Raw genomic sequence first — 115,343 nt, forward strand, 5'->3', positions numbered from 1 at the left:
GACTATAAGTGTGTGCCATTAACTCATTACTTTTTTTAGAAGCAGCATATAGGCTTATTGGATGGTCTACATTATCGGAAGTTTCAAAAGGAATCTTTGTATTGGCCCCATATACACTTGAACTACTTGCATAGACTAGATGCTTGACATTGTAATTTCTACAACATTCTAAAATGTTCAAGAATCCGACTATATTGCTATCGACATAAGTTTCGGGGTTTTCCAAGCTATATCTTACTCCAGCCTGCGCAGCGAGATTGCAAACGGCTTCAAAATTCTCGCTTTCAAAAAGTTTTGGGAGTGCTTTTCTTTCTTCCAGTGACAGTCTAATAAACTTAAATGAAGGAATGGAAAAACTGGTAATTATATTGCCTTCTTGTTTAGCAAATTCTTGATTAATGCCCAATTCCTTTAACCTTGCGTACTTAAGGTTTACATCATAGTAATCATTGATATTGTCTAAACCAATTACTTCATGTCCAAGTTGCAAGAGTTTTTTTGCCAGATGAAACCCTATAAATCCTGCGGCTCCCGTAACCAATATCTTCATTTTGTATATGTCTATTGCTTGTTTTTGATTGTGCAAAGGTGGCAAATCAAAATCAGATGGAGATAACATTTAGACAAACGAACAAATAAAGCGTCAAATCAAGTTTTTAAGTAAAAATTATGAAAGAATAGGTAGTTCATCGATTTTTTTGTTAAAGTTATTCGATGAAACGATCCATTTAATGGTTTAAGTGCGTAGATGAGCGGTACAATTTGTTAATAATGCGTTTGATAACTTTTTAATGTGAACAGAAAAAGGTGTGTAGTTCAAGGTAAATTTGCACATTATTATGTATTTCATCGAATAATTCGCCCTTTTCGTCTAAAAAAGAAGTTTCATCGTTAATTTTACGTAACCCCATATCGAAATTACTATGAAAAAATTACTGTTTCTTTCCAAAATGATGAGCCTTATTTTGCTTATTTCTTTGCTCTTGAATTCTTGTTCTCAGGATACTGATTTGTTTAATGAGGTTGTTCAAGAGAATATAGAGGAGCAAATTGATCACGAAGAGAATACGCAAGAACCTGAAGATAATAACCAAGAGGAAGAGGAAGATGCCGTTGTGGATGATGAGATTTCTTCAGAGCTTAAAGCCTTCCCCTCAGCGTACGGTGCGGGAGCCTTTACCACAGGAGGAAGAGGTGGCAAGATTATTCATGTTACCAATTTAAATGATAGTGGCCCAGGGAGTTTTAGGGAGGCACTACTTACACCGGAAAAAAGAATTATTGTTTTTGATGTATCCGGAATTATAGAATTGGAATCCCTTTTATATGTCACTGAAGGACGTGGCAATTTTACGATAGCGGGCCAGACGGCACCAGAAGGGGGAATTACTATAGCAGGTAATAGAATCTTTTTTTATGATGGGGTAGATAATTTTATCATTCGATATGTTAGATTCCGTGGCGGTGTTGGTGGCTTAAATGATAGTTTAACTTGTCAAGGTACTAGTAATGTAATTTTTGACCATTGCTCCTTTGGTTTTGGCTATGATGAGGCAATGAGTATTACCTCAGGTAGTGTGCACATTTCTAATATTACCATTCAAAGGTGCCTGTTTGGTGAAAGTAAAACGGGAACAATTGTTGGGGCATTACCTCAGGATGGAGGAACAGCTGACAATATTTCTGTAATAAACAACCTTTGGTACAATATTACCCATCGTTTTCCAAACGTTGTTGGAGATGGTCGTTTCGAAGTAGTTAACAATGTGGTCTGGGGTTGGGTACATAGGACTTTAAGTACTTCGGGATCTTTTGAGCTAAATCATTTGAATAATTGGCATTATTTCTCCACCCAAAATGGTTTTAGGGATATGTATAATATGGGACCAAAATATTCCGTGAACGAGGGAAAAATTAGTGAGATTAACTCTGAAGGGAATGTATATGAACCTGGCATATATACCGATGTCTCAGCTGATAATTTTGAAGATACGTGGAGCATCCATTTAACAGATGATGCCGCCCTGAAGAGGGATGATCCTTTACCGGCTAAATTTAAGGGTCAATCTCGTTTTGATTTATTGGGGGGAGCACCGGTTCCTTTGTTAAGTGCATCGGAAACCTATGACAATGTATCAGGTAATGTCGGAGCCAATGTGAGACTTGATGCAGGGGGAAATGTAGTTGATAATAAAGATATTTTGGATGCTAATTACCTGAACAATGTCCAAACGCTTACTTATGTGAACAGAAGAACTTATCTTGATTATTTCATCCCAAGTATTAATAGCCAAAATGGATATGAAGATACCGACAATGATGGTATGCCCGATGTATGGGAACAAGCCAATGGCTTTAATCCTTCCATAGATGACAGCGCTCAAGATGCCGACGGCGATGGTTATACCAATATTGAAGAGTTTTTGAATCTAGTTGATATGCAATAAACCTAGATTACTAAAGAAATTTTAAAGGCAATGTTTAACATTGCCTTTTTTATTACTCATTCCCGTCTTATAAATCATGGAGGTTACTTAGCGATAATGTCACCATATTGATTGTACCATTTGGCCAAAACATATACTTTCCAAATATTGGCAGAATGGTCGTTTTTGGAATCTAAATGTTCTTGAAATATAAATTTGAAATGTTCAACATTTAAGTTGGGAACACTATTTAAAAAATCATCATTAAGAGTTTCCACAAAATCATTTCTAAGATCTTCCCTAATCCATTTGGCAAGCGGGATTGAAAATCCTTTTTTGGGCTGGTTAAATATATCCTCAGGAATATATTCATTTAAAATATCTCTAAGTATTCTTTTTTGTCTATTTCGATGATACCGAAATGAAACAGGAAGTGTCCGGGCAAATTCAATGATTCTATAATCCAAAAAAGGACTTCGTACTTCAACAGAGGATGCCATACTTGCGCGATCTACCTTAACATTACTATCGTTTTCAAGCCATAATTTGATATTCAAATCTGCCGCTCTTTGTAAAAACTCTTTACCCCATGTTTTATAGCCTTGATAATATTTCATCCAAGTTTGCTGTTTTTTGGAAAGGAGAAATCCTTTTCGAGAAAAGATATTTTCAATAAAATCATTTCTTGTCCGTGTTTGAAGTGCATTCTTTATCCTATGGTTGTTTTGTCCTATTAACTTTAGGAAAAAAGGTTTGGATAAAAGTTTTCGGATAACGAAAGGAGTATCTATAATACTTCGGTGTCTCATTAAAGAATCAAAATAAGTGTACCCCAAAAAACTTTCGTCACCTCCATCACCTGCCAGAGCTACCGTTACATGTTTTTTAGCTGCGGCATTTAACAACAAAGATGGTAAAGCCGAGCTATCTGCGAAGGGTTCCCCATATATTTCGGTTATCTTAGGTATCAATTCTACGATGTCGGAAACCTTACAGGATATTGTCTGGTGATTGGATTTTATTATCCTAGCATATTCTTCAGCCTTTTTACTTTCATCATATTCAGGAACATCAAAACCTACCGAAAAGGTATTAATGGGTACTTCTGACACCTTCATCGCTATACTCGATATAAGCGCAGAATCGATTCCTCCAGAAAGAAAAGTACCTATTGGAACATCCGATTGTAATCTAATTTTTACCGCATCATATAGAAGATTCGTAAGCTGTTTTTTTGCTTCAGAATAACTTATCTTACTTGTTTTAACCTTTTGTAAGTTCCAATATTCCTTTATTTCACGGGTTCCTTTTTTAAGGTCGATTACCATAAAATTACCAGGGGGAAGTTTAAATACGTTCTCTACAATAGTGTATGGACTGGGAATAAACATACAGTCCAAATAGATGGATATGGCTTCCTGGTTAAGTTTTTTTTCAGAAAGCAAAGGCTGTATCTGACTACAAATTTCGAACTTGTCATTCTCCCAAGAATAATAAAAGGGCTTAACACCAAGCCTATCTCGGGCTGAAAAAATGATATTGTTTATTGAATCGTAGATACTAAAGGCAAACATGCCATTGATTTTTTCCAGTAAACCATGTCCCCATTCTTTGTAACCAACTAATAGAACTTCTGTATCACTTTCAGTATGGAAGGTATATCCTTTTTCAATAAGTTCATCCTTAACATCCAGGTAATTATAAATCTCTCCATTATAAATCAAATGCAAACCGTAATAACGCATAGGTTGATGAGAGCGGGGATCTAAATCCAAAATGGATAGGCGTAAATGGCCTAAATGGAGATTATCCACAACCTCAATACCCATATGATCTGGGCCCCTATATTCAATTGATTTTAGTTTGGCCCGAACTTCTTCTTCCTTAAATGGAATGTTGGTCATATAGATTCCGCACATAATGTAATTAGGTTGGTTAAAGTTGATATTTTAGGTGACTCAGAACGTAAATAATATGTGTTAGAAAAATTTACTTTTTAAGAGCATGTATTGTTTTTCGAATTAGCTGTTTTATATTAAAAAATGATTCAAGCAAAAATGCAATACTTGAAGCAAGTATAGATTTTTTGTCAAATAATATATGATATTCAAATTTATACTTACTAGATGCCCATCTATGTTTATAACCATAAGAACCCTTACCAAGATCATAATACTCGAAGCCATTTTTAATGGCCCATTCAATGCTTTTTAAGGACCGGATATTGCCCAATCCGTATTTGCTGTAATCTAAGTCCAAAACAGGTATTGAACTAAAAACCATATTGTCCGAATTATAGCTAAAACAGCTGGAAATGGTTGTTTCATCTTTTTTGATAAGACTGAATGAAGCTTGATTCTTCTCGAATAACGTAAAAAAAAGAGATCGATACCATTCTTTAATTTCTATAGGTGAGTGGCTGTTTTTTTCGTTTTTTTTGTTAAACTGTTTTTTCATGAGATTGTATAACTCATTAAATAATTGTTCAAACTGCTTTTTCTCCAATTTTCCAGAATAAAATTCGTAAGAGATATTATGATCTTTCTCCAACTTTCTCAATCTACTTAAAATACGATGTCTTTGTTTGGAATTGAACTGATTGCTCAAATAGTCTTCGATGGTACCATAAGACCGAATATCTACAAAGTATCCTTCGTACTGTACATTTTTTTTTAACCCTAGATTTTTTGATTTTGATTCCGCATTGACTTCGATGAATTCAGGTACATCATATATTAAAAAAACCTTTCCTTTATAATCCTTGAATCGACCTGATTTATCCAGTTCATATGAAATTCCACAGGATTTATATTTCCCTACATTTATATACAAAGGGAGATACTTGTTTTTGACAAAAGCAATTTTCTTTATAAAACTGAATTTATGGCATTTCTTCCCTTTATGAAAGTTGCCCATCCATTCTTGATTATATATTTCTGAAGTAAATGGGTTGTTCTTTATTATCATTTTTTTAGAATTCCAAGTACGGTCCTTAAATATTTATCTCTATAAATTCTAAAATATTGTTTACATCTAAAATATATTTTTAAATACATAGCAATTGAAAAAGACGGAAAGGATTTTTTTTTATAGATAATATGGTATTCATACGGATAGGAATGGGTGGACCATTTGTCCTTATAGCCAAAAGACCCCTTGCCCATATCAAAAAACACATACTGATTGTCAATGGCCCATTCGAGTCCCTTTAATACCACATAGTTTCCTATTCCATATTTGCTATACTCTAAATCAAAGGAAGGGAATGCTGAAAAGAAAACGTTTTTTGAAAGATAGTTCATTGAGATTGCAATTGGTTGGTTTGAGTCTTTTACCACCACAATGAGTGCCCTTTTACTATTGACTAAATCAAAAAAAAGCTTTCTTAGCCATTCCATCTTTTTTTGGGATCCATGGTTGTTTTTAGCTCCCATAGATTTAAATCTACTATCCAAAAAAACAAATAGTATATCAAAAATTTCATTGAATACTTTTTGCTCAATTTTCCCGTGGTAATAAGAAATATTTATGTCATAATTTTGCTCTAATCTTCGCGCTTCCTGTTTTAAAGATTTTCTTCTTTTCTTATTAAATTTATTGTCGATAAAAGAACTAACCGAACCATATTTTGTAATATCAACTCCATAACCAGTATACTGTTTAATTCGATAAATTTTGTAATCAGAGTTGTTATTGGGAATATCAAAGTATTGCGGAACATCATATATTAGGAATACTTTGTTTGCATCCCTGGAATCACTTGGTTGGGTTATCTCATATGAAATTCCACTAGAGTTTGTTTTTCCAATGTTTGTATATAGTGGTAAGTATTTTTCTTTAAGAAAAGAAACATGGGATATTGCGTTCGAACAGTAATGCTCCTTTTGTTCACCAAATGAATTTTTCCAATGGGTTTGATATAATTTTGAAATAAATGGATTGTTTTCAATAGTAATTTTCACAAATTCACTTTTTTGTTCCAAATATGGAAACCATAGTTAGGCAAAGTATTTTTATGTCTGTAAGAAAACTCTTTTCTCTTATATATTTCTTGTTTAGGCTCAATTTGATAGGCAATATTTCTTCAATATATTTTTTATCCGGATTTACAGCATCTTTGAGCATTTCATTTTCATTTCTAAACTCTATTGAGGCGTAATCTGTTATCCCTGGCCGAACATTAAGTACTTCAATATCTTGTTTTGAATAGTAATCGACATATTTTCTCACCTCTGGTCTGGGACCAACAAGGCTCATATGCCCAAAAAGCACATTAAATAATTGTGGGATTTCGTCCAGTTTAAGTTTACGAAGGTAATATCCTATGGAAGTTACTCTTGGGTCTCTATCTCCGATTGTAATAAGTCCTTTTTTATCGGAGTCGAGGTACATCGTCCTGAACTTATAGATACTGAAATCCATGTTTCGTAATCCCACTCTATTTTGTTTGTAGATTACTGGCCCAGCAGACCCGATTTTAACCAAGATCGCAAGAACTATAAAAACAGGGGAAAGAACTAATATTCCCACAAAGGAAACGAAAATGTCCATTGTTCTCTTCACAACTAGATACTTGGTTGTAACTCAATTACTTTTTGTACAGCTTCTGAGACGCTATTACAAACATATTCTAACTCTTTTTCATTCAATTGGGGATATATTGGCAGTGATATTTCATTTTTATATTGTTCAAAAGCGTTTGGGAAAGAGGAGATGTCATAACCCAAATTTTTGAACAAGCTTAAAAGAGGAAGAGGTTGAAAATGAACGTTTACCGCAACACCTGTTTTGGAAATTTCCTCTATGATAAGATCTCTTTGGGATTCTGAAATTCCATTTACTCTTAGGGCATACAAATGACAAGAAGAAATGGTGCCCCCTGATTTGAATGGAGGTAGAATGCTCCAATCTTTGTTTTTGAAGTAATTGGAATAGAATTCGAAAATTTCTTTTCGCTTGGGTAAAATATGATTTCCATAAACTCTTAATTGTCCTAACCCAATAGCAGCCAATACATCTGGCATATTGATTTTCAATCCAGGGTATATAATGTCGTACCGCCAAGCCCCAGCCTTACTTTTCGTAAAAGCATCTTTTGTTTGCCCATTTAAAGAGTAACACCGTAATTGTGAATAAAGCTCGTCATTGTTGAATGGCTGGGGAAGATTCAAACAAATGGCACCTCCTTCAGCAGTTGTGATATTTTTTACGGCGTGTAGGGAAAAAATGGTTACATCAGTTAATTTCCCCGAAGATTTTCCCTTGTATTCAGCACCTAGAGAATGGGCCGCATCTGAAATCACTAATATTCTGCCTAAACGACTTTGAATCTCATTTTCAGCGTTAAAAATTTTTGATTTTTCTTGCACCAAATTGTTGATAGCGTCATAATCACAAGGCCAACCTGCAATGTCTACAGGAATTATGGCTTTGGTATTTTTGGTAATTGCCTTTTCAATATTGGTTGCGGAAATATTAAAATCATCATTTACATCTACCATTACCGGGGTTCCACCAGCATGAATAACACTTAGGGCGGTTGCAGAATAAGTATAACTAGGAATAATTACCTCATCTCCTTGTTTAAGCCCAAACCATTTTAGCATTAATATAGCAGCGGAGGTCCATGAATTTACACAGAGTACCCTTTGGACTTTTGTGAATTCTTCAATTTGATATTCTAACTCCTTAACCTTTGGGCCCGTTGTAATCCATCCAGAATCCAAAGAATCCATAACCTCTTTTTTTATTTGTTCGTCGATATAAGGTGGTGAAAATGGTATTTTCATGAGAATTCAGGTTTAATAGGGTTTACTGTATTATTAAATTCGAGGATATTTTTATACAAAGAGATATATGCTTCGGTAATGTTCTTAAGTGAAAATTGATTCACATGCATTTTCGCATTTTCTGCATACCTGCGATAGGAATTGCGGTCCAATTCCATTTTTATCATTGCTTTACTTAATGCATTTGAATCGTTTACCGGTATTAAAATTCCTTCTTTGTTATCTCTTATGATTTCACGTGTGCCTGGAACGTTAGATGTTATTGAAGGAATTTTTAAAGCAGAGGCCTCCAACAAAACTCGAGAAAATCCTTCTCTAAATGTTGGTAAAACGAAAACATCCGAATGTTGCAAAAGTTCCGGAATATTCTTTTGAGGACCCAACCATTCTACATAATGTGAATATTCATCCAATATATCAGAGTTAAGCCTTTTAGAGTTTTCTTCTAGGGGGCCTACTAGAAGAAATTTAAATTCATGACCTAAGTCTTTGCAGATTTTAGCAGCCTCCAAATAATTTATGATCCCCTTCTCATAAACTAATCGACCAATACAAATGAAAGTGAACACCTCGGTCTCTTTCTTGATGTATTTAGAAAATAAATCCAAATCAATACCACTTCCATATATCAATGAACTAGTATCAGAAGCCACCAACTTTTTCTTTAGAAAATAACCTCTATCATCCTCATTTTGAAAAGTAGTATGTGACACCCTTCTTTTAACAGATTTGTGAAGTATTGAATAAAGGAAACGAAGGATTCTGAATTTAAAATCATTTGACATGAAAATAGTTCCCAATCCTGTTATGGTTCTTACCATTTTAGTTCTTGGACTAGCATAAGAAAGAGGTGCTAAAAAGGCCGGTTTTGTATCGAATGTTTGAATAATATCAAACTCTTCAAGTTTGAATATTTTTCTATACTCCAAAATGGTCTGGAAATCTGAAAAAGGGTTTAAACTTCTATTGAGTTTGTATTTTATAAATTTGACTTTGGGTGGACAATCAAACTTGATAGTACCCATAATTGTAACATCAAATCCATTGTTAGCAAGCAATTTTGCCAAGCCTAAACGCTTGTTTGCATCTTCACTTCCAAGTAGACATATTTTAATTTTTCTTACCATTAAGATATGGGTGCTAGGCATTGGCTGGAACAAATATCATTAATATTCGAAACAAAATATTGATGTGCGGTAACGTTTTGGTTAAAATGACCTTTTTCCATGTTATGTGGTATTGTTTACATCATTTATAATGTCTAATTTTCAGTTAAGCGATAATAGAGTTGCTTTTGCCGATTTAAACAGTTCCTAGGTTTATTCTTTTTTACATTTGTGCTGCAACATACCCAAATATGACAAACCACTATTTAAAGTCACTTGTGTTTAAAAACCTGACCAACCATGGGTCAAAATGGACTGTCTTATTCATAGATCTTTTCCAAGTTGGTGTTTCCTTTATGCTTGCATATTTTATTAGATTCAATCTGAGTTTTGATTTTGATGTTCAGATGCTGTGGAGTCAATTGCCCGTTATTGTTTTATTCTTTCTAGTGGCCTTTATTATATCAGGCAGTTATAAAGGCGTTGTACGGCATACAGGTATAAAGGATGTATATGCAATATTCAATTCGGTTTGTTTAGCTAGTATAGGAGTAATAGTATTTGTGTTGGCCAATAGGTATATGGGATTACTCGATAATTTTACAATTCCACTATCCATTATTATAATAAACAGTCTATTGGCTTTTGTTGCTTTGACGGCGTCAAGATTTGTATTTAAAGTGTGTTTTGAACAGCTAATGATGAACAACCAAACACCAGTAAAAAATATAATGATTTATGGTGCTGGTGAATCTGGAATAATCACATACAACACACTTGTTAACCATTCCAAGATTAAGGTTAAAGTGGTTGGTTTTGTAGATAATAGTTTGCAAAAAGTTGGGAAGCACATCAATGGTGTTAAGGTATTTGATAAAGCTAAACTTACGCCTGATTTTGTTCATTTCAACAATATTTCCGAAATAATATTTTCAATTCAAAATATTAACCCTAAAAAGTTTCGAAGCCTGGTTAATGAGGTGGTTGAGTTACCGGTCAAGGTTAAAATAGTTCCCCCTGTTGAAGATTGGATTAATGGAGAACTTAAAATTTCTCAGATAAAAAATGTTCAAATAGAAGACCTGCTGGACAGACCTCCAATTGAAATAAAAAATAGCAAGGTTTCAAGGGACTTTGAAGGTCAAGTTATTATGGTAACTGGAGGAGCTGGTTCTATTGGCAGTGAGCTTGTTAGGCAAATTTGTAGATATAGATACCAAACACTTATTGTAATTGACCAGGCGGAATCTGCACTTTATGATTTACAGCAAGAACTAAGACAATCTGGTTTTCACAATTTTATTCCAATTGTAGGAGATATCAGGGACAAAAATAAAATGAGAGTTTTATTTGAGGAACACAAACCCAATCGGATTTTTCATGCTGCAGCATACAAGCATGTACCTTTAATGGAGTGTAATCCCTACGAGGCGGTTAAAATTAATGTGGCAGGCACTAAGACCCTGGTAGATTTAGCAGTGGATTATAAGGTTGAGAAATTTATTTTTGTTTCAACAGACAAAGCTGTGAATCCTACTAATGTGATGGGAGCAACAAAACGAATTGCAGAGATTTATATAAGTTGTAGGCAACAAGAAGGTCGGACCAATTTTATTACCACAAGGTTTGGGAATGTTCTGGGATCCAATGGCTCGGTAATACCTCTATTTAGAAAGCAAATAGAAAAGGGAGGTCCCTTAACAGTTACTCACAAAGATATAACCCGTTATTTCATGACGATACCTGAAGCTTCTCAGCTTGTTCTGGAGGCAGGAGCTATGGGTAAAGGAGGTGAAATCTTTATTTTTGATATGGGCGAGTCCGTTAAAATAATGGATTTGGCAAAAAATATGATTCGATTATCCGGATTGAAATTCCCTGAAGATATAAACATTAAGATAACAGGTTTAAGGCCAGGTGAAAAGTTATTTGAAGAGTTATTGGCTAATGGCGAGAATACATTGCCCACATACCATGAAAAAATAATGATAAGCAAAGTAAGGGAAACAGATTATGTAAATATCAGAGCTATGATTGACGAGTTATGTGTTTCAAATCTATTCTTCAAGGAAAATATAGTTCAATTAATGAAAAGTATCGTCCCAGAATATATTTCGAGAAATTCCGATTTTTGTAAATTCGACAAAAAGGAAGAATTACTTAGCAAAAAAGAAAACAAGGTGATAATCACCAAATAATATACCAAATAACACTGACCTTATATGATTGCGAGAATTAAAATTGTAGGTATACTTACGTTGATTTGTTTTTTCACATCTTGTGCACCAAGGCAAGATGTTGTTTATTTTCAGGATGCAAGTCAATTTGAGACTCTGGTGGAAGAAGGAGCGTTTAATACCAAGTTTAAGGTGGATGATTTGGTAAGCATTCATATATCAACATTAGATCCGGAGGCAAGTGCACCTTTTAATCTATTTCGTGGAGCTGAAGAAGGTGGCATTAGAGCGCAGCAAGTTAATTATCTTGTGGATAAAAATGGTGAAATTGATTTTCCTGTAATTGGAAAGGTAAAGATTGTCGGTCTTTCACCGAGCGAAACTAGAGCACTTTTACGTGATAAGTTGACGGATTATCTTAAAAATCCTATCATTAATATTAGAATTAGAAATTTTACCGTAACTATTTTAGGAGCTGTGAACAGGCCTGGCACCTATCCTGTTAATGGTGAACAGATTACAATAATGGAAGCGTTGGGATTGGCCGGTGATATAAATATTAAGGGAAGAAGAGATAATGTAATGGTAATAAGAGATTTTGATGGCACCAAGGTTTACAATAGAATCAATTTGAATGAGAAAAATGCCCTTAAATCCCCAGTATATTATCTAACTCAAAACGATGTTGTATATGTGGAGCCGAACAAATCTGGAAAAACAGAATCAAGTCTTGATCAAAGAGCTTCAATTGCTATCTCAATAGTTTCAATAATTGTTACATCCACGGTGATTCTACTGACCAGAAATTAAATTAGAGAAGTTAAATAATTTACCCTATTCACCCCAAGTATGAGCGAATCTAAATTAGATTTAAAAAGCCTTATAACGGATTATGTAAAGCATTGGAGATGGTTTTTGTTCAGTGTTGTTATCACTATTGGCTTAGCATATTTACATCTTAGATATACTGTTCCTCAATACGATGCCACAGCCAAAATACAAATCATTGAAGATAAGGGGGCATCGTCAGAACTGAGTGTTTTGCAAGATTTGGATATTTTTTCTGGAGGGAAGGCAAAAGTAGAGGATGAAGTTGAAATTCTTAAAGCCCGAAGCAATTTTATTGAAATTGTACGAAAGTTAAAACTCAATGTTAGGTATTTTGTTGAAGGAAATGTCATGGACAGTGAGTTATATGGGCAAGAGAGCTTCCCGTTCATCATTAACTTTATGGCCGAAGACTCTATTGTTAACAAATCTCAGCACGAATTCTATATTGACTTAAATTCTGCCACTTCATTTTTGTATACAAGCCAGGAGGACCAAATACCGAAAAGCTATACTTTTGGATCTAATATTAAAACCAAAATTGGGAACATAATTTTGGTTCCCAATGTTGATCAACTCGATGATTTTTTAAATCAACGTTTAAAAATTGTAATAAACCCCATACCTAAAGTAGCCCTTAATTATCGATCTAGAACCAGAATTAGTTCTGCTGATAAGTTGATGTCCAACATAATCAATATTTCGTTGACGGATGGTGTACAAAGAAGGGCCATCGAGGTAATTAACCATTTGGTTGAAATTAATAACTCAAATGCCGTAGCCGATAAAAAGGCCATCGCGGACAAAACTTTCAGATTCATCAATGATAGAATAAATGAGATATACTCTAGTTTGTCCTCGGTTGATGAAACAGCTGAAACATTTAAAGCGAGCAGAGGAATTGCTGATTTAGGTTCCCAATCCAGCGTTAATTTTCAACAAAGTGCTGCGAGCGAGCATGAGCTACAAAATGCAAATATCCAACTGAGCATTGCCAATTCTATGAAAGAATTGATAAATGGCCAAGATGATTATGATGTTATTCCAGAGGTTGGTCTTGCGGATCAGGGTATTTCTGGGGCTGCGCAGCGCTATAATGGTCTCGTGGCGCAAAGGAATAGACTTTTGGAAAGTTCAAATGTGAAAAATCCAGTTATAGTTAAATTAGATCAGCAATTAGAAAGCCTTAAAAGAGGTATGCAATCTAGTTTGAACAATGTATCAAACAACCTAAATCTTCAAGTCAATAGCTTAAATAAACAGCTCTCGCAAATAAATTCCAGAATATATGCTGCTCCAGGTAATGAAAGAGCATTGAGAGACATTTCGCGTAGACAACAAACAACGGAATCTTTATATTTATATTTACTGCAAAAGAGAGAGGAGTCACAAATAACATTTGCCTCTGCCGCTCCTAAATCCAAGGTGGTAGATTATGCATATGGCTCCAATTTACCGGTTTCACCAAAACCTAAAATTATATATATAGCTGCTTTATTGCTAGGGGTTATAACTCCGTTTTCCATAATTTACCTTAATCAACTAATTGATAGTAAAATTCATAATAAGATTGATTTAGAAAAAATCGTTGGGGATATACCTGTGTTAGCTGAAATTCCCAAGATTGGTAGAAAAGAAGAAAAACTGGTAAAGGGTGAAGATAGATCTGTACTTGCTGAATCTCTTCGTATATTAAGAACTAATGTTGATTATATTTTTCAGTCAAAGAAAAAGAACAATGGGGGCAAAGTCATTTTTGTCACCTCTAGCGTTCCAGGAGAAGGAAAGACCTTTTTGTCTTCAAATCTTTCATTGATTTTTGCGAATACCGGAAAAAAGGTTCTCCTGATAGGAGCTGATATTAGAAATCCCAAGATTTACACTTTTTTCCCCAATGACAAGAACGCTGGGGCAACCAGCATTTCCAAAAGATCTGCTAAAGTTGGGCTGACAGAATATTTGAGCAACTCGAATTTTCAATTCATGGATATTGCTAATAAGTTAAATGTAGATTCGGGTACCATAGATGTGGTGTATTCGGGAAAGATTCCACCTAACCCGGCGGAACTGCTTATGAACAATAGAGTTCAAGAATTATTTAGTACAGTCTCGGAGTTGTATGATTATGTTATAGTGGATACTGCGCCTTTGATGGTGGTTACGGATACATTGCTTATTAGTAAACATGCAGATCAGATTTTGTATGTTACCAAAGCAGGAGTTACCGAGAAAAAAGTTCTCGATTTTCCAGCTAAACTCTACGAGGAAGGTAAGTTAAAAGGTTTATCATTTGTTGTTAACAATGTAAAAGCCTCAAATTTGGGCTACGGTGGCAAATATGGATATGGTTATGGCAAAACCGTTAAAAAATGGTGGAACTTTTCTTAATCAATAAAATGTGTGAATTGTTTTTTCAATTATTGGTAAAATCCTTTGTAGCATAGAATTGGATATTTTTACATCCTTTATCAAAGAAAGCTGTCGGATGTTATGAACATCAGAGGCAATAAAATCTACCAATCCATTTCCCAATAGATTTTGAGCACATTTTTGGACCTCTTTTCCGTAAACTTCTGAAGCAAACGACAGCAGATTTACCTGAAACAAAACACCTTGCGCTTTGAGTGATGAATAGACTTGCTTCCTTTGGTGAAAATATGCATACCGTTCTGGGTGGGCCAATATTGGAAAATAATTATGGCTAAATACTTTGGTAATAGCGGCATCAAAATTAATCGATGGTTGTAAATACGACATTTCAACCAGCAAATACCGGCTCTGAATCGGTACTACGTTTTTATCCTCCAAAATAGTTTCAAAATTCTCATCGATCATATGCTCCGCTGCAAAATCAACATGAACGTTATCCAAGTTGCGTCTTTTTAGCTCTACCTGTAGTTTGAGATAAGAACTTTTTATTGTTTCTGGAGTGTTTTGGTAATAATTGTGCATGATGTGTGGGGTACAAATAAAATTTGTGATCCCAAGATTTCTAAATCCATTTATCAACCCAATTGATTCCTCTACGGTTTTGGCACCATCATCAATACCTGGAAGAATATGGTTATGGATATCCACCAACCCATGAAGGTAATCTGCCAAAAAATTTTTTCTTAGGAAAAAACTGAACATGATTAAAATTTGGATGATAAAGATAAGGTATTCGAGTAAGTAACCTTATAGCCAAATTTGATAAGCCATGCCCAAATCCCAATCGATTATTTACCGATACAGAAGTTGGAAAAAATGTTGCCTAGCAAGTCATCAGTAGTGACGCTTCCCGTAATTTCTCCAAGGTGATGCAACGACTGCCGAATATCAATGGCTATTAAATCGCTTGATAAACCTATATCCAATCCTTCTTTCACCTTCTGAATTTCTTCTAAAGCATTCAAAAGTGAACCATAATGCCTACTATTTGTTACAATAGTTTCACCACTGCTTAGTTTTCCAGAATCTACCAATGAAAGCAACTTTTGTTCTAGTCGGGATATTCCAGTTTTCATTTTTGCAGAAAGGAATATAGTATTTGGCAGTATTTTTTTAATGGAATCTATTTCAGAATCAATCAGTATATCCATTTTGTTGCAAATAGGCAAAAGTTCTTTCTTTGGATATTGACTTTTTATATTTTCATATTTAGAAGTGTCAGTGTTTAACCCATCAAAAAGATAGATGATCAATCGTGCTTTTTTGACTTTGTCAAAAGTACGTTCAATACCAATTTTTTCAACTTGGTCAGAAGTCTCTCGGATTCCAGCGGTATCTATAAACCTAAAATTAATTCCTTTGATGCTTATTTGATCTTCAACCGTATCGCGAGTTGTTCCTGCTATGGCACTAACAATGGCCCGTTCTTCATTCAAAAGGACATTTAAAAGTGTGGATTTACCCACATTTGGTTCCCCAATTATGGCTACGGGAATTCCATTTTTAATGACATTACCCAACGCAAATGAATCAATCAACCTTTTAAGAACCTCACTGATTCGGTTTAAAAGTTGATTAAACTGCTCCCGATTAGCAAACTCCACGTCTTCTCCAGAAAAATCAAGTTCCAATTCAATTAGTGATGCAAAATCCAAGAGTTCAGCCCTGAGAAGTTGAATCTCATTGCTAAAACCACCTCGCATTTGTTGCATGGCAATTTCATGGGAAGCTTTACTATCGCTTGCGATTAGGTCGGCAACTGCTTCTGCTTGACTTAAATCCATCTTTCCATTTAAAAATGCGCGCAGGGTAAATTCTCCGGCAGTCGCCATTGTACACCCTTTACTTAAAAAAAGCTGGATAATCTGCTGTTGTACATACGGAGAACCATGGCAAGCGATTTCCACCACATTTTCGCCTGTATATGAATTGGGGGTTCTAAAAATAGAAATTAGCACCTTATCCAAATCTCTGCCATTCTCAACTATATGACCCAAGTGTACCGTATGGCTTTTTTGGGTTGCCAATTTCTTGTTACGGATAGATCTAAATTGAGCATCAACAATTTTTATTGACTCAGATCCAGAGATTCGAATAACGGCAATTGCACCTATTCCAGAGGGAGTTGCCAATGCAATGATTGAATGATCCATGATGTGCAAAATTACAAATTACCTTTCTCCCACCCATATTATACAGCACTTAATAACATTCCATTCTAATTTGGGACATGTCTGCATAAAAAAAGGAGGGTTTTACCCTCCTTTTAATTATATGAATTATATGTTTACCATCTACTCCACCATTTCCATTTGCGTTTTTTATAGTAGTGACCACATTTTTTGTACTTTCCGTGATGTTTGTACCATCTACCTTTACATCTACGATAACATTTTCTTTTGCATTCCTCTTTACATTCATACTTATAAGGTACAATCAAACTTTGCTGATCGTTTTCTGGAACCAAAATGACACCAATGTTTTCACCAGATTCAGGCTCATATCCTTCTCCTTCAGATAAAGCTAAATCTACTAACTCCATAGCTCTGTCCTGATCCCAATCGCCCAATCCATTACAGCTGTTACAAGACTCTCCTTCTACCAAAATCCAAATGGCCGCTTGAAAATCTCCAAACGTATAGGAGCTACTGCTACCATCTAAAATGGATTCCAACAAATCAGAATTAAGCAACCAATTCATGGAATCAAAATTCTCGGTAACCTCAAAGGGATATCCAGATAAATCTGAATAACTAGAAAGAATGGAAACTATTTCAAAACAAGAGTTATCAAAACCTAAATCCTCATCAATACACCATCCTGGGTACGTTCCTGCCAATGAGGTATCGCTAATTTCAATATCCCAATATGCACCTGTTGCAGAGGTAGAACCCTGTCCTGTTATACAAGCGTTTGCAGTACTAGGAAGGTTTTCAAGGACGTCCAACCGGCAATTGCTTGTGCATTTTCTCTTTTTCTTATACCTATAAGAATGATTAACTGCTTCTAATGAAGAATCTTCAATTTCAGAGACATCTTCTTTTTCGCAGCTGGCAAAAGATATTGTAAGTGCCAGGGCTAAATAGTAAATTTTTTTCATAATCGGTTGATTTTGCGTATTTAATGGTTTTAACAAAATTCTAGCTATTTCGGCGGATTTCCAGTAGAATTGGGTGAACAGGCCATATCTCTGGATGAGATGCGTCAAAGGGTTTTATTTCGACTATTAAAATCTTATTTTTCTTACAAAAAATTAGTTTTTAGATATAATTAGAATTATTTTTTATTTATTAATAAATTGATTATCAGCAAGTTAAATTTTAAAGTACCGGTGAGGTGTCAAAATCATAGATGGAGTGTTAATAAATTAGGTTTTAGTACTGATTTGTAACGTTTTACAAAAAGGGTATACGTATATATTGAATCATTAAATCAATCAAAAATGGAAGTCATTAATCAAAATCAAAACGTTTTGCGAAAGGATAATACACTGTTGTCTATTGCACACCTTACCCAGTTATTACACTATGTAACCGGGTTTGGCGGTTTCATTGTTCCCCTGACCATCTGGTTAACATCTAGAAAAAATGTTGAGAGTATGGATGAGCACGGTAAAGCGATAGTCAATTTTCAATTAAGCTTACTATTGTATCTGATAATAAGTGTTCCCGCAATTTTACTGTTTGGATTGGGAATTCTAGGACTTATCGGAGTAGGAATTTTGGGTTTTGTTTTACCTATCGTAAATGCTGTTAAGGCTTCAAATGGAGAATCACCATCATTGTTTTTAACTATTCGGTTTATATAGGACAAAATAAAAGCCAAGGCTTGCTATGCCTTGGCTTCAGATATGATTAATAATTTATTTTGAATATAACCTTTATACTAATCTTCTTCTTCGCAAACAACTGCATGCGCAATAACATATATTTCATCGCCTAAATCTTCCTGAATACTATATTGACCTGGCGCAACAGTGGTCTTCCCTTTTTTGTTAGTAGGGAACATGGTGTTTCCGGCATAAGTGTGTGTTTCATTAACTACCACACCATCCAAAAAGTTATATGCCACTTCAACTTCACCGCCAATATAGGACACATCAACGGTACCTACAAAAGTGCCTTTTGAGATATCGCACTTTCCTGCACCAGCATATATTTCATAGGATTCATTATGGCCATCAGAAATGGGCCCTATTGTCCAGCCCCATCGTTTAAATCCATTGTCAATAAAACAATTATCCCCGTTTGTTTCTCTTGCAAAAGCTGTTTCGCAAGAAGCTAAGGCTGGCTTACATTCCAATTTATAAGGAATCAATAAACTTTGTTGATTATTTTCAGGATTCAATACTATGCCAGTGAAGTCTCCGGATGCCGGAACAAAACCATCTCCTTCGTTCAAAGCTCTGTCAACAATCTCTTGGGCCCTGTCAGCATCCCAATCACCAAGACCAGTGCAATTTATGCAAGGCTCACCTTCTACCATAATCCATATTGCTGCTTGGAAATCACCATAGGTGTAGGGAGTTCCATCTCCGGATGTTGTACCTATTATTTCTTGATTCAAGAGCCAGTTCATGGAATCAAAATTATCTGCCACTTCAAATGGTAGACCACTTAAATCTTCGTAGCTAGAAATTACATCAGCTTGAAAACAAGAAGTATCAAAACCTAAATCCTCATCAATACACCATCCTGGATAAACACCAGCCCAAGTTCCATCAAGAATTTCAATGTCCCAATAGGCTCCAGTTGACGAAGTAGCCCCCTGCCCTAAGATACAAGCATCAGTAATTTCTGGAATGGGAGCCAAAGATTCTTCTAAGCAACCATCTTCAGTTGTGATTCCTGCGCTAATCTTGGTATCCTCCAAGCTACTTCCTGATGGTTCAGTTTCACAAGAATAGAAACCAACTGTTGTTACAGCCAAAATGGCGAAAAGTAATTTTTTCATGTTTTTCGATAATTTAGTTAACGTTTAATGGGGAGTTGATCAAATCTAATGAGAATGTCTCTGAGCCTTAAAAAACCACGGTAAACTGTTGATAAAGTCGGTGAAAAACAGGTAAATCCAGCTAGATTTCGAATTCTAACAATACGTTTATTAAAAATGTAGGAAGTGGCTTACTTACAATAAGTTATGCATTCAGCATAACCGGCATAACCAGCATGGTGACCAGTTCGCCTTCATCCAGTCCATCTACTGGAGTTAAGATTCCTGCACGATTGGGCAAACTCATTTCCAGAGATACATCATCAGATGTTAAATTGTTAAGCATTTCAACCAAAAATCTGGAATTAAACCCAATTTGCATATCATCACCTTGGTACGAACATGACAACCTTTCTTCAGCCTTGTTGCTGTAATCAACATCTTCGGCAGAAATATTGAGTTCAGCCCCTGCTATTTTCAGGCGGATTTGATGCGTGGTTTTATTGGAGAATATAGAAACCCTACGGACCGAACTCAAAAATTGGTTTCTTGAGATGGACAATTTATTCGGATTCTCTTTTGGAATAACCGCTTCGTAGTTGGGGTATTTACCATCGATAAGCCTGCAAATTAATTCAGAATTTTCAAAAATAAACTTGGCGTTGCTGTCATTGTACTCGATGGTGACCTCTTGTTCTGATCCCGATAAAATACCTTTGAGGAGATTCAACGGTTTTTTGGGCATGATAAATTCCGCAACTTGAGATGCAGAAACATCGTTTCGTTGGTATTTTACCAATTTATGCGCATCCGTCGCCACAAAAGTGAGATTCTCAGGAGAAAACTGAAAAAAGACACCACTCATTACAGGTCTTAAATCATCATTGCCCGCGGCAAAAATGGTCTTGTTAATGGCCATTGCCAAAACATCTCCCAAAAGGGTAGTGGAGCTCGGATTTGAAACTTCAACAGCTTTTGGAAATTCGGCCCCATCAGCATAGGCCAATGCATATTTACCGTGATTAGAACTTATTTCAACAGTATTGTTATCCTCCACAATAAAAGTCAACGGCTGTTCTGGAAAGGTTTTTAAGGTATCTAACAACAACCTCGCCGGGACGGCAATGGTACCTTCGGCATCGGAATCAACTTCCAAAACAGAACTCATTGTGGTCTCCAGATCAGAAGCTGACACTGTCAACGTATTCTGTTTTAGATCAAATAAGAAATTATCAAGAATTGGCAAGGTGTTGCTATTATTGATAACACCTCCTAAAACCTGCAGTTGTTTTAATAAATATGTACTTGATACGATAAACTTCATTAAAGAAATTCTTTTAGCATTGGTGCCCTTAAGGTTAAGATTGGGCAGTTAAATCGATAAAAACAAATATATTTTAAAACCCTTTAGCAAAGAAACAAACTTATTAACATCTATAGCGCATATTTTCGTTTCCGATAATAGCCAAAAATAATACCTGCAACCAAAGTCAAAAACACGGGAAGCCCGATATTTATTAGCTGCCATTTACTTTTTTGCACAGCAATTTTTTCTGCATCCAACAGTGGAATGGAAACCCTTTTGTTTCTAATGTTTATAAGTCCAGTGTCATCTAGAAGGTAATTGATGCAATTCACCAAAAATTCTTTGTTTCCATAGGAACTGTTGGTCCATTTATCATACCCCAGCTCTAACGGTCTCCCGTTACTCAATTGATTTTTGACAATATCCCCGTCCGAGATTATTATCATCTTATTTTCTGGACCTTCTTCCAGAGTATTTTTAAGTTTTAATGGTTTTATACGGTTTTGATACATGGAGCTAAAATCCCCCTCGATTAAAACGGCTAAAGGTTGATTGCCATTGGTGTAAGATTCCTTATCCGGCGGATTGTTTAAAATATCCAGCCCAATCTGCTTGGGAGTTCCTTCCGTTTTTGATAGCGGAGAACTCTGTAGTAATATGGTCTTGCTATAGTCGTTTTCTAGAATGTCCATTGGACTTGTGAACTGATAGCGCACAGCTTCAATATTTGTGTTTATGGGATGGTTATTTCTGGAAAACACCATAGGGTTGTAATACCAAGGAACCGGATTGTATTGCGAATCATTTCCCTCGCCAGAAGCCAAAACAATCTGAGTGAAGTATAAATCGTTTACCAGAAGAGGGTTTATTCGAAGCCCATAGTTGAAAAAGAAATCCTTTAAATTCAAATCCCTTGGTATTGCGAGGGCGTTTCCACCACCGTTGAATATACTGTCTACCTCCATGGTTACTTGATCCACTAGCCAGATGGACCTTCCACCGTTGACGACGTATTGATCCAGGACATATTTTTCCTCATCTGTAAAAGCTTCAGTGGGTTTGGCAATAAGGGCAAGGTCAAATTCTTTAAGCTGGTCCAATACTTTTTGGGGATTTCCAGGAACAGAATCCAGGGTAATGGCTCCTATATTATAGTAATCTCGGATGGAAGTAAGATAATCGGCCATAAAAATATCGTCCAGCTCCCCATTTCCCTTGATTACCGCAACGCGTTTTTTCTCCTTAATGCTCAGCTTGGTGAATGCATCTGCAAAACCATATTCCAACTGCTGAACGGAATTGTTGATACGGTCTTCCATGGAAGAACCCAATTTATTTTTGAGCAAAGACACTTTGACTGTTTGATTATTGTAATTGACCATTGCCCATGGAAAAACCAGTTCCTGCGAAACTTTTCCATTTTCCTCTATGGTTACGTTCGCTGGTTTTAGGCCAATGCTTTGCAAGTTGGCAATAGTCTGCTGGGTTTGGGTCTCATCCTCCAACGGATTTACTAAATTGTACTGTATGTTCTTATTTTTAGTGGTGAAGGATTCAAGCAACTGAATGGTTTCAACTTTTAACTTTGCAAATTCGGGTGGAATATTTCCATCCAAAAGAATGTCCACAATTACTGGGGAGTCAAATTTTTTGGCAGCCTCAACGGATGGTTGTGACAATGTAAATCGTTTATCCTCTGTTAAATCAAATCTGCTGTAGAAAAAGTTACCAGCAATATTCAAAGTAATTACTATAACTAGGACTTTTACAATCGAAATCAAAAACTTTCCCATTAGCGAGGTAATTGTTTTAGGCGTTGAAAAGTCAGATATAAAAAGAACAAGGAAACAGAAGTGAAAAATATTAGGTCTCTGGTATCCACAATTCCCCTGGCAATGCTATTAAAATGTGCTTTTGCTCCCATACTTTGCACAAACTGTTGAACTTCTCCATTGGAAAACAAGGATGAAACGGCTTCAAAACCGTTGAACATCAAAAAACATATAAGAATGCCGATGATAAAAGAAATTATTTGGTTATCGGAAATGGTAGATGCAAAAATCCCCATCGAGGTATAAGCTGCGATCAAGAAGAAAAGCCCAAAATAGGAACCCAGAACAACTCCAGAATCAAAATTTCCTTCCACGATCCCCAAGCTAGAAATTGCAAATACATAGATAATGGTAGGCAGCACAGCTATAGCACAAAGTACAAAAGCACCCCAAAACTTGCCCAAAACCAATTTCCAAATGGATATTGGCTTTATCAGCAGCAATTCCAACGTACCCACCTTGCGCTCTTCAGAAAAGCTTTTCATGGTAATGGCCGGTACCAGAAAGATAAATATCCATGGTGCTAATAAAAACAGATTGCCCAAATCGGCAAAACCATAATCAAAAATGTTGTAATCACCCTTAAATACCCATAAAAACAGCCCATTGAGCAGTAAAAACAACCCAACGATCAAATAACCGATGGGCGATGTAAAAAAAGACCGTACCTCTCGTTTAAAAATTGCGAACATTAAATAGGGGTTGAAGATTGTAATTTTGCAACACTCCAAGCTTCCGGTTTTTCCGCGAACAATAGTTTGGTTTTGCCCCAAACTCCTTTAAAAAAATCCGATGTCCTGTAATTTTCCAAATCCGATTCGTTATCCCAAAAACTATATGTGAAAAAGACGCATGGATTTTTAAGGTCTTGGTACAATTCTACCATGCTGCACCCTTCAAAATCCGTAATCTTTGATTTTGTTGTTTCAAAGATTTGTTCAAAACTAGGAATATTTTCGGGTTTAAAAGTGAGTTTAACGATACGTATCAGCATTTATAAAAAATTTATGGTCACGGTGTCCCTGTAATTCAATCCGAGTAGGGTGGAAGCTCCGCCAACGGTGTTCAGGTCACTTTTGTAAATGGCAAGTTCAATATACCCGGCGGAATTAAATAGTGCCAAAGCATCCCCTGGTCCTTTACGTTGTGCCTTGTCCAAATCAAAATTGATGATTCCGTTATAACTATTATGAATAGCTTTTATCTTATTGGTTCGTGCTATTACCTCAAAATCACGGCCATTACGGTAGGCCTCAAAAAGACTTTTTTGAATATTGGTGATTACATTACCATAATTATCAACGTAGACCACATTACCCGTAATGGTTTTCCCATTATTGGATATACGAGGCTCAAACTCTCTCAGTTCCTTTAAATTATCGAAAGATTTCCCAATGACCTCCAATGTACCACCCCTTGCAATGTGGCAGGCTACCTGCACAAATACGTTCATAACTGGGAATGAACTTGGGCTGAAGTCGGGAATGCTTATTTCCACAACCTTTTCTGGATGTATTTCGGAGGTAATCAGCGAAATAACCCCACTATTCGCGCTAATGAAATAATGTCCATCTACCTGAACGGCAATATGCTGGTTTTCAGGAGATTGTTCAGAGTCAACCCCTACAATATGAACAGTACCTGTTGGAAAAGAACGGTAAGCATTTTTAAGGATATATGCACATTCTTGAATGTTGAACGGGTTTATCTCATGCGAAATATCAACAATGGTAACATCGGGCAAGTTATTCAGAATGGTCCCTTTTATTGCACCAACAAAGTGGTCTTTATGGCCAAAATCAGTAGTTAAGGTTATTATTGCCATGCAATACTGTTGATATGTTTTTCCCTGTTCAAATCGATTTTTGGTTAAGTTTGTGGGGTAAAATTAAGTAAAAAGAAAGAATAAAATTTCTTCAAAAATAACCTTTAAATACCCCAGTTTTATTGAACGAACTAATTATTGAACTCACGGAGATAAGCCCACAGGATTTCTTTGGGCAGAGGAATGAGAATATTGAGCTATTAAAAAAGTACTTTCCCAAGCTTAAAATTGTTGCTAGGGGCAGCAAAATTAAAGTATACGGAGATGAAGCATTGTTGGAGGAGTTCGATAGGCGTTTTGACATGCTTACCGCCCATTTTGCCAAATACAACAAGTTGGATGAAAACTCAATAGAGCGCGTGCTTACAAGCAATGGTCAGGAAGACTACAGCTCATCCAAAAGTAGTGGTGAGGTTTTGGTGCATGGCGTTAGTGGTAGATTGATAAAGGCCCAGACCGCAAACCAGAGAAGGTTGGTGGACGCATGTAAAAAAGACGACATGGTTTTCGCCATCGGTCCTGCGGGAACAGGAAAAACTTATACCGGTGTAGCGTTGGCTGTAAAAGCTTTGAAGGAAAAACAAGTTAGACGTATTATTCTGACCCGCCCCGCGGTGGAAGCAGGAGAAAATTTGGGATTTCTCCCTGGCGATTTAAAAGAAAAGTTAGATCCTTATATGCAACCCCTTTACGATGCACTTCGTGATATGATTGCGCCTGAAAAGTTGGAGAAATACATTGAGGACGGCACTATTCAGATTGCACCAATGGCATTTATGCGTGGTAGAACGCTTGATAATGCCTTTGTTATTTTAGACGAAGCCCAAAATACCACCCATGCCCAAATGAAAATGTTCTTGACCCGTATGGGCAAGAATGCCAAATTTCTATTAACGGGAGACCCAGGGCAAATTGATTTACCCCGAAGGGTAATCTCAGGTTTAAAAGAAGCCCTTTTAATTTTGAAGAATGTCCAAGGCATCAGCATTATTTATTTGGATGACAAGGATGTGATTCGACATAAACTGGTCAAAAAAGTCATTGACGCCTACAAGAATATTGAGCACACAAACTAGCTTAGCATGCCAAACACATTAATGGATACCAATTTCCATTTCTCCGGACAAAAATCGATTTACAAAGGAAAAGTAAGGGAAGTTTATACGTTGGAAGATGACATTTTGGTTATGATAGCCACCGACCGCCTGTCCGCTTTTGATGTGGTCATGCCCAAAGGAATCCCATACAAAGGACAGATTCTGAATCAAATTGCCACCAAAATGATGAAGGCTACGGAAGATATTGTCCCCAATTGGTTAATGGCCACTCCCGATACCAATGTTGCCGTGGGTAAGGCCTGTGAACCTTTTAAAGTTGAAATGGTCATCAGGGGTTATATGTCTGGTCACGCTGCACGAGAATACAAAGCCGGAAAACGGGTTTTATGCGGAGAGCCCATGCCCGAAGGAATGAAGGAAAATGACAAGTTTCCAGAACCCATAATTACGCCTGCAACCAAAGCGGAACAAGGAGATCATGATGAAGATATTTCCAAGGCAGATATTTTAGAAAGGGGCATCATATCTGAAGCCGATTATATTATTTTGGAAAAATATACCAAGGCACTGTTTCAAAGAGGTACGGAATTGGCAGCTAAAAGAGGTTTGATTCTTGTTGACACTAAATACGAATTTGGAAAGACCAAGGATGGAGAAATTGTATTGATAGATGAAATCCATACTCCAGATTCCTCACGCTATTTTTATGCTGACGGTTATGAAGAACGACAAGCAAATGGAGAGCCGCAAAAACAATTATCCAAGGAATTTGTTCGGCAATGGCTCATTTCAAACGGATTTCAAGGATTGGAAGGCCAAAAACTACCAGAAATGAGTGATGAGTACATCGAATCGGTTTCAAACCGGTATATCGAATTGTACGAAAGCATTATGGGTGAACCTTTTGAAAAGGCCGATGTTTCCAACATCCATGAGCGCATTGGTGCAAACGTATCAAACTATCTGAACGCAGCTCGCTAAATATCAATTTTAGAAAGCTTTTTGTGAGTGCTCTCGTTTTTCGAAGGCAAGTTGTTCCATATTTCATATATTTCAAGAATAAACCAACCTTAAAATGGACGCAGCACTACGCAAAAAATATTGGCGGGAGAATTTAAAATATCTCGCTATCCTTCTCGTAATATGGTTTTTGGTCTCTTATGGATTTGGAATCCTTCTTGTGGACGAACTAAATACCATTCGCTTAGGAGGGTTTAAACTAGGCTTCTGGTTTGCCCAACAAGGCTCCATTTACGTTTTTGTGATATTGATCTTCATCTATGTCCGTCTGATGAACAAGTTGGATAAAAAATACAAGGTTAACGAATAAGATATGGGAATTCAAACTTGGACGTTTATCATCGTCGGAATCACTTTTGCAATATATATAGGAATTGCCATTTGGTCTAGGGCCAGTTCTACCAAAGAGTTTTATGTGGCTGGGGGAGGAGTTTCCCCATTGGCCAACGGATTGGCTACGGCTGCAGACTGGATGTCAGCAGCCTCCTTTTTAGGTATGGCAGGAATCATCGCTTTTTCAGGTTATGATGGCTCGGTATATCTAATGGGGTGGACAGGCGGTTATGTGCTTTTGGCCTTATTACTGGCTCCCTATTTACGCAAGTTTGGAAAATTTACAGTTCCCGATTTCATCGGTGACCGTTACTATAGTAATGTGGCACGTACCGTTGCCGTGATTGCCGCACTTTTTGTGTCATTTACCTATGTCGCAGGGCAGATGCGGGGCGTGGGGGTGGTTTTTTCACGCTTTTTGGATGTTGAGGTAAATACCGGCGTCTATATTGGAATGACCGTGGTGTTGTTCTACGCCTTTTTAGGAGGAATGAAGGGAATCACCTATACCCAAGTCGCACAATATTGTGTGTTGATTTTCGCCTTTATGGTCCCGGCTATTTTTATTTCGATAATGGCCACCGGAAACCCAATCCCTCAATTAGGCTTTGGTTCAGCAGGTGAAGATGGAGTTTTTCTTTTGGACAAGTTGGATGGTTTGATGACCGAACTTGGATTTACCGCATATACCGATGGTACAAAATCAACAACCGATGTCTTTTTCATTACAGCTGCATTGATGTTGGGTACAGCAGGCCTGCCCCATGTAATTATCCGGTTCTTTACCGTACCCAAGGTAAAAGATGCCCGTAAATCGGCTGGCTATGCCTTGTTGTTCATTGCAATTTTGTATACAACTGCTCCAGCCATTGCCGTCTTTGCTCGCACCAACCTAATGGAAACAGTTGAAGATACTCCCTATCAAGAAATTCCGTCATGGTTTACCAAATGGGAGGATACAGGACTCATTGCCTGGACGGACAAAAATGGTGATGGAAAAATCCAATACCTACCTGGTTCGGCCATTGATGGTAAAAAACCGGTGTTTGTACAAGGAAAAGGAGATTATGGACAGCGAAGAATTTCCAACGCAAGTACTACTGCCAATGAACTATACGTAGATCGGGATATAACAGTTCTGGCAAATCCGGAAATAGCTGGTTTACCCAATTGGATCATCGCTTTGGTCGCCGCAGGCGGTCTGGCAGCAGCTTTATCAACTGCAGCTGGCCTACTTTTGGTGATTTCCACATCTATTTCGCACGATTTGATCAAAAAACAATTTGCTCCAGACATTTCGGATAAAAAAGAACTTCTGATTGCTCGCCTTGCGGCTGTTCTCGCCGTAATGGTTGCTGGATACTTTGGAATCCATCCGCCAGGTTTTGTAGCTTCAGTGGTTGCGTTGGCCTTTGGATTGGCAGCTTCGTCCTTTTTCCCAGCTATTGTAATGGGAATATTCAGCAAGCGAATGAATAGGGAAGGAGCCATAACTGGAATGATTGCTGGTTTGGCCATAACGACCTATTATATTGCTAGATTCAAACTGGGGTGGATTGGAGATCCTGAAACCAGCACCGCTGATGATTGGTGGTTTGGCATTTCTCCAGAAGGTTTTGGAACTGTGGGAATGTTGGTCAACTTCGCGATAGCACTTGTTGTTTCTAGATTTTATTCAGCTCCTCCGGAATCTGTACAAGAAATTGTGGAAAATATTCGTATACCGAGTGGAGCAGGAGATGCCGTAGATCATTGATTCTTGTTTTTTTTGGCGAATGTTAGCTCACAACCGGATATCAAAATCCAAACGGATACGTTGTCCATTTTCCAATACGGTTTCTAACGGGACTAACTGTTCTACCCAATAATATTTCATTTTCAAGGACATGTTCCTGCCTATCATATGCCCCAAAACAAATTCCAATCCCTTGAGATTGGTCAGTCTCCCATCTGGGGAATCAAAAGACGAATAATCCCATCTGACCCAATCATTTTGAGTAAGAAAGTCAACCGCTGCATACCTTTCAAGGTGGGTATATGTGACTTTAACCATCCAATCCTTCCTTTCTTTTAGGTTTCCATAGCCAACAGCCAATGACCAACCTTTTTTTTGATCTTTGAAATCAACAGGGATTGAGTCATTAGTGGTATAGTTTTCAAGATTTTGGTAATAATCCATTTCAACATTGACAGGACTCGATTTAAAAGGTTTGAACGAAGTTCCCAAATGCAATATAGAATAGTCAAAAAGAAAAGTAGCCGCACCATCGGGAATGTTCTGTATATTTTTGAACAGGTAGATACCCGGATAGAATTGCCATCTTTTATCCCACATACTAGAAGTAATCTGAAAACCTTGGAAATAGCTGTCATAATCAAATGAGGACCCGCGGGTGTTGATTATAAAATGCCCTCCACTTATAGAAACTTGATCAATAGGACTGGCAGCAATTGAAAATGTCTTCTTTAGAAAAATTCCTTCAGGATATACGTTATCGCTCCAAAAAAGCTCGTTCTTTTTTTCATAGGGAAATGTGTTTTTGCCAAACCATGCGGTGTAACCATTCTTTTGAGCTTTAAAATAGGCCTTTTCGAGGGCAATGGGCAGTGTTCCAAATTCGTTGAAAGCATCTCCAAGGGTTAATTGGGGGTCTTGTTGCTTTTTTGGGTCACCGGTTCTAATTCTTGCCCCTACACTGGCCCAGTCGTTGTGTTGGTAGGTTACCCCAGCTCTTAACCTGTAACGTAGGCGGGAACGATCATCCCTAAATGTTCCATCTGATTTTCTGGAGTTCCAATCCTGTTCGATTCGAAATCTAAAATCACCATCAACCTTTAATTTTTTGACTTTTGATTTTTCTTGTCCCATTCCCAAAAAGGATAAAAGAAGTATGGGGTAGATAAGGTTATTTGTTATAGCTTTCAAATTCTAATAGTTTGTTTTCGTAAAATAATCTACGCAAGCTTATTAGGAAGTTGTGAAAATGAGCTTCAATCCAACACTACAAAAGTAGAATATGCCTGGGATTCCCCAAACAATATCATTCTGTTTTATTGAAAGCACCTAAGACATATTACGATTAAAATTTGTTGCCATATGATGTATAAAAAATCCCACCGAAACAGTCCGATGGGATTTTAAAGTCTCTTGCTGAAAGCTGTTGAATCAATTTCTTCCGGCCATTACTCCGCCATCAATGTCCCAAACCGCACCGGTGACCCAAGAGCTTTTATCCGTAAGTAAAAAATGGATAGTATGTGCTATATCTTGAGCCCTGCCAACGCGTCCGATAGGATGGAAATCATTAAAACCTTGCAAGGTATCTTCAATTTTATCCTTTTCAATAAATGCACCATAAATTGGCGTGACCACTACCGCCGGAGATACCGCATTTACCCGAACACTATGCTCGGCCAGTTCCATTGCCAAATGTTGTGTAAGGGAATGCAATCCTGCCTTTGCCATTGAATAAGCAGAGGATGGCGTGGCTTTAATGGCTTGTTTGGCCCACATAGAACCAATGTTTACAATTGCCCCACCTCCATTAGCCTTCAATATTTTAGCCGCTCCCTGGGTTATAAAGAAAAATGCACGGTTAAAATTGTGGTAAATATCATAATCAGCCTTGGAATGCTCCAAAAAAGATTTTGGACTAAAATACCCTGCTGCGTTGACCAAATATGCCAAATTTGACAGCTTAACGGGTAGGGTCGATATAAATTCATGCACAGCGTCACCATCATTCAAATCCAATTGAATGGTTTCTACTTTACCGAATTCTGAAAGTTCTTCGGCTGCGCTTTTAAGATTGGATTCGTTTCTCCCTAAAATGGACACTGCTATGCCATCTTTTAGTAAAAGTTCTGCGGTGGCCTTTCCAATTCCGGTGGACCCACCTACTATTAATGCTTGTTTACTCATAATCTATATGGATTTCTTTCCATGCAAATTTCACATGAGTTCACCTTAAAAAATGGTAATCTACAGACCGATACTGGTAAATTAAAGAATGCTTTGTTGAAATTCCTTTGGGGTATGGCCTATTCCCTTTTTAAAATATTTGGTAAAATATGTAGGGTCATCAAAGCCCAATGCGTAGGCAATCTCTTTTATGGATATTTTTTGATTGGAGAGCATGCGTTTGGCCTCAAGAAGTTTACTTTCTCGAATTACTTCGGCAGGGGTGGCAAGGAATATCCTTTTGCTTATGGTTGTCAAGGTCTTTGAGTTGGTGCCCAGAGCACTTGCATAATAATCGATGCTGTAAAACTGGTCAATTCGCTCCCTAACCAACTTTTTAAAACTAGCGGCCAGGCCAAAATCTGCATTGGAATCAAAATCAATATTGTGTTGCTTTTTTCTGAGTCTTTCAATAAGCAACAAGATAATCTGAAAATAGTGGTACACCTGTTCCCTATAAAAAGATTCTTTTGAAGTAAGTTCAGATTGAATGGAAGTAACTATCCCATCTAATTTGGTTGCTTCCGTTGCGGATAATTTCAAACAATAGCTTCCAATTTCGTTAAAAATTGATATCGAAAACCTATCCATCAAACTAGCATCCCTTGCGTTGATGAATTCGTCGTTGAAGTGAAACAAATACCCAATATTTGAAGCATCAGGGCAGAAGTAGTGGACCTGGTTTTTGTTGATGAAAAAAATGGAGTTCGCTTCATGATTGATCACTTCATAGTCTACATAATGCCTTCCTTTCTCCTTAAACCAAACGAGTTGATAAAAACTATGTCTATGGGGAACAGAAGCTTTACTCTTGTTCGATTTGTAGTATAGTTGAGCATTATTTACCTCAAAATGAAGCTTGGAGGGGTCGTTTTTATGAAGATGGTATCTTTCTATTTTTGTCATTCGTCGATTGTGGAGAGTAAGTCGAAGTTACTGATTTCCCTTACGTCGATTAATACTCAATTGATAAAACTACTGTTTCTTTTTTGCTATTTTTAGGGTTCACAAAATTTTGAGGACAACGTATGAGCAACTACCACATTAAACATTTGGAGGAGTACTTTCAGGTTTATAGAAAATCAGTAAGAAATCCGGAGGCATTTTGGGAAGAAATCGCAGAAGAACATTTTGTCTGGCGTAAGCGATGGGACAAAGTTTTGGATTGGGATTTTTCCAAGCCTGAAGTTAAATGGTTTGAGGGTGCCAAGCTCAATATTACCGAAAATTGTATAGATAGGCACCTGCATATACGTCGCGATAAAACGGCTATTCTTTTTGAACCAAACAATCCGGAAGAAGAGGCTGAGCATATTACCTATAAACAGCTTCACCAGCGTGTGTGCAAATTCGCCAATGTTTTAAAAGATAAGGGTATTAAGAAAGGGGATAGGGTTGTAATTTATTTGCCAATGATTCCCGAATTGGCCATTTCAGTTTTAGCCTGTGCCAGAATTGGTGCCGTGCACTCCGTGGTATTTGCTGGTTTTTCATCCACCGCCTTGGCCACCCGGGTTAACGATTGCGAAGCAAAAATGGTGTTGACCTCCGATGGATCATACAGAGGTGGCAAAACCATTGACCTTAAAGGAATTGTAGATGATGCTTTGAAACAATGCCCGGGAGTTGAAACGGTATTGGTTGCCAAAAGAACCAATGCCGACATACCAATGGAAAAAGGACGTGACCAATGGTTGCAGCCGCTGTTGGATAAGGCCTATTCCGATTGTACACCTGAAATTATGGATGCCGAAGACCCTTTGTTCATATTATATACCTCAGGCTCTACAGGTCGTCCAAAAGGAATGATGCACACCACGGCGGGCTATATGGTGTACACGGCGTTTACCTTCAAAAATGTATTCCAATATCGTGAAGATGATGTATACTGGTGTACTGCAGATATTGGTTGGATTACAGGTCATTCATATATTGTTTATGGACCTTTGGCCAATGGTGCCACAACCGTAATGTTTGAGGGAGTACCTTCCTATCCTGATTTTGGAAGGTTTTGGGAGATTGTTGAAAAGCACAAAGTAACCCAATTTTATACAGCTCCAACCGCAATTAGAGCCTTGGCCAAAGAGAATTTGGATTTTGTCACAAATAATGATCTTTCTAGCTTAAAAGTATTGGGAACTGTGGGTGAACCTATAAACGAGGAAGCATGGCATTGGTATAATGATCATGTAGGTGATAAAAAGTGTCCGATTGTAGATACCTGGTGGCAGACCGAAACCGGAGGAATATTAATTTCTCCAGTACCGTTTTCAACGCCTACAAAACCTACCTACGCAACCTTGCCCATGCCAGGTGTACAACCCGCCCTAATGGATGAAAATGGAAAAGAAATCCATGGTAACCAGGTAGATGGTCGACTTTGTATTAAATTTCCATGGCCATCTATGGCGAGAACGATTTGGGGAGACCATAAACGGTATAAAGACACCTATTTTTCTGCTTTTGAAGGGAAATACTTTACAGGCGATGGAGCATTACGAGATGAGGTTGGCTACTATCGCATCACAGGTAGGGTAGACGATGTGATCATCGTTTCTGGTCATAATTTGGGTACCGCACCTATTGAAGATGCTATAAATGAGCATCCTGCGGTTGCCGAATCAGCCATTGTTGGTTTTCCGCACGATATTAAGGGAAATGCGCTCTATGGATATGTAATTCTAAAGGAAACGGGCGAATCTCGAGATAGGGACAACCTGAAGAAGGAAATCAATCAAATGATCACCGAGCATATTGGACCGATTGCCAAGTTGAACAAAATTCAATTTGTTCCCGGTTTGCCCAAAACCCGAAGTGGAAAGATTATGCGACGTATTCTTCGAAAAATTGCTTCCAAGGACACGAGCAATCTTGGTGATATATCCACCTTGTTGAATCCGGAGGTTGTTGAAAAAATAATAGCTGAAGCTTTATGAAAAAAGCCCCTTTTAAAAGGGGGCTTTTTTTGTAGGGAGAGGGGGACTTGAACCCCCGACCTCAGGGCTATGAAGCGAAAGAGATTCACTGTAAATACTTGATAATCAATATTCAATGATTTTGATGTGGTTGCATATCCCTGCATATCCTTACTTAAATACCGTACTTTTTAAAATGCAAAATCATTAGCTAAATCTTCTCATTGGTGAGCTGAAAAGCTAAACCAAGTTTAAAATTTCTATTTTTTCGGTACTGTGAGTACATCTAAATAGGTCTTTTTAAACCAATCGTCAATTGTATACTTCTTTTTAGGCATCCAGAGGGATATCATGATTTTTAAGGGTATTATACCATGGTCTTAATTTCGCATTTATCAAAGTATGCCTTAAAAATCTTGGAAATATTTCTTGCATCGTCAATTCCCCTATGATGGGTTCCTTCGAGATTCAATCCTTCCCTATTAAGAGCTCGACGCATGCCAATTGGTTTCCTTAATTTGTTGATTTCTGTGTATTGATGTTTCAAACTTATATGGTTGGTCAACCAACTTTAGTCAAGCCCGTGAAGGTCACAGTCCTTGGCAAATTGGGTTTTATCGTAATACCCCCAACTACATAGAACATATGGTTTGTTTTGGTTTATCCATTCTTTGAACCTTTGGACTACAATATCATAGGGGTCGGCCGAGTCAACATCAGCTTGTTCAATAGTTGAAAGTTCGTGACAGAATTCTGATAATTCAGGGTTCAGTTTCGGTTTTACAAATTCAGAAAATTCGTTTACAAAGTTTCCGTCCTTGTCAATTTTCAAAGCGCCTATCTCAATTATTTCACTTTGCTTATTTGCGTTCCTATCCTTCCAACAGGTTGCTTCCAAGTCCAATATTATATAGTTCATCTATTTATTCTAATAGTGCACAAATGTCTCGGCCATGATATGTTATAGAAAATGCTCCAATACATCCCTTAATTGGCCCTAAATTAATTAATAACCTTTTAGAAAATTGGATAAACGGATTATGGGTTTGTTATCTTCTTTTGATTTGAACAACCTTAGGTAAAATATTGGTGCGCAGTTTATGCTAAATCTGATGGGTTTCTAAAAAAGTTCCTTTTACGGAACCATGTGAGACCTAAAATTTACTGTGGGTGAATTGACTCTAATGGACCTTGTATGGTGTTGCCTCACGGGTCTGCCATCATCACGCCTCATGCGCCATAGACTGGGTTGGCGGCTGTGCCTTTTGCTTATAGCCCGTTATAAATATATGGAAAATGTACTTTGTGTTAGGGGTGGTGTACAAGGCCCATCGACGGTCTGGACTATGATTTCGGTGTGGCACAAAACCACAATGAATTATAGCCATTGTTGTGCTATCGTTATTTATTCAATTGTATTGATTCAACATCTAATAATTCAATTAGAGAGGTTATATCTTCTTTTAGCAGAACAGCTTGTCTTGTATAAAAATTGATATTATTAAACTGAATGCTCAAATCTGCCAAAATTAAACTATCATTAACTTTAATATTATTAGAATCGTATTTTCCGTATTTAAGTGTGTATGCGTGTTTCCTTGTATATTCACTATATCCTCTATCAATCTCTTTCCCAATATCTTCTAAGCTTTTCATATGTACATCATATACGTTCTGAATCAAATTGAATAGTTTACGGTTAGATATTAGGCTTGATTTACCTTCTGATATTAGTGATTTATAAGTTCCTAATTTTGGTCTAAAATCTCTTTGATTACGAAAAAAGTACGAAATATGATGTACTTTATCTGACTCAGGTAATACTCCTATTATTTTGCTGAAACTATAGTTCAATGAACTGTCGAAGGCTATAAACCTAGCAATTCGAAGCTTACGAGCACTAATTACTTTGTTAAGTAATAATGTATCTTGAATTAGATCATTTCTAATTTCATTCAAATATGTTTTTTCAACGTTCCGTAGTTTTTCAGATTCATTCCAGTTGTTAATCTGTAACGCAATTAAAATCCCAATGACTACCAGTATTATTTCTCCAAATGCATAAATCAGATACTTACTGAATTTATTTTCAGAGAGTAGTTTTTGTCTAATTTTTCTAAAGAATTTTATCATTGGTTAGTGGTTTTATTATAGCTTCGACTCGAAATGAATTATTAATGATAGAATTTTAAATATAGTTGATGGCTGTGCCTTTTGCCAGTTTTCTGTCATAAATATAAGGGAAAGGTAACTTGGTCTTGAGGCTAGGTGTACAAAGCCCATTGACGGCGATGAGCAAAAGGGAGCGTAATTTTTACGCGATTTTGCGTGCCCAAAGGGACATTGCCGTCAACGTCTCGGCTATGAGTAGTTGCATAGGTTAGTACTTAACTTTGTAAGTACACACCAAAGTGAAAATCCACGAGGATTTTCAGAAGTAGGCGAGAACAAGCAATTACTTGTAGCCATTGTTAGCAGTTTTTATTTTTCACAATAACTTCCTTCACAAGTTAGTGGTGTATATATTGCTGAATGGACAAGCCAATCATTATCTTTTTTTCTATACATAATCCAATATTTCCCAACTATTGTTGACTTTTTTGAATCATTTTTTTCGGTCCAACTTTCGGTCCATTTTCCTGTTTCATATGCTACAGACCACTGTTTATTAACCTCTATTTCCTGAATTTCATTATACCAACTAATATCTGGTCGACGGTTATATAATCGCCTCACTATACCTTTGATTTCTTCTTTATTTAACCATTTACCGCCGGCAGAAATCATAATTGATTCAGGTGCGTAAAGAGTAAAAAGATTTATAGTATCACGTTTATTAAATGCAGTATTCCACAACTCATTTTTAGATTTAATTAAATCTATATCAACATCATCAAGATTTTGACCATAAATGCTCGTAGTTAAAATTGAAATGATTATTAACAAAAAACTTAAGTTTGTTTTTTTCATTTATTTATTTTTTAATTACTTCTAATGGGCTTTGTTTATGGTGTGTGGGGCGTGCCTCACCGGGAGCCATCATTGCGCCTCATTCGTTATAAGTGTAGTCGATGGCTGTACCATTTGCCCTTAAAGCTATTCAAATTTAGGAAAACTATGGTTTGTTATGAGGTGTAATGTACAAGGCCCATTGTTAGCAGCTGTTTATTTTTCAATTTAATGAGTCCTTTCCCTTCGATAAGGTTTTAATAACATCCAAAAGTCCTCCTTCAAATCCAGAAACTTGTTTGATGAAAGGCAAATGAGCCCCAATTGACCTGCCTTTATATATTTTATTATCCTTAACCCAAAAGATAAACGTTTCGTTAAAATCAGTTTTATTAGCTTTGGTTGTTGAACTAGCCATTTTTGGTAAATCCGATTCCATTCCAATCAAGAAAATAACTTTTTCTTTATCAGCCACGGCCTCTACAATTTCAAGTTTTAAATTTGGCAAAAGAGATTCGATTCTTTTAACGGCAGATTTTAATTCATTCCGATTATTAAATTTTCTTCCTTCCGTTGATGTATGTTCATAATTTTCAACAAACAACTCATCAATTAAGTCAATATTATTTTGATTGTATACTTCATTGAAATAACGAGATGTTAATTCAAGGTTTGATTTTCTTATTTTTTCATCTGTTGATTCTTGTTGACAAGAAGTCAAAAGTATTAGTAAGAGTATTAGAATTGTTTTCATTATTTGATGAATGGTTTTAATTGCCGCTAATGGGCTTTGTTTATGGCGTGGTGGGGCGAGCCCCACGGGGCAGTCATCATCTCGCCTCATAGGCCATAAATATAGTTGATGACTGTGCCTTTTGCCAGTTTTCTGTCATAAATATAAAGGAAAGGTAACTTGATCTTGAGGCTAGGTGTACAAAGCCCATTGACGGCGATGAGCAAAAGGGGGGCGTAATTTTTACGCGATTTTGCGTGCCCAAAGGGACATTGCCGGCAACGGTTAGTATGAGCTCGTTTTAATGCCGCTTATACATTATTACATGCTTTATCTATCTATTCGTGTGGCTATTTCTGTCATATGATGATGCCAGTCGTCATCTTCATATTCAGAGGTTCTTATATATGTTTTGCGTGTAAATGAATTAAGGTCTTCTCCCTTTGTTCCAATAATTAACTCATCTTTCACATATTCTGTTACGCTATTTTCAATTTGAAAATGTGCCGTGGTGTTCAATATTATGTTATCTGTATTATGTTGTAAAGTTCCTTGCATAAGTACTTTAATTGGCCAGGTCGAGCTCATCCATATGCTTTCGTACATATTATAAATCGGGTTATAGTTAAAGAAAACTTCATCCAACCCTCTAATTTTTTCTGGCCGATTAATTTCATATCTGCATTTTATAAACTTGCCATCTAAAGATTCTTCGCATATTAGGGTTCCATCCAAAATCCGTTCGTTATCATTATTTGGGTTATAAATCCGTTCTACATTCCATTTACCAATTAAAAATGATAAATCTTTAGTTGATCTTGTTTCATTTGGTTGTTGAGCAATTAAGGAGGTTGTACAGTGTAATACTGTTAAAATAAGATGTGCTTTGTAGAATGAAATTATTTTTTTCATAACTCTAATATTATTATTAATTCATTGCATGTAATGGGCTTTGTTTATGGCGTGGTGGGGCGAGCCCCACGGGGCAGGCATCATTGTGCCTCATTCGTTATAAGTGTAGTCGATGGCTGTACCTTTTGCCCTTAAAGCTATTCAAATTTAGGAAAACTATGGTTTGTTATGAGGTGTAATGTACAAGGCCCATTGATGGCGATAAGCAAAAGGGGAGCGCACTGGGTGCGTGATTTTGCGAACCCGAAGGGACATTCCAATTGCATTTAAATCATTAGATTCTGAAAAAGTATTTTCTCAAATTCACTGCTCGCAAACTTAGCTTTGATGGTTCATGACAGATTGCATTTTCATGCAATTCCGTACTTTTTTTCCGAACTTTTTTATATTTGAAAATACTGCAACTCTTTACAATCGATACGAAACAATGGTAGAGATTAAATTTTGGGAATATTTGAATTCCCAGGCTATTGCAAAGAGGTCAAAATATCAAGTTTTTATTAAAAGAAGCCATGTAATCATAAAGCTGTTCCAAACGATAAAACAGCTTAGAGCCTCTGTTAATACTACTTAGAAACCAGAATGCCACTGATAAGATCTGTCACAAAATGGATATTAAGTCGGGGTATTGGGATTGAGATCCTAAAGGTTTAAATTTGGATATATTCCTTTATAAAATATTAAAAGTTTCAGAGGGTTACTAACTGGGAAAAAAGATAATAAATGTCCGTAAAAAAGTAATAAATCTTAGTGCGGCGGACAAAAGGTCTTGCGCTCTTAAAACAAATAAACCCTTGAAAATCAAGGGTTTATGGTAGCGAGAGGGGGACTTGAACCCCCGACCTCAGGGTTATGAATCCTGCGCTCTAACCACCTGAGCTACCTCGCCGTGGTTTGTTTTTGCGGGTGCAAATATAAAGTTTAATTTTTGCCGAATCAAAATTCATATTAATTTATTATTTGATATTTATTTTTATATCTTCCCGAATAATAAAAATGTCGAAAGGAAAAACCAATCATAAGAATGAGTGATAAGATTAAATTTGAAATAGAGTTTGTTATCCAAGCTTCCCCACAGTTGCTTTATCAATATATATCCACACCTTCGGGCCTGTCAGAATGGTATGCCGATAATGTAAATTCACGAAGTGAAACTTTTATTTTTATTTGGGACGGTGCCGAAGAAAACGCCACAATGTTGAAACGAAAGAGTGATGAATTTGTCAAGTTTGCATGGGAAGAAAATGATGATGATAGTTATTTTGAAATGCGGATTATTGTAGATGAAATCACTAAAGATGTATCGCTGTTCATAACAGATTTTGCAGATGAGGATGAAGTGGACGAAGCAAAAATGTTATGGGAAAATCAAGTGGCGGATTTGAAGCAAGTATTGGGTTCAAAATAGAAGTATTCTCAACTAAAACGTATATTTGGTCCCGATAAAAATCGGGACTTTTTTATGATTAATTTTAATGGGGATATCTGTTTCAATAATGAGGCAATCCTACCACATGATAATAGGGGATTAAAATACGGAGATGCCCTTTTTGAGACCATGAGGTGCGTGCATGGCACAATCTTTTTTTGGGAGGATCATTACTTCAGATTAATGGCTTCAATGCGCATTTTGCGTATGGAAATTCCGATGAACTTCACATTGGAATTTTTGGAAGATGAGATCATCAAAACGGTAAAGGAAAACGATTTGATTGATGGACCTGCGAGGGTGAGAGTGACTGTTTTCAGGAATGAAGGTGGTCTGTACAACCCCAAAACCAATGAAACATCCTATTTGATTGAGGTCGATGCCCTTGAATCACCCTTTTATCTTAACCAAGATGTAGATTATGAAGTGGAATTGTTCAAGGATTACTTTGTAAACAAGGATATGTTGTCGAATTTAAAGACAACCAATAAAATACTGAATGTTGTGGCCAGTGTTTATGCCAAAGAAAATGGATATAACAACTGCCTATTGGTTAACAATGACAAAAATGTTGTGGAAGCCATCAACGGAAATTTGTTTTTGGTGAAGGATGGAAAAGTGAAAACTCCACCATTGGATGATGGTTGTTTGAATGGTATCATTAGAAAAAAACTAATTGAAATTCTATCCGCATTAGAGAATACAACTATAAAAGAAACGTCCATTTCACCTTTTGAGCTACAGAAAGCCGATGAACTTTTTATTACTAATAGCATTGTTGGAATTGTACCTGTAACAAAATATCGTAAGAAAACATACGATTCCAGTTTTAGCAAAAGTCTGATTGGAAAATTAAATGCAAAAGCCAGAGTGGGTTAAACTCTAATTGAGGGATGGGTTTTCAGGAGCATTGGACCACAACAAGTAATCGCCACCCAACTCTACCATCTTTTCTTTCCAAAAGGCATTGGAAGATTTTTCAAGAATATTGCTCTCGTATTCATTTTGAACCACTACCCAAGACTTTGATGAAAGCTCTTGGTCCAGCTGTGTGGAATCCCAACCTGAATATCCCAAGAAAAATCGGATATCTTGTTCTGAAATGGTTTTGTTATTGATTAGTTCAATGGTTTTTTCAAAATTACCACCCCAAAAAATACCATCAGAAATTTCAATGCTGTCATGAATTAGGTGTGGGACTTTATGAATAAAGTACAAATTGTCCTGTTCAACAGGGCCTCCATTGAAAACCTTAAATGGTATGGTAATCTCGGAGATAAGGTCATTGATGGTATATTCCAAGGGTTTGTTCAAAATAAACCCTACAGAACCCTCATGGTTGTGTTCAGCGATCAAAACCACTGACCTATTAAAAGAAACATCGCCAGAAAGCGTTGGCTCTGCAACCAGTAATTTTCCTTTTGTCGGCTTGTTACTTACCATAAACAATGATTCTTATTACTAAATGTAATATAATATATGATATTTACAAAACCACTGACCGAGCACAAATAAAAAAGCACTTCCGAAAGGAAGTGCTTCTATATATCATAAAAACTAATGATTAGTTTACCGCACCACTCAATTCAGCACCTGCTTTGAACTTTACTACGTTCTTAGCTGCTATCTGTATGGTTTGACCAGTTTGAGGGTTTCTACCTTCTCTTGCATTTCTTCTAGATACTGACCAAGAACCAAATCCTACCAAAGAAACTCTGTTTCCTTTTTTAAGAGATCCTTCTACATTTCCCAAGAAAGATTCCAATGCTTTTTTTGCCGCTGCTTTTGTGATGCCTGCATCAGCTGCCATAGCATCGATTAATTCTGTTTTGTTCATAATGGAATTAAATTAATTGTTGTTAAAATAATTTTAATGCTGAACAAATTTATACGGATTTGCGTGCAACGCAAGTAAAACCAAGGGAAATCCGGCTTTTTGTTGATAACTTGAAACGTTTGTTGATAAAGTCGAAAAAAAATGGTGTCATTTGTTAGCCTAGTATTGGTAGGGGTTTAGCGAAGATGGGCAGATTTATCGAGTTTTAACCCGTTCAAAATCTGCTTGATATCCATTTTCCGTTTCCCAGGAAATTGAACCTCCAAAAGATGAAGATAACCTCCGTTGACAGCCACTTTCATTTCTTTTTTGTTCCAAAACAGCTTTCCAACGGAATAGTAATGTCGGGCATTTTCCATTGCTGCCTTATAAATTTTAATGCTTTCTTCCTTCCCATCATTTACTAAATAGGTCCATGCAGCCGGATATGGACTTAATCCTCTTATATGATTATGGATTTGCTCCAAAGAAGTATTCCAATCTATTTTACAGGTTTCTTTATGGATTTTATGGGCAGATTTTAAGTCTTCGGATGCTGTCTGGATTGTGCTTTCAATTTTTCCCGTCGCTATTTGATGGCAAGTTTTTACCACTAATTGAGCACCGATCTCCATTAATCTATCATGTAATGCTCCGGCATTATCTTCTGGCAAGATTTTTTCCTTTTGCTGAAGAATGATGTTTCCGGTGTCGATTTTATCATCTATAAAGAATGTGGTAACTCCAGTTTCTGTCTCCCCATTTATTATGGCCCAATTTATTGGTGCGGCTCCACGATATTGTGGAAGCAACGAAGCATGAAGGTTAAAGGTGCCATATTCTGGCATTTGCCAAACTGCCTTTGGAAGCATACGGAATGCTACCACCACGTTTAAATTTGCATTTAAATTGCGCAATTCGGTTAAAAATTCCTCATCCTTTAAGTTTGTTGGCTGTAAAATTTTTAACTGTTGCTCCTCTGCGTACTTTTTTACTGCTGATTTCTGAATTTTTCTTCCCCTGCCTGCAGGCCTGTCCGGCGCGGTAATGACCCCAACAACATTGAATCCGTCGTGCAAAATGCCTTTTAGACTTCCAACTGCGAAATCAGGAGTGCCCATAAATACAATTCGCAATGGTTTGTTATGTGTTGGTATACTCATTTTTATGATTCAATTGTATCAATTCGTCCTCCATTAATTCCTGCAAAACTTCGAGAACCAGAGCTTCATCCAGCTGCGTGAGTTTAACAAGTTGTCGTGAAGTATGTGGCCTATCTTTTATTAGATTTAAAACTACATTCCTTAATTCATCGGTCAAATGACCTGAGGTTCTGCAAATATCGCATACCCCACATTTATCCTTGGTGTTTTCGCCAAAATAATTTAATAAATAGGAGCTACGGCATCTGTTTGTGTTTTCTACATACGCCAACATAGCCAATAAATTGCCTTTTTTAATTTCATTTAGGTCTTTGATACGTTTGGCAAAACGGTTAATTGTTCGGTCGTCCTCCCTTGGAACCAAAAATGTAAGCTCAATATCACTTGAGACATTTTTATAATCGGCTATGCCATCATCGTGCAGCTGTTGCAATATGGTTTTAATATGTTTTTCGGAAGCCGATGTTTTCTTTGAGAGCAACAGCAGATTGATTTTGGTATCGAATTCCGTAATTCCTCCGTAGGTGCGCAAAATAGTCTGGATGATGGGAGCAGATTTGGGGTGCTTTTCCAGATAACTGAAAATTTCATTTTTAGATGAGACAAATCGTAATGTTGTCTTTTCATTATAATTTTCTGAAAGGGCTACGACTGAATTTTGATCTAGAACTCGCAACCCGTGGTAGGCCATATTGGGATTAAGTTCGTATCGTTTACTAAATGTATTGAATTCGAACTCCTGTGTTTCTTGAACCAATTCCCCATAAGGAATTTGAAAGTAATTGTTAAGTTGTAGATATAGCTTTTTCACAAAAGCAACATTGGGAAGATGAGCTAGAAATTGTTGTTTGGCCCGATCTTTATCTTCAGGTGAGGTGAGCAAAATAGCACTTGCTGGCTTATCATCCCGACCAGCCCTTCCTGCTTCTTGGAAATAACTTTCAACACTTTCAGGAATTTGATAATGTACCACCAAACGTACATTTGCCTTGTCCACTCCCATGCCAAAAGCATTGGTGGCCACCATTGTGCTTACCTTTTCTGTTAACCAAGAATTCAATCGTTCTTCTTTGTCCGTTTTCGAAATGCCACCATGAAAAAAAGAAGCGTTAAATCCATTTTTGTTCAAATAATCCGCCAAGGTAACGGTCATTCTACGTGACCTAACATAGACAATAGCACTTCCCGAAACACTTTCGATAACACTTTTTAAGTGGTATAGCTTGTCTTCTGTGTGTTTTACCTTGAAGGTAATATTACGTCGTAAAAAAGAATCTTTGTAAACCTGCGGGTCATTTAGTTCAAGGTTCTCAAGAATGTCTTGCATCACCTTTGGCGTAGCTGTGGCAGTAAGGGCTATTGTTGGCGCATTTGGAGCCAATTCCCTTAATATGGAACAGTCCAAATAAGCCGGTCTAAAGTCATTGCCCCACTGCGAAATACAATGTGCTTCATCAATGGCGATGAGATTTACATTCATCTCGCGTATTCTTTCCTGTACCATGGTCTGTTGCAATCGCTCTGGAGATAGATACAGGAATTTATAATTGCCATAAATACAGTTGTCCAACAAATTGGTGAGTTCTTCAAAAGAAATACCTCCAACCAACGAAACAGCTTTGACCCCACGTGATTTTAGCTGACCCACCTGATCTTGTATCAAGGCCACCAATGGAGAAACAACTATGCAGATACCTTCGTTGACCAAGGCCGGTACTTGATAGCACAAAGACTTACCACCACCTGTTGGCATTAGGGCCAATATATCTTTGCCTTCAAGAACACTGGTGATAATCTGTTCTTGAGAACCTCTGAAATCAGGATAGCCCCAATACTCCGTTAAAATACTTTTAATCGATTGTTGCACTACATCTGGTTAAGTGTTTCTAAAACAAAGGACACCCTTTCATGAACAGGTTTTTTTGGAATGATTATGGGGTCATATCCGAACTGGGTGTAGGTATGCATCAAAGCATTATGAATTTTCTGAGCTTCGTCGAAAGTCTCTAAGCGTTCGTTATCAGAAATATAAATCTCTTCCCATGGTGGGGCAATGAATATTGCATCGTATTTATGGGCTTCACATACCGATGTGAACTCCAGATCATATGCTTGATCAAAGAAATCCATATACGCCAGAACATCAGGAATTCCACGATCAAAAATGTTAATCGGAGCTTTTGAACTTATTGATTTCTTAAAGTGGGCTGCCCGCCCATATAAGAGGTCCTTGTTAAACTGTAATGCATCATCTACAAAAACCAAAGGGTTGGAAACCATGGTTTCAGGATTACCTTCTTTTTTCGCTTGGGAAGTCATATCCCGTATAATCTCATGAAAACAGAGGAGTCCTTTGTCCTCCAATCCGTTTACTATTGAGGTTTTTCCAGTTCCGGGAGCTCCAGTGATAACAACTTTGAAATTATTCAAACACAAATATTTTACGCCACAAAGTAATGAAATAGGGGGAAGGAAAAAAAATTGTGAACTAACCCATATATTTGTACAAAATAGCGAAATGGAGAAGGAGAAATCTGATGAATTTTATGCAAGACTCAAGGAGCAGTTGCTGGAAAACACAACTTGGCCATCTAATTACTTATACAAGTTTATCGTTCCTACGGATGAAAAACGGATAGGTCAAATAAATAATATTTTTGACAATACCGGAGCTGTTATTGAATCTAAAAAGTCAAAAAAGGGAACCTATACCAGCATTTCAATCACCGTACACCTAAAAAACCCCGATGAGGTGATAGCCAAGTACAAGGAAGTATCTACAGTTGAGGGAGTAATTTCCTTATAGAGCGGTCGATTGGCATAATTTTCTTAATTTGCAGGCGTTATCGGATAGACTTCCCGGTAATTTAATTTCATTAAACACTTTAGTTTGAATTTAGTAGAAAACATAGAATACAATACGGAGCGTCCTAAACTCCACATTCCCGAATATGGACGTCATTTTCAAAAAATGGTCGATCATGCGGTATCGATAGCTGATAGGGAAGAACGGAACAAGGTGGCTAAGTCCATTATTAGTGTGATGGGAAATCTACAACCCCATTTACGTGATGTACCCGATTTCCAGCATAAATTATGGGATCAATTATTTATTATGTCTGATTTTAAATTGGACGTAGATTCACCATTTCCCATTACATCTAAAGAGGTGTTGCAACAACGTCCAGAACCATTGGAGTATCCGCAAAACCATCCGAAGTACAGGTTTTATGGGAACAACATCAAAAGAATGATAGATGTGGCCATAAAATGGGAACAGGGTGATATGCGCTCAGGTTTGGAATATGCCATTGCGAACCATATGAAAAAATGTTACCTGAATTGGAACAAGGATACTGTTGAGGATACTGCAATTTTTGCCCACTTAAAAGAGTTGAGTGATGGACAGATTGATTTGGCGCCAAAAGGGGAGAATTTGACTGATAGCGGACAATTTCTTAAAAATCGTTTGGCCAAATCCAATAGAAATGGTAGTAATAACAAAAAAGGGCAACGAAACTACAAGGGTAAAAAAAGATATTAATTTCCGAAGGAATTCATGGGAACATTTCGAATAGAGGGAGGCCACCAGCTACACGGTGAAATTACTCCTCAAGGAGCAAAGAACGAGGCACTTCAGATTCTTTGTGCCGTTTTGCTGTCACCAGAGAAAATTACAATTAATAACATACCGGATATCATCGATGTCAACAAGCTAATTGCCCTGCTCGAAGATTTAGGTGTGAAAATCCAGAAAAAAGGAAAGGGGTCTTATACATTTAAGGCGGACGATATTAATCTGGAGTATTTACAATCCGACCAATTCAAACAAGATGGACGTGGGCTTCGAGGGTCCATTATGTTGGTGGGTCCGTTGTTGGCCAGATTTGGCAAAGGATACATTCCTAAACCAGGAGGCGATAAAATTGGAAGAAGACGCTTAGACACCCACTTTGAAGGATTTATTAAGTTGGGAGCAAAGTTCCGATATAATAAGGAAGAATATTTTTATGGGGTAGAGGCTAAAAAACTCCAAGGCACCTATATGTTGTTGGACGAAGCTTCCGTTACCGGAACGGCCAACATTGTTATGGCTGCGGTATTGGCCGAAGGCACTACCACCATATACAATGCAGCTTGCGAACCTTATTTGCAACAATTATGCAAGATGTTGAACAGAATGGGCGCAAAGATTTCGGGTATTGGCTCTAATTTATTGACCATTGAAGGAGTGGAATCTTTGGGAGGAACAGAGCATACTATGTTGCCCGACATGATTGAAATTGGCAGCTGGATTGGTTTGGCCGCCATGACCAAAAGTGAGCTTACCATTAAAAATGTTAGCTGGGATGATTTGGGCCAAATTCCCAATGCCTTTCAAAAATTAGGTATAAAACTGGAACGAAAGGACGAAGATATCTATATTCCCAGGCATGAAAATGGGTATGAGATTCAAAACTATATCGATGGTTCCATATTAACCATTGCCGATGCACCATGGCCAGGATTGACTCCTGATTTATTAAGTATTCTGTTGGTAGTTTCCATCCAAGCAAAAGGAGAGGTAGTCATTCACCAGAAAATGTTTGAAAGTAGACTCTTTTTTGTAGATAAGTTGATTGATATGGGAGCCAAGATCATACTATGCGACCCACACCGTGCTACGGTTATAGGACATGATTTTAAATCAGCACTTAAAGCGACCACCATGGTTTCTCCGGATATTCGCGCAGGAGTATCCTTACTTATTGCCGCTTTGTCCGCCAAAGGAACATCCACCATCAATAATATTGAGCAGATTGACAGAGGTTACGAGAATATTGATGAACGGTTGAGGGCCATTGGCGCAAATATTGTTCGTGTTTAGTACTTTTTAAAATCAGTTTTATCCAATGAAACCCTGTAGGCTTTCGGTGAAATTCCTGTATATTTCTTAAGTGTGGTGGCTAATATTGGAAAGAGCCAAACTCTAATTCATTGACCATTGTGAAAATGGTTTTAAGAAAACAGGGTTTAAATCACTCAGGCGAAAGAATTGTGAGAAACAAATTATATGGAGCTCAAATTTATTTATCCACGTTGGGGCAGCGCTGATATTCCATGGCCACAATTTCTGCAAAAAGTTAAGGAGAACGGTTATGACGGTGTCGAAATTGATTTGCCCTTAAGCACAAAGAAACAAGAGATACTTGCTATCCTAAAGGATTTTGAACTGGACTTTGTTGGACAGCATTGGGAAACCACTGAAGTCAATTTTGAAAAACATAAAGAACAATACAAAAAGCATCTCTATAACTTGGTTGAAGGTAAACCACTTCTAATAAATTCCCACACAGGTAAGGATTTTTTCACTTTTGAACAAAATGCCGAATTGCTCGAGATGGCATTTACCATTGAAAAGGAAGCCGATATTGTTATTACCCATGAAACCCATCGTTCTCGATTTTCCTTTGCAGCCCATGTTTGTCATACCTTTTTAAAAGAATTTTCTTGGTTGAAATTGACATCGGACCTTTCGCATTGGTGCTGTGTGGCTGAAACGTTGCTCGAAAACCAACAGGATGCCGTTAATCTGGCCATTAAGCATACACATCATGTCCATGCAAGAGTGGGGTCGAGCCAGAGTGCACAAGTTATTGACCCAAGAAGTGATGGCTACGCTACTGAGTTGGGGCAATTCAAAAAATGGTGGAAACAAATGCTCTCCAATGCGGAACAGGAAGGACGCGATTATATCACTATTACTCCAGAATATGGCCCCGAGCCCTATGCGTTAAAGCACCCCAAAACAGAACAGCTATTGGCAGACCAATGGGGAGTAAACCAATTCATCAAAAAAAAGATTATTGAAGGTTGGACATGACCCTTCCAACATCTTTCCAGGTAATCAGCTTAGCATTGCTCTTTTTAAGTCGGGATTTTAGCTGATCACTTGTGAATGCATCCAAATCGATTTGCCGCCATTCTGAACCAAAGTTTGGGTGATTTATGGTGATTCCTTTCATTTCCTCATCATCAAATGCCGGATGGATTAAAATGATATTGAGGCCCTCAACCAATTCATCAAAGATATTGCTGTAATACGAGTGAAGTTCACCACTTTCAAAATACTCAAATTTACCAATGTGTACTTTGTTTACAAGCAAGTCATTTTGTGTTATATTCTTATCTGCATCTAACCCGGCCATTTCCATTAGTTGCCGATTTAAGAGTATGGGCAGGTCATATTTTTCACCAAGCTCCTTGTATATTTGCAAAAACTCAGGTTTAGACCCTACACTATACATATGGGAGTCCAAATGAGTTGGTGCCAAACCAAGGCTTAATACTTTTTCTATTTGGGCCATAAGTTCTTTTCTTACTTCGTCTGGATCGGCATTGTTTCTGACCTCATCTCTATTTTTAAAAAAATAACCGTTTTGATCCATTAAGCTTGGAACTTTAGATTTTGGCAAAACTGGTCCGAATTTATAGTTTTCCCACTCGCAGGTTAAGGTCAAGTGAATACCAATGTCATATGTAGGGTTGTTTATTGCAAACTGAGCCGCTTCATAAAACCAGGGACAAGGCACCATAATACTGTAAGAATTGACTATTCCTTTGTTAAGCGATTGAAATGTGGCCCGATTTTCCGAATGTGATAAACCAGCATCATCCGCATGAATAATAAGAAGTTTTGTGTTGTTGGGGTAGCCTAAAGCTTTGGACAAATTCATCAGCAATCACTATTTTTCAATACGATGGCCATCCGGATATAGGGCAAAACGCCCTTTATCCTTGTCATGCACATTATCAGGGTAAGGCCAGGGCCAACCCCCAAATTGGGTTAATTGGTATTCTTCCATGGCCTTTTGAATTTCCTCTTGGGTATTCATTACAAAAGGGCCATATTTGGCCACAGGTTCATCTATAGGTTTACCTTGTAAAAGCAATAGGTGGGCTTTTTGGTTTCCTGTTTTAATGGTGGTGTCTTGAGATGGATCCAAGGCGATTCCGTAGTTTGGATTTATGTTTCGTTCTCCAATTCCGATTTCATCACCTTCATAAAAGTAAAGCGTTCGGGTAACCAATGTATTGGATTTGGGCAAGGTGTATTGGCTATTGGCCTCGATATGGATGTTCCAAATTGCAACTTCATTTTCGGTTTTTGCCGCCCATGAATTTGGCGCGGGATCATTGGCTTGATGACCTCTGTAATTCCCAGCTATCACCTTGATTTGAGCATTTTCCTCATCAATTACAGGAATATCTTCATGCCACAACATTTTAAAATGAGGTTCCACAAACTTGTCCGCTTTGGGTAGATTCAACCAAATTTGAAACAACTCCAACGGATTATCCTTGTCCGTATTGAGCAGTGGGAACATTTCAGAATGCTGCACTCCGCGACCTGCCGTCATCCATTGCACATCACCTTCTCCAAACCTGCCAGCGGCTCCCAAGGAATCGGAATGATCACAATACCCTTTATTGACAATGGTAATGGTTTCAAATCCACGGTGCGGATGGTATGGAAAACCAGGTATGGTCTGTCCATGATACATTCGCCAACCATCTTTTATGGTGAAATCATTCCCAATATTCCTTCCCTTTAACAATGAAGGATCAGGTCCTAATTCGTCATTTCCTTTTGGATAGTGATCTAGGTGATAAACACAGAACAAAAAGGGGTCTTGGGTCTGCCAGGGGAAACCCAGTTGGAACGTTTGAAGTACGGGATCATTCATAATTAATGTTTTGCAGTGTTCACTTCAATCCAGTAACCTTCTGGATCTTGAATGTAGATTTGTTTCACGCCATCAGCACGGTCGGTAACGGCACTTTTATTACCGGGCCAATCGTAGAAATCGATGTTTTTAGAAACCAATCTTTCTATAAAACGTTCCAAATCTTTGACCGCCAAGCATAAATGCATACTCTTGTTTTTTTCGAAAGCTGCAAAATCTTTTTTTATCAAATGCAGCTGTGAGTTCCCGTACATATTGAACCATCGGAAACCAGGCTTATTCTCAGGATGTGGAATTTCCTCAAATCCAAAAACTTCTTTGTAGAAATCCCCGGTTTTCATCAAATTGGTCACCACTAACGATTGATGATCAAAGACAAAATTGGAACGTGATTCATTTTCTGCTTTGAATTGGGTTTTTAGGTACACCTGCTTCCATTGTCCATTTTCATAACTGCCTACAGTAAAATTATAAGTTTGATCGTCAACATATTCCCAATAATCGGTTACTACGGATTCTCCATAGGCGTAGGTATAGATGATATCCTTTCCGTCAGCCTTGACCGTACCTTTGGTGACTCCGCCGAAAACATCGAACTCCCAAAATTCAATAGTATTGGATTCCTTATGAAATTTTCGAATGCCATGGTTTCTTGCACCATAAGTAGTTTGCTCCTGATTGGTGAACCCTTTGGCATTGGAAATAACCAATGTCCCGCCCAAATCATATTCAAATACTATCTCTTGCTTGAATTTTGTGCCATTGCCCCATGCTCCTTCGGCGTACCAACTTTTACCGATTAAATTCTCAAAAACAGACAAGGATTCTTGTCCTTGACCTTGAATAAATATACCCAAGGTCAAAAGCAACATTAACTTTTTTATCATTATAAAACTGTTATTTAAAGATTTGGTTTTGTCCGTTTGTTTACTTGAAATTACAACAGTCTAGTTATTACCAAGCGGTGGAGGACCGTCTATCATAGCTTCATATTTTTCACTTCCCTTTCTGGATTCAAACTCTTCCTTAACCTTGGTAACTAACTTTGGGTTTTCAAAAAGGTCAGCCATGGTCATGGCCATTGCCTTGGAGGCATATACCATTCCCTTGTGTCCAATGCTCATTCCCCCGCAAGCTACTACGGCCCATGAATGCCATGGTGTATCCTTTGGAGCCACGGTAACACTTAAGTTGATGTTTGGTACGTTCCAACTGACATCGCCCACGTCGGTCGAACCTCCTCCAGGGTTCTTTTCTGTTTCCCGTAAAGATTCAATTTTACTATCCATACCTACTTCCGGTTTTCCGGTAGCTTTTTGGATGGCTTTGCCGAAAGCGGTTTCCTCTTCCGTATAGCTAATTGGGCCTAAAAGCTCCAAATTTTTCTGCATGATTTCGCCTCCGGACCGGTTTACCAATACTTCATAAATTCCTGATACCAACGAAATTTTATAGTCCACATTGGCCATGATTGCGGCCCCTTCCGCCATTTTTTTAACGCGCTCATAGGTAGGAAGCATTATTTTTCTTTTTGGGTCGCGTACCCGAACCCATATTTTGGAATAATCCGGAACCACATTGACCACTTTGCCACCATCTTGTATGTGGTAATGGATGCGTGAAGTTGGTCTAATGTGTTCTCTATAATAGTTGATTCCTGTAGTATATATTTCCAGCGCATCTGAAGCACTACGTCCATTCCATGGGTCAGCCGAGGCATGAGCTGCCTGTCCATAGAACTCGACAATAAAATCAATCAGGGAAAGGCCACTTTGCACATCTGCTTCGATATTGGCGCCGGGATGCCAGCTCACATTTACATCTACATCATCCCACAGTCCAGCTTCTACCATCCAGACTTTGGCAAAATATTTTTCTTCAGCCGGTGTACCCAGAAACTTTACTGTTCCTTTAAGCTTTCCAGCTTCAATTTGTTCTTTAATGGCTATCGCAGCTCCTAAACTTGCTGCTCCGAACATATTATGTCCACATCCATGTCCCGGGGCTCCATCAATCCTAGGATTTTTTGTAGGTTCGGTTTTCTGGGAAAGACCTGGAAGGGCATCAAATTCTCCCAAAACACTGATTACAGGCTTTCCCGTACCATAGGTTGCGGTAAATGCCGTGGGAATGTCGGCTACTCCACGGGTTACCTTTAACCCATTTTTTTCTGCATAATCGGCCAACACTTCAGCAGATTTAGACTCGTTGAAAGCTGTTTCTGCCAATGCCCAAATGGAATCGCTAATTTGAATCAGATTTTCTTTGTGGGCCTCAACGGAGGCAATAATCGCTTTTTTGTTTGAACTTAGTTTTTGCGCTGTCAGATTGAGTGAAACCAGACATAACAGTACTAGGATGGTAAATCGCTTCATTTTATATAATTTGAATTAGTCCGTATTGAGGAGGTAAGTATTTTTTTTGGCTCGAACTGCATTACTTCTAGAAACTGCCTTAAAAACAAAACCGGGTATTAAAAATACTGAAAAAGCATCAACCCACCGCTTCTTTGTAAACTTTTAGGCAGCGCTCACGGGCTATTTTATGGTCCACGATAGGCGCCGAATAGGTAAGCTCTTGAAGTTCAGGGACCCATTTATGAATATATGCTTTTTGCGCATCGAATTTATCCATTTGGGTCGTGGGATTGAAAATGCGAAAATAGGGTGCTGCATCAACACCGCACCCTGCAGCCCATTGCCAGTTACCCACGTTGCTGGCCAAGTCAAAATCCAATAGTTTTTCTGCAAAATAGGCTTCACCCCATCGCCAATCTATAAGAAGGTGTTTGCAAAGAAAGCTTGAAACAATCATTCGCACTCGATTGTGCATATACCCGGTGGCATTAAGTTCCCGAATTCCTGCATCTACAAAAGGATAGCCTGTTTTTCCTGCTTTCCAAAGTTCAAATTCTTTTTGATTGTTTCGCCAAACAATACGGTCGTATTTTGGTTTAAAGGATTTGTTGATGGTATGTGGGAAATGCCACAGAATCTGCATAAAAAACTCCCTCCAGATTAACTCGTTCCAAAAAACCTCATTCTTTTCCGCAATAGCTTTCTTTACAATTTTTCTTATAGAAACTGTACCAAACCGAAGATGTGGACCTAATAATGATGTACCTGATTCTTTTGCCGGAAAGTTTCGAGTCTCCTCATAGTTTTCGATTAAATTGGATTGTACGCTATAATCAGAAACGAGAATAGAGGAAGGTCTGAATCCAATATCGGTTAGACTCAGATATGGAATGTCATTAGATTTATATAGATTTTCGAAGTTGGAATATGTATCGAAATCCCTCAAATCATTTTGTGGATTGAATTTAGCCTTCCACTTTTTTTTATAAGGAGTGTACACCAAATATGGATTACCGTCATCCTTGACGACTTCATTTTTTTCAAAAATCACTTGATCCTTAAAAGAATGAAATACGATGTTAGCTTCAACTAGAAGTTGTTTAATTTCCGCATCACGCTTAATGGAATAAGGTTCATAATCGTGATTGGTAAAAACTGAACTTATTCTATATCGGCGTAGCAATTGCGTAAAAACTGAAATAGGATCGCCCAAATACATTGCAATACCGCTTTGAAAATGAGACTGCAATTCACGGTTCATTTTTTGAAGTTGCCCATGAAAGAAAGACACCTTGGCGTCGTTGGTCGGAAGTTTGTCAAGAATTTCAGTATCAAAAATAAAAATTGGAAGCACCTGAGAACCACTTTGCAAGGCATGATAAAACCCAACATTGTCATCCAACCGAAGATCTCGCCTAAACCAAAAAACTGAAATTTGTTGTTTCAAAACACTGATGCATTGGTATAAAAATAATCATTCTGTTTAATACTTTGTTTAATATATTAAACAAAATTTAATTTCATTTAATTAACCTATTAATTTGGTGTTTCTGAACTTCATTTTGAATTGTTCTTTTAAGTGTTTGTTAACAAGTCAACCCTACCTTTATATTTAGCTTTGTTTCACTAACAAATCTAAAATTCTTACAAATGAAAAAACTAGCATTATTTGCGTTTGCTGCTATACTTGCGGTATCTGTTGAAGCACAGTTGGAAACGCCTCAACCTAGCCCTTCTTCTAAACTGAAACAAACAGTTGGACTTACCGAGGTGGAGGTTGAATATTCCAGACCTTCCATGAGAGGAAGAGCAATTTTCGGCGATTTGGTTCCTTATGATAAATTGTGGAGAACCGGCGCCAACAAAAACTCTACAATTACATTTAGTGACGATGTGACTATTGACGGACAGGCAGTTAAAGCTGGTTCTTATGCGGTATTCACAAAACCAGGACAATCTTCTTGGGAGGTGATTTTCTACGCTGATACCAACAACTGGGGAACACCCGGAGAATGGGACGATAGTAAAGTGGCAGCTAAAACCACAGTTGAGGTATATCCATTACCTGTAGATATTGAGACTTTTACCATAACTATTGATGATCTTCACAACAATGGTGCTTCCCTTGGAATGATGTGGGAAAAGGCATATGTAGGTGTAAAATTTGAAGTTCCCACATTGACCAAAGCTCAAAAGAGCATCGAAACTGTTATGGCTGGACCTAGCGCCGGTGATTACTATGCCTCTGCCTCTTATTACTATGAAGAAGGTAAAGATTTGGACAAAGCCAAGGAGTGGATTGGCAAAGCTGTTGAAATGAGACCTGATGCTTATTGGGTAATGAGAAGACAATCTTTGATTTTGGCTAAACTTGGTGACAAAAAAGGAGCTATTGAAGCCGCAAAACAATCAATGGAGGTTGCCGAAAAGGCCGGTAATGCTGATTATGTTAAATTAAACAAGGATTCCTTAAAAGAATGGGGAGCACTCTAAGCTTAGCTTACCATAAAAATTATATGAGCCCACTTTATGTGGGCTTTTTTTATGCTTTTAATGGAGGTTTCCTTAGAAAACTATCAAAGCTTTCTATGAGCATGGCAAGGAAAATCACCAATAGACATCCGAAGGCATTCAACCATAAATAGGACATCCAATCCATATACCATCCGATTATCACGATTACTTGAGTTACAAGAGCGGCTATAAACACAGCGTTACCCTTTACAAACTTAAAGAAGAAGGCCAACAAGAAAATCCCTAGGACATTACCATAGAAAATGGAACCGATTATGTTCACCAATTGAATTAGGTTATCAAAGAGATTGGCCACGCAGGCAATAATTATTGCAATAATGCCCCAAAGCAAAGTGAAACCTTTTGTAGCCAGTACATAATGTTTCTCATCTTTTTCCTTTTTCTGGTTTCTCTTGTATAAATCCAGTGCTGTGATGGTTCCCAGCGCATTTAACTCTGAAGCCGTGGAAGACATGGCCGCCGAAAGAATAACAGCTAAAAGCAGACCAATAAGTCCTGTTGGTAAATTGGTCAGGATAAAATGGATAAAGACATAGTCTTTGTCATTGGTCTCTACTGAATTATCGGCCTGGGATATTAAAGTTTTAGCTGTATCCCTGTTTGCTTTTTCTTTCTCATTGATTTTGATGATATCCTGTTTGGCCTGTTGAATAGCATTGTATTCTTTTAAAGCAAGAGCAGAAGAGAACGAGTTTTGCGCCATTTTCTTTTCTTGTTCCAGTTCCAAATGACCTTGTTCCAGCAATTTGTAGTCCTCAACATATTTAGATTCCATCACAGCTTGAGTGGCGGCTGGATTGAAGTTGAGAGGGGAGGGGTTGTATTGATAGAAAACGAATACCATTGTACCCACCAGCAGAATAAAAAATTGCATCGGAATCTTGAAAATCCCGTTAAAAATCAGCCCCAGTTGACTCTCCCGAACCGATTTCCCGGATAAATAACGCTGCACCTGACTTTGGTCTGTACCAAAATATGCCAAGGCTAAAAAGAACCCACCTGTGATTCCGCTCCAAAATGTATATCGGTTATTGGTGTCAAAGCTGAAATCCAAAATTTGTAGTTTATTATTGGCGCCAGCTATTTTGAGTGCTTCTCCAAAGGAAACCCCAGTTGGAAGCGAACCCAGAATAAAAAAGAAGGCAAAGAACATACCCACCATAATGATGAACATTTGTTGCTTTTGGGTCACACTTACCGCTTTGGTTCCGCCAGAAACCGTGTAAATAATGACCAAAACACCTATGATGATATTCAAGGTGCGTAAATCCCACCCCAAAACTGCAGAAAGAATAATAGAAGGAGCAAAAATGGTGATTCCGGCTGCCAAGCCACGCTGAATCAAGAACAAAATAGCGGTCAAGCTACGGGTTTTTAAATCGAAACGTCCTTCCAACATTTCATATGCGGTAAAAACCTTGAGTTTTCTATAAATGGGAATAAAAACCAAGCAAATTACAATCATGGCCAATGGCAATCCAAAATAGAATTGTACAAAGCCCATTCCATCATGAAAAGCTTGTCCGGGAGTAGATAAAAAGGTAATGGCACTGGCTTGGGTTGCCATAACGGATAGACCAATAGTCCACCATTTGGCATCATTACCACCCATTACATAATCGGTAACATTTTTACTTCCACGGGTTTTCCATACACCGAAACCTACAATAAAGAGCAGCGCACTGCCCAAAACTATCCAATCTAACGTGCCCATTAAGCTATTAGTTATTTTGTGTCATAATGAAGTAGAAAATCAAGATATAGAGAAGGTTAAGAAAGAGTACAATGGAGTATTCCTTCTTCCAGATCATCTTATTTTCCATATTATCCTTTGACATTACTTTCTGATTTTACCTCGCTCTTTCCTATAGAAAGCATGTTTGCAAAAAGTTTATAAGCTCCTGATACTCCTGCAGGCAATTCCCTGAAAAAGCTTAAACCGGTATATATGTAGTGACCGTCACCATATGGTGCGACCAACAAACTGCCTTCAGTTTCGGATTCTCCTTCATCGCCCATGGATAAAATTGGTGTAAATTCCGGACTCCACTCTTTAGGAAAATAAAGCCCTCTTTCTTGTACCCACCCATCAAAATCGGATTCATTTATAGTGTTAGGAAAATTCACAAGTGAATGGTCATTGGCAACAATGCTCACTTTGGCGGTTTCATCGGTTACACGGTCTCTTGAAAGTGTTAAGGAATGGGGAGCGATGTTCTCAAATTGCTTGCTCCATCGTCCCGCTGTGTTATATTGAACAATCATATTTCCCCCATTTGAGACGTAATCAAACAAAACGGGTTGCTTAAACTTTAAATCTTCTACAACATTGTACGCCCGAATACCTACAACAATGGCATCATATTTATCCAAAGAGCCAGTTTGAATATCTTTGGGGTCAATAGCATGCACCTGATATCCGATTTGTTCAAGGCTTTCTGGAACCTTGTCTCCAGCTCCCATTATATAACCGATATGTTCTCCCGATTTTTGAATGTTCATTCGAACAACCTTAGCCTCTGAAGGAAGCAAAATAGATTGTTTTGGAATATGGTCATAGGCAATTTCAATAAGCTCTTTGTTGTGAGTTTTGCTATCAATGTGAACTATAGGAGAAATTTTGCCTTCGCTGTCCTCAACAGGAGGTGTAACCTTAAAGATTACGGATTGTTCTTGTCCCTTTTGTTCGATTGTAAAAGGAATCCTTTTTGGCGAAATACTCCATCCAGCAGGATGCTTCAATGTGACTTCACCCGAAACATTGTTCTTGCCTGCCTTAACATTTACCAAAACATCCTTTGCTTTTGAATCGGAAAAAATCAATACTTTTTCAACAATGGAAGATGTTGCTTCAGGAAGTACAACAAAAGGTTCGTACAACTCACCTTTATCCGGTTTTGAATAGCGGTGGATTACCGGTTTTTTGAATGCAATATCAACACCATTAAAATTCAAAATGAATTCTGCGAAAAAAGCACTTGGTGTTTCCGGTTTGCCAATCATATTTTGATTATCCACGGTATACATGCCCAGACTTCCTGCATTGCTTAGCCAATACGGGCCAGAGTTAGATGTTGACTGCGGCACAGTAAATTCCAATTCGATATTCTCTTTACTATTGTTACCCAAAACTTTGTTTGGACTGAGTTTCGAATCAGTGTCCGCCAGTTTTATCTCTTTTAGAGTGATGGATTGAGCACTTCTGTTCAAGGCTTCAATGTTTATTTTGACATCCCCATTTAGGGTAGTGGAGGCAGATGCTGCGTTGGCCTCCAGATAAAGACCTGCACAATCCAAAATAATGGATCGCAATTCCTCGGATTTAAAATTTTTCCAATGTGCATCCTCAACATTTTGAAGCAATTGATAAGCCTTTACCAACTCGGGAATATGTGTGGATGGATTGGTAAAATCAAAATTATTCTCAACCTCATACAAAATATCACCAATGGCTTTTCCTCCTTTGATGCGTGACCACGAAGTATCAATGCCATCAAATAAATTACTTCCTGAAGGGAGATCTCCCTTCAATAATTCTACATATTCATCTTGCGAACCTCTTGTAGTTACCCGCCCAAAGCCCTGGCAAAGGTGCTGACTACTGGCCATTGATGCTATTTCATTGTTGGAAAGTCCCAATTCGGGATAATAAACACCAACATCCATTTTGATCATTTTGGATTTATCGGCTTTCTCAAAATTTTCGCGGCTTCCATAAAACCACCAAGAGGTATTGAAAAACACTCTTTTGGGCTGCCAAGTATCTGTAAGTTGTAGTTGTTGTGGGTAGGCATTGGGATTGTTGGCCAAATCAAAAGCTTCTACGCTTAACATTGCTGATGAGGTATGATGGCCATGGGTAGAACCGGGAGTTCTATGATCAAATCGGTTGACAATCACATCGGGTTTTAGATTTCTGATGGCCCAAACCACATCGCCAAGCACTTTTTCCTTGTCCCAAATCCGCAATGTTTCATTCGGGTGCTTAGAATAGCCGAAGTCGTTCGCACGGGTAAACCACTGTTCGCCCCCGTCAACCCTTCGCGCAGCCAAGAGTTCTTGGGTTCGAAGTACCCCCAAAAGTTCCCTTAGTTCGGAACCAATCAAATTTTGTCCACCATCTCCTCGGGTTATGGATAAATAGGCTGTTCTTGCTTTGTCGTGATTGGACAAGTAGGAAATAAGCCTTGTGTTTTCGTCATCGGGATGGGCAGCAATGTACAGTGCAGTGCCCAAAAAGTTCAATTTTTGAAGGTTATGATGAATTTCTGTGGAAGAGGGCTTGTTTGGCCTTTGGGCTAAGGAATTTGAAACGACGGCAGTTAAAGTCAGTACACTGACCCAAAAGTTTCGCATACAATTGTTTTTAGTGGTTGCACCAAATATAGAAAGATTCAAACCAGACCGGATGCTATTTAGAACATCTTTAACAGGGTACATTTAAGACATCGCAAGGCTAATTTAGCCCCAAACTGTCTCGCAAGACAACATCATCATTTCCATTTTGCCCCCAATATGCAGTCTTTATGGATTTTAACTTTGTAGCGCGGGTGGTCAACAGCTTCGCTTTTGGGCCAAAACCACTTTTAAATTCCTCGGTCCAACTTTCAATGGTAAATGGAAATTCCGAAGTGAAATTTATGGTCAAGCTTCTTTCAAGATCAGGATAGGTGATTGTATAACTGCTCATGCCACTTTTTGTCGACAAATTTGCCGTAGCACTATATGCCTTAAGTTCTGCATGACGAAGTCTTGCGTATTCAAGTGAAGGAATCATTTTGAGGTTTCCGGTTGGCAAATCCGTTGGGTTGATTCTGATTTTGTTCCAGATTTCATTTTCCAAGAGGTCTTTTTCAAGAGAAACATTTTGGTCCGCTTCGCTTTCAAAATAGGAATGGGAGGTAAATTCAAAATCCTCCCTGTTGTTAATCTGGGAATACACATGTCCACACCATTCTTGGACAGATAAACTAGTTTTTAAGGCATGTTGATTATCATAAACGGGATAAAAAGTGCTCCCCATCACTGAATATGGATAAATACCGGTGAGGTATTTTTTTGTGGAATTCAATTTTAAGACGTTCACATTTTCTGGATTGCTTCGGTCTGCCTTCACCTGCTTTTCTGGTAAAAAGGGCTCTGTGACATAAATCAAAACCGAGTGGCCATCTCGAATCTGACCATACCTTGCCTGTTCCAATTTGTACGATGTGATTTCGGCTTTGCCGCTATACCAATATTTTTTGAAATCCTCAGAAAGTTGTTTTTTCGGTTTAACGGCCTTGGTGATGATGGGTTCATCATTTAGGGCCATTTTTTTGCTGGATGCCTTACTTTCCTCAATACACGAAGTTATTGAGGAAACAATCAACAATAAACCAACTGCGATAAGTTCAATTCGGAAAACCTTTTTCATGCCTTAAGAGTTTTAGTAAAGTTACACATACGGCACTAGGAAACCATATGCATTAACGTTTTGTAAACTAAATGGGTAGGTAGTCCGACCACATTGGTATAAGAGCCTTTTATTTCGGAAATGCCGATCATTCCAATCCATTCTTGAATGCCATAGGCTCCAGCTTTGTCATAAGGTTGGCATCTGTTTATATAATGATTGATTTCTTCATCACTAAAATCCATAAACTTCACAAATGTGATTGCGCTTACCGTTTTTTGGGAAGTCGAAGTTGTGAAACACACCGATGTTATCACTTCGTGCCAGTCTCCCGACAATTTGCGTAGCATCTGGTACGCCTCGTTGGCATTGGAAGCCTTGGCCAGGGATTCATTTTTAAACCAAACCACGGTATCGGAGGTGAGCACAATCTCGTTCTCCTGAAGTTCTTGTTTGAATGGGGTGGCTTTTAGTTTAGCCAAATACATGGAAATTTGCTCGCCTTTTAAGTCTTCCGGATAGACTTCATCAACAGATTTGGGCCTAACTTCAAAATCAAGTCCTAAATCTTCCAGAAATTGTTTTCTTCGGGGCGAACCGGAACCAAGAATAAGCTTATATCCTTTTAGCTTTTCTTTTAACGGATTGCTTTCAGTCATTTTTAGCACTGAAATTATCATTCCAATCACCACGAACCTTCAATACCTGCTCAATGATATCACGAACACATCCGTCACCACCATTTTTATGGGAAACGTAGTCAGAAATAGTTTTAACCTCGGCCACTGCGTTTTGAGGGGATGCAGCAAGTGCCACTTTTTTCATCGCAGGGATGTCAGGAAGGTCATCACCCATGTACAATACATTTTTGGTTTCAATATTGTGAATATCCAAATACTCATCCAAAGGTTCTTCTTTGTGATGGGCGCCCAAATAAATATCGGTAACGCCAAGACCTTTTAAGCGTTCCTTGACCCCCGCATTGGTGCCACCAGAAATTACGCAGATATTATAGCCTTTTTGAAGGGCAGTTTTAACCGCATAACCATCTTTGACATTCATTTTACGAAGCATTTCACCATCAGTTGTAATCAGTACCGAGCCATCGGTAAATACCCCGTCCACATCAAAGACAAAGGTGGTTATTTCACTTAATAGCTCTTTATAATTTTTCTTCATAGACTTTTTTTATGGCTTCACTGAACAATGTGTAAAGTTCGACATGTTTTTGGTTTTTCAATAAACTCAAATGACTTTTTATACTTTGGTCATCTCCTCTTCGAGCGGGTCCTGTTTGTGCTTCAATAGGGGATATCTCTAGAATTTTTTTTGCAGTTTCCTGAATCAAAGGTTGCAAAAGCGAAAACGAAAGCCCCTCTTTTTGACAAATATCCTCTCCAATATGATAAAGATGATTTGTGAAATTGTTTACAAACACCGCTGCGAGGTGTAGTTTTTTGCGTTGTTCTGAATCAATCTGATAAACTCTTCCAGAGACTTCCTGCGCTAGGGCTTGCAAAAGTTGTAACGATGAATCTTGCTTTACTTCTAGACAGACAGGTATGTCCTTAAAATCCAATGGTTTACCTTCTGTAAATGTTTGAAGAGGGTAGAACACGCCTCTATTCGGTATTGGAATGCAATCCATCTCCTTGGCTCCAGATGTATGGACAACAATTCCCTTTTTTGACGAAAGATGCTCTGCAACCTGCACAATGGCATCGTCCTTTACAGCTATAATATAGACATCAGCATCTTTAATTTCTGAAGGAATCGAGCAGGTTGCAACTTGCGGCTGAAATCGTTTTAGTTTTTCGGCATTTCTACCATAAACTTGTTCAATCTTAACATTTGGTGCGGAGATAAAAGCATCAAATAGATGTTGGGCCAAATTGCCTGTTCCAAGAAGGATTACGGAATACATGAATCAAAAATAGCCAACAGGAAACAAATGGATAAAAGAAAAGCCACCTAATTTAGGTGGCTGATTCAGTTTTAAACAGGAATTGCTCAGGCACAAGCTACAGTAACATCATGCCTATGGGCATTTCCGGTAGTAGACTCCACCGTAATCTGACTGTTGCTTTGCAACGAGTTAAAATGACTTGTGGTAAGTTTAACCTTGTGATCATGCCCAGAACCTCCTTGAATGGAATATTCTTTTTCCACCCCGGCAGCGACATCTTCTTTTGATACAAGAAGCGTGTGACCATGGTTACTGGTAATTGTAATCGCATTGGCACCATTTTCGGAACAATCACGCGCACTGGGATCAATGTTGGGATCTCCATTGGCACTGTCATCATTTGAGCAACCTAAAATCGAATACGCAGGCACGGCCACGAGCATGGCCCCTGCAGCTTTTTTGATAAAACTTTTTCTGTTCATTTTCATAGGATTTGTTTTTTTAATTAATTAAGATACTGATAACTAGTTGGATAGAAAGAAGTTGCTCTGTTAAATTATCTTTAGGTAGCTTCGGGACTATACAGTTTGGCCAAAGCAAATGCGCCTACGGCCATTACCAAATCTCTAACCGCTACATCAATGTATTTGCCACTAAAAACCAGGACTAAAGCGATTGCAATCAACCAAGACATTACAACCAATGCGCCAACTTTTGGTTTAACGAAGACAAGAATTCCAGCAATGATTTCGATGACCCCTACAATCATCATAAAAGTTCCTGCTTCCAAAGGGAGCATATCTGAAAACCCAGCCGAAACATATTGTCCCCAGTCGGTCAACAGGTTAGTGAACTTGTCCAGTCCGGCAATAATTGGGACTAAACCGTAGGTATACTTTAACACGGATTTTACCAATGTAATATTTGACTCCATAATTTTAAGTTTTAATTTTAGATAAGGGAGTACCAAAAAGGTTACAAAATTTTGTAACTATTTGATTAAAACTGCATCTAAAGGCAAAGCAGGAGCAATGGAACCAATTCAAATAAGCAATTTTAAGCATCATAAACTACCTGAATCCGAGATTATTAAACGTATTCTATCCGGAGAGAGGGAATTGTATGAAATACTTTTGAGAAGGAACAACCAGAAACTCTTCAGGGTAATCCGTAGTTATATAAAAGATGAATCGGAGGTTGAGGATATAATGCAGAATACGTATTTAAAGGCATTCGAGAAATTGTATCAGTTTAAGCATTCCTCCGCTTATGGAACCTGGTTGATTCGAATTGGAATCAATGAAGTGCTTGCGCGATTAAAAGAAAAAGATAGGGTTGTTCATCTCTACCAACGACCTTTTGAAGCTAAACAAAATACTATTTTGGAAATACCCGATAAAAGTCAATTAAATCCCGAAAAGCGTATCATAAGAAACGAGGCAAAACAACTTTTGGAAAATGCCATAGATTCTTTGGATACAAAATATAGGACAGTTTATATCCTCAAAGAAATTGAAGAAATGTCAATCAATGATATTTCGGACTGTCTAAAAATTTCCAAATCCAATGTAAAAGTTCGTTTGCATAGAGCCAAAAACACATTAAAAGAAAAGCTTTATGAGCTAACAAACAACAAAGAAGATGTGTTTGGATTTGGTTTTAGCCGATGCGATAACATAACTGATAAGGTAATGGCAGCTATACTTCAATAGATATACATCCATCAGCCTGTAAAAACTTCTCGAATTTTGTAACCTTTTATCTTGTTTCCTATCAAAAGATAGAAGCAGAGCATAACACATGCAACCAGTTTTTGTTTGCTCATGGTTCAATTGAATGGCATCAAAGCCATTTATTGTTGAAACCTCAAAAAATCTATCTGTTATGAAAACGAAAAAAATACTTGCCCCATTGCTGCTTTTGGCAGTTTTAGTGTTGTTTGTAAGATGCTTCAAAGGAGATAATGGCCCTGACATTAGGGAGTTGATCATTCCACCACCGATTGAGTTGGATTTGAACCCCACTTTGGTTGCTAAAGGCCAGGATATTTTTAGGTTCGACACCTTTGGAGATGAATCCTTTTGGAGTGGCGTACTCAAACTTGACAAGGCAGTTTTAGGAGAGAACAATGGAGGGTTTGGACCAGGAGTAAGTCCTAATACGGCTTTGGCTGTGGGACTCAAGGTTGATGTAGATGCCCTACCACAAAATATATTGGATGCAATCGCATCTGGAGATGTAGACCTAGATGATCCAGCCACGACCGCTGCTCTGTTGAGTCTTAATGCGGTAGTTGGGGTGAAGGGCAATTTCAATGATGCTGGCGACTTAATATCTATGGGAATTTCCTGTGCACTTTGCCATTCTACTGTAGACGATTCTTTTACTTCAGGAATTGGAAAAAGACTGGACGGATGGCCAAATCGAGACCTTAATGTAGGAGCCATCATAGGAATTACGGATAATGCTCCGTTGGCCGATTTGCTTGAGGTTGACGTGGCTACATTGAATTCGGTATTGAATGCATGGGGCCCTGGTCGTTTTCCAGCAGCTCTGCTAATAGATGGCAAGGCCACCAAACCAGATGGATCAATCGCGGCCAACCTTATTCCACCGGCACATGGACTTCAGGGTCTTGAAAAGGCAACCTATACGGGATGGGGAGATATCACCTATTGGAATAGGTTTGTTGCAGTTTTAGAGATGGGAGGGCAAGGTAATTTTGCAGATCCAAGATTAAATGATCCAGTCCAATTTCCGATAGCTGTTAAAAGAGGAGCTTTTGATGTCATGGTCGATGAGGATTTAGTGGGCCCAAAACTGGAGGCGCTTCGCGAGTACCAGCTTTCACTTTTGGCACCAGAACCTGAAGCAGGTAGTTTTGATGTAAAAGCAGCCATCCGTGGAAAAAAAATATTTGAACACAAAGCAAAATGTGTGGGCTGCCATCCGGCTCCGGTTTTTAGTGATGATGAACTTCACTTGCCAGAAGAAATTGGCATTGATGGCTTCGAAGCTGATAGATCGCCCACCGGTAAATATAGAACCCCGCCACTTCGTGGCCTCTTTGCAAAAGCCAAAGGCGGATTTTTCCACGATGGCAGGTTTGCCAATTTGGATGAAGTAATAGATCACTATAACAATCATTTTAATCTTCGTTTGAACACTAGACAAAAAAGTGATTTAAAAGCATATCTAAGTGCACTATGAAGGGAAGAAAATTGCAGCTATGAAATAGAAAGTAATGATGTCTTCCAATTGTCCCTTTTAGGAGTGTTTGGGCCTCAGGGCGGAACTCTTAAAGGGACAATTTTTATTTTGAACTCATACTACTGCCACTCTAACTGCTGGCATCCTAAAAATATGCGGACATTCTGTTCTTTCCTTTTATGACCCATATAAATCGGGAGGGGGATTATATGGATTTTAACCATTTAGTAGCTACCTTTGTGGCCTTTTAACTAGACTTCCTGTTATGCTGGAAAAACTTTCCAAAACCCTGTTCTCAACACGATTAATGGCCGTCCTTTTTTTAGTTTTCGCAACAGCGATGGCATTTGGAACCTTTGTGGAAAGTTGGTACAGCACCGAAACCGCCAGAATCTATATTTATAATACCACCTGGTTTGAGGTGATCATGGTCTTTTTTATGATCAACTTTATCGGAAACATTTTTCGGTACCGACTTTTAAACTGGAATAAATGGCCCGTGCTTACCCTTCACTTATCTTGGATATTGATAATTGTTGGCGCATTTGTCACCCGTTATATCAGCTATGAAGGAATGATGCCCATACGAGAAGGAAACGTGGAAAAGCGTTTTTATTCCGATAAAACATACCTCACTGCTTTTGTCGACGGGGAAATCAATGATGAAACCAAGCGTAAGGTCTTGGAAGACGATTTGATTGTTACCGCCGAGGGGAAGCGTTCCAGCCTTCCCTGGAAATCTGATTTTAATGGACAAGCTTTTACCATTTCCTATGTCGATTTTATTGACGGTGCCGAAGAGGGATTGATTCCGGATGAAAATGGGCAGGAATACTTAAAAATTGTCGAAGCTGGAGATGGACAGCGTCACGAGCATTATTTGGAAAACGGAAAAGTGGCCAGCATTCATAATGTGTTGTTCGCACTGAACAAGGAAACCCCGGGAGCTATTAACATTTTTGCCGATGCAGACAGCTATCAAATAAAATCACCTTTTCAAGGAGCTTTTATGCGTATGGCGGACCAATTTCAAGGTGAGGTTGTAAACGATAGTCTTCAAACGCTACAATTAAGATCACTTTACACCATGGCCGGAATGCAGTTTGTTATTCCTGAACGTGTAGTTAAGGGAAGTTATGGCATTGTAAAGGTTCCTGAAAATGAAGTTACAGAAGCTACCCAAGATGCATTGGTTGTTTCAATTTCAGTCAACGGGGAAACCATTGAACAAAAATTATTGGGAGGTAAGGGAACATCCAATTATTCAGACAAAATCAAAGTTGGCGGACTGGATTTTTCATTAAGCTATGGTTCCAAAGTGTACGAACTACCATTTGGGATTCGATTAAATGATTTCATTGCGGAAAAATATCCCGGAACAGAAACAGGCTATGCCTCCTTCATGAGCAGGATTACCGTGGATGATGAACGTCCTTTTGATTATGACATTTATATGAACCATGTTCTCGATCATCAAGGATATCGATTTTTTCAATCCAGCTTTCATCCAGATGAAAAGGGAACTGTTTTATCCGTAAACCACGACTTTTGGGGCACATGGATAACCTATATTGGCTATTTCTTGCTTTATATTGGTTTAATGGGAATCATGTTTTTTGGAAAGACACGTTTCCGGGATTTACAACAGGCGCTTGAAAAGGTAAAGATTAAAAAAGCGACATTGTCTTTGGCAATTTTCATGGTTACAGGTTTTGCCTTGGCCCAAGAAGAAGCAACAGATGGACATGAGCATGCCAACTTGCCAACAACGGCCCAGGTCGATTCCATAATTATGTCCAGTATTGTATCCGAGGAACATGCGGAAAAATTTGGAGCACTGGTGATTCAGGATGAAGGCGGTCGGATGAAACCCATTCATACCTTCGCATCTGAGGTTTTGCGCAAATTAAGTGGAAAAAGCACCTATAACGGCCTAACCGCCAATCAGGTGTTTTTGTCTATGATGATGAATCCTGGAGTGTGGTACAATACGGAGTTCATAACATTGGCCAAAAGAGAGAACGACAGTATTCGGAATATCATAGGTGTTCCTAAAGGAACCAAATATGTAAAGGCTACCGATTTTTTCGATTCCAAAGGCAATTTTAAGATGAGGTCTTATGTCGAAAAAGCCACATCCACAACCAATCCATCAAACTTTGAAAAAGATTTTAAAAAGGTTTTTGAAAGATTAAGCCTATTGGACATTGCCCTTAGCGGACAGATCATAAAAATATTTCCATTGTTGAACGATGAAAACAACAAATGGATTTCGGCAATAGAATATCGCTCCGGACAATATCAGGTTTCCGATTCATTGTATTCCAATTTCATAAAGAATGCAATGCCCTATTATCTCGGGACATTAAAAACTTCCATAGCATCAGACGATTATTCGCAACCCGATAAATTGTTGGAAGCTTTTAAACAAAATCAAAAAAATCACGGAGCAGAGGTCTTACCGGATGAAAAAAAGATTAAGGCAGAAATATTATATAACAAGCTCGATATTTTTAATCGTTTGTATATGTATTACGCTTTGGTTGGAGTAGTGTTGTTTTTTATTCTGATACTTCAAATTTTTAAGAAAAGAAAGGTATTGGATGCAGCGGTTTACCTCTTAAAAGGAACCATAGTACTGTTCTTTATTTGGCACACTGCCGGTTTGGTCATGCGATGGTATATTTCTGGACATGCTCCGTGGAGTGATGCTTATGAAAGTATTCTCTATGTTGCTTGGGCTACGGTAGGCATTAGTTTGGCTTTTGTGAAGAAAAGTGAGTTTGCGGTGGCCTGTGGTGCTTTTGGAGCATCACTGTTATTGGCTGTGGCCCACCAAAGTTGGGTTGATCCAGCTATTGCAAACCTTGTTCCTGTATTGGACAGTTATTGGTTGATGATTCATGTTGCAGTGATTGTAGGTAGTTACGGCCCCTTAACAGTGGGGATGATTCTCGGGGTTGTTTCTTTATTACTTATCATTTTGACCACCAAAAAGAACAAAGCACGAATGGAGCTGAATCTACGAGAGTTAACCATTATAAATGAATTGGCTTTAACTGCAGGATTGGTTATGCTTACCATAGGTAACTTTTTAGGTGGGCAATGGGCCAATGAAAGTTGGGGAAGATATTGGGGCTGGGACCCCAAAGAGACCTGGGCATTGATTTCAATCATGGTATATGCTTTTGTGTTGCATATGCGTCTAGTTCCTGGATTACGAAGTAAATGGACGTTCAGTTTTGCTAGTATCATTGCCTTTGGTAGTATTATGATGACTTATTTCGGAGTCAATTTTTATTTGGTTGGCCTTCATAGCTATGCTAGTGGAGATCAAGTTATCACACCGTCTTTTGTATGGTATGCCCTATTGGGAGTGTTTATTTTAGGCGGAATAAGTCTTTGGAGATACCGGGTCAATTATGTTAAATAATTACGGAAAATAACCCCGTCTTCAAAAAAAATCCCATATTTGCGCCATTATGAAGTTATAGAATTATGTACGCAATAGATGTCACCATTGGCTTTAAGCCAAAAAAGTAACCGAAAGCACTTCTTTCGGACTTGTGACATTTACACTCTTTTCTCACACATAGTTCTTTTATAATGACAAACTCAAATACATATTCTTTTAAAAAATTAATTAATTATTTCTGGATAGCTGTTACCGGAAAGGAAACCGAATTCACCTCTGGAAGCATTCGTAAGGCTATATTCATGCTTTCCATTCCAATGATTTTGGAAATGCTGATGGAATCCATTTTTGCGCTGGTTGACATTGCCTATGTTTCCAAAGTAAGCGTGAATGCCGTTGCCACTATTGGTTTAACAGAATCCGTGATCACCCTGATTTATGCCTTGGCCATTGGCTTGAGCATGGCCGCCACTGCTGTTGTTGCCCGTAGAATTGGCGAAAAAGATGTTCAAGGCGCAAGAATTGCAGCTGTACAGGCCATTGGCCTGGGAATTTTGATTTCCATTGTTCTTGGTATAGTAGGGATTTTGTTTGCGAAAGACATATTGGCCTTGATGGGAGGGGAACCTGACCTCATAGAAGAAGGATACGGATATACCAAGCTGCTCATTGGTGGAAACATTACCATCATGTTACTGTTTTTGATCAATGCCATATTCCGGGGAGCTGGAGATGCATCTATTGCCATGTGGACTTTGGTGCTTTCCAATGGTCTCAACATTATTCTTGATCCCATTTTCATTTTTGGCTGGGGCCCAATTCCAGAATACGGAGTGATGGGTGCCGCCATTGCAACCAATATTGGTAGAGGTACTGCTGTGTTGTTTCAACTTGGAATCTTGTTTTTCGGTTGGAGCAAGATCAAACTTGTTGCCAAAGACCTTGCCTTGAATATTAAGGTCATGGTCAATCTGATTAAAGTTTCATTGGGTGGAATTGCCCAGTTTTTGATTGGAACTTCCAGCTGGGTTTTCCTGATGCGAATTATGTCGGAATTTGGTAGTGAAGTATTGGCAGGATATACCATTGCGATTAGGGTTATCATGTTCACCTTAATGCCATCTTGGGGAATGAGCAATGCCGCGGCCACTTTGGTTGGCCAAAATCTTGGAGCGCAAAAGCCGGATAGAGCAGAGATTTCTGTTTGGAAAACAGGAAAGTACAATGCCTATTTTATGGGATTGGTTTCCTTGGCTTATTTATTTTTTGCTAAGTCAATAGTTTCATGGTTCAACAATACCCCTAGTGTTGTGGAAAATGGAGCACTATGCCTTCAGATAATTGCAGCGGGTTATATATTCTATGCCTATGGAATGGTTGTTACGCAAGCCTTCAATGGGGCAGGGGATACCAGGACCCCAACAAAGATTAATTTCATCTCATTTTGGCTGTTCCAATTGCCGGTAGCCTATGTTTCGGCCCTGGTGCTGGATTGGGGAGCTATAGGTGTTTTTATCGCTATAACCTCGGCTGAAGTGCTGTTGGCGGTAATGGCCATAATATGGTTTAAAAAAGGAAACTGGAAGCGTGTTCAAGTATAGGTGGTTTCGTATCTTTAGCTTTAAAATTTGCCATAATGAGCAACACCGAAAAAGGAATAAATACCATATGTACCCACTTCGGTGGGGTGGAGGATACAAAGTTCAAAGGAGCAGTGTCCCCGTTGTATATGACTACATCATATGCATTTGAAGATGTAGATGTAAAGCGTTATCCAAGATATTTCAACACCCCTAATCAGGAGGCGTTGTGCAAAAAAATTGCAGCCTTGGAACATTCCGAGGCTGCTCTCATTTTTGGTAGCGGGATGGCTGCTATCAGCACAGCTTTAATGACTTTCCTTCAGGCAGGGGATCATATTGTATTGCAACAAACACTCTACGGAGGCACCTATAATTTTGCTGTATCCCAATTTGAGAAATTCGGAATATCCTATTCCTTTACAACCGGTTGGAAGGTTGAAGATTTTGAAAGGGAAATCCAGAATAACACCAAGGTGATTTATATTGAGACTCCTTCAAATCCATTGTTGACCGTTACCGATTTAAAGGGGATTGCAGATTTGGCCAAAAAGCATGGCATACTGTCTATGATAGACAATACATTTGCAAGTCCGGTAAACCAGAATCCCGCGGATTTTGGCATAGATGTAATTTGTCATAGTGCGACCAAATACATGGGTGGGCATTCCGATATTTGTGCCGGTACAGTATCTTCATCCCAAGAAAATGTGGATAAGATATTTTCCACAGCTATCTGTTTCGGTGGAAGTTTGAGCGATTATACTGTTTGGTTGTTGGAAAGGAGTATCAAGACCATGGGATTGCGGGTAAAAGCGCAAAATGAAAATGCGATGGAAATGGCAAATTATTTAGCTGCCAACAACGATGTGGAAAAGGTGTTCTACCCAGGACTTAAATCCCATCCGGACCATGAACTTGCAAAGTCACAAATGAATGGTTTTGGGGGAATGTTGTCTTTTGAGCTAAACCCAGAAATTGATGTTTCAGAGTTTTTCAAGCAGTTGAAACTCATAAAACCATCAATGAGTTTGGCGGGTATTGAAAGCACTGTACTTTCACCTACAAAAACATCACATGCCTTAATGAGTCCAGAAGATAGGGAGAAACAAGGAATCAAAGATTCGTTGATACGGTTTTCACTTGGCATTGAGGAGATAAAAGATCTTATTGAAGATATAGAACAAGCTATTGTTAAAGTTAAATCAATGACCGTACCAGCATAACTATGAAATTAGACATTTTAATTTTTGGAGCGCATCCTGATGATGCCGAATTGGGTGCCGGAGGCACTATAGCAAAGGAAGTTTCCAGAGGTAAGAAAGTAGGGATTGTTGATTTAACCCGTGGTGAGTTGGGAACAAGAGGGACTGCTGAGATTCGTGATAAAGAAGCTGCCAAAGCCGCTGAGATTCTCGGGGTTGCAGTACGGGAGAACATGGAATTTGCAGATGGTTTTTTTGTCAACGATAAGGAACACCAACTTGAAATTATCAAAATCATTAGAAAATATAGACCCGAAATCGTTTTATGCAATGCCATTGACGATCGGCATATTGACCACCCCAAGGGAAGCAAATTGGTAAGTAATGCCTGCTTTTTAAGTGGATTGGTTAAAATTGACACAAAAATGGATGGTGATGACGCTTGGCAAGAAGCCTGGCGCCCGAAAGTGGTTTACCATTTTATACAATGGAAAAATTTAGAACCTGATTTTGTGGTTGATGTTTCAGGATTTATAGATAAAAAAACGGAAGCCATTCTCGCCTATGGCTCTCAATTCTATGACCCAAAAAGTAACGAGCCAGAAACTCCAATAAGTAGTAAAAACTTTATTGATAGCGTAATCTACAGAGCTCGTGATTTAGGAAGAATCACTGGTGTTGAACATGCTGAAGGATTTACCGCAGAGCGCTTTGTAGCAGTGGATAATCTTGAAAACTTGATCTAGCTTGCTTTTTGGTATTTCTTTTCAGCTTTCGGTACCGTAAAAAAGAATGTTGTTCCTTTACGAAGCACACTTTCTACCCATATTTCACCTTTGTTTTTAATGATCATTTCCTTGCAAAGTGAAAGACCTAAACCGGTACCCCGTTCATTGTTGGTACCATAGGTTGTAATATTGGTGGTATCTTCAAAGATTTTTTTCTGTATCTCTTTGTTCATTCCAATACCGGTATCTCGAACCATTACTTGCCACATGTTTCTTTTTTCTTCGGCCTCAATGGTGACCAAGCCATTATCTGGTGTGAATTTGATGGCATTGCTCAATAAATTTCTGACAATGATATCAATATGATGTTGATCTGCCCATATTTGCGGATTCTCGGGCATCTGGTTCATTATTTTAATGGACTTACTTGCAGCCACTTCCGATAGTAATTGCACATTGGCACTTACGATTTTATCCAAAGAAATACGCTTTGGTTTTGTGGCGACACCATTCAATTGGGTTTGTCCCCATGACAATAAGTTGTTGAGCGCAAAAGAAATGTTCTCAACATCTGATTTCAATTTTGGAATAAAGGACAAGAATTCATCCTTTCCAATTTCTCCATCCGTGAATAGTTTTAAAATACCCTGCAAAGCTCCAATCGGTCCCCTAAGATCGTGACCAATGATTGAGAAAAGCTTCGTTTTTGTCCGGTTGATTTCATTTAATTCCTCCTCTCTTTCACTTACCACTACCGATTTTTCCTTGAGTTCTCGATTCAATCTTTTAAGTGTTTTCTCATTTCTTCGAACCACAAAAATTATAATACTCAGAATCAATAGAATGATAACCGCAAAATAGATGTAGTTCCGCTGTTTGGCCAAGGCCATTTCGTTGGCAGAAATAAGAGCCTTTTTCTCTTGTTGGTATTCCATCTTGGTCTCAAGCAAGGCAAGACTCTGTTTGTTTTTATCCTTAAAAAGGGAATCCGATAGTTTTTTAAAAGATTCCAAATAAGCTAGGGCTGAGATATTGTCCTCTCTTTTTTTATGAAGTTTATACAGCGTTTCAGAACAATCTATCTGACCTTGTATGGAGTTTATTTTTTTGGACAACCGCAGGCCCTCGTTGGCATATTCCATGGAAAGACTATCTCTTCCCAATCCAAAATAAACCTTGGCCATACCATTCATTAACTGGATTTTTTCTCGGTCATCTTGGAGTTGCTCTTGATGCAACATATTACTTTGATCATACCAATAAAGTGCCCATTGATATTTCTTTTGCTCCAAATAAATACTGCCCTTTACTTCATACGCATAGGCAAGCCAGTCATAGATTTTATGCTTTTCAAAAGTTGTTATACTCTTGTTGATGTTGAACATGGCGTATTCAAAGTTCTGGGCATCCTTGTATAGAGACGCCATGTTACTTTGTGTTTCGGCATGGATAACCTCATTACCCAGTTCCTTGTTAACGGCCTGTACCGTATCATAAAAAACAAGGGCGTTTTTAAAATCTTTTTGATCTGAATAAAGGGTGGCTATATTTTCATTCAAAATGGACAACATATTTTTGTTGTCTGATTGCTTGGCAAGATCAATACCTTTAAGATAAAGATTCAAAGCCTCGGCATAATTTCCTTCGTAACTATAAACATGGGCCAATCCATTAATAATGTTCAGTTCTGCCTGCTGGTTACCAATTTCCCTTGCCAATTGCAGAGCTTGTTTAAAATAGGCCATTGATTTTTTACCATTTCCTTGGTCGGAATAGTAGTTGCCCAAAGATTCCAAGGCATTGATTTTGCCATAATCGAAGTTAACCGCCTCACTGAGTTCAAGAGCTCTAGTGGAAATTCCATATGCACTGTCATTATTGATGTAGCGGTATGAAAAGGCAAGGTTGACCAACAATTTAATATGCGTGGTATCTTTTGGATTGAAACGATCTGTAGATTCAAGGTGTTTCAACCTGAAATTTAAGCTGTCTTTTTTACTTTGTTGAGCGTGTATGGGAAGGCCACAAAATAGCATGAAACAAAGCAAAAATATTTTCGCGCGCAAATGGTAAAACTCCAAGGTAAATTCAGTCAGAAACATAGGGCCAATATATCTGTATAGTAAAAATAAAATCTGATTGTCTGAATGGAAATTAATTGTTGTGAACACCCTAAAATTGTGTGTTTTAGTTGTTAAATAGGACATTTTGTTTTGATAAGCCCTTAAAATATTGACTTAAAGCAGTACCTGATGGCACGCTTTTAACATTTAAATTCAACCTTATAATAGTTATATCAAACTTGCTTTTAGATGAAGAACTATGTTGTTATACCTCTTTTGTTTTTTTATTTGAGGTAAAACATAATTTCTTTTGATTGAATTAAGAAAAAAGGTATTTTTGCCTCCGCTTAAATGGTGGTTGTAGCTCAGTTGGTTAGAGCATCGGTTTGTGGTACCGAGGGTCGCGGGTTCGAATCCCGTCTTCCACCCAAATAAAAAAGCCCTTCGATTGAAGGGCTTTTTTGTTGTATGACATATAATTTATTTGGCTGCCTTGTCCACAACAACCTTATTCTCTCTATTGGCCACTTCCCATGCTGTATAAAAAACGAGGCGGGTCCTGTTTTCCAGTAAGTCATAGTTTATTTTATCTGGCGTATCCCCAGGGCGATGATAATCGGCATGCGTTCCATTAAAATAGAAGATTATTGGAATGTTGTTTTTGGCAAAATTGTAATGATCACTTCGATAGTAAAACCTGTTTGGGTCATTTTCATCATTGTATTTATAATCCAGCTCAATGTTGGTGTATTTGTTGTTAATTTCTTCTGATAGATTGTGCAAATCGGTGCTTAACTTATCGGAACCAATGAGATAGACATAATTACGGTCACCGTTTCTTTTAGGATCAATTCTACCTATCATATCAATATTTAAATTGGCCACGGTTTGAGATAATGGCAAGATAGGGTCAAAATCTGTGTAATAGCGAGAGCCTAAAAGTCCTTTTTCTTCACCGGTGACATGTAAAAACACAATTGAACGTTTAGGTCCTTTTCCTTCATTTGCCGCTGTCTTAAACGCTTCGGCTATTTCAAGAAGAGCTACGCTACCGGAACCATCATCGTCCGCACCATTGTTTATTTCCCCATTGGCCGAAACACCGATATGGTCTAAATGGGAAGATATCACTACATATTCTTCTGGTTTTTCAGTACCCTTTATAAACGCAACAACATTTTCTGAATTAATCTGGTCGTTGGCACTTTCAACATTTAAAGCGACCTTTGAAGTAATTGTTTTTGGCGCACTGTCCTTCACAATATCTTCTTTTAAAGCTGTTGCCGATGTCTCGTTCATCAAAATTAAAAAGCCACTGTTATCCTCTTGTTTTAATGACATTTTACCACTTCGGTTATTCTTCATAAACTCAAAATAACCCTTAAAGCGCGAAAAGTTTTGATCATCGTAATAGAGCACTCCGACAGCTCCTTTATCTTTTGCCAGCTCATTTTTTTTGCCAACAGCTTCGGACATATTGCTCCAAACCGATTTTTCGTCCGTTCCGGAAACAATATATGTGCCGTCTGCATTAACTGGTTCACCTGCTTTGATCAGCACCAACTTCCCGGCAACATTTAATCCTTTATAGTCAGAATAATTCTCTGCTTCAACACCGTACCCCGCATAAACGATTTGATCATAATCTCCCTGGGCCGCAGAAAATGTCAATACATCTTTTCCCAGCTCAAACGTTTTTCCATCAATAGAAATATTCCCTTCGGGAACCTTGGCAACCTCCAAAGGTACTTTCTGAAAATAGTCCCCATCCGGTTTAGCGGCAGGAACATTTAAGGCTTCGTACTGCGATTTTAAGTAGGCGATGGCCTTTTTCTGTCCAGGTTTTCCGGTTTCTCTTCCTTCAAACTCATCGGAAGCATAAATGTATAAATGCTCTTTAAGTTCATCCTGGGTTATTGTCTCGGCGTAGGCGACAGGATCGGCAGGAGGATTTGATGATTCGGATTGTTTATCTACGGTTTTTTGAGCAGAGTTGCAAGAGAAAACCAAACCTGCGACCAACAGCAGCAATTTTTTCATTTGTACTTGTTTAGCGAATAATTTGCCAAAAATAATGAAAGAAAACTTATCGAATGTTTTAAACGAAACGATTTAACTCAATGATTGTATGAACCTTGACGGATTAACGCCTTTAATTTCCTTGAACTTTCTATTGAAGTTTGAAATGGAACTGAAACCCGATAAATTGGCAACCTCCAATACTGAAAGATCTTTGTTGTGATACAGTAACTGGCTGGCATGTTCTACCCGCACCTCTATCAAGAACTTAAAAAAGGTCTTATTGGTGCGTTGTTTAAAAAAACGGCAGAAGGCATTGGGAGTCATGTGCACTAGTTGGGAAACTGTTTCGAGTGTAATTTTTTGACCAAAATTTTGCATCACAAAATCGAAAACAGACCGAAGCCTTTCACCATGGTCATCAGAGATTTCTTTGGGTTGCGCAAAGTTGGAAAGTCTAATTTTTTGAAGCTCACTTAATTTTTTCAGAAGCTGTAAAAATATCATAAACCTTGAAAAGTGATTTGCAGACACCATTGTTTTCATAGTTTCCGGTACTGAATCTTCTACATTTCTCAATTTGAATCCGGACTCAGCATAATTGAAAAAACATTTCAATCCATCCATTTCCCTCTGTTCAAAAAAGGTATCACCAAACGAAATTTTTGTAAAGAAAATAGAGATCATAAAGGACTCTCTTTCGCTCACAGTGCTTTTGAATAAGTGAGGAAGTCCACTACCAATTACAAAAAAATCTCCATCCGTATAGGAATGCACACTTCCACCGACAATAAGTTTCCCTTTTCCGGCAACTACCAAACTTAATTGGATTTCTTCATGTTGATGGAGTTTGTCAAAAAATGCACGCCCCTTGTCGCATTGCACAATTATATTCTCACCTGGCTTTTTTGGTATTCTAAAAGCGTATACCTTCATATAATCCAAAATTACCTAAAAAGATACATCATAATGTATAAATAGGATAATATAATATCATTTCTGGATAATTTTGAGTGAAACTGAACAAAAATGATGCGCTACTTTTGAAAAAATATTTAAACTATGATGTCATTTGAATGGAAGGGCGTAATGCCTGCCGTTACCACAAAGTTCACCGATGAGGATTCATTGGATCTGGAAATGTTCGCAACGAACATCAATGCTCAACTTGATGCCGGGGTGAGTGGTATTATTTTAGGAGGGACCTTGGGAGAGGCCAGTACTTTGGATGAAGATGAAAAGCGCATACTGATCGAGCACACTGTGGACTTGGTGCAAGGAAAAGTTCCTGTGGTGATGAATATTGCTGAACAATCTACCAAAGGAGCAATCCAGGCAGCAGAAAATGCGCAAAAGTATGGGGCGAGTGGCCTTATGATGCTTCCGCCAATGCGATACAAGTCAACCGATTATGAAACAATGGCTTATTTTGAAGCCGTAGCAAAGAGCACCTCTTTACCAATTATGGTATATAACAACCCTGTTGATTATAAAATTGAGGTTACCCTGGATATGTTCGAGCAACTGTTGAAACATGACAATATTAAGGCGGTGAAAGAATCTACAAGAGACATCACCAATATTACTAGAATAAGAAATACATTTGGAGACCGACTAAAGATTTTAGGTGGGGTAGATACCCTTGCCATGGAAACTCTTTTAATGGGTGCTGACGGATGGGTAGCAGGTTTGGTTTGTGCATTTCCAAGAGAAACCGTTGCTATTTATAAATTAGTTAAAGCAGGAAGGATAGCCGAAGCAACTGAAATTTACCGTTGGTTTATGCCTTTGTTGGAATTGGATATTAATCCGCAATTGGTTCAAAATATAAAATTGGCAGAAGTCGCTACCAAAATCGGAACGGAAAATGTAAGAGCCCCTCGATTGCCCCTACAAGGTAAAGAACGTGAAAGAGTATTATCAATAATTGATGAAGGCATAAAAACAAGACCAGAAATCCCAGTTTTATAAATGAGTGTACATACATTTAAGTGCATTGATGCCCATACCTGTGGAAATCCGGTACGACTTGTTGTGGAAGGCGGTCCCCTGTTGAAAGGGGATACCATGGAAGAAAAAAGACAACACTTTTTGAAGGAATATGATTGGATTCGCACAGGGTTAATGTTCGAACCTCGAGGTCATGACATGATGAGTGGAAGTATATTGTACCCACCTCATGACCCTGAAAATGATGTAGCGGTTCTATTTATTGAAACCAGTGGCTGTTTGCCCATGTGTGGACATGGTACAATAGGTACAATTACAATAGCTTTAGAAGAAGGGTTGATTAGACCAAAAATACCTGGAAGGATAAAAATGGAAGCTCCGGCAGGTCTGGTAGAAATCGAATACCATCAACCGGATAAAAAAGTTGAGTGGGTTAAACTGACCAATGTGAAAAGCTATCTTGCAGCTGATGGGTTGACAGTTGATTCATCTGTTTTGGGTGAATTGGTGTTTGATGTTGGTTTTGGTGGAAACTTTTATGCCATAGTCGACCCTCAATTAAATTTTTCAGGAATACAAGATTTCACCGCAAGTGAATTGATTGGATATTCAAGAGAAATTAGAAAAAAAATCAACGAAAAATATCCAAAACATTTTATACATCCGGAAAACCCGAATATCAACCAGGTTTCGCACATACTTTGGACCGGAGCCCCAATACATAAAGGCTCTTCGGGCAGAAATGCAGTGTTCTATGGTGATAAGGCCATAGACCGTTCACCTTGCGGAACGGGCACCTCGGCCCGCATGGCACAACTACACGCCAAAGGCGAATTAAAATTAAGTGAAGAATACGTGCATGAAAGCTATATAGGTTCTAAATTTGTTGGAAAAGTGGAACAAGAGGCTCTATTGAATGGCAAAAGAGCGATTGTTCCCAGTGTGCAAGGATGGGCAAAAATCTATGGTAGAAATACGATAACCATTGATACCGAAGACGACCCTTATGCACATGGATTCCAAGTAATATAGCATGAGCACGAGTAAAAATGTAGTTGTGGTTGGTGGAGGCATAATTGGACTGTCAACCGCTTATTTTCTTCACAAAGAGGGACATCAGGTCACAGTTTTGGATAAATCGGCAATGAACGGAGGTGCATCCTACGTGAATGCTGGCTACATTACACCCAGTCATATTGTTTCCCTTGCATCTCCAGGAATGATTTCCAAGGGAATCAAATACATGTTCGATTCATCAAGCCCTTTTTACATGAAACCCAGGTTCAATATGGATTTCATAAAATGGTCATGGTACTTTAAAAAATCATCTACCAAATCCAAAGTGGAAAATGCCATGCCCGTAATCAGGGATATCAATCTATTGAGCCGGGAACTTTATGAAGGGATGAAATCTTCAGGCGAACTGGGAGACTTCCATTTGGAAAAGAAAGGATTGTTGATGGTATACCAGACGGAGAAAGAAAGGGATCATGAACAATTCGTTGCCAAAAAGGCTGCCGAACTGGATTTGGAAGTTGCACATCTGGGTCAAGAAGGGCTCAAAAAAGTAGAACCAAATATTGAATTCAATGCAATGGGTGCTTTTCATTATGAATGCGACCGACATACAACTCCCACCCAGTTTATGGAAGCTATGATTAAATACCTTACCGAGGTAGGCGTGTCCATCCATAAAAATGAGGAGGTTATGGACATTGAATCTAACGGGAATAAAATTTCCGATGTAAAAACCAATAAAGGAAAGTATCAGGCGGATGAAGTGGTTTTTGCCGCTGGGTCTTGGACTTCCCATCTCTCCAAAAAATTAAAGGTTGACCTGCCACTGCAAGCCGGAAAGGGATATCGGATTAATGTTCAATCTCCGACCAAAATATCCATGCCAGCCATATTGATGGAAGCGAAAATGGCAGTTACCCCAATGCAAGGATTTACCCGTTTTGCTGGTACCATGGAGTTTTCAGGAATAAACGATACCATTCGTAAAGAAAGGGTTGCGGCCATAGCTGCTGGTGCAGAGCGGTTTTATAAAGGATTGAAGATTTCGGAAGAAGATAAAAGCAATGCACAATGTGGCTTGAGACCCGTTACCCCTGATGGGTTGCCCTATATTGGAAGAGCAAAGCAATATAACAATCTGGTTATTGCCACTGGGCATGCCATGATGGGATGGAGTTTGGGGCCTGCAACCGGAAAGTTGGTAACGGAATTGATATCAGACCAAAAACTTTCCATGGATATTGGACCATTTATACCGGAACGTAAATTTTAGATTGGCACATTTTATGTAGTTTGAAGGTGGAATGTTTTCGTAATTGTTTCATTTAAGAGTAAATTTATCCTATGCTAAAAAACTACACTTGTTTTTTCTTTTTGTTATTGACCTTCAATGTGTTTCCCCAAGAAATACAAAAATTCAGGGTTAATGATTTTGACCTACGAGGAAAGGTGAAATCTTGTTTGGTCATCACTGATTATGGCAGAGAGCTTTTTGAATTTAGCGAGGATGGCCTGTTGATAAGAACCGTGACCCAATACAATGAAACAGATCAAGACATTACTTATTACAAGTATACAGGGGAGGAGTTGATGGAAAAACGTATGGAGAGTTACAAAAACAACGTTTTGGATGCCGCTACTTCCATGGTCAATTTTTATACGATTGATACTGTTCCACTAAAAAAAATATTCGAAAAAATTATTTCTTATGACAAGGAGTTCTTGGAACTTCAAGAGTATGAGTTTGATAAAACAAACAGATTGACAAAAATCACAACCTCAAATGCGGAAGGTGTGGATGAGACCATTTTGGAATATGCTTCGTACAAAGATGAAAGTACTGTAAATCACTTTGTGAATGAAGTTATGGAAAAATCTGTTCGAACATCCGAAAGAAAAACTTCAGAAGGAATCCAAAAGGCCATGTTGACCAAGGAATATATTGATGGTGAACCAAACATCGCCTTTGAAGAAATCTTTGATGAAGCCGGTAAATTAATTTCCAAGGAAACGTTTAGCTACGACATTATTAAAAAGGAATTTGTTTCGAATAAAAAGAAATTGTGCCAATATGATGTGGAAGGAAAGCTTGAAAAAGTAGTGACCAAAACCTCAAATGCCGAAGCTGTAAAAGAATACATTTTTCAATTTGACAACAACGAAGAAAAAAATTGGATAAAGCAAATTATCACTCCAGATAATAGCTATGTTACCCGCAAAATCACCTATTATCCTAATGAACAGGTGCAGGAAGAGCCCAACAAATAGATTATTTCATTTGTAACAGATCCCATAGATTCCCATAAAGGTCTTCAAAAACCACAACGGTTCCATATTCCTCTTCACGGGGTTGTTCTCTAAATACAACTCCTTTAGCTTTCATGGAGTTGTAATCGTTCCAAAAGTCATCGGTTTGTAAAAAAAGAAATACCCGACCCCCAGTTTGGTTTCCAATGGCTTGTTTCTCTCTCTCATTTTTGGCCTTGCCCAATAAAATGTTGCAACCAGACTCATTCGGAGTAACCAACACCCACCTTTTCCCTCCGCCTTGGTCAATGTCCGCAGTAAGTTTGAAACCCAGTTTTTCCGTATAAAATCCAATGGCTTCATCATAATCTCGCACCACCAAGGTTATATGCATTATCTGTCTGTCATTTGTTTTCATGGGTTCAAAGGATATTTTGTATGATTTCTGGTTTCATTTCATGACCGCCCTCAAAAGTTATGACCTCAAGGTTGTTTCCAAATAAAATATTCATTTTGTTTTTCTCATTAACCAATGTGTCTCCACGCAAAAACTCATCAGATTTTCCATAAATCACCTTGATTTTCATGGTTTCCCAATCAACAAAATCCAGATGTTCCTTTTTGAGCTCGTTGGGAATACCACCCGCAAAGAGAATTAATTGACTGCATTTGATCTTTCGTTTGACCATCCAGCGAAGACCAATGGAAACCCCTTGAGAGAATCCAAAGACAATTAAATTACCATTAGAAGGTATTTGTTCCGCTTCCAAAACAGCATCAACGTAGTTAAGTACATTCTCAGTTTCCACTGTTGTGTTTTCCTTGGTGAGCCAACTTGCACCTACGTATTTATATTCACTTTTAAGGTAGTATTTGGAAGGAGCCTGTGGAGCTATGATGTAATTCTCAGTTGGGTCCAAACTTTCAAAGTATTTTACAAAAAATCGACTCAGATAGCCAATTCCATGAAAAACCACCCAAATGTTCACGGTACTTTCGGTTAAACTGTTTAAAGTTACGTAGGTGTTTTTAGCAGAATATGAGACGGTCTTTTCCATAGAATTTGTTTTGTCCGTAGGATGAAATCAATTATTGTAATTGCTTTGTGTAATTTTACGAAAAATAGAAAGATGAGTCAGGATAAAGAGAAAATTCTATCCATATGCAATGCAATTTCCAAAGACACTTTAATGGAGACTTTGGATATTACATATACCGATGCCGGAGATAATTTTCTAGTAGCCCGCATGCCGGTGACGTCCAAAGTGCACCAACCTGATGGTGTTTTGCATGGCGGAGCCACGGTGGCCTTGGCAGAAAGTGTCGGTAGCGCTGCCGCCCATGTTTTTTTGGATACAAAAAACTTCTACGTCCGTGGCATTGAAATAGCTGCTAACCATGTTAAGGGGATCAAGGAAGGATTCGTTTATGCTAAAGCTACCATTTTACACAACGGACGAACTACTCAGCTTTGGGAAATAAAAATCACGAATGGCGAAGGTAACCTGATCTCCAACTGTAAACTCACTACCATTGCCCTCCCCAAATAATAAAACATTTACCGAACTTTTAAATAAGGCCAGTTTCGGCATTGAGCAGGGACAGGCTTTTGTACTCTATCGAAAACCGATGGAACATCAAATAATTGGAATTTTTCAATCAGATGCCCGATTGAATTCGACAATTGATTTCACTGAAAGCGGATTCGTTTTTGCTCCTTTTGATTTCGATGAAGATGCCATTCTGATTCGACCCGATGAGGTTTTAATTTCCAGTTTTGAGGCCGAATTTGGTAATCAAACCTCTAAAATTAAGGTTTCGGAAGATGGAAAGGAAGCACATCTCGAATTGGTCAAATCAGGAATCGAAGAAATCAAAAAAGGGAATCTTCAAAAAGTTGTGTTATCCAGAACAATTACAATTGCCCGCGCCAAAAGTCATGATGCTATTTTCAGAGATCTCCTGAAAAGTTACCCGAATGCGTTTTGCTATTTGTTTTATCATCCGAAGGTAGGCATGTGGTGTGGAGCTACTCCAGAGACATTGGTGCAAATAAAGGCAAGGAAACTTAGGACCATGTCTTTGGCGGCCACCTTGCCGATTGATGATGGGAATCAGCCAAATTGGGGGAGCAAAGAAATTGAAGAGCAACAAATGGTCTCAGATTATATTCAGAAACGACTTGGCCCTAAAATGGATGCTTTGAAAGTTGCCAATGCTGAATCGTTTAAGGCGGGCAAACTGTGGCACCTAAAATCTGAAATAACGGGTACAATTTCAGCTGCAATCAACTTAAAGGATGTTGTGAAAGCCTTACATCCGACACCAGCCGTGTGTGGAATCCCGGTGGAATCGGCCCAGACATTCATTACCCAACAGGAAAATTACAAGCGAACCTTTTATACTGGATTTTTGGGAGAACTGAACTTATGGACGCAAAACGAGCTATCGCTTTACGTAAATCTTAGATGTATGGAGTTAAATGCAAATAAGGCTTCAATTTTTGCCGGTGGAGGGATAACCCTGGCATCCGAACCCGAACGGGAATGGATTGAGACCCAGAACAAAAGCCGAACCATGTTGAATATTCTCTAATTTCGTTAGTATGATTTTGGGGGAATATAGTTTTGGAACGTATTTTTGCATGGCATGATGTACTCCAATATTCCCTCCGCACAAACATTGGTTCTTTATTTCAAATCCAGAGGGATTCAAAATATTGTGATTTCTCCAGGCTCTAGAAATGCCCCGTTGACTTTAAGCTTCACTAAGAATCCTTTTTTTAATTGTTTTAGTATTGTCGATGAGCGAAGTGCTGGCTTTGTTGCGTTGGGCATGGCCCAACAATTACGTCAACCGGTGGCGGTGGTTTGTACATCTGGAAGTGCACTCTTAAATTATTATCCCGCAGTGGCGGAGGCATTTTATAGTGATATTCCTTTAATTGTGGTTTCTGCAGATAGGCCAAACTACAAAATTGATGTAGGAGATGGACAAACCATTCGACAAGAAAATGTTTTTGAAAAACATATTGCTTACTGTGCAAACCTGAAACAAGACATTTCACATGCAACAGAAGCAATTTCTGAATTCGCCCCTGAGTATTTGGCCAAATCACAAGATGAAATTCAGCAATATAATGAAGATCAGTTAGATGAAGCATTACATAGGGCCATTCAAGATAATGCACCAGTGCACATCAACATACCTTTCGAAGAACCACTGTATGGTCTAACCGAAGATTGCCAAATACAAGTGTCCAGACCTTCGACAGATGGGCAAACGGAAATTGAAGTAGGCGATTTGGAAGAAATCAAAACACTTTGGAACAACAGTGAGCGGAAAATGGTTTTGGTTGGTGTAAACTACCCCCACACGATTGATTCCAAAATTCTGGAACAATTGGCGGCCGACAAAAGTGTAATGGTCTTTACAGAGACGACGTCCAATGCGCATCATCCAAACTTTTTTCCTAGCATAGATAGTATTGTGGCCCCCATAGAAAAATCGGAGCACAGGGAAAAACTATTTGGTGAACTCCAACCTGAAGTGTTGATTACCTTCGGCGGGTTGGTTGTATCAAAAAAGGTAAAGGCCTTTTTGCGACAATACAAACCCAAGGCCCATTGGCATGTAGATGTAAAAAAAGCCTATGACACTTTCTTTTGCCTGTCCGAACATATTAAGTCGGAACCCAATACTTTTTTTAAAAATATTCTTGGGGATGCCACTGTAAATAGCACCTATCAACAACGTTGGAGTGATGTAAAGAATGGATACGAGCGCAAACGCCAGCAATATCTGGAGCAGATACCATTTTCTGATTTTAAAGTATTCGACCGTGTACAAAAAAGCATACCCGAAGGGTATCAAGTGCAGTTGGCCAACAGTTCAACCGTTCGGTATACACAGTTGTTTCCAATGCTCCCATCCTTGGAGGTGTTTTGCAATAGAGGCACCAGCGGTATTGACGGAAGTACCTCTACCGCAGTGGGAGCATCCATCCATCATCCAAAGCCTACACTTTTACTTACCGGGGACCTTAGTTTTTTCTATGACAGCAATGGACTTTGGAACGAATACATTAGGCCGGATTTCCGAATAATTCTTATTAATAATGCTGGTGGAGGAATTTTTAGAATATTACCTGGAAAAGAGGACTCAAAAGAATTTTCAACCTTTTTTGAGACAAACCATCAGCTTAATGCGAAGCATTTGGCAAAGATGTACGGTTTTCAATATGCGAAAGCCGAAAATGATGCTGAGCTTAAAAAACAGATGGAAGAGTTTTATCATGTTTCCAAACAACCAAAAATTTTGGAAGTTCTTACCCCAAGATTGAAAAACGACCAAATTTTGCTCGAGTACTTCGATTTTATATCTTAGGAGCTAGGTTGATTAAAAATAAAACAACAAAGACTAACATGAACAAAAGAGACGTACTGATTCAAAAGTATGCGGCCGACATTCAAGACAAGTTTGATGAAAAACCAAACATGGATTTACTGACCAAGGTTACCGTTGGCTTAGGACCATCAATTTATAATTTGGACTCTTCAAGAGTTTCCGGTTCCAGTGAAAAGGAATTGGAAACGGTAAAAGCTAATTTTTTGATTGGAAAATTGGGACTTTCCGATAATCCTGAATTGTTGGATACCATTAATGTCATCATTGACAAATATGGTAGGTCGGATAAAAACAAATATAGGGCGGTCATTTATTATATGTTGGCAAAACATTATGGCAAGGAATCTGTTTATAACTAAAACATATTGATTGTATTTGAAGCTGCCTAATGGCAGCTTTTTTTATACCCACAATTTCCTTCTACCTTTGCGGATATGATAAAATTGGGAAACTATAATACCCTAAAGGTGTTACGCAGTACAAGCGTTGGATTATTTCTTGGAGACGAAGAAGGAACGGAGGTTCTCCTGCCCAACAAATATGTGCCTCAGGATTTTCAAATTGATGCAGATTTGAAAGTTTTTTGTTATCTGGATAATAACGAAAGGCCCATTGCAACAACACTTGAACCGTACGTACTGCGAAATAATTTTGCATTTCTTAAAGTGGTTGAGATCAGTTTATTCGGAGCCTTTGTTGATTGGGGATTAGAAAAGCATTTATTGGTGCCTTTCAGGGAGCAGAATGGAAGAATGGAGGAAGGCAAAAGCTATGTTGTGCATTGTTATTTGGATGAAGAGAGTTTTAGGTTGACCGGTTCCGGAAGAATAGATAGATACTTAAACAACAATCAGCTCAACTACGAAATACACCAAGAAGTGGATGTATTGGTTTGCAGAAGAACACCCTTGGGATGGGAGGTAATAATAGAAAATAAGAACAAAGGGTTAATTTTTGAAACCGATGTTTTCAAACCCATTGCCGTTGGAGACAGACTAAGAGGTTATATCAAAAATGTGAGAGAGGATAATAAAATTGACATTACGTTACAGCCAATCGGCGCAAAAATGTTAGAACCTACCGCCCAAATGATTTTTGAAAAACTTAAAGAGAACAATGGTTTTTTACCATTTCATGATAAATCTTCACCCGAAGTCATTAAGGAAGCGCTGCATTTGAGCAAGAAATCGTTCAAAAAGGCAATTGGGATTCTGTATAAAGAGCGCAAAATAACCATCGAAGCGGATGGAATCCACTTAGTGTGATACGTGAAGGCTATATATAGGTCACATTTCTGATGATTATTTGCCGGCGTTTAGTTTTTTTCTTTCGTTAAAAATTTTACATTTGTAGAGAGTAGATTAACTCCTTGACAACTATGTCGTTAGCATGTTGTAAGAAAATAAAACAAGCCTAATATGCCCTTTATAGAAGAAAGTGATCTGTTGGACCTGCATAAGGATGTTGACAAGGCCCAGATAATAAACGAGAGACTTTTAGATCAGATAAAATATAAGAACAAGGACCTACGAAAAATAAGACTACAGCGAAATGTGCTTTTGGGCTTTACCATTTTGTTCGTAGTAGGCACCTTGGCGATTACTTCATTCACCGCCGGATTAAGCAGCAAGAACTCCTTTGAAAATCACAATAACCTGTTGGTTTCTATTGATAGTTTGGATGCCATTAAAACACGAATCGATAATCTTAAATCCCAGAATGAGGAATTGAGTTTGGTTCGCGAATTCTATTTGGCAAAGGCATTTTTAGATAAGGAAACAATCTATTCCGTGCAGGTTAAATCCTTTGTCGATAACAATGTGACCTTGGCTTCCGAAGCATTGACCAATACGCTCTTTGTAAAGACCAATCCTTTTTATGCGTATTCCCTAGGGAATTTTGAAACTTTGGATGAAGCACAATCCTTTAGAAAGCAATTGGTGAACATGGGCTTCAGAGATGCATTTGTAGCTTCTTACCAAGATGGGAAAAGGGTAAAAATTGAAGATCCCTATTAATTTTGGCAAACATTAAGGTCTGGATACAGGCCGCGCGACTCCGCACATTACCTTTATCGCTATCCGGAATTATTGTAGGTACCTCTTTGGCTATTATTGAAGGGTTTTTTAATACTACTATATTTATATTGGCCTTGTTGACCACGGTGGCCTTTCAAATAACTTCCAATTTTGCCAATGATTACGGTGATGGTGTAAAAGGCACTGACAATGAAGATAGAATTGGTCCGGCCAGAGCCTTACAAAGTGGATTACTTTCCAAATCGACCTTGAAAAATGGCATAATTATGTCAATCATAATAAGTCTACTTCTGGCTTTTTTGCTGATATATAAATCCTTTGGCATTGAAAACCTGAAACTCATTTTACTTTTTATGGTTTTGGGTATTTTAAGTGTTTGGGCCGCTATCCGATATACCATGGGTTCCAATCCATACGGATACAGAGGATTGGGAGATGTTTTTGTTTTCCTTTTCTTTGGATTGCTTGGGGTATTGGGAAGTATGTACCTGTTTACAAAATCGTTACAATGGAATTCTTTTTTGCCGGCAACAGGAATAGGACTTTTATGTGTGGGTGTTTTGAATCTTAATAATTTGAGAGATGTGGTTTCCGATGAAAAACACGGGAAACATACCCTAGTGGTAAAAATGGGGTTTGGGAATGGAAAAAGGTACCATTTCATTTTGATAGCATTGGCATTTGCGTGTTTTCTGAGCTTCACCTGGATAAAAAATATTCATATACAACATACATTTTACCTATTGGCATTTCTACCTATTTTCATCCACCTAAAAAGGGTAATGAATACGAAAGAACCTGGAAAACTTGATGGAGAACTCAAAAAATTGGCCTTGAGCACCTTTCTGCTGTCCTTGCTGTTGTTCACAGCAGTTAAGTTTTTTTTGTAATTTTGGTAACAACCCACTAAACATTAATCGACTTGGAACACCCTATTAAAATTCTAATTGTAGAGGATAATGTAATTATTGCTGATGATATGCAATCGATGCTTGAAGAAATCGGGTATGAGATTGTTGACAATGTAATTGTATATGAACAGGCCGTTGACGTACTAAAGAACAACCATGTTGATTTGGTGCTCATTGATATTATTCTTGCTTCGGACAAAACAGGTATAGATCTTGGGAAACATATTAGAGATGTATATAACATTCCTTTCATTTTTGTAACCTCCAACTCGGACAGAGCTACGGTTGAAAATGCGAAAATGGTTAAACCTGATGGTTATTTGGTAAAACCTTTTGAGCAACAAGATTTATATACCTCCATAGAAATTGCACTATCCAATTTCAATTACGCTAGAAAAGAGAAAACGAAAGAGATAGCTGGGAATGAAGGTGACGCCTTTACTTCCAATTCTGTTTTAAAAGATTCCATCTTCGTAAAAAAACAACATTTGTATTACAGAATCCAGTTTGGTGACATTCAGTTTATCAAAGCGGACAATGTGTATTTGGAAGTTAATACGGTGGATAAGAAGTTTCTTGTACGGTCGCCCCTAAAAGACTATTTGGAGAAACTCCCTAAGAATAAATTCTACAGGGCTCATAAATCGTACATCGTTAATGTAGACCATATTGATGCCATAAATTCAAAGGATATTATGATTAATAATAACCTTATTCCCATATCCAAGGATTTTAAGGAGTTCATTATATCCTCAATGAATAGCTAAAGCATTGCATTTAATATAATATTTAAGAGTGCCCCGATTGGGGCACTTTTTTTATGTTACAATTACATTTACTTCAATGACAACAACTTTTAAGGTGTTCACAACAATAGTTTTCTACTCATTGTAGATGCCTATACTTTAGCAGTGTTATTAGTTCAGAAAAGTAATTTTTTCATTTTCATATAGTGTTCTCGTAAAAGGGTCTTGTTCGAAAGGATAGGGCCTTTTTTGATTAGCAAAACAATTGGACCGCTTTGGCGATTCTATGAAATGCACAAAACATCGATAAAGTGACTTTTGCATACACCTGAGTCTTTTTCACAACAGAAATTGGCACTTTCACAACAATAGTGAATAAGTCATATAGCAAGCATTTAATTTTGTGGGTAAACCTACGTTCTAATAATAGAATGGTCACTTAAAAACTTGCCAGGTATTTGGTGTTTGGCATTGGGGCATTCAAACCGAGAATAGGTTCATTTTTACACGAAATGAAACATTAATTTGTAACAGGTAGTTGAAATTTTGCTGCTGATACCTTTGGTAAATACATGGTAGACTATTTTAAAAAAATAACCACGATATTTTTCTTCGCTTTTCTGTTGGGTGCATCAGCCCAATCTGCACAAGATGATGAAATCAGCACGTTAAAAGAATTCCAGGCCGCCAATGGTTCATCCAATAGGTTTGAAACTTTTTTTAGTTCCGTAGACCGCTATAATGTGAACTCCGCTTACGATTGGTTGGATACCATTAAGGTCTATCTTTCAAACGCCCATAAAACCAATGATACCATTGCAGCCAGACTCTACATGGTAATGCAAACACAGGTGTATAATGATTTAGGCGAGTATGATAAAAGTACTGCTTTGGCCAAAGAACTGTACGCACTTAAAGATTCCTTGGATTCAGATTCAAGAAAGGTTGTTCTTGAAGTTTTGGATGACAATTATGCCAATCTTCAACTATACGACAAGCAAATTGAAGTGCGAAAGGAAAAGAGAGAGCTTGGTTTTACAGATAACGTCGCCTTTTATGATATCTACAGCAACTTAGGATTGCACCGAAAGGCCAGAAACCAATATATAATGGAGGTAAAGCCTACCATTGCGGACAATGATTCCTATGGATTGGCAAAATACCACAATAAGGTGGGTAACTACCTAAGATTGGACAATTCGGCTCCTACGGCCGTAAGCGAGCTTAAAAAGGCCAAGGCCTATCTTGATGTTTTTATCAATGATATTTCTGCACAAAAGACAGAAGAACAAATTTTTGAAAGTGACCTTTTAAAAGCTGAAATAGAAGGCAATATTGGTAAGTGCCATGTGCTTTTAGGTGAATATGAGGAAGCTATACCATTATTGGAAAGTAGTATAGAAGCCTTATCGTCAACATCGGACACCCACTACAGGAATGAAGTGATTGAAAACACCTTAAACTTGGCTGATGCGAACTTGCAGTTGGAAAAATATTTGTCAGCTAAAAGGAGTTTGGACAAGGATTTCAACAGTATCAGTTTACTTCAAAATATTAAACGTAATAGTTTGCTTGCTGCCTATTATGACAAAGTTGAGAATTTTAAAAATGCAGCAACATATTACAAACGAAACGAAAGAATAAAAGATTCATTGACCCAAAAGCAATCCTCGATCATTAAACAACAGTTGGTGACCATAGTTGCCAATGAAGATTTGGAAAACTCCCAACGCCTGATTGACGAACAAAAAAGAATCAATGAATTGGCACGAAATGAAATGAAGGCCAAGGACGAACGAATCAACCTAGTATTTATCTCCCTTATTTTTACACTTCTGGGCTTCGCTGGCTTGGTCTATGCCTATCTTAAAAGTATAAAGAACCAACGTTTGATAGCGGAGCAAAAGCATATCATTGAAAATGCTTTGGTGGAAAAAGATTCCCTGTTGAAAGAAATACACCATAGGGTGAAGAACAATCTTCAGATGGTATCCAGTTTGTTAAGTCTGCAAACCAAGAACACGCGAAGCAAATCGGCAATCGAAGCTTTGGAAGAAGGCAAGAGTAGGGTGAAAGCTATGGCACTGATTCATCAAAAGCTTTACCAAAACGATGATTTATCCGTCATTGAAATGCAGGGTTACATCGAAAGTTTGATAAATAGCGTACAATCCGTTTACAAAAAAGGCGGACATAACATAAGCATAACCATTGATGCCGAAGGAACTGAATTGGACATCGATCGTGCCATTCCATTTGGACTTATCTTGAATGAGCTTGTTTCGAATTCTTTCAAATATGCTTTTCCAGAGAATGATGAAAACGGGAAGATTTACATTCACCTTAGAAAAAACGGTGGGCAAGGTTATTTTGAATACACCGATAATGGTATTGGTCTGCCCGAAGATACCGAAGAACGAACCCATTCTTCCATGGGAATCCGCCTCATGAACCGACTTGTAAACCAATTACAGTCCAAACTCAATATTGATAAGGCCGATGAAGGTGTACGGTTCTGGTTTAACTTTAATTAATGTTATTCATTTTTAGTTCTCAGCTCGAGGAGAGTCGAGATCTCTTCATACGTTTTAATTCAAAATATGACTAAATTTGGAGCAACCGAATGGAAGCTACCTATACAAAGTACATTCTTGATTTTAAGATTCCCAGTGGAACATCCCGGGGAGTAATGACCCAAAAAGAAACTTGGTTCCTCATTCTTAGTGATAATGGTAAATATGGAATAGGCGAGTGCGGAATATTAAGAGGATTAAGTGTAGATGATGTTCCCGAATACGAAGAAAAACTTTCATGGGTTTGTGATAATATTCATTTGGGTCAAGAGGAATTGTTTGCACAACTCTTGAGTTTTCCATCCATTCAATTTGGATTGGAACAAGCTTTTTTATCCCTTCAATCCCAAACACCTTTTCAACTTTTTCCTTCAGAGTTTACCTCAAAAGAGGCTCCAATACCAATCAATGGGTTAATTTGGATGGGAGATGAAGCTTTTATGCTTTCCCAATTGGAACAAAAACTGCAGCAAGGTTTTCAATGCATTAAAATGAAGATTGGGGCTATCGATTTTAAGAAGGAGTTAGATATTTTACGATCTATTCGAAGCAACTTTTCAGTGGATCAAATAGAACTTCGGGTAGATGCCAATGGAGCTTTTGCGCCAGAAGAAGCTCTTGATAAATTGAACAAACTGGCCGAATTTGAAATTCATTCCATTGAACAACCTATAAAACCCGGTAATTGGGAGAAAATGGCAGATTTGTGTGCAACTTCTTCTTTGCCCATAGCACTGGATGAAGAATTAATTGGCATTTATAATGTAACTGAAAAAGAGCACGTGCTACAAACCATAAAGCCACAATACATTATTCTAAAACCAAGTTTGATTGGTGGTTTTAAAGGTTCAGAAGAATGGATAAATTTGGCGAAACAGCAGCAAATTGGTTGGTGGGCCACGAGCGCCTTAGAAAGCAATATAGGACTCAATGCCATTGCACAATGGACGTACAGCCAGAAAACCGCTATGCCCCAGGGCTTGGGAACAGGTAGTTTGTATAGCAATAATTTTGATTGTCCTTTAGAAGTTGCAGATGGAAAGTTGTATTATAGGAGCGCCAAAGCATGGAGAACTAATCTAATAGAAGATTTATGTATATAGAACAAGGATATAAGGGTGATATCGGACTTTGGAAGTACTTTATAATCCCTTTGGGATTTATTGGTTTCATGGCCTTAAATTATGTGGCGACCGTTACATCACCAGTAAGTGTTGAAGATGCCATGCAGCAGATGATTGACCAATTGGGGTCAAACGTGGTTCTAATCATACTTTTGGCACCTTTGGCCGTCGGTTTGTTTGTTGTTTTGGGATGGACCTATTTGGTACACAGGCAATCCATTACTTCCTTGACCACTTCGAGAAAGAAAATCGATTGGAGACGGATACTTTATGCATTCTCACTTTGGGGAGGATTAACCGTTTTACTGACAGGGATAGACATTTATTTTTCCCCCGATGATTATGTTTTTAATTTGGATTGGTCCAAGTTTATCCCCCTGGCGGTCATTGCAATTATTTTAATTCCATTGCAAACAAGTTTTGAAGAGTATTTGTTTAGAGGACATATGATGCAAGGGCTTGGGATATTGACAAAAAAACGTTGGGTACCGTTAGTGGTCACCTCGGTATTATTTGGGTTGATGCATCTTGCAAACCCTGAGGTGGAGAAATTGGGAATGGGCATAATGGTATACTACATTGGCACCGGATTTTTTCTGGGGATTATGACCTTGATGGATGAAGGACTAGAACTAGCACTTGGGTTTCATGCCGCAAATAACTTAATTACCGCACTTTTGGTAACTGCGGATTGGACCGCATTTCAGACACATTCCATTTATAAGGATATTTCAGAACCCGCTTTGGGATGGGATGCATTGATTCCCGTATTCGTTGTTTTCCCGATACTACTATTTGTATTTGGCAAAAAATATGGGTGGAAAAATTGGAACCAAAAGTTATTCGGAAAAGTATTGACCGAAGATGAATTTACAGCCCTTAACAATAGTGAATCCAATTTGGCATAGTACGCATCCTGATTTTAAATTGAATGGAGTCCATTATAAATTCGATGAGCTTCAAGAAGTTGGTTACAGTCTAGTCAAAGAAGGTGAGGACCATGAGATTCCAATGGGTGAATTCTTATTGGATTGGGTATCTGACAAGGGTACCTTGGAAGTTTTTACTTCCGGTTCCACAGGAAATCCAAAAAACATTGAGCTCAAGAAGGAGCATATGATCAATTCGGCCAGTGCAACTGGCAAGTATTTTGGATTAGCTGCTGGTCATTCAGCCTTACTTTGTCTTCCATGTTCTGGTATTGCAGGGAAAATGATGTTGGTAAGAGCCATGGTTCTGGGCTTGAAGCTAAAATCGGTAGAACCCTCTTCAACTCCTCTAACTGGTATCACAACCAATTTTGATTTCGCTGCAATGGTTCCCTTGCAAGTTGAAAACTCCATAGGGCAATTAACTCAAATAAGAACTCTGATAATTGGAGGAGCACCAATTTCTTTACGATTAAAAAAAGCTTTGAAAACAGCTTCAAATGCCGTTTTTGAAACCTATGGAATGACGGAGACCATAACCCATATAGCCGCTAAAAGATTGAACGGTGACAAAATTAGCTTAGAGACGGACACCTTCGAAACCCTTCCGAACATTACCCTTTCCAAGGATAGTCGCGATTGTTTGGTCATTTCCGCCCCAAGAATTTCAGACCACGAAGTGGCTACCAACGATATTGTGGATTTAATCAGCGAAACTACCTTTCAATGGTTGGGTAGGTATGACTCCGTTATAAATTCTGGTGGAATTAAACTCATTCCAGAACAAATAGAGAAGAAACTAACGTCGCTAATCCCTTCTCGATTTTTTGTAGCTGGCGTTCCAGATAATTCTTTGGGACAGAAATTGGTATTGCTTATTGAATCCGACAATATTTTCGCAGAAAAACTTCTTGAGCGAATCAAAGGCTTAGATGATATTGGTAAATACGAGGTTCCGAAGGAAATCATTGCCATCAGGACTTTCGTAGAAACTAAGAACGGTAAAATCCAAAGAGAAAAAACCTTACTTCAAATAAAGTAAGTTTCGTAAATTAAGCGGATAAACCGCTTTCATGACAAGAATTATCTTATTTCTGTTGCTTTCAACACCTTTTATTGGCTTTGCCCAACAAATTTTACCTGAAGTAGAAAGGGCTAGGGTGGTCGATGAGATTCTTGAAGAGCGTTTCAATACCCTGCTGCCCAATTTGATGGATAAGACCGGGATTGATATGTGGGTGCTTATCTCTAGAGAATACAATGAAGACCCGGTGCTAAAAACAATGTTACCGGCCACTTGGTTAAATGCCAGACGTAGGACCATTCTATTATTTTATAGGAACAAAGCAACAGGAAGCATTGATAAATTGGCTGTGGCCCGATATAATGTTGGCAAAAGCATTCAGTCCGCTTGGGATAAAGAAAAAGAACCCAATCAATGGAAACGGTTAATACAACTCATTGAAGAACGAAATCCAGAAAAAATTGGATTAAATTTTTCAAAAGACCACAATATAGCCGATGGGTTGGACAAGACGGATTATGAAGAGTTTATAGCTAATCTGCCCAAAAAGTATAAATCCAAAGTTGTTTCAGCGGAACAGCTGGCTGTAGGGTGGGTAGAGACACGAACAGAAAGGGAGATGATTGTTTATGATCAACTTGTTGATATTACCCACGACATCATTGCTGATGCTTTTTCTGAAAAAGTGATTACTCCTGGAATCACCACAACAACCGAGGTAGAATGGTGGATGCGACAAAAAGTGACTGATTTAGGGCTCGAAACTTGGTTTCACCCTACGGTTGACGTACAACGAACCAGCGAGAAGTTGGTCGGGCATTTATATTCGTTTTCAGGTAGACCGGATGATTTGACAATTCAACCAGGAGACCTTTTGCATTGTGATTTTGGGATTACCTATTTACGATTGAATACCGATTGCCAAGAGCTGGCCTATGTTTTAAGACCCAACGAGCAAGGCGCCCCCAAATTTTTGGTTGATGCTTTAAAAGATGGAAATCGAGTGCAGGACTTTTTAACCACAAATATGATAAAAGGCAGAACGGGAAACGAAATTTTGGCCAAATCGCTGCAGGAAGCAAAGGATGCTGGGCTTCGTCCCGCAATTTATACCCACCCTTTGGGGAGTTATGGACATTCGGCAGGCACCACAATTGGCATGTGGGATTCACAAGGAGGTGTTATGAAAGATGATGGTGAAAACTATCCCTTGAATGCAAACACGGTGTATGCTATTGAATTGAACACGACCGTCCATATTCCCGAATGGAAAAGAGATATACGGGTGATGCTGGAGGAAGCTGGTTTTTATGGAGAAGAAGGATTTAGATACGTAAATGGTCGGCAAACAGAATTAATGTTGATCCCTAGGGTCAAAACGCATTTAAGAAACTGAAATTGAAATTTATCAATCCTAAACTGGCATTTATGAAATCAACTTAGCGTTGTTGGAATTGAAATGATATTTTTAAACAGGATTCTACACAATATTTAATTACCATGAAACAATTATACATTAAGCTGATTATAGTAGTCTTATTTTCCGCTTTACAATCTGCTATCGGTCAAACATCTAAAAAAGTGGATATTTACTGGGATGTGTCCCATTCAATGGTGAACAGAAACCTGGAAAAGGAATTCTATTTTTTGGATGCTTACTTCAAAGATGCCCTAGATGCAAATGTGGTATTGTTGACTTTCAGTAACCAAGTTATTTCAAAAGATGAATTCAAAGTAGTTGATGGAGATTGGTTGGGCATAAAAGAAAAATTAAAAAGTGTAGATTATGATGGAGGTACCTTCTTCGCGCCTTTAGAAGACTACGCTCAAGGCGGTGATATTCTTTTGTTTACAGATGGAAAACAAACTTTGGGCGCGACCACGCCCAATTTTGATGGAGAATTACATGTGATAAACGGTAAAAAAGATTTTGATAGGGCAAGCCTTAATTTGTTGGCAATAGTTAACAATGGCAACTTGGTAAATCTTACAGAAAATCGAAGTATAAAAAATCAATCAAATACCCAGGTTTACTCCGGTAATATTTACAAGGGAACGACTGGTTTGCCCAATGCCGAAGTTTATATCAAAGGAAATAGGAGTGAATTTTTAAAATCGGATACATCTGGGGCTTTCAAAATTAATGCAGTGGTAGGCGATACTTTGGTAATATCCTATAGAAACAATGAAAAAGTAGAGGTTCTTGGAGATGATTTATCCATAGATTTTTCATTTGAAGATAGGGGCATACAGCTAGATGAAGTAGTGGTTACCGATAATGTAAAAGTTCAAACAGGCGAAACAACTACCGGTTATGGAAAGGAAAGCAAGGAGAAACTAGGCTATGCCGTCCAATCGATAACAGATAAAGATATAACAGATATTGCCACCACGGGAAATAATGCAATTCAAGGGAAGTTTTCTGGTGTTAAATTAGGTCAAAACGATGATTTAAGTCAAATCACTATGCGTCCAAGTAATTCTATTCTGGGAAATAATTATGGATTGATTGTTATTGATGGGATTCCAACAAGTAGAGCAAACTCTGGTTCGGTAGGTCTGGCAGATGCAGCACCTGAAAGAGGTAATGACACGGCAGCTCCCAGCAGAATTACAGGCACAGGATTCATAGATCCGCAAAACATAGCAGAAATCACAGTTTTAAAAGGTTTGGCAGCTACCAATCGTTTTGGTAGCATGGGTGCCAATGGAGTATTGTTGATTACCACGAAAACCGCTCAGGTTGCTGGCCCTAAAGGTGAAAAAAGGGACTTGGCTAGACTCACCAACAATGTTTATGACGGTAAAATAAAAGTGAGTAATAAAGCTTTGGTGACCCCGTACCTTAAAGAATTGAAAAAAGGTAAAAACGTTCAGGAAGCTTATGATATGTATTTAAAACAAAGAAATAAATATGCCAACACTCCAGAGTATTACCTGGATGTGTATGCGTTCTTTTATAGTTCAAATAATGAAATAGCAGAGCGGATACTAACCAATATACTGGAAAAGGAACAACCTAGTTATGATGAACTCCGTGGAATGTTTCTGAAAACAACAGAAAACGGAAACCATAACATGGCACTTTCAGCTGCAAACAGGATGTTGGAACAATTCCCGAACAAGATTCAACCCTATTTTGATGTTGCGATGGCAAACAAAAATGTAGGAAATCATCAAGAGGCGCTGAACATGTTCAATAGAATTGTGAACGGGTCTGCCAATGAGCAATTGAATTTTGGAGGTATTGAAAAAGTTGTAGGGACAGAAATCAGGAATTTGGTGAACAAAGAACGGGCGCATCTTGATCTAAGCAAGGTTGACCAAAAATATAGGAACAACCTTACCTACAACGCACGATTGTTTTTGGACTGGAACAATGCCGATGCCGAATTTGTTGTTCAGGTTGTAAACCCACAAAAACGATTTTTTAACTGGGAACATACCGAAACAGCTGATCGTGCGCGAATCTTGAATGAATTGCAGCATGGTTTCAGCAACGAACAATTTGAGATTGTAGGAGCCGAGACCATTGGTGACTGGATTTTAAACGTCACCTATTTGGGTAATAGGACTTCTGGGAGTAAAACACCAACATTCTTAAAATGCACAGTGCAGTACAACTTTGGTAAACCAAACCAAAAGAGCGAAGAATTTATGGTTCGCCTACAAGAACCTGGAGACGAGCAGCAACTTGCAAAATTTACAGTGCAGTAACTATACTTGCAGCACTCCCATATTGAATTGCTTTTCAATAGGAGAATGATTGGCAGCTTCAATTCCCATCGATATCCAATTTCTGGTTTCCAATGGATTTATAATGGCATCCGTCCAGAGGCGTGCTGCCGCATAATACGGCGATATCTGGTGGTCGTAACGTTGTTTTATTGTATCGAACAACTCTTTTTCCTTTTGTGCATCCAACTTTTCGCCATTTTTCTCCAGCGAGGCTTTTTCAATTTGTAATAACACCTTTGCAGCCGAATTTCCGCTCATAACGGCCAATTCTGCACTAGGCCATGCAACAATGAGTCTTGGATCATAGGCTTTGCCGCACATGGCATAGTTTCCGGCCCCGTAACTATTACCGATGACCACGGTAAATTTGGGTACAACAGAATTACTGACCGCATTCACCATTTTGGCACCATCTTTTATGATTCCGCCATGTTCACTTTTACTGCCTACCATAAATCCGGTCACATCCTGTAAAAACACCAATGGAATTTTCTTTTGGTTGCAATTGGCTATAAAACGAGTAGCCTTGTCGGCGGAATCCGAGTATATGACACCGCCAAATTGCATTTCTCCCTTTTGGGTCTTGACCACCTTTCGCTGATTGGCAACAATGCCAACGGCCCATCCGTCAATTCGGGCGTAACCCGTTAGGATGGTTTTTCCGTAGCCTTCCTTGTATTGATCAAACTCTGAATCGTCTACCAAACGTTTGATGATTTCCATCATATCATATTGGTCTCCACGGGAAGCAGGCAAGATTCCATAAATGTCCTCCGGATTTTCAACAGGGGCCTTGGCTTCAATTCTATTAAATCCTGTTTTTTCAAAATCCCCAATTTTACCAACAATACGTTTGATTTTATCCAGGGCATCTTTATCATTTTTGGCTTTGTAATCAGTTACCCCACTTATTTCCGAATGCGTGGTAGCGCCTCCCAAGGTTTCATTGTCTATGCTTTCTCCAATGGCGGCTTTCACCAAATAACTTCCTGCCAAAAAAATACTGCCGGTTTTGTCAACAATCATGGCTTCGTCGCTCATTATGGGCAGATACGCCCCACCTGCTACGCAGCTTCCCATTACTGCCGAAATCTGGGTAATTCCCATGCTGCTCATAACGGCATTATTCCTGAAGATTCTTCCAAAATGTTCTTTATCAGGAAAAATTTCATCTTGCATAGGCAAGTATACTCCAGCGCTATCAACTAAATAGATAATGGGTAATTTATTCTCAATGGAAATTTCTTGCGCCCTTAGATTTTTCTTTCCGGTAATAGGAAACCATGCACCGGCCTTAACCGTGGCATCATTCGCAACTGCAACACATTGTTTGCCTTGCACGTATCCAATTTTTACCACAACCCCAGCGGAAGGACATCCACCATGTTCGGCGTACATACCTTCTCCGGCAAAAGCTCCAATCTCAATGCTTTGCGAATCAGTATCCAAAAGATAATCAATTCGCTCTCGGGCGGTCATTTTTCCTTTGGCGTGATGCTTTTCAATACGTTTTTTGCCACCGCCCAGCTTAACTTGGGTCAGTTTTTTGCGGAGTTCAGCTAACTTTAATTTATTGTGGTCTTCATTTTTGTTGAAGTCAATATCCATAATTTGTACTGCGATTTCATCTTGTTGCTAAGATAAGGAGTTATAATCATTACTTTTGGTTCCGTATGAAAAGTAAAATTAAATGGGGCATAATCGGCCCCGGAAACATTGCCAGAAAATTCACTTCAGATTTAAAATTGGTTGACACTGCTTCGGTTTCGGCAGTTGCTTCCCGAAATCTGGAAAGGGCGCAAAGTTTTGCCGATGAGTTTCAAATACCCCAGGTGTTTGATAGTTATGATTCCTTATTCGCTTCGAATGCTGTAGATATAGTTTATATAGCCACACCACATAATTTTCATAAAGATTTGGCCATTAAGGCCATGGAAAAAGGAAAGCACATACTCTGTGAAAAACCTTTGGGTATTAATAGGGTAGAGGTTGAAGAAATCATTGCAGCTGCAAAACAAAATAAGGTTTTTATGATGGAAGGACTTTGGTCGCGCTTTAATCCATCCATAAAAAAGGCAAAACAACTTGTTGATTCGGGAGAAATAGGAAATGTATCTTATGTGTATGCCGATTTTGCCTTCTATGGATTGGATAGAGATGAAGATTCCAGGGTTTTGAATCTAGATTTAGCTTCAGGTTCCTTGCTAGACATTGGAATTTATCCCATTTTCTTGGCCTATCTGATTTTGGGAATGCCTGAAGAAATTCAAGCATCTTCCAATTTTCATCCAAATGGAACCGAAATACAGACTTCTATGATTTTTCAATACCCCAATGCCCAAGCAGTTTTATATAGCGGGTTGACAAGTGATTCAAAAATGGAAGCCAAAATTTCTGGGAGTCAAGGAGAAATTATTATCCCACCGCGCTGGCATGAGGCAGATGGATATTCCCTGGTAAAACAAAAAGAGTCTCAAAAAAATGATCTTCCAAGAACAGGGATTGGCTTTGTGCATGAAATATTGGAGGTGCATGACTGTCTTATAAACAATAGATTGGAAAGCCCCTTATGGACCCATCAAAATAGCCTGGATTTGGTGGATCTTATGGATACGGTTAGAAGAAAAACTGGCATTAAATTCCCTTTTGAAACATAAAGAACTCCGGACATCTAGGATTATTTCTTTTTTTTACGATATTTGATTTTTTACCAAACCAACAACATATGGGAATGAATAAAAATACAGTGCTCGCATGGGCAACATGGATAATGATTTTTGTGGGATTGGGAATGATAGCCCTGGGTGCCTTTAAATATGATGAGGTCGCCGGTTACGGATTTGCGGCTGTCGGCATTGGTTTTTTTGCCATTGCATGGGTTTTCAATGCACTTAAAGGCCGCGTATAACTTCCATTTACATAACTTAATACAACCAAATGTCAGACGATAAGAAAGTCATCTTTTCAATGTCTGGGGTCACCAAAACGTTTAAAACGGCCAATACCCCAGTTTTAAAAAATATTTATCTCAGCTTTTTCTACGGAGCTAAAATTGGAATCTTGGGTCTCAATGGCTCTGGTAAATCCACCTTGCTAAAAATTATTGCTGGTGTTGACAAGAACTATCAGGGTGATGTAGTGTTTTCTCCGGGCTATACTGTAGGTTATTTAGAACAGGAACCCCAGCTGGATGAAGAGAAGACTGTATTGGAAATAGTGAAGGAAGGAGTAGCTGAAACGGTTGCCATTTTGGATGAATACAACAAGATCAACGATATGTTCGGTTTACCGGAAGTATATGAGGATGCCGACAAGATGCAAAAGTTGATGGATAAGCAAGCGGAACTTCAGGATAAAATTGATGCATCCAATGCTTGGGAACTGGACACTAAACTTGAAATTGCCATGGATGCCCTGCGCACACCTGAATCTGATAAAAAAATCGGAGTGCTTTCAGGTGGAGAGCGAAGAAGGGTGGCCTTATGCCGTTTGTTGCTCCAAGAACCTGATGTATTACTATTGGACGAGCCTACAAACCATTTGGATGCTGAGTCCGTTCATTGGTTGGAACACCACTTGGCGCAGTACAAAGGTACCGTCATTGCAGTGACGCATGACCGATATTTTTTGGACAACGTAGCTGGTTGGATTTTGGAATTGGATAGGGGAGAAGGTATTCCGTGGAAAGGAAACTATTCGGGATGGCTGGACCAAAAGTCAAAACGACTTGCACGGGAGAGCAAACAAGCCTCCAAACGGCAAAAGACTTTGGAGCGCGAATTGGATTGGGTAAGACAGGGTGCAAAAGGAAGACAGACCAAACAGAAGGCACGTCTTAAAAACTATGATAAACTTCTGAGCCAAGATCAGAAACAGTTAGAGGAAAAACTGGAAATCTACATTCCCAACGGACCGCGATTGGGAACGAATGTGATTGAAGCCAAAGGCGTAAGCAAAGCTTATGGAGACAAATTGCTCTACGAGGATTTGAATTTCAACCTTCCCCAGGCCGGAATTGTTGGTATTATTGGTCCAAACGGAGCTGGTAAGACCACAATTTTCCGAATGATCATGGGAGAAGAGAAAGCGGATAAGGGCGAGTTTACCGTTGGCGACTCTGCAAAACTTGCTTATGTAGATCAGAGCCATTCGAATATTGACCCCAACAAAACCATTTGGGAAAACTTTAGCGATGGCCAAGAACTTGTGATGATGGGTGGAAAACAGGTAAATTCAAGAGCCTATTTAAGCAGATTCAACTTTTCTGGAAGTGAACAGAATAAAAAGGTGAACATGCTCTCTGGTGGTGAACGAAACCGGCTTCACTTGGCGATGACCCTAAAGGAAGAAGGTAATGTATTGCTATTGGATGAGCCGACAAATGATTTAGATGTAAATACGCTACGTGCTCTTGAGGAGGGTTTGGAGAATTTTGCCGGTTGTGCTGTGATTATTTCCCACGATAGATGGTTCTTGGATAGGATATGTACACACATTCTGGCCTTTGAAGGAGATTCGCAAGTGTATTTCTTTGAAGGTTCATTCTCGGATTATGAAGAGAACAAAAAGAAACGCCTGGGAACTGATATAATGCCCAAGCGTATCAAATACAAGAAATTAATTCGGTAAGGAACTTCTAATTTTCTTTTTCGAGTGCTTTTAACCCTTGTTCCAGCAGTTGTTTAGCGTCTAGCAAATAGGCCTTCTGATGGGCTATTAAACTATTGGGGTCATTTTCTTTTCCACTTGAATTGGAATCGAACGATTTGGAAAATTGTATCAATTGTTCAATGGACCTTTCGGTAGATTTTAATCGGTCCTTGGCATGTTTATCAAAAACTTTGATCATTTCCATTTCCATGGAAACTCCGTCATTTTCTTCGGTATCTACGTAAGCTTCATTTTCAATGGTGCTTTCTGCACTATCTTCAACAATGATGGTGGGTTTGCCTAAGGTACATTCATCTAAAATGGTGATCAATTCATTGATTTGCTTCAATGCCTTTTTAGAAAAAAACCTTCCAGCATCCCAATCAACAGGTTCAATGGCCTTGTCCAGGGTCTCTAAAACATCCAACGTTTTGTCCTCAGTTTTGGCACAGCCGCATTCAGCCATAAATGATTTTGATTGCTCAAGGGCTTTCCTTGCCCGTTCGGCATAATACATTTGATGTTCAAAATTGGTAGCACCCAATGCTTTTTTGGAATGACTCAGGCCATAGGTGACCTTTGCATAATAATTGTCACATTGATTGGAAAAGGAGGAGTTAATTGCAAAAATGAATGCAAAAGCAAACAAAACAAGGGATTTGGGAGCCATGGTTCAGTCTTGATTTTGGTTAAGTCTCTTAGTTTAACGTAGATAACCCTTTATTATTTTATTGCTTAAAAATCATCTTGCGGATACCAATCCAGCTGAATCACTTTGATATTGGAATTTCCATCATTTATAAGTGCCTTGAACTTCGTTACATCGCTCACGTTTGGGCGACCTCGGTAATGATATGGATAGATTTCTTTGGGTTCAAATTCCAAAACGGCATCTGCGGCACTTTTAACAGTCATGGTATAAGGTAGGTTCATACAAACAAAAGCTTTGTCAATGTTTTGCAAGGCTCTCATTTCAGGAATGTCCTCCGTATCGCCAGAAAAGTACAAACGTTTTCCTCCCATGTTCAGCACATAACCATTGCCACGACCTTTTTTATGGAATTTCAAGGCTTCGTTCCTTAAATTGTACATGGGAATTGCCTCAACCTGTATTTCGTACCGTTCTTTGGTATCGCCATTATTCAACACATCAATTTGCGGAGTGAACTCATCTGGAATTTTATCGGCAACTGCTTGGGGGACTATAATCTTTGCCTTTTTTGTATCCAATTCCTGCAAGGTTTCCAAGCTGAAATGGTCTCCATGTATGTCGGTAATCAAGATCAAATCAGGCAATTTCTGATTTTCAAAAGCCTTTTTGCCGCCTACGGGGTCAATATATATAGTGATGTTGTTCCATTCCAAAACAGCGGTTGCGTGTTCTATTGGGGTGATTTTTATGGTGTTAGAACTTTCGTCCTGACCATTTATATTTTCCGCAGAAAGCATAAAAAACATAAATAATAGTATAGTCACAATTTTTTCTTTCATCTTCCTAGAATAATCTATTCCTTTTAAAATTAAGGGTTTAACTGGATATTGAATAGTTTTTTTAACAAATTTTATTATAGAAAAATCCAAAATAAAAACCTGAGCGTATATAAACCAAACGCGATTGATTAAATACTTTAAACTAAGGATCAATTAATTAAAAAGTTATGACTGAAACAAAAAGTAACAACGGATTAAAGGTAATAGCTGGCTTGCTTGGGGTGGTTCTTTTAGGAACTATTATTTATACTGTAAGTCTTTACCAAGATAAGAAGAAGACCACTACGGCGCTTACTCAAGAAAAAGAGTTGGTTGTTGAAGATTTGAACAACCTGAAGTCTGAATATGACAAGGCCATTTTGGAGAGCAATGCGACTAATGAAGAATTGGTAGCTGCTAGAGATAATATTGCAAAGTACATTGATTCTGTACATGGAATGAAGGCTGATATTGCTTCTTTGTCAAGATATAGAAGACAAGTAAGTGTTCTTAAAGCTGAAAGAGAAAAATTATTGAAGCAAGTTGACTCTTTGACTTCATCCAACACTTTGTTGGCCATGGAAAGAGACAGTACATTTGCTGAGTTGGAAGCACAAACAGTATTCAACGATTCATTGGTTGTTCAGAACACACAATTGGCTGATGCCGTTGAAAGAGGTTCTGCTCTTAGCCTATCTACTTTCACAGTTGATGCTGTAAGAGAAAGAAACAGTGGTAAATTGGTTTCTACTTCAAGAGCTAAGTCTACTGATAAGTTTAAAGTATGTTTTACTGTTGCTGATAATGTAATTGCAGAAGCTGGAGACAGAGAGTTCTTTATCGAGGTTTTGGATCCCCAAGGAAATGTATTGGGAGATAGCTTTTCAAAATCTACAGAAGAAGGAGCATCCATTACTTATAGTAAAGGAACTAACTTTTACTATGAAAACAGCACTTTGGATGTTTGTGACTACATCAACAAGCCTGCGTCAGATTTCCAGAAAGGAAACTACATGGTTAATGTTTATGACAACGGTCTAAAATTGTTGGGAACTTCTAAGTTCACATTGAAATAGTATACACTATCCATATTTATAAAAAAAGCCCGGTCGCAATATGCGCCGGGCTTTTTTCATTCTATGATTTCTAAACAATCTATTTTAAGCTACCCACCATATCTTCTGGCTTTACCCACTCGTCATATTCCTCAGGGGTTACATAGCCAAGATTAACAGCTTCTTCGCGTAGCGTGGTGCCATTTTTATGTGCAGTATTGGCAATCTCTGCCGCTTTATAATATCCGATTTTGGTGTTCAACGCAGTAACCAACATGAGTGAATTGTTCAAAAGTGTTTTAATGACTTCGTGATTGGGTTCTATGCCCACAGCACAATTCACATCAAAACTAACGCAGGCATCTCCAATCAATTGGGCCGATTGCAAAATATTCGCTGCCATCATGGGTTTAAAAACATTAAGTTCATAATGACCTTGTGTACCTCCCACACTCACTGCAACATCATTACCAATTACTTGTGCACACACCATGGTCATTGCCTCACATTGGGTTGGATTCACTTTTCCTGGCATAATGGAACTTCCAGGTTCGTTTGCAGGAATAATTATTTCACCAATGCCTGAACGTGGACCGGAGGCCATCATACGAATATCATTGGCAATTTTATTTAAGGAAACTGCCAATAGTTTCAAAGCACCATGACTTTCTACAATGGCATCGTGAGCGGCCAATGCCTCAAATTTGTTTTTAGCGGTTATAAAAGGTAGACCTGTGAATTCTGCAATATATTTGGCGACCAAAACATCATATCCTTTTGGGGTGTTCAGTCCTGTTCCCACCGCTGTTCCTCCCAAAGCCAATTCGCTTAAATGCTCCAAAGTGTTTTTTAAGGCTTTCAGTCCATGATCCAGTTGGGAAACATATCCAGAAAATTCCTGACCAAGGGTTAGGGGAGTGGCGTCCATCAAATGTGTACGTCCAATTTTGACCACTTCGTTAAACTCTTTTGATTTTTTATCAAGTGTGTTTCTCAATTGTTCAACACCAGGAATGGTGACCTCTACAATCTTTTTATATGCTGCAATGTGCATTCCGGTCGGAAACGTATCATTTGACGACTGGCTTTTGTTTACATCATCATTGGGTTGGATGGTTTTTTCACCTTCACCGATTTTCTTTCCAGCAATTTCATGGGCCCTATTGGCAACAACTTCATTTACATTCATATTGCTCTGGGTTCCCGAACCTGTTTGCCAAATCACCAAAGGAAATTGGTTGTCATGCTGCCCAGAAAGAATTTCATCACAGACCTGTCCTATCAAATCTCTCTTACCCTGCGCAAGCACCCCTAACTCATGGTTTGCATAAGCAGCGGCTTTCTTTAGATACGCAAATCCGTAAACCACATCTAACGGCATGGAGGCAGGAACGCCAATTTTGAAGTTGTTTCTTGACCTTTCCGTTTGTGCTCCCCAATATTTATCGGCAGGCACTTTTACCTCGCCCATGGTGTCTTTTTCTATTCTAAAGCTCATTGTTCACATTTTTCTATATACAAATTTAGGTGTTCGAAGAATGATATTCATAAAACATAATTACAATTGAACATTTTTTTAAGAGAGATTTGTTTTTTTTACATAAATGAGGGTATCTTTGCTGAACAAAAGGAAAAAACAATGTTCGATTTTGACCAATATTTAGGCTTTTTAGCTTTTTTGACCATCTTGACCATCGGTTTCTGGCTGATGATTTTTTTGTTGACTTTTGTGGTGCCATACTGGTTGTTTGGCAACCTAATGGAAATGTATAAAGAAAGACGTGAGGCCAAACGTGCCAAGCGAAACGAATAATAACTAAAAAAGAGGCTTTAAGCCTCTTTTTTTATTCCTTGGATTTTTTCTTTTTCTTCTTTTTTTTGCTTTTCTTTTTCTTTGCCCTGAACTGGTTTTCCTGAAGTTCTACAAAAGCAAAATATTTATCCTCAGGGAGTCCGGCCTTTAACTCTTCATCTTGGGTGTCCCTTATCTTTTCCAATTCCTCTTTCATTTTGTTGGGCTCCAATTGCAGTATGCTCAGTTCGATGCGTTGTTGAATCGATTTTACCAACGTGGTGCGAACAACCGCTTCTTCAAACGGGTTTAATTCCAACGCCTCGGTAATAGAGGGCATTTGCTCGTCAACAATTTGCTCTGCGGTCAGGGCCTCTTCTTCTTTAGGTGGAGTTTGCGCTTGTGGAATGGTACTCCGTTGTCGACCGTATCGATTACCATATCGATTTCCATAGCCGTATTGCGCTATTAGGGCATCTGAGAAGAATATTCCTAGCAACGCAAATAATATGAGGGCTTTTTTATTTTTCATAGTATTTTAATTCAATATCTAATACAACAATGAGATAAAAGGCTACAAAATAGCTTGTTACAATTAACAAAGATGTCTAAAATCTTTTAAAAACGCGATTATTCGCTATAATAATGCGTCTATGTTTTCTGCCGGTCTTCCAATTACCGCTTTTTTCCCCTTGATAATAATAGGACGTTCAATGAGCTTTGGATTTTCAATCATTGCATTGACAATATCTTCATGCGACAATGTTTTGCCTTTGTACTTTTCCTTCCAAACAGCTTCATTTTTTCGAATCAGTTCTTCAGGAGCAATACCTAGATATGAAATGATATCCTCAAGTTCTTCTTTCGTGGGAACATTTTCCAAATATCGTACCACTTCGAAGTTTTCTCCAGTTTTTTCTAAATATTCCAATCCTTGTCTAGACTTACTGCATCTGGGATTGTGATAAATTTTAATCATAAATATTCAATTATCAGTTAGCAATGTACAATTACCAATGTACAATTATCAATGAAATTTATGCCTCTAACCTCATTCTTCTTTCTGCCCCATCATCATCAAAAAGGCCTTTAAAAAAGAATCAATGTCCCCATCCATAACGGCATCAACATTGCCGGTTTCTTCTGCAGTACGTACATCTTTGACCAATTTATAAGGATGCATCACATAGTTTCTGATTTGAGACCCCCATTCAATCTTCATTTTTGAGGATTCGATTTCAGCTCTAGCTTCTAGTTTTTTTCGCAATTCAATCTCATAAAGCTGCGATTTCAACATTTTCATGGCCGTTGCCCTATTATCATGTTGTGATCTGGAATCTGAACAAGAAATTTGGATGCCCGTTGGTTTATGAACTAGCTGAACCTTAGTCTCTACCTTGTTCACATTTTGACCCCCCGCTCCGCTGGAACGTGCTGTAGTGATTTCGATATCTGCGGGATTCACCTCAATTTCGATGGTATCATCCACAAGAGGATAAACATATACCGATGCGAATGACGTATGCCGTTTCGCATTACTGTCGAAAGGAGAGATGCGTACCAAACGATGCACTCCATTTTCACCTTTCAGCCATCCAAAGGCAAATTCGCCTTCAATTTGAAGCGTTACGGTCTTGATTCCGGCAACGTCACCTTCCTGGTAATTGAGTTCTTTGACCTTATATCCGTTTTTTTCGCTCCACATTAAATACATCCGCATGAGCATAGCTGCCCAATCACAACTTTCCGTACCACCGGCACCTGCTGTTATTTGTAAAACAGCGGTAAGTTCATCGCCCTCTTCAGAAAGCATGTTCTTGAACTCTAGGTCCTCAATGGCCAATTTAGCATTTTCAAAATGCGAAACAACTTCATCTTCAGGGACCTCTCCAGCTTGTTGAAATTCCATCAAGACTTCCAGATCACCAACAAGGGACACGGCCGCATTGAAATTTTCAATCCACTTTTTTTTGGATTTCAAGGCTTGCATTTGAACTTGGGCCTTTTGGGGATCGTCCCAAAAACCGGGAGCAGCAGTTTGCTCTTCTTCGTTCTCTATTTCAATAAGTTTGGCATCAATGTCAAAGATACCTCCTTAACGCACCGAGGCGCTCAATAAGATCTTTCTGCTGATCTGTGGTTACCATACAAATAATTTCAAGCAAAAATACTATTTCGGTATAGTCAGGCAACGAAATTTATATAATTTTAGCAAGAACTCTTTTTGACATGAAAAAATATACCCTTTACCTTCTTGCCGCACTGTTTCTATGTAATTTTTCAAGTGCCCAGAATTTTGAAAAGACCAAGGACTATCAAAAGTTCAATGGGTACTTTAATTTCTATTATGATGATGCCACTGATAAAATATTTTTGGAGGTGGATAAACTGAATAGCGATTTTTTATATGTCTATTCCCTAAGCAGTGGAATTGGAAGCAATGACATTGGATTGGATAGGGGACAACTTGGAAACGAACAAGTGGTTTTTTTCAAAAAGGCCGGAAACAAACTATTGCTGGTTCAACCCAATCTAAAGTTCAGGGCAATTACCCAAAATGCACTTGAAAAAAAATCGGTGGAACAGGCTTTTGCAAAATCCGTTTTGCATGGTTTTAAAATAGAGGAGGAGTCCAAAGGAAATTATTTGATTGATATAACTGATTTTCTAATGCGGGATGCACATGGTGTTTCTTCCCGATTAAAAAATACCAAACAAGGGTCATATAGTTTAGATGCGTCCAAAAGTGCTTTGGCCTTTGAGCGTACCAAGGCGTTTCCAAAAAATGTTGAGTTTGATGTGACGCTTACTTTTAAAGGGAGCCCCGAAGGGGATTGGATACGTTCAGTTGCCCCGAATCCGGCATTGGTAACAGTGGCTCAGCACCATTCACTTATTGAATTACCGGATGACAATTATGAAAAAAGGGAATTTGACCCACGCTGCGGCTCTTACCCATTTTCATATTACGATTATGCCACACCCGTACAAGAATCGATTTTAAAACGATTTGTGACGCGCCATAGATTGAAGAAAAAGAACCCGAATGCGGAGGTGAGTGAAGCTGTAGAGCCCATTGTCTATTATTTGGACAACGGAACGCCCGAGCCTGTGCGCTCTGCATTATTGGATGGTGGAAAGTGGTGGAACCAGGCTTTTGAAGCCATAGGATACAAGGATGCCTTTCAATTGAAAATGTTACCCGATAATGCCGACCCCTTGGATGCGCGCTACAATGTGATTCAATGGGTACACCGATCAACTAGGGGGTGGAGTTATGGAAGTAGCATTACAGACCCGAGGACCGGAGAAATCATTAAAGGACATGTGAGTTTGGGAAGTTTACGAATAAGACAGGACTTTTTGATTGCACAAGCATTAATGAACAAACCCTTCGCTGAGCGAGATGAAAACTATAAACCTATGTTGGATATGGCATTAGCCCGAATCCGACAGCTGTCCGCACATGAAATCGGACATACCCTTGGTTTTGCCCACAATTTTGCAGCTAGCACAAACGGTAGAGCTTCTGTGATGGATTACCCACACCCACAATTTACTTTGGAAGGTGATAATATTGATTTTAGCAATGCATACGATACAGGAATAGGGGCATGGGACAAAGTCACCGTGGCCTATTCGTACACAGATTTTCCGAATAACACGAATGAAAAAGAGGGTTTGAATAGCATTTTACAACAAGCCCAAACTGATGGATTGCGCTATATTTCCGATCAAGATGCCAGACCTCGAGGTGGAGCACATGCTTTGGCGCATTTGTGGGACAATGGCAGAAACGCTTCACAGGAATTGGAAAATGTCATGAAAATCAGGAAAACTGCAATTGCCAATTTCTCTATCGATAATATCCGAACAGGAGAATCCAATTCCGTTTTGGAGGATGTATTTGCGCCACTCTATTTTTTCCACAGATACCAAACCGAAGCAGTTTCTAAATTGATTGGAGGTTTGGATTACAATTATACCGTGAAAGGTGATGGACAGCGTACGGTTTACCCCATTAGTCAAACAAGTCAAGAAAATGCACTGAAAACCATTTTTAAGACGTTGAACGCGTCTGACATTGCGATTCCCAAGGAAAAATTAGCACTATTTCCACCAAGAGCTATCGGTTATGGAAAATCGAGGGAATCTTTTAATGGGCGAAGCGGGGTGACCTTTGACGCTTTATCAGCGGCCGAAACAGCAGCAGATATGACCTTGGGTCTTTTATTGCATCCTGAACGCGCCTCTAGATTGATTCAGCAAAAGAGCTTGGACAAAGATCAAATGGGTTTATCACAACTTTTGGAAAGATTGATTGAAAACACTGTTAAAGAAAGCAACAAGGACCCATATTTGAACGAGGTACAGCAAACCATCAATTTTAGGGTACTGTATCATATCATGAATTTGGCTGCCCATCAACAGGTACATCCACAAGTTAATGCAATTGCAAACGAAACATTGAGGTCCCTCAAAGTCTCATTGTTGAGCAACGGAAGAAATCCAATTGCCGCCGAAATGGTCAGAAGAATAGATGCCTTCACCAAAGCTCCGAATAATTTTGAAGTGATTTCTGCCCCAAAAATTCCAGATGGATCTCCAATTGGTATGGATTGTTTTCATTAATTAAAAATCCACAATGAACCAATCCAGTAATCTAATTATCCAAGAATACGACCAGCACGATGGAAATAAATTTAATTAGCGACACCGTTACCAAGCCTACGCCCGGAATGTTGGAGGCGATCATGACCGCCAAAGTGGGTGATGATGTATTTAAAAACGACCCCAGTGTCAATGCTTTGGAAGAAAAAATGGCCAATTACTTTGGAATGGAAGCTGCGCTGTTTTTCCCAAGTGGTACTATGGCAAACCAAACGGCGATTAAATTGCACACCAATCCAGGTGAACAATTGATTTGTGATAAATATGCCCATGTGTATAATTATGAAGGGGGAGGGGTAAGTTTTAATAGTGGAGTGTCCTGCAAATTGGTAGATGGGAACAGAGGAATGATGACCGCTGAACAGGTTGAACAAGCCATAAACCCACCTGATTTTTATCACAGCCCATTAACCACTTTGGTCTGTATTGAAAACACGACCAATAAAGGCGGTGGTGCTTGTTGGGATTTTAATGAACTCAAAAAAATCAGAACCATTTGCAACAATAACAGCCTAAACTATCATTTGGATGGTGCACGACTTTGGAATGCCTTAGTTGCTAAGCAAGAAAACCCAAAGGATTATGGGGGCCTTTTCGATTCCATTAGTGTATGCCTTAGCAAGGGATTGGGCTGCCCTGTTGGTTCTGTTTTGGTCGGTAATAAAAAATTGATTGATGATGCCCTTCGGGTTCGTAAAGTATTGGGTGGCGGTATGCGTCAATCCGGATTTTTGGCAGCAGCGGGAATCTATGCTATGGACAATCATATTGACAGATTAGCAAAAGACCATCAAAAAGCAAAAGAAATTGGTGAGGTTTTAATTAAGATGGACTGTATTCAAAAAGTAGAGCCCATAGAGACCAACATTATTATTTTTGAGTTGGATGAATCCATAATGTCTTCAGTAAATTTCTTGGCAAAATTGGAAGAAAAAAGTATTTCCATAATTGGAATGGGCCAAGGCAAACTCCGAATTGTAACCCACTTGGATTATACACTAGAAATGCACTCACATTTTTTAAATGTATTGCGAGAAATCGGCTGAAACCTATTTGAACAAAGAATCCATTCCTGGAATATTGGGCATACCCTCTTTGGCAACCGCGGCCAATTCAGTTTCATTTACATTGGTCGCCTTTTCAATAGCCTTGTTCAAGGTCAATACCAGATAATCTTCAAGTTGCTCTTTGTCTTGCAATAGCGTATCGTCAATGGCAATGGATTTGATTTCCCGATTAGCCGTAATGGTTATTTTTAGCTTGCCATCAGCAGAATCCTCATCAATCAGAACTGTGTTTAATCGTTCCTTGGTTGCCTTTACTTTTTCTTGGGTGTCCTTTAATTTACCCATCATTCCCATTAAATCTCCGAACATAATCTTGAATTTGATGCAAAATTGAAATCAAAAGTAATAATTTGGCACAAATCAGAACCGATGAAACACCTTGTTTTTAGAAGTAGTTTTTTCATATTAAGCCTTATTTTTGCAGGCTCTTGCCAAAATAGTAAAGAAAAATCGATGAGTACTACACCTCCTATTGCAAAAAAGAAACCTACCAAACTTGAAAAACACGGTGATGTTAGGGTTGATGACTATTATTGGATGAACAATAGGGAAGACCAAGAGGTTTTGGACTATTTGAACGCAGAGAATGCCTATTATGGAGAAATGACCTCACATACCAAAAAGTTTCAGGATTCACTTTTTCATGAGATGAAATCGCGGATAAAGGAGGATGATACTTCCGTTCCCTATAAATACAATGGTTATTGGTACATCACCAAGTTCGAAACCGGCCAAGAATATCCTATTTATCTAAGGAGAAAAAACACGATGGAATCGACCGACGAATTGCTTTTCGATTGCAACCAAATGGCCAAGGACCACGAATTCTTTAATTTAAGGGGAATTTCCATTA

General features: G+C 38.4%; 105 protein-coding genes and 2 tRNA genes (2 of these 107 running past the window's edge). 50 read left to right on the forward strand and 57 right to left on the reverse strand.

The features are described from left to right. Positions 1-550, reverse strand: the 5' portion of a protein-coding gene (locus IAG46_RS01030; RefSeq protein ID WP_190808463.1) for an NAD-dependent epimerase. 476 nt of this gene lie to the left of the window's left edge; only the first 550 of its 1,026 coding nucleotides appear in the window; the start codon lies at positions 548-550; its stop codon lies off the left edge, out of view. A gap of 373 nt (positions 551-923) precedes the next feature. Between IAG46_RS01030 and IAG46_RS01035 the strand changes: the two genes are divergently transcribed. After that, the gene (locus tag IAG46_RS01035; protein WP_190808464.1) at positions 924-2,447 is read left to right on the forward strand and encodes a hypothetical protein; all 1,524 of its coding nucleotides are present in this window, start codon (positions 924-926) and stop codon (positions 2,445-2,447) included. An 83-nt stretch (positions 2,448-2,530) separates the two neighbouring features. Here IAG46_RS01035 and asnB read toward each other — a convergent pair whose 3' ends face one another. From asnB to IAG46_RS01065, 6 genes are all read right to left on the reverse strand, one after another. Next, positions 2,531-4,345 carry an asparagine synthase (glutamine-hydrolyzing) gene (asnB, locus tag IAG46_RS01040; protein WP_190808465.1) on the reverse strand — a complete coding sequence of 605 codons (1,815 nt, stop codon included), beginning with the start codon at positions 4,343-4,345 and terminating at the stop codon, positions 2,531-2,533. A 70-nt stretch (positions 4,346-4,415) separates the two neighbouring features. Next, positions 4,416-5,393 carry a GNAT family N-acetyltransferase gene (locus IAG46_RS01045; protein ID WP_190808466.1) on the reverse strand — a complete coding sequence of 326 codons (978 nt, stop codon included), beginning with the start codon at positions 5,391-5,393 and terminating at the stop codon, positions 4,416-4,418. Next, a complete protein-coding gene (locus IAG46_RS01050; protein ID WP_190808467.1) occupies positions 5,390-6,388 on the reverse strand; it encodes a GNAT family N-acetyltransferase in 999 nt (332 codons plus the stop codon). The genes IAG46_RS01045 and IAG46_RS01050 overlap by 4 nt, the downstream gene beginning before the upstream one ends. Positions 6,389-6,392: 4 nt before the next feature. Then, on the reverse strand, positions 6,393-6,977 hold the full coding sequence (locus IAG46_RS01055) for a sugar transferase (protein WP_223826607.1): 585 nt from the start codon (positions 6,975-6,977) through the stop codon (positions 6,393-6,395). 14 nt (positions 6,978-6,991) lie between these two features. Then, a complete protein-coding gene (locus tag IAG46_RS01060; protein WP_190808469.1) occupies positions 6,992-8,215 on the reverse strand; it encodes a DegT/DnrJ/EryC1/StrS aminotransferase family protein in 1,224 nt (407 codons plus the stop codon). Next, on the reverse strand, positions 8,212-9,342 hold the full coding sequence (locus tag IAG46_RS01065; RefSeq protein ID WP_190808470.1) for a glycosyltransferase family 4 protein: 1,131 nt from the start codon (positions 9,340-9,342) through the stop codon (positions 8,212-8,214). Before IAG46_RS01065 ends, IAG46_RS01060 begins: the two co-directional genes overlap by 4 nt. A 230-nt stretch (positions 9,343-9,572) precedes the next feature. Here IAG46_RS01065 and IAG46_RS01070 point away from each other — a divergent pair, with 230 nt between their 5' ends. The 3 genes from IAG46_RS01070 to IAG46_RS01080 are packed head-to-tail and all read left to right on the forward strand — an operon-like array spanning position 9,573 to position 14,714. Beyond that, positions 9,573-11,519 carry a nucleoside-diphosphate sugar epimerase/dehydratase gene (locus IAG46_RS01070; RefSeq protein WP_190808471.1) on the forward strand — a complete coding sequence of 649 codons (1,947 nt, stop codon included), beginning with the start codon at positions 9,573-9,575 and terminating at the stop codon, positions 11,517-11,519. Between the two features lie 24 nt (positions 11,520-11,543). Beyond that, a complete protein-coding gene (locus IAG46_RS01075) occupies positions 11,544-12,308 on the forward strand; it encodes a polysaccharide biosynthesis/export family protein (RefSeq protein WP_190808472.1) in 765 nt (254 codons plus the stop codon). Between the two features lie 39 nt (positions 12,309-12,347). Beyond that, positions 12,348-14,714, forward strand: coding sequence for a tyrosine-protein kinase family protein (locus IAG46_RS01080; protein WP_190808473.1), 2,367 nt, complete (start codon positions 12,348-12,350; stop codon positions 14,712-14,714). Here the strand turns inward: IAG46_RS01080 and IAG46_RS01085 are convergent, their stop codons facing one another. The 3 genes from IAG46_RS01085 to IAG46_RS01095 form a co-directional block, all read right to left on the reverse strand. Beyond that, positions 14,715-15,458 (reverse strand): tyrosine-protein phosphatase, encoded by a 744-nt coding sequence (locus IAG46_RS01085; protein WP_190808474.1) that lies wholly within the window; start codon positions 15,456-15,458, stop codon positions 14,715-14,717. Positions 15,459-15,544: 86 nt separating this feature from the next. After that, positions 15,545-16,909 (reverse strand): tRNA uridine-5-carboxymethylaminomethyl(34) synthesis GTPase MnmE, encoded by a 1,365-nt coding sequence (gene mnmE, locus IAG46_RS01090; RefSeq protein ID WP_190808475.1) that lies wholly within the window; start codon positions 16,907-16,909, stop codon positions 15,545-15,547. A gap of 134 nt (positions 16,910-17,043) precedes the next feature. Then, positions 17,044-17,856: a hypothetical protein gene (locus IAG46_RS01095; RefSeq protein ID WP_190808476.1), complete on the reverse strand. Its 813-nt coding sequence runs from the start codon at positions 17,854-17,856 to the stop codon at positions 17,044-17,046. A gap of 342 nt (positions 17,857-18,198) precedes the next feature. Between IAG46_RS01095 and IAG46_RS01100 the strand changes: the two genes are divergently transcribed. Continuing rightward, on the forward strand, positions 18,199-18,564 hold the full coding sequence (locus IAG46_RS01100) for a DUF4870 domain-containing protein (protein ID WP_190808477.1): 366 nt from the start codon (positions 18,199-18,201) through the stop codon (positions 18,562-18,564). A gap of 77 nt (positions 18,565-18,641) precedes the next feature. On the opposite strand, the gene IAG46_RS01105 is transcribed toward IAG46_RS01100, so the two are convergent. From IAG46_RS01105 to IAG46_RS01130, 6 genes are all read right to left on the reverse strand, one after another. Continuing rightward, entirely contained in the window at positions 18,642-19,709 is a 1,068-nt protein-coding gene (locus tag IAG46_RS01105) for a hypothetical protein (protein WP_190808478.1), read from the reverse strand. 184 nt (positions 19,710-19,893) lie between these two features. After that, on the reverse strand, positions 19,894-21,012 hold the full coding sequence (gene dnaN / locus IAG46_RS01110; protein ID WP_190808479.1) for a DNA polymerase III subunit beta: 1,119 nt from the start codon (positions 21,010-21,012) through the stop codon (positions 19,894-19,896). A gap of 110 nt (positions 21,013-21,122) precedes the next feature. After that, on the reverse strand, positions 21,123-22,787 hold the full coding sequence (gldG, locus tag IAG46_RS01115) for a gliding motility-associated ABC transporter substrate-binding protein GldG (RefSeq protein WP_190808480.1): 1,665 nt from the start codon (positions 22,785-22,787) through the stop codon (positions 21,123-21,125). Beyond that, entirely contained in the window at positions 22,787-23,518 is a 732-nt protein-coding gene (gene gldF / locus IAG46_RS01120; RefSeq protein WP_190808481.1) for a gliding motility-associated ABC transporter permease subunit GldF, read from the reverse strand. Before gldF ends, gldG begins: the two co-directional genes overlap by 1 nt. Next, on the reverse strand, positions 23,518-23,820 hold the full coding sequence (locus IAG46_RS01125; protein ID WP_190808482.1) for a putative quinol monooxygenase: 303 nt from the start codon (positions 23,818-23,820) through the stop codon (positions 23,518-23,520). Before IAG46_RS01125 ends, gldF begins: the two co-directional genes overlap by 1 nt. Continuing rightward, positions 23,821-24,651, reverse strand: coding sequence for an S-adenosyl-l-methionine hydroxide adenosyltransferase family protein (locus IAG46_RS01130; protein ID WP_190808483.1), 831 nt, complete (start codon positions 24,649-24,651; stop codon positions 23,821-23,823). It abuts the gene before it with no gap. A 122-nt stretch (positions 24,652-24,773) separates the two neighbouring features. On the opposite strand from IAG46_RS01130, the gene IAG46_RS01135 reads away from it, so the two are divergent. The 4 genes from IAG46_RS01135 to IAG46_RS01150 all read left to right on the forward strand — a co-directional run bounded on the left by IAG46_RS01135 (position 24,774) and on the right by IAG46_RS01150 (position 28,818). Continuing rightward, entirely contained in the window at positions 24,774-25,727 is a 954-nt protein-coding gene (locus IAG46_RS01135; protein WP_190808484.1) for a PhoH family protein, read from the forward strand. A gap of 6 nt (positions 25,728-25,733) precedes the next feature. Next, positions 25,734-26,690 carry a phosphoribosylaminoimidazolesuccinocarboxamide synthase gene (locus IAG46_RS01140; protein ID WP_190808485.1) on the forward strand — a complete coding sequence of 319 codons (957 nt, stop codon included), beginning with the start codon at positions 25,734-25,736 and terminating at the stop codon, positions 26,688-26,690. A 94-nt stretch (positions 26,691-26,784) separates the two neighbouring features. Then, positions 26,785-27,039 carry a DUF4212 domain-containing protein gene (locus tag IAG46_RS01145; RefSeq protein ID WP_190808486.1) on the forward strand — a complete coding sequence of 85 codons (255 nt, stop codon included), beginning with the start codon at positions 26,785-26,787 and terminating at the stop codon, positions 27,037-27,039. A 3-nt stretch (positions 27,040-27,042) separates the two neighbouring features. After that, complete coding sequence (locus tag IAG46_RS01150) at positions 27,043-28,818, forward strand: sodium:solute symporter family protein (RefSeq protein ID WP_190808487.1); 1,776 nt, start codon at positions 27,043-27,045, stop codon at positions 28,816-28,818. Positions 28,819-28,845: 27 nt separating this feature from the next. Here the strand turns inward: IAG46_RS01150 and IAG46_RS01155 are convergent, their stop codons facing one another. The 3 genes from IAG46_RS01155 to IAG46_RS01165 all read right to left on the reverse strand — a co-directional run bounded on the left by IAG46_RS01155 (position 28,846) and on the right by IAG46_RS01165 (position 31,929). Further along, positions 28,846-29,988, reverse strand: coding sequence for a putative porin (locus IAG46_RS01155; protein ID WP_190808488.1), 1,143 nt, complete (start codon positions 29,986-29,988; stop codon positions 28,846-28,848). Between the two features lie 240 nt (positions 29,989-30,228). Then, positions 30,229-30,984, reverse strand: a complete 756-nt coding sequence (locus IAG46_RS01160; protein WP_190808489.1) for an SDR family NAD(P)-dependent oxidoreductase — start codon at positions 30,982-30,984, stop codon at positions 30,229-30,231. An 81-nt stretch (positions 30,985-31,065) separates the two neighbouring features. Next, positions 31,066-31,929: an AraC family transcriptional regulator gene (locus tag IAG46_RS01165; RefSeq protein WP_190808490.1), complete on the reverse strand. Its 864-nt coding sequence runs from the start codon at positions 31,927-31,929 to the stop codon at positions 31,066-31,068. A gap of 122 nt (positions 31,930-32,051) precedes the next feature. Between IAG46_RS01165 and acs the strand changes: the two genes are divergently transcribed. Beyond that, positions 32,052-33,959 carry an acetate--CoA ligase gene (gene acs, locus IAG46_RS01170; protein WP_190808491.1) on the forward strand — a complete coding sequence of 636 codons (1,908 nt, stop codon included), beginning with the start codon at positions 32,052-32,054 and terminating at the stop codon, positions 33,957-33,959. A 346-nt stretch (positions 33,960-34,305) separates the two neighbouring features. On the opposite strand, the gene IAG46_RS17725 is transcribed toward acs, so the two are convergent. From IAG46_RS17725 to IAG46_RS01200, 7 genes are all read right to left on the reverse strand, one after another. Beyond that, positions 34,306-34,437 (reverse strand): hypothetical protein, encoded by a 132-nt coding sequence (locus tag IAG46_RS17725; protein WP_255512454.1) that lies wholly within the window; start codon positions 34,435-34,437, stop codon positions 34,306-34,308. Positions 34,438-34,509: 72 nt separating this feature from the next. Beyond that, entirely contained in the window at positions 34,510-34,857 is a 348-nt protein-coding gene (locus IAG46_RS17610) for a 3'-5' exonuclease (RefSeq protein ID WP_223826538.1), read from the reverse strand. A gap of 482 nt (positions 34,858-35,339) precedes the next feature. Continuing rightward, complete coding sequence (locus tag IAG46_RS01180) at positions 35,340-36,071, reverse strand: DUF6090 family protein (protein ID WP_190808492.1); 732 nt, start codon at positions 36,069-36,071, stop codon at positions 35,340-35,342. 348 nt (positions 36,072-36,419) lie between these two features. Next, complete coding sequence (locus IAG46_RS01185) at positions 36,420-36,908, reverse strand: DUF4440 domain-containing protein (RefSeq protein WP_190808493.1); 489 nt, start codon at positions 36,906-36,908, stop codon at positions 36,420-36,422. Between the two features lie 202 nt (positions 36,909-37,110). Next, positions 37,111-37,731, reverse strand: coding sequence for a nuclear transport factor 2 family protein (locus tag IAG46_RS01190; RefSeq protein WP_190808494.1), 621 nt, complete (start codon positions 37,729-37,731; stop codon positions 37,111-37,113). A 219-nt stretch (positions 37,732-37,950) separates the two neighbouring features. Beyond that, complete coding sequence (locus tag IAG46_RS01195; protein ID WP_190808495.1) at positions 37,951-38,532, reverse strand: DUF1579 family protein; 582 nt, start codon at positions 38,530-38,532, stop codon at positions 37,951-37,953. 812 nt (positions 38,533-39,344) lie between these two features. Beyond that, positions 39,345-39,421 (reverse strand) — tRNA-Met (locus tag IAG46_RS01200). 135 nt (positions 39,422-39,556) lie between these two features. Between IAG46_RS01200 and IAG46_RS01205 the strand changes: the two genes are divergently transcribed. Then, a complete protein-coding gene (locus IAG46_RS01205) occupies positions 39,557-39,940 on the forward strand; it encodes an START-like domain-containing protein (protein WP_190808496.1) in 384 nt (127 codons plus the stop codon). 54 nt (positions 39,941-39,994) lie between these two features. Continuing rightward, positions 39,995-40,840: an aminotransferase class IV gene (locus IAG46_RS01210; protein WP_190808497.1), complete on the forward strand. Its 846-nt coding sequence runs from the start codon at positions 39,995-39,997 to the stop codon at positions 40,838-40,840. Between the two features lie 3 nt (positions 40,841-40,843). Here IAG46_RS01210 and IAG46_RS01215 read toward each other — a convergent pair whose 3' ends face one another. The 5 genes from IAG46_RS01215 to IAG46_RS01235 all read right to left on the reverse strand — a co-directional run bounded on the left by IAG46_RS01215 (position 40,844) and on the right by IAG46_RS01235 (position 45,370). Then, positions 40,844-41,404 (reverse strand): YqgE/AlgH family protein, encoded by a 561-nt coding sequence (locus tag IAG46_RS01215; protein ID WP_190808498.1) that lies wholly within the window; start codon positions 41,402-41,404, stop codon positions 40,844-40,846. A gap of 121 nt (positions 41,405-41,525) precedes the next feature. Continuing rightward, positions 41,526-41,798: an HU family DNA-binding protein gene (locus IAG46_RS01220; RefSeq protein ID WP_190808499.1), complete on the reverse strand. Its 273-nt coding sequence runs from the start codon at positions 41,796-41,798 to the stop codon at positions 41,526-41,528. Positions 41,799-41,974: 176 nt separating this feature from the next. Beyond that, positions 41,975-42,940: a methionyl-tRNA formyltransferase gene (fmt, locus tag IAG46_RS01225; RefSeq protein WP_190808500.1), complete on the reverse strand. Its 966-nt coding sequence runs from the start codon at positions 42,938-42,940 to the stop codon at positions 41,975-41,977. Beyond that, a complete protein-coding gene (locus tag IAG46_RS01230; protein WP_190808501.1) occupies positions 42,921-44,807 on the reverse strand; it encodes an ATP-dependent DNA helicase RecQ in 1,887 nt (628 codons plus the stop codon). Before IAG46_RS01230 ends, fmt begins: the two co-directional genes overlap by 20 nt. Next, positions 44,807-45,370 (reverse strand): AAA family ATPase, encoded by a 564-nt coding sequence (locus IAG46_RS01235; protein WP_190808502.1) that lies wholly within the window; start codon positions 45,368-45,370, stop codon positions 44,807-44,809. The genes IAG46_RS01230 and IAG46_RS01235 overlap by 1 nt, the downstream gene beginning before the upstream one ends. Before the next feature lie 88 nt (positions 45,371-45,458). Here IAG46_RS01235 and IAG46_RS01240 point away from each other — a divergent pair, with 88 nt between their 5' ends. From IAG46_RS01240 to IAG46_RS01255, 4 genes are all read left to right on the forward strand, one after another. Next, positions 45,459-45,746, forward strand: coding sequence for a DUF493 family protein (locus IAG46_RS01240; RefSeq protein ID WP_190808503.1), 288 nt, complete (start codon positions 45,459-45,461; stop codon positions 45,744-45,746). A gap of 84 nt (positions 45,747-45,830) precedes the next feature. Next, complete coding sequence (locus tag IAG46_RS01245) at positions 45,831-46,484, forward strand: DUF4290 domain-containing protein (protein ID WP_190808504.1); 654 nt, start codon at positions 45,831-45,833, stop codon at positions 46,482-46,484. 15 nt (positions 46,485-46,499) lie between these two features. Continuing rightward, positions 46,500-47,807, forward strand: coding sequence for a UDP-N-acetylglucosamine 1-carboxyvinyltransferase (gene murA / locus IAG46_RS01250; protein WP_190808505.1), 1,308 nt, complete (start codon positions 46,500-46,502; stop codon positions 47,805-47,807). A gap of 186 nt (positions 47,808-47,993) precedes the next feature. After that, the gene (locus tag IAG46_RS01255) at positions 47,994-48,803 is read left to right on the forward strand and encodes a sugar phosphate isomerase/epimerase (protein ID WP_190808506.1); all 810 of its coding nucleotides are present in this window, start codon (positions 47,994-47,996) and stop codon (positions 48,801-48,803) included. Here IAG46_RS01255 and IAG46_RS01260 read toward each other — a convergent pair. The 5 genes from IAG46_RS01260 to IAG46_RS01280 all read right to left on the reverse strand — a co-directional run bounded on the left by IAG46_RS01260 (position 48,784) and on the right by IAG46_RS01280 (position 54,471). Next, entirely contained in the window at positions 48,784-49,656 is an 873-nt protein-coding gene (locus tag IAG46_RS01260) for a polysaccharide deacetylase family protein (protein WP_190808507.1), read from the reverse strand. The genes IAG46_RS01255 and IAG46_RS01260 overlap by 20 nt on opposite strands. A gap of 9 nt (positions 49,657-49,665) precedes the next feature. Beyond that, on the reverse strand, positions 49,666-50,667 hold the full coding sequence (locus tag IAG46_RS01265; RefSeq protein WP_190808508.1) for a pirin family protein: 1,002 nt from the start codon (positions 50,665-50,667) through the stop codon (positions 49,666-49,668). 2 nt (positions 50,668-50,669) lie between these two features. Next, positions 50,670-51,554, reverse strand: a complete 885-nt coding sequence (locus tag IAG46_RS01270; protein WP_223826539.1) for a VOC family protein — start codon at positions 51,552-51,554, stop codon at positions 50,670-50,672. Between the two features lie 60 nt (positions 51,555-51,614). Continuing rightward, a complete protein-coding gene (locus IAG46_RS01275) occupies positions 51,615-53,042 on the reverse strand; it encodes an amidohydrolase (RefSeq protein WP_190808509.1) in 1,428 nt (475 codons plus the stop codon). A 118-nt stretch (positions 53,043-53,160) separates the two neighbouring features. Next, positions 53,161-54,471, reverse strand: coding sequence for a deoxyribodipyrimidine photo-lyase (locus IAG46_RS01280; RefSeq protein WP_190808510.1), 1,311 nt, complete (start codon positions 54,469-54,471; stop codon positions 53,161-53,163). A gap of 203 nt (positions 54,472-54,674) precedes the next feature. On the opposite strand from IAG46_RS01280, the gene IAG46_RS01285 reads away from it, so the two are divergent. Next, positions 54,675-55,517: a DUF2911 domain-containing protein gene (locus tag IAG46_RS01285; protein WP_190808511.1), complete on the forward strand. Its 843-nt coding sequence runs from the start codon at positions 54,675-54,677 to the stop codon at positions 55,515-55,517. Between the two features lie 49 nt (positions 55,518-55,566). Here IAG46_RS01285 and IAG46_RS01290 read toward each other — a convergent pair whose 3' ends face one another. From IAG46_RS01290 to IAG46_RS01325, 8 genes are all read right to left on the reverse strand, one after another. Further along, positions 55,567-57,273: a sodium:solute symporter gene (locus IAG46_RS01290; RefSeq protein ID WP_190808512.1), complete on the reverse strand. Its 1,707-nt coding sequence runs from the start codon at positions 57,271-57,273 to the stop codon at positions 55,567-55,569. A 110-nt stretch (positions 57,274-57,383) separates the two neighbouring features. Continuing rightward, positions 57,384-59,915 carry a PIG-L family deacetylase gene (locus IAG46_RS01295; protein WP_190808513.1) on the reverse strand — a complete coding sequence of 844 codons (2,532 nt, stop codon included), beginning with the start codon at positions 59,913-59,915 and terminating at the stop codon, positions 57,384-57,386. A 100-nt stretch (positions 59,916-60,015) separates the two neighbouring features. After that, a complete protein-coding gene (locus IAG46_RS01300) occupies positions 60,016-60,975 on the reverse strand; it encodes a septum formation inhibitor Maf (RefSeq protein ID WP_190808514.1) in 960 nt (319 codons plus the stop codon). Between the two features lie 35 nt (positions 60,976-61,010). Next, positions 61,011-61,613: a Maf family nucleotide pyrophosphatase gene (locus IAG46_RS01305; protein WP_223826540.1), complete on the reverse strand. Its 603-nt coding sequence runs from the start codon at positions 61,611-61,613 to the stop codon at positions 61,011-61,013. Then, on the reverse strand, positions 61,606-62,133 hold the full coding sequence (locus tag IAG46_RS01310) for an HAD family hydrolase (protein ID WP_190808516.1): 528 nt from the start codon (positions 62,131-62,133) through the stop codon (positions 61,606-61,608). Before IAG46_RS01310 ends, IAG46_RS01305 begins: the two co-directional genes overlap by 8 nt. After that, positions 62,117-62,878 carry a Rossmann-like and DUF2520 domain-containing protein gene (locus IAG46_RS01315; RefSeq protein WP_190808517.1) on the reverse strand — a complete coding sequence of 254 codons (762 nt, stop codon included), beginning with the start codon at positions 62,876-62,878 and terminating at the stop codon, positions 62,117-62,119. The genes IAG46_RS01310 and IAG46_RS01315 overlap by 17 nt, the downstream gene beginning before the upstream one ends. Before the next feature lie 86 nt (positions 62,879-62,964). Then, entirely contained in the window at positions 62,965-63,342 is a 378-nt protein-coding gene (locus IAG46_RS01320) for a hypothetical protein (RefSeq protein ID WP_190808518.1), read from the reverse strand. Positions 63,343-63,422: 80 nt separating this feature from the next. Next, complete coding sequence (locus IAG46_RS01325) at positions 63,423-63,794, reverse strand: hypothetical protein (protein ID WP_190808519.1); 372 nt, start codon at positions 63,792-63,794, stop codon at positions 63,423-63,425. Positions 63,795-63,855: 61 nt separating this feature from the next. Between IAG46_RS01325 and IAG46_RS01330 the strand changes: the two genes are divergently transcribed. From IAG46_RS01330 to bshB1, 6 genes are all read left to right on the forward strand, one after another. Next, positions 63,856-64,572 carry an RNA polymerase sigma factor gene (locus IAG46_RS01330; protein WP_223826541.1) on the forward strand — a complete coding sequence of 239 codons (717 nt, stop codon included), beginning with the start codon at positions 63,856-63,858 and terminating at the stop codon, positions 64,570-64,572. A gap of 172 nt (positions 64,573-64,744) precedes the next feature. Beyond that, the gene (locus tag IAG46_RS01335; protein ID WP_190808520.1) at positions 64,745-66,070 is read left to right on the forward strand and encodes a hypothetical protein; all 1,326 of its coding nucleotides are present in this window, start codon (positions 64,745-64,747) and stop codon (positions 66,068-66,070) included. A gap of 265 nt (positions 66,071-66,335) precedes the next feature. Beyond that, complete coding sequence (ccsA, locus tag IAG46_RS01340; protein WP_190808521.1) at positions 66,336-69,503, forward strand: cytochrome c biogenesis protein CcsA; 3,168 nt, start codon at positions 66,336-66,338, stop codon at positions 69,501-69,503. A 173-nt stretch (positions 69,504-69,676) separates the two neighbouring features. Next, the gene (locus IAG46_RS01345) at positions 69,677-71,086 is read left to right on the forward strand and encodes an MATE family efflux transporter (protein ID WP_190808522.1); all 1,410 of its coding nucleotides are present in this window, start codon (positions 69,677-69,679) and stop codon (positions 71,084-71,086) included. 35 nt (positions 71,087-71,121) lie between these two features. After that, on the forward strand, positions 71,122-72,291 hold the full coding sequence (locus tag IAG46_RS01350; RefSeq protein ID WP_190808523.1) for a PLP-dependent aspartate aminotransferase family protein: 1,170 nt from the start codon (positions 71,122-71,124) through the stop codon (positions 72,289-72,291). Positions 72,292-72,293: 2 nt separating this feature from the next. Continuing rightward, positions 72,294-73,016 carry a bacillithiol biosynthesis deacetylase BshB1 gene (gene bshB1 / locus IAG46_RS01355; protein ID WP_190808524.1) on the forward strand — a complete coding sequence of 241 codons (723 nt, stop codon included), beginning with the start codon at positions 72,294-72,296 and terminating at the stop codon, positions 73,014-73,016. On the opposite strand, the gene IAG46_RS01360 is transcribed toward bshB1, so the two are convergent. Then, positions 73,013-74,971, reverse strand: coding sequence for an ATP-binding protein (locus IAG46_RS01360; RefSeq protein ID WP_223826542.1), 1,959 nt, complete (start codon positions 74,969-74,971; stop codon positions 73,013-73,015). The two genes, bshB1 and IAG46_RS01360, sit on opposite strands and share 4 nt — an antisense overlap. Positions 74,972-75,414: 443 nt before the next feature. Here IAG46_RS01360 and IAG46_RS01365 point away from each other — a divergent pair. Continuing rightward, a tRNA-His gene (locus IAG46_RS01365) sits at positions 75,415-75,490 on the forward strand. Between the two features lie 51 nt (positions 75,491-75,541). On the opposite strand, the gene IAG46_RS01370 is transcribed toward IAG46_RS01365, so the two are convergent. Then, positions 75,542-77,101: a M28 family peptidase gene (locus IAG46_RS01370; RefSeq protein ID WP_190808526.1), complete on the reverse strand. Its 1,560-nt coding sequence runs from the start codon at positions 77,099-77,101 to the stop codon at positions 75,542-75,544. Between the two features lie 72 nt (positions 77,102-77,173). After that, the gene (locus IAG46_RS01375; RefSeq protein WP_190808527.1) at positions 77,174-78,016 is read right to left on the reverse strand and encodes an AraC family transcriptional regulator; all 843 of its coding nucleotides are present in this window, start codon (positions 78,014-78,016) and stop codon (positions 77,174-77,176) included. A 129-nt stretch (positions 78,017-78,145) separates the two neighbouring features. Here IAG46_RS01375 and IAG46_RS01380 point away from each other — a divergent pair, with 129 nt between their 5' ends. The 4 genes from IAG46_RS01380 to IAG46_RS01395 all read left to right on the forward strand — a co-directional run bounded on the left by IAG46_RS01380 (position 78,146) and on the right by IAG46_RS01395 (position 82,315). Beyond that, entirely contained in the window at positions 78,146-79,051 is a 906-nt protein-coding gene (locus tag IAG46_RS01380) for a dihydrodipicolinate synthase family protein (RefSeq protein ID WP_190809725.1), read from the forward strand. Further along, positions 79,052-80,062, forward strand: a complete 1,011-nt coding sequence (locus tag IAG46_RS01385) for a 4-hydroxyproline epimerase (protein WP_190808528.1) — start codon at positions 79,052-79,054, stop codon at positions 80,060-80,062. A gap of 1 nt (position 80,063) precedes the next feature. Next, positions 80,064-81,320 carry an FAD-binding oxidoreductase gene (locus IAG46_RS01390; RefSeq protein ID WP_190808529.1) on the forward strand — a complete coding sequence of 419 codons (1,257 nt, stop codon included), beginning with the start codon at positions 80,064-80,066 and terminating at the stop codon, positions 81,318-81,320. 71 nt (positions 81,321-81,391) lie between these two features. Continuing rightward, complete coding sequence (locus IAG46_RS01395) at positions 81,392-82,315, forward strand: hypothetical protein (RefSeq protein WP_190808530.1); 924 nt, start codon at positions 81,392-81,394, stop codon at positions 82,313-82,315. 1 nt (position 82,316) lies between these two features. Here the strand turns inward: IAG46_RS01395 and IAG46_RS01400 are convergent, their stop codons facing one another. Further along, positions 82,317-82,712 (reverse strand): VOC family protein, encoded by a 396-nt coding sequence (locus tag IAG46_RS01400; protein ID WP_190808531.1) that lies wholly within the window; start codon positions 82,710-82,712, stop codon positions 82,317-82,319. Positions 82,713-82,716: 4 nt separating this feature from the next. Continuing rightward, entirely contained in the window at positions 82,717-83,352 is a 636-nt protein-coding gene (locus tag IAG46_RS01405) for an alpha/beta hydrolase (RefSeq protein WP_190808532.1), read from the reverse strand. 72 nt (positions 83,353-83,424) lie between these two features. Between IAG46_RS01405 and IAG46_RS01410 the strand changes: the two genes are divergently transcribed. The 14 genes from IAG46_RS01410 (at position 83,425) to IAG46_RS01475 (ending at position 99,764) form a co-directional block, all read left to right on the forward strand. Then, positions 83,425-83,844 carry a PaaI family thioesterase gene (locus tag IAG46_RS01410; RefSeq protein WP_190808533.1) on the forward strand — a complete coding sequence of 140 codons (420 nt, stop codon included), beginning with the start codon at positions 83,425-83,427 and terminating at the stop codon, positions 83,842-83,844. After that, positions 83,828-84,889 (forward strand): chorismate-binding protein, encoded by a 1,062-nt coding sequence (locus tag IAG46_RS01415; RefSeq protein ID WP_223826543.1) that lies wholly within the window; start codon positions 83,828-83,830, stop codon positions 84,887-84,889. Before IAG46_RS01410 ends, IAG46_RS01415 begins: the two co-directional genes overlap by 17 nt. Positions 84,890-84,943: 54 nt before the next feature. Continuing rightward, complete coding sequence (menD, locus tag IAG46_RS01420; RefSeq protein WP_190808534.1) at positions 84,944-86,680, forward strand: 2-succinyl-5-enolpyruvyl-6-hydroxy-3-cyclohexene-1-carboxylic-acid synthase; 1,737 nt, start codon at positions 84,944-84,946, stop codon at positions 86,678-86,680. A 38-nt stretch (positions 86,681-86,718) separates the two neighbouring features. Then, complete coding sequence (locus tag IAG46_RS01425; protein WP_190808535.1) at positions 86,719-87,060, forward strand: DUF2853 family protein; 342 nt, start codon at positions 86,719-86,721, stop codon at positions 87,058-87,060. 75 nt (positions 87,061-87,135) lie between these two features. Next, positions 87,136-87,966 carry a S1 RNA-binding domain-containing protein gene (locus IAG46_RS01430; protein ID WP_190808536.1) on the forward strand — a complete coding sequence of 277 codons (831 nt, stop codon included), beginning with the start codon at positions 87,136-87,138 and terminating at the stop codon, positions 87,964-87,966. A 153-nt stretch (positions 87,967-88,119) separates the two neighbouring features. Beyond that, on the forward strand, positions 88,120-88,719 hold the full coding sequence (locus IAG46_RS01435; RefSeq protein WP_190808537.1) for an SPOR domain-containing protein: 600 nt from the start codon (positions 88,120-88,122) through the stop codon (positions 88,717-88,719). A gap of 2 nt (positions 88,720-88,721) precedes the next feature. After that, positions 88,722-89,630, forward strand: coding sequence for a 1,4-dihydroxy-2-naphthoate octaprenyltransferase (menA, locus tag IAG46_RS01440; protein ID WP_190808538.1), 909 nt, complete (start codon positions 88,722-88,724; stop codon positions 89,628-89,630). A 32-nt stretch (positions 89,631-89,662) separates the two neighbouring features. Further along, complete coding sequence (locus tag IAG46_RS01445) at positions 89,663-90,418, forward strand: LytTR family DNA-binding domain-containing protein (RefSeq protein WP_190808539.1); 756 nt, start codon at positions 89,663-89,665, stop codon at positions 90,416-90,418. 551 nt (positions 90,419-90,969) lie between these two features. Further along, positions 90,970-92,931, forward strand: coding sequence for a sensor histidine kinase (locus tag IAG46_RS01450; RefSeq protein ID WP_190808540.1), 1,962 nt, complete (start codon positions 90,970-90,972; stop codon positions 92,929-92,931). 89 nt (positions 92,932-93,020) lie between these two features. Beyond that, positions 93,021-94,073: an o-succinylbenzoate synthase gene (locus IAG46_RS01455; protein WP_190808541.1), complete on the forward strand. Its 1,053-nt coding sequence runs from the start codon at positions 93,021-93,023 to the stop codon at positions 94,071-94,073. Then, positions 94,064-95,002 (forward strand): CPBP family intramembrane glutamic endopeptidase, encoded by a 939-nt coding sequence (locus IAG46_RS01460; RefSeq protein ID WP_190808542.1) that lies wholly within the window; start codon positions 94,064-94,066, stop codon positions 95,000-95,002. Before IAG46_RS01455 ends, IAG46_RS01460 begins: the two co-directional genes overlap by 10 nt. Next, positions 94,959-96,065: an AMP-binding protein gene (locus IAG46_RS01465; protein ID WP_190808543.1), complete on the forward strand. Its 1,107-nt coding sequence runs from the start codon at positions 94,959-94,961 to the stop codon at positions 96,063-96,065. The genes IAG46_RS01460 and IAG46_RS01465 overlap by 44 nt, the downstream gene beginning before the upstream one ends. 31 nt (positions 96,066-96,096) lie before the next feature. Further along, entirely contained in the window at positions 96,097-97,443 is a 1,347-nt protein-coding gene (locus IAG46_RS01470; protein ID WP_190808544.1) for a M24 family metallopeptidase, read from the forward strand. A 104-nt stretch (positions 97,444-97,547) separates the two neighbouring features. Continuing rightward, complete coding sequence (locus tag IAG46_RS01475) at positions 97,548-99,764, forward strand: TonB-dependent receptor plug domain-containing protein (RefSeq protein ID WP_190808545.1); 2,217 nt, start codon at positions 97,548-97,550, stop codon at positions 99,762-99,764. Here the strand turns inward: IAG46_RS01475 and IAG46_RS01480 are convergent, their stop codons facing one another. Beyond that, positions 99,765-101,393 carry an acyl-CoA carboxylase subunit beta gene (locus IAG46_RS01480; protein ID WP_190808546.1) on the reverse strand — a complete coding sequence of 543 codons (1,629 nt, stop codon included), beginning with the start codon at positions 101,391-101,393 and terminating at the stop codon, positions 99,765-99,767. Positions 101,394-101,458: 65 nt separating this feature from the next. Between IAG46_RS01480 and IAG46_RS01485 the strand changes: the two genes are divergently transcribed. The 3 genes from IAG46_RS01485 (at position 101,459) to ettA (ending at position 104,414) form a co-directional block, all read left to right on the forward strand. Then, positions 101,459-102,442, forward strand: a complete 984-nt coding sequence (locus IAG46_RS01485) for a Gfo/Idh/MocA family protein (RefSeq protein WP_190808547.1) — start codon at positions 101,459-101,461, stop codon at positions 102,440-102,442. A 74-nt stretch (positions 102,443-102,516) separates the two neighbouring features. After that, on the forward strand, positions 102,517-102,693 hold the full coding sequence (locus tag IAG46_RS01490) for a CAL67264 family membrane protein (protein ID WP_168796318.1): 177 nt from the start codon (positions 102,517-102,519) through the stop codon (positions 102,691-102,693). Positions 102,694-102,722: 29 nt separating this feature from the next. Continuing rightward, positions 102,723-104,414 (forward strand): energy-dependent translational throttle protein EttA, encoded by a 1,692-nt coding sequence (gene ettA / locus IAG46_RS01495; RefSeq protein WP_190808548.1) that lies wholly within the window; start codon positions 102,723-102,725, stop codon positions 104,412-104,414. Positions 104,415-104,421: 7 nt separating this feature from the next. Here ettA and IAG46_RS01500 read toward each other — a convergent pair whose 3' ends face one another. Together IAG46_RS01500 and IAG46_RS01505 are read right to left on the reverse strand one after the other, a co-directional pair. Continuing rightward, a complete protein-coding gene (locus tag IAG46_RS01500) occupies positions 104,422-105,105 on the reverse strand; it encodes a hypothetical protein (protein WP_190808549.1) in 684 nt (227 codons plus the stop codon). A 65-nt stretch (positions 105,106-105,170) separates the two neighbouring features. Beyond that, complete coding sequence (locus IAG46_RS01505) at positions 105,171-105,926, reverse strand: MBL fold metallo-hydrolase (RefSeq protein ID WP_190808550.1); 756 nt, start codon at positions 105,924-105,926, stop codon at positions 105,171-105,173. A 167-nt stretch (positions 105,927-106,093) separates the two neighbouring features. Here IAG46_RS01505 and IAG46_RS01510 point away from each other — a divergent pair, with 167 nt between their 5' ends. Further along, the gene (locus IAG46_RS01510; protein ID WP_190808551.1) at positions 106,094-106,981 is read left to right on the forward strand and encodes a hypothetical protein; all 888 of its coding nucleotides are present in this window, start codon (positions 106,094-106,096) and stop codon (positions 106,979-106,981) included. A 79-nt stretch (positions 106,982-107,060) separates the two neighbouring features. Here the strand turns inward: IAG46_RS01510 and fumC are convergent, their stop codons facing one another. Then, positions 107,061-108,458 carry a class II fumarate hydratase gene (gene fumC, locus IAG46_RS01515; RefSeq protein ID WP_190808552.1) on the reverse strand — a complete coding sequence of 466 codons (1,398 nt, stop codon included), beginning with the start codon at positions 108,456-108,458 and terminating at the stop codon, positions 107,061-107,063. Positions 108,459-108,599: 141 nt separating this feature from the next. Between fumC and IAG46_RS01520 the strand changes: the two genes are divergently transcribed. Further along, positions 108,600-108,773, forward strand: coding sequence for a hypothetical protein (locus IAG46_RS01520; protein ID WP_190808553.1), 174 nt, complete (start codon positions 108,600-108,602; stop codon positions 108,771-108,773). A 31-nt stretch (positions 108,774-108,804) separates the two neighbouring features. Here the strand turns inward: IAG46_RS01520 and IAG46_RS01525 are convergent, their stop codons facing one another. The 3 genes from IAG46_RS01525 to prfB form a co-directional block, all read right to left on the reverse strand. Further along, complete coding sequence (locus tag IAG46_RS01525) at positions 108,805-109,284, reverse strand: hypothetical protein (protein ID WP_190808554.1); 480 nt, start codon at positions 109,282-109,284, stop codon at positions 108,805-108,807. 105 nt (positions 109,285-109,389) lie between these two features. After that, a complete protein-coding gene (arsC, locus tag IAG46_RS01530; protein ID WP_190808555.1) occupies positions 109,390-109,731 on the reverse strand; it encodes an arsenate reductase (glutaredoxin) in 342 nt (113 codons plus the stop codon). A gap of 72 nt (positions 109,732-109,803) precedes the next feature. Further along, positions 109,804-110,899, reverse strand: a protein-coding gene (gene prfB / locus IAG46_RS01535; RefSeq protein ID WP_190808556.1) for a peptide chain release factor 2 whose coding sequence is annotated in 2 segments (ribosomal slippage) — positions 109,804-110,835 and positions 110,837-110,899 — 1,095 coding nt in all. Because the reading frame shifts where the segments join, the coding sequence is not laid out codon by codon here. A gap of 82 nt (positions 110,900-110,981) precedes the next feature. Here prfB and IAG46_RS01540 point away from each other — a divergent pair. Together IAG46_RS01540 and IAG46_RS01545 are read left to right on the forward strand one after the other, a co-directional pair. After that, positions 110,982-113,384 (forward strand): zinc-dependent metalloprotease, encoded by a 2,403-nt coding sequence (locus IAG46_RS01540; RefSeq protein WP_190808557.1) that lies wholly within the window; start codon positions 110,982-110,984, stop codon positions 113,382-113,384. A gap of 59 nt (positions 113,385-113,443) precedes the next feature. Further along, positions 113,444-114,469, forward strand: coding sequence for a low specificity L-threonine aldolase (locus IAG46_RS01545; RefSeq protein WP_190808558.1), 1,026 nt, complete (start codon positions 113,444-113,446; stop codon positions 114,467-114,469). Between the two features lie 3 nt (positions 114,470-114,472). Here the strand turns inward: IAG46_RS01545 and IAG46_RS01550 are convergent, their stop codons facing one another. Then, the gene (locus IAG46_RS01550; protein WP_190808559.1) at positions 114,473-114,799 is read right to left on the reverse strand and encodes a YbaB/EbfC family nucleoid-associated protein; all 327 of its coding nucleotides are present in this window, start codon (positions 114,797-114,799) and stop codon (positions 114,473-114,475) included. 60 nt (positions 114,800-114,859) lie between these two features. Here IAG46_RS01550 and IAG46_RS01555 point away from each other — a divergent pair, with 60 nt between their 5' ends. Continuing rightward, positions 114,860-115,343, forward strand: the 5' portion of a protein-coding gene (locus IAG46_RS01555) for a S9 family peptidase (RefSeq protein WP_190808560.1). Its footprint extends 1,655 nt past the window's final position; only the first 484 of its 2,139 coding nucleotides appear in the window; it begins with the start codon at positions 114,860-114,862; its stop codon lies beyond the right edge, outside the window.

The sequence above is a fragment of the Flagellimonas sp. S3867 genome (assembly GCF_014698935.1).
GTDB lineage: Bacteria > Bacteroidota > Bacteroidia > Flavobacteriales > Flavobacteriaceae > Flagellimonas.

Bases quoted from the DNA above. Each gene is read 5' to 3' on its own strand.
- IAG46_RS01075 (WP_190808472.1), top strand. From the start codon at position 11,544: ATGATTGCGAGAATTAAAATTGTAGGTATACTTACGTTGATTTGTTTT.
- IAG46_RS01305 (WP_223826540.1), bottom strand. From the start codon at position 61,613: ATGACTGAAAGCAATCCGTTAAAAGAAAAGCTAAAAGGATATAAGCTT.
- IAG46_RS17725 (WP_255512454.1), bottom strand. From the start codon at position 34,437: ATGCGTCGAGCTCTTAATAGGGAAGGATTGAATCTCGAAGGAACCCAT.
- IAG46_RS01475 (WP_190808545.1), top strand. From the start codon at position 97,548: ATGAAACAATTATACATTAAGCTGATTATAGTAGTCTTATTTTCCGCT.
- IAG46_RS01035 (WP_190808464.1), top strand. From the start codon at position 924: ATGAAAAAATTACTGTTTCTTTCCAAAATGATGAGCCTTATTTTGCTT.
- IAG46_RS01260 (WP_190808507.1), bottom strand. From the start codon at position 49,656: ATGAATTTGTCCAAAGCTTTAGGCTACCCCAACAACACAAAACTTCTT.
- IAG46_RS01345 (WP_190808522.1), top strand. From the start codon at position 69,677: ATGACAAACTCAAATACATATTCTTTTAAAAAATTAATTAATTATTTC.
- IAG46_RS01145 (WP_190808486.1), top strand. From the start codon at position 26,785: ATGGACGCAGCACTACGCAAAAAATATTGGCGGGAGAATTTAAAATAT.
- IAG46_RS01190 (WP_190808494.1), bottom strand. From the start codon at position 37,731: ATGAGGCGAGATGATGACTGCCCCGTGGGGCTCGCCCCACCACGCCAT.
- IAG46_RS01215 (WP_190808498.1), bottom strand. From the start codon at position 41,404: ATGGTAAGTAACAAGCCGACAAAAGGAAAATTACTGGTTGCAGAGCCA.
- IAG46_RS01080 (WP_190808473.1), top strand. From the start codon at position 12,348: ATGAGCGAATCTAAATTAGATTTAAAAAGCCTTATAACGGATTATGTA.
- IAG46_RS01390 (WP_190808529.1), top strand. From the start codon at position 80,064: ATGAGCACGAGTAAAAATGTAGTTGTGGTTGGTGGAGGCATAATTGGA.
- IAG46_RS01485 (WP_190808547.1), top strand. From the start codon at position 101,459: ATGAAAAGTAAAATTAAATGGGGCATAATCGGCCCCGGAAACATTGCC.
- IAG46_RS01470 (WP_190808544.1), top strand. From the start codon at position 96,097: ATGACAAGAATTATCTTATTTCTGTTGCTTTCAACACCTTTTATTGGC.
- IAG46_RS01520 (WP_190808553.1), top strand. From the start codon at position 108,600: ATGTTCGATTTTGACCAATATTTAGGCTTTTTAGCTTTTTTGACCATC.
- IAG46_RS01270 (WP_223826539.1), bottom strand. From the start codon at position 51,554: ATGATAAAAAAGTTAATGTTGCTTTTGACCTTGGGTATATTTATTCAA.
- gldG (WP_190808480.1), bottom strand. From the start codon at position 22,787: ATGGGAAAGTTTTTGATTTCGATTGTAAAAGTCCTAGTTATAGTAATT.
- ccsA (WP_190808521.1), top strand. From the start codon at position 66,336: ATGCTGGAAAAACTTTCCAAAACCCTGTTCTCAACACGATTAATGGCC.
- IAG46_RS01480 (WP_190808546.1), bottom strand. From the start codon at position 101,393: ATGGATATTGACTTCAACAAAAATGAAGACCACAATAAATTAAAGTTA.
- fumC (WP_190808552.1), bottom strand. From the start codon at position 108,458: ATGAGCTTTAGAATAGAAAAAGACACCATGGGCGAGGTAAAAGTGCCT.
- IAG46_RS01070 (WP_190808471.1), top strand. From the start codon at position 9,573: ATGACAAACCACTATTTAAAGTCACTTGTGTTTAAAAACCTGACCAAC.
- IAG46_RS01100 (WP_190808477.1), top strand. From the start codon at position 18,199: ATGGAAGTCATTAATCAAAATCAAAACGTTTTGCGAAAGGATAATACA.
- IAG46_RS01540 (WP_190808557.1), top strand. From the start codon at position 110,982: ATGAAAAAATATACCCTTTACCTTCTTGCCGCACTGTTTCTATGTAAT.
- asnB (WP_190808465.1), bottom strand. From the start codon at position 4,345: ATGTGCGGAATCTATATGACCAACATTCCATTTAAGGAAGAAGAAGTT.
- IAG46_RS01240 (WP_190808503.1), top strand. From the start codon at position 45,459: ATGGAGAAGGAGAAATCTGATGAATTTTATGCAAGACTCAAGGAGCAG.
- IAG46_RS01220 (WP_190808499.1), bottom strand. From the start codon at position 41,798: ATGAACAAAACAGAATTAATCGATGCTATGGCAGCTGATGCAGGCATC.
- dnaN (WP_190808479.1), bottom strand. From the start codon at position 21,012: ATGAAGTTTATCGTATCAAGTACATATTTATTAAAACAACTGCAGGTT.
- fmt (WP_190808500.1), bottom strand. From the start codon at position 42,940: ATGAGTATACCAACACATAACAAACCATTGCGAATTGTATTTATGGGC.
- IAG46_RS01105 (WP_190808478.1), bottom strand. From the start codon at position 19,709: ATGAAAAAATTACTTTTCGCCATTTTGGCTGTAACAACAGTTGGTTTC.
- IAG46_RS01255 (WP_190808506.1), top strand. From the start codon at position 47,994: ATGGAGCTCAAATTTATTTATCCACGTTGGGGCAGCGCTGATATTCCA.
- IAG46_RS01490 (WP_168796318.1), top strand. From the start codon at position 102,517: ATGAATAAAAATACAGTGCTCGCATGGGCAACATGGATAATGATTTTT.
- IAG46_RS01315 (WP_190808517.1), bottom strand. From the start codon at position 62,878: ATGTATTCCGTAATCCTTCTTGGAACAGGCAATTTGGCCCAACATCTA.
- IAG46_RS01185 (WP_190808493.1), bottom strand. From the start codon at position 36,908: ATGAAAAAAACAAACTTAAGTTTTTTGTTAATAATCATTTCAATTTTA.
- IAG46_RS01465 (WP_190808543.1), top strand. From the start codon at position 94,959: ATGAATTTACAGCCCTTAACAATAGTGAATCCAATTTGGCATAGTACG.
- menD (WP_190808534.1), top strand. From the start codon at position 84,944: ATGATGTACTCCAATATTCCCTCCGCACAAACATTGGTTCTTTATTTC.
- IAG46_RS01125 (WP_190808482.1), bottom strand. From the start codon at position 23,820: ATGCTGATACGTATCGTTAAACTCACTTTTAAACCCGAAAATATTCCT.
- IAG46_RS01380 (WP_190809725.1), top strand. From the start codon at position 78,146: ATGTCATTTGAATGGAAGGGCGTAATGCCTGCCGTTACCACAAAGTTC.
- acs (WP_190808491.1), top strand. From the start codon at position 32,052: ATGAGCAACTACCACATTAAACATTTGGAGGAGTACTTTCAGGTTTAT.
- IAG46_RS01525 (WP_190808554.1), bottom strand. From the start codon at position 109,284: ATGAAAAATAAAAAAGCCCTCATATTATTTGCGTTGCTAGGAATATTC.
- IAG46_RS01085 (WP_190808474.1), bottom strand. From the start codon at position 15,458: ATGTTCAGTTTTTTCCTAAGAAAAAATTTTTTGGCAGATTACCTTCAT.
- IAG46_RS01265 (WP_190808508.1), bottom strand. From the start codon at position 50,667: ATGAATGATCCCGTACTTCAAACGTTCCAACTGGGTTTCCCCTGGCAG.
- IAG46_RS01140 (WP_190808485.1), top strand. From the start codon at position 25,734: ATGCCAAACACATTAATGGATACCAATTTCCATTTCTCCGGACAAAAA.
- IAG46_RS01385 (WP_190808528.1), top strand. From the start codon at position 79,052: ATGAGTGTACATACATTTAAGTGCATTGATGCCCATACCTGTGGAAAT.
- bshB1 (WP_190808524.1), top strand. From the start codon at position 72,294: ATGAAATTAGACATTTTAATTTTTGGAGCGCATCCTGATGATGCCGAA.
- IAG46_RS01195 (WP_190808495.1), bottom strand. From the start codon at position 38,532: ATGAAAAAAATAATTTCATTCTACAAAGCACATCTTATTTTAACAGTA.
- gldF (WP_190808481.1), bottom strand. From the start codon at position 23,518: ATGTTCGCAATTTTTAAACGAGAGGTACGGTCTTTTTTTACATCGCCC.
- IAG46_RS01320 (WP_190808518.1), bottom strand. From the start codon at position 63,342: ATGAACAGAAAAAGTTTTATCAAAAAAGCTGCAGGGGCCATGCTCGTG.
- IAG46_RS01425 (WP_190808535.1), top strand. From the start codon at position 86,719: ATGAACAAAAGAGACGTACTGATTCAAAAGTATGCGGCCGACATTCAA.
- IAG46_RS01060 (WP_190808469.1), bottom strand. From the start codon at position 8,215: ATGAAAATACCATTTTCACCACCTTATATCGACGAACAAATAAAAAAA.
- IAG46_RS01150 (WP_190808487.1), top strand. From the start codon at position 27,043: ATGGGAATTCAAACTTGGACGTTTATCATCGTCGGAATCACTTTTGCA.
- IAG46_RS01550 (WP_190808559.1), bottom strand. From the start codon at position 114,799: ATGTTCGGAGATTTAATGGGAATGATGGGTAAATTAAAGGACACCCAA.
- IAG46_RS17610 (WP_223826538.1), bottom strand. From the start codon at position 34,857: ATGAACTATATAATATTGGACTTGGAAGCAACCTGTTGGAAGGATAGG.
- IAG46_RS01285 (WP_190808511.1), top strand. From the start codon at position 54,675: ATGAAAAAACTAGCATTATTTGCGTTTGCTGCTATACTTGCGGTATCT.
- IAG46_RS01430 (WP_190808536.1), top strand. From the start codon at position 87,136: ATGATAAAATTGGGAAACTATAATACCCTAAAGGTGTTACGCAGTACA.
- IAG46_RS01455 (WP_190808541.1), top strand. From the start codon at position 93,021: ATGGAAGCTACCTATACAAAGTACATTCTTGATTTTAAGATTCCCAGT.
- IAG46_RS01395 (WP_190808530.1), top strand. From the start codon at position 81,392: ATGCTAAAAAACTACACTTGTTTTTTCTTTTTGTTATTGACCTTCAAT.
- IAG46_RS01095 (WP_190808476.1), bottom strand. From the start codon at position 17,856: ATGAAAAAAATTTACTATTTAGCCCTGGCACTTACAATATCTTTTGCC.
- IAG46_RS01065 (WP_190808470.1), bottom strand. From the start codon at position 9,342: ATGGTAAGAAAAATTAAAATATGTCTACTTGGAAGTGAAGATGCAAAC.
- IAG46_RS01045 (WP_190808466.1), bottom strand. From the start codon at position 5,393: ATGATAATAAAGAACAACCCATTTACTTCAGAAATATATAATCAAGAA.
- ettA (WP_190808548.1), top strand. From the start codon at position 102,723: ATGTCAGACGATAAGAAAGTCATCTTTTCAATGTCTGGGGTCACCAAA.
- IAG46_RS01545 (WP_190808558.1), top strand. From the start codon at position 113,444: ATGGAAATAAATTTAATTAGCGACACCGTTACCAAGCCTACGCCCGGA.
- mnmE (WP_190808475.1), bottom strand. From the start codon at position 16,909: ATGGATCATTCAATCATTGCATTGGCAACTCCCTCTGGAATAGGTGCA.
- IAG46_RS01290 (WP_190808512.1), bottom strand. From the start codon at position 57,273: ATGGGCACGTTAGATTGGATAGTTTTGGGCAGTGCGCTGCTCTTTATT.
- IAG46_RS01130 (WP_190808483.1), bottom strand. From the start codon at position 24,651: ATGGCAATAATAACCTTAACTACTGATTTTGGCCATAAAGACCACTTT.
- IAG46_RS01410 (WP_190808533.1), top strand. From the start codon at position 83,425: ATGAGTCAGGATAAAGAGAAAATTCTATCCATATGCAATGCAATTTCC.
- IAG46_RS01335 (WP_190808520.1), top strand. From the start codon at position 64,745: ATGAAAACGAAAAAAATACTTGCCCCATTGCTGCTTTTGGCAGTTTTA.
- IAG46_RS01460 (WP_190808542.1), top strand. From the start codon at position 94,064: ATGTATATAGAACAAGGATATAAGGGTGATATCGGACTTTGGAAGTAC.
- IAG46_RS01205 (WP_190808496.1), top strand. From the start codon at position 39,557: ATGAGTGATAAGATTAAATTTGAAATAGAGTTTGTTATCCAAGCTTCC.
- arsC (WP_190808555.1), bottom strand. From the start codon at position 109,731: ATGATTAAAATTTATCACAATCCCAGATGCAGTAAGTCTAGACAAGGA.
- IAG46_RS01160 (WP_190808489.1), bottom strand. From the start codon at position 30,984: ATGAGTAAACAAGCATTAATAGTAGGTGGGTCCACCGGAATTGGAAAG.
- IAG46_RS01310 (WP_190808516.1), bottom strand. From the start codon at position 62,133: ATGAAGAAAAATTATAAAGAGCTATTAAGTGAAATAACCACCTTTGTC.
- IAG46_RS01400 (WP_190808531.1), bottom strand. From the start codon at position 82,712: ATGAAAACAAATGACAGACAGATAATGCATATAACCTTGGTGGTGCGA.
- IAG46_RS01500 (WP_190808549.1), bottom strand. From the start codon at position 105,105: ATGGCTCCCAAATCCCTTGTTTTGTTTGCTTTTGCATTCATTTTTGCA.
- murA (WP_190808505.1), top strand. From the start codon at position 46,500: ATGGGAACATTTCGAATAGAGGGAGGCCACCAGCTACACGGTGAAATT.
- IAG46_RS01375 (WP_190808527.1), bottom strand. From the start codon at position 78,016: ATGAAGGTATACGCTTTTAGAATACCAAAAAAGCCAGGTGAGAATATA.
- IAG46_RS01295 (WP_190808513.1), bottom strand. From the start codon at position 59,915: ATGCGAAACTTTTGGGTCAGTGTACTGACTTTAACTGCCGTCGTTTCA.
- IAG46_RS01275 (WP_190808509.1), bottom strand. From the start codon at position 53,042: ATGAAGCGATTTACCATCCTAGTACTGTTATGTCTGGTTTCACTCAAT.
- IAG46_RS01180 (WP_190808492.1), bottom strand. From the start codon at position 36,071: ATGATAAAATTCTTTAGAAAAATTAGACAAAAACTACTCTCTGAAAAT.
- IAG46_RS01505 (WP_190808550.1), bottom strand. From the start codon at position 105,926: ATGAAAGAAAAAATTGTGACTATACTATTATTTATGTTTTTTATGCTT.
- IAG46_RS01435 (WP_190808537.1), top strand. From the start codon at position 88,120: ATGCCCTTTATAGAAGAAAGTGATCTGTTGGACCTGCATAAGGATGTT.
- IAG46_RS01370 (WP_190808526.1), bottom strand. From the start codon at position 77,101: ATGAAAAAATTGCTGCTGTTGGTCGCAGGTTTGGTTTTCTCTTGCAAC.
- IAG46_RS01210 (WP_190808497.1), top strand. From the start codon at position 39,995: ATGATTAATTTTAATGGGGATATCTGTTTCAATAATGAGGCAATCCTA.
- IAG46_RS01325 (WP_190808519.1), bottom strand. From the start codon at position 63,794: ATGGAGTCAAATATTACATTGGTAAAATCCGTGTTAAAGTATACCTAC.
- IAG46_RS01350 (WP_190808523.1), top strand. From the start codon at position 71,122: ATGAGCAACACCGAAAAAGGAATAAATACCATATGTACCCACTTCGGT.
- IAG46_RS01300 (WP_190808514.1), bottom strand. From the start codon at position 60,975: ATGAAAAAGGTTTTCCGAATTGAACTTATCGCAGTTGGTTTATTGTTG.
- IAG46_RS01055 (WP_223826607.1), bottom strand. From the start codon at position 6,977: ATGGACATTTTCGTTTCCTTTGTGGGAATATTAGTTCTTTCCCCTGTT.
- IAG46_RS01510 (WP_190808551.1), top strand. From the start codon at position 106,094: ATGACTGAAACAAAAAGTAACAACGGATTAAAGGTAATAGCTGGCTTG.
- IAG46_RS01450 (WP_190808540.1), top strand. From the start codon at position 90,970: ATGGTAGACTATTTTAAAAAAATAACCACGATATTTTTCTTCGCTTTT.
- IAG46_RS01405 (WP_190808532.1), bottom strand. From the start codon at position 83,352: ATGGAAAAGACCGTCTCATATTCTGCTAAAAACACCTACGTAACTTTA.
- IAG46_RS01165 (WP_190808490.1), bottom strand. From the start codon at position 31,929: ATGACAAAAATAGAAAGATACCATCTTCATAAAAACGACCCCTCCAAG.